The following is a 91,589-nucleotide window of genomic DNA, read 5'->3' as shown; positions in this document are numbered from 1 at the left end:
GGGTTGTATGGGCGGGTGTTTGCGGTGGTGCGGGGGTTGGTGTTTTTGGCTGCGGGTGGGACTTTTGAATAAGCCTCGGTGTGTAGCCATGCAGGTAGCCTTCCTCAAAATACGGCGGGTTGGTGTGCACGCCCTTCAAACAGAATACCCAGCTCCAAGGCTTCAGGGTGTGAAGCTAGGGGCTGGGTATCTATTCTTTAGAAGAACGTCATCTTCATCTAAGCGCGGCGGCGCTTGAGAACATCATCAAGGTTGAGGGTGGCAGCCTCTGCCAGGGTCTGGGTTTGGCTCTGCGGGGCAGCCTCAATTTCAAGTGGCGCAGGAGCTGGGCGGCGGGCAGTTTCTGCTTGCAGGTAGGTGGGCAGGGGCACTGCGGTGACCTGCCAGCGGTTATCGGGCAGGGCTTCGTCCATCCGCAAGCGGGCAGGAGCATGAGGGGCCCTAGCCTCACCCTCAGAGGCAGGGGCGAGGGTAGGCGCTACCATGGGGTGCTGGGTTTTTACCTTGCGCAGGGCCTTAGCAGCGTGACTTACCGGCATCTGTTGACGGGCCCGGGCAGGACGCTGGGGGGCAGGTTTCAGCTCAAGGGTAGCAGCTCGCTGGGATTGCTGGTGAGTACGAGCAGAACTGGGCTCCTGGGTTGGTGAAGGACGCCGCCGGGCCTGTTTCTGTTCAAGAGCTAGCACGGTGCGGGCCCGCCTACGATCACGGTCGCGTAGAGCCAGTACACGCAACCCGGCCAAACACCCCACACTAGCGAGGAATAAGAGTAAAGGAAGAAGCCCCGCTATCTTACCCATCAGAGCTAGCACCCCTGTGATGAGGCTAGCGATGATAAGCACCAGGGCTAAACCAAATAAGGAAACCCGGCCATAGTTGAGGCGAAAGATGGGGGCATGCTCAGAAGGGGCTTCAGGTAAAGCTACCAAGGAACCGGATCGGTTCCCAGTTGGCCCATCAGAGTTCTCAACAATATCAGCTACGAACTTTTCAGCTCCGATACTCGTCATAGACCCTGTAGTGCGACGGCGTACAACAAGCCCCAGGCCAACCAGCACACACACAAGCAAAATAAGGCCAGAGCCACTCAGGAAGCCCATCGCTGCCCCCGTTCTTTATCTCTATGACAAAAGTATCTAGTTCATTCTACCCCAGCGCCCACCACCAGAGCAGGTGAGGGCTTCCCTTAGCCCTGCACCTGCTCAGCAGCAGTATCGAGGTTTACAGCTCGGCTGCGAATTCCTTAATCCAGGCCCGCAGGTCAGGGCCCATATCATTACGCTCAGCAGCGAGAATGACGTTGGCCTTGAGGTAAGAGAGCTTATCGCCAGTATCGAAACGGCGGCCCTTAAAGACCACACCGTACACGCCTTCACCCTCACCGTCACCCTGAGCCAGGGTCTGCAAGGCATCGGTTAGCTGGATTTCATCGCCACGGCCCGGTGCGGTGTTTTCTAGCACCTCAAAGACCTTAGGCGAAAGAACATAACGACCAATAACGGCCAGGTTTGAGGGAGCGTCCTCAACAGCAGGCTTTTCGACCAGGCCGGTGACCTTCACGAAGCCGTCCTCACCTTCAACAGCCTCTACCGCTGCACAGCCATAAGCAGAGATCTGTTCTTCAGGTACCTCCATCAGGGCCACAACAGAGCCGCCAGTCTTCTGCTGAACAGCAGCCATGGCAGAAAGCAAATCTTCTTTTTCGTCAATGAGGTCATCACCCAGAAGCACGGCAAAGGGCTCATTACCTACATGCACCTTGCCACGGAGTACCGCGTGGCCAAGGCCCTTAGGGTCACCCTGACGCACATAGTGGATTTCACCCAAACCATTAGAATCTTCAACGCTCTTCAAGAGGGCATCTTTACCCTGAGCGGCAAGCTGCTGCTCTAGACCGGGAACACGGTCAAAATGATCCTCCAGGGCACGCTTGTTGCGGCCGGTAATCATCAGCACATCATGTAGACCAGCGCGCGTAGCCTCTTCAACCACGTACTGAATGGCAGGGCGATCCACCACCGGCAGCATCTCCTTAGGAGTAGCCTTAGTAGCGGGAAGGAAGCGAGTGCCAAGACCGGCAGCAGGAATTACTGCTTTGGTCACGGTGAGTGATTTATTTTCAGTCATGCTTTTCAGAATACCTAATCTCTAAGCTTTATCTGCATTCTGCACCCTAAGTGACGGTAAATTATGACTAGATTCAGCTAACACCAGAGGAAGGGCTCCTGTGACCGCACCAGAGTCAGGCTCACAAGCCTCAGCCAAGGCCAGCGTCCGCAGCTATCTGCGCAGACGCCGCGCCCACAACCCACCACATGATAAGACAGCCCAGGCCTTTGAGCGCACCCTAGCGCCCCTCTGGGGTGCCCTACCCTCAGGATCCACCCTTGCAGCTTTTCTCCCCCTTCCCACAGAGCCACCCATTCTGCCAGCCCTCACCCGGGCCCTTACTGAAGGTTATCGGGTGCTGGTGCCCATCGTCCGCCCCCAGCATCAGCTGGCCTGGGTTCAGTGGTGGCCTCACATAGAGCACACGACCAATGCGCTAGGTATTGCTGAGCCAGTCGGTGAGCGCCTGGGCTCTGAGGCTTTTATACAAGCAGATGTGCGCCTAGTTCCAGCTCTGGCCTATGACGTCACAGGGCGGCGGCTAGGGCAAGGCGGCGGCTACTACGACCGGCTCTTTGAGCAGCTTGGCCCGCTTGCCTTAGAGCCCTCCACCATAGGGGTTGTCTTTGAGCGAGAAATTCTTGACAGTCTGCCAGCAGATAGCTGGGACGCCCAGCTCAGATATGTGGCCACAGAACAAGGGCTCCACCGCCTCGATGATTCAGGGGGAAGGGCCAGAACAGAGTAGAATAACCAGCAGATTTATCACCTATTTGATGTGGAGTCACACGTGCCTGTTTACGTTTATCAGTGCAAGAACTGCGGCCACCTATTTGAGCAGCACCAGTCCTTCTCAGAGGACGCCCTCAAGACCTGCCCGGAGTGCGGCCAAGATACCCTCCGCAAAAAGTTTGGCCAGGTAGGTGTGGTCTTTAAAGGCTCCGGTTTCTACGCAAACGATAAGGGCAAGTAAGCCCTCACAAGACTGAGGGGCTGCCAACCACAAGACCGTGGTAGGCAGCCCCTTTTGTTGCACCCTTTTTCTTATTGCCCGTAGTGGGGAGGGCGCTGTTCTTTCAGCCAGGTATCGCGGGCGTCCTGCCCTTCCGGGGCTGGGGCGGACGGGCGGGCATCAGTGAGCCCCGCCAGCTTGGGTTCGGCGCCGGTAAAGGCTGAGCCGCCGCTAGCCCGGCGGTGGCCGCGGCGCCGCTTAGGCACTGGGCTATAGGAGGAGGCGGGGTCAGTGCTTGCGGGGTTCTCTTGTGCCTCTTGCTCTCTAGGATTCACGGCTCAACCCCAGGTAGCTTCCGATACGCCCGACCAGGGCTTCGGGGTCTGAGAAGACCTCGATGGTCCAGCAGGTCATGTGGTTCCAGCCGGTTCGTGCCAGCAGCTCAGGAATCAGGCGGGAGCGTTCACGCACACTCAAAGCGGCATAGGCATCTGACCCATCTGACACCACAGCCAAAGGCACCCGCAAGGGGGTAGCGCGGTCAACATCATGCACCATCGTGCGAGCGCGCGGGCTACCCACCGCACCTGCCACCAGCGATTCTTTATCACTTGTGGCAATTAGGGAAATGAGGGGCACCGATGATTCGTGGAGGGTCACCTGGTGCTGCCCTAGTCGGCGTACTAGATCATTGAGCAGCCAGTCCCCCATGTCGATGGCTTCGAGGTGGTCATTGGTGAGGAACTCGTTGACTGGAAGTTTATCGGTAATGGGTTTGGTCAGTTCTTGGGCTGCCCGGTTTTCTTGTTCTCTGCGGTAGGCCAGGAGCAGGCGGTAGATATCGAAGGCCCCGTAGTCTAGGCGCTGGGGGTCTAGGTCTTCAGGGGTGACGCAGGTGACCAGGCGGGTGAGGTGGCGGGCCCGGGTGGTGGCCAGCACGAAGCTCTCCCGGCCGCTGCGTTCTGAGAGGTGCCCGAAGTGGTGGGCTGCCCCTTGGGCTGTTTTACCGGCGCCCAGAGCGAAGATAATGACGTCTCGTTCCATGTCCACGGCACGGGATACGTCAACGACGCGGAAGGACTCGTCGCCCGCTGCAAAGTAGGGGGCAAATTGGGGGTAGCGTACCAGCAGGTGCCGGACGGCCTCGGCGATGCGCTGGGCGTGGCGGGCTGTGGTGGTGACGACGGCCAGGGTCTGCTGGGGGCTACGGTAGGCGTGTTCGATGACCATCTCAGCTACCCGCTGCACCTCAAGGCTAGGCGAATCCAAGGAGGCGTTATCGGAGACTCGCCCGGTCACGTCCACGTATTCAACGGTTAGGGCCGGGGTGCCGTCAGTGATTTCTTCACCCCAGGGGTAGCTGATGAGAGCACCATCGTAGAAGTGTTCGTTGAGGTAGGTAAAGAGGGCCGGGTCTACGGCACGGTTGATGGTTGCTAGGGAGCGGCCAGGTAGCACCTTGGAGAGGGCCTCAAAGGTGCTGACCAGTTCCTGGTTTTTGGCTACCGGGGCGTTGTGGGCTACCGCTGAGACCATAAAGGGTGCAGGGAAGCCGCTATGGGGGTCGCCCAGGGCGATCACCTGCTCTGCCCGAATCAGGGCGGGCAGGTTCGCGGCCAGGGGGGTGGATTCTGCATCGAGCAGGATCGCCGCGTCAAAGCGCATACTGGTGGGCACCTTGCCAGAGAGAGCAAAGGGGCTGGCGATCCACAGCGGTAGCAAGGTGGTGGCCATGGTGGGGGCCTGGGTGAGTACCTGCTGAAGGTTGAATTCGTGGCTCTTGAGCTGGCTTCGTAAGAAGGCAGCTTCCTGCTCGTATTCGTGGATGCGGGCACGCCAGGTATCGGCTATCTGGGCGTGCAGGCGGGCCGGAGCGGACGCCAGGTGCGAGTAGTCGGCCCGGCGGAAGCGGGTCTCTAAGTCGCGGAGGGTGTCTGCGCTCAAGATTTCAAGTTCTTGGGAGGCCAGCATCATTTCTAGGGCTGTCTGCCACCAGGCTAGTTCTAGTTCGGCCGCTACCGCGCTACTCTCTAGCTGGCGTTCGAAGAAGTCAGCCAGGAGTTCTTCTAGCCCCTGGTCGATCAGTTCTTGGGTGAGGCGCACACGCTCAGGCAGGGTGTGCAGGAGCCACTCATCATCAATGAGAGCAGCAAGTCTTTCTTCAAGCTGGCTGAGGGGGGTAGCTGAAAAGTTAGTACCGGCTGGGGAGTCTTCAAGGACGATGGCAAGGCCTGTGAACTCTTCAAGCAGGGCGGTGTAGCGGGCACGCAAATCAGCCAGGTTGGCGGGGATTGTTGGGACGCGGTCGTCCTTTGCCCAGCTAATCCATTCTTCGCGTTGGCTCTGCACGATAAAGAGGTTCTCGTGAAGATCTGAGATGTTAACCCCGGGCACAATGTATTCTTTAGCGGCACGGCGTAGGCGGGAGCGTTGGATGCTGGACATGTCAATGCCGTGTTCTCGCCGCCAGGTTCCGCTTGCGGTCGCGGCAATGAGGTCGGTGACGGGCCGGTCGAAGATGTCGGGGCTGAAGCGGGTGAGGGTGTCGGCGATCCGTTCGAGCAGGTCGAGTTGGGCGCCCCAGTCGTCCATGCTGGCGGCTGGTTTCAAGCCGGTTTCATCAGCCAGCAGGGCCATGCCTGCTGATGCCTCGTTCAGGGAGCTACGCAGGTTTTTGACCAGGGTGTGGGCAGCTGCGGTGTCTTCGGCGCTGGTGAGTTTGGCCTGGTGCCAGGCCGATGCGCGAGTCGAGGGGCGGAAGCCGCCTAGGTCCGCTAGACGCTGGAGCTTGTGGACGGTTTCAGTGCGGCGGGTCAGTGCGTCCATAGTGGTGCGGCTCAGACGCACCTGGGTGGCAGGAGCCGGGTCTTGGGCGGTGAGAGCTGCCAGGGTTTGTAGGGCTTCGTAGACGGAGCATCCCCACCGGGATTCGGTAAACCGCAAGGATTCGGTGTGCCCGCGCAACTTGGCCCGGGTATCTACCAGTTCTTTATGGATATCGGTGACGTTGGGGGCAGGTGCCTTCTCATCACGCACAATCGCTGAGATAAATTCCTGCCGGTAGGCCTCAGAGTCCCGTTCAGTGAGCAGGTTGAAGGTCACATCGGTCAGGTGGGTGCGTTCAAGCAGACGGTTGAAATCGTTGAGGGTGGAGCGTTTCTCCCCCACCACCAGTACGGATTTACCCTGGTTAATAAGGGCTGCTGCAATGTTGATTGCGGTGCCAAGCTGATCAGTGCCAGGGGCCGTTGTAACAGCCAGGGAGTGCCCCAGGTGGGCTAGATCGACGATGTCTTGGCCGCTGGCGTCCGTATCGACAACCAGCATATCGGTAGCAGGGTCACGGCTATCAAGGGGCTCACGGGTGTTGTGCACAGGAGCGATGAAAGGTTGCTCTAGGGGGTTGAGCTTAAGCTGGGCAATATCACGCACCAGCGGGGTGTGGGCGGTTGCCGGTAGCTCCCCGGTGCTTTCCTTCAGGTCTGCGAAGGTGGAGATGAAGTAGGTAGAGCGAATCGTCATGCCCGGCACATACCCGGTGGTGGCTCGCATCCGCTCAATGACCGGCTCGGGGTCGAGCTTGCGCATAGAGTTAGCTAACTGGGCTACGTCCATGGTGCCCAAATCGATGCCGTACTCTTTCTTAATCTGGCGCACCATAGCGGGGTTAAGCTGGGCCGGGCCGGTGAGCTGAACCTCGAAATCATCGCTGGTGGGGTGGGGGGTAATAGAGAGCGGGGCCATTAGAATAGGGGCAATAAAGCGCTTCTCCCCTACCATGCCGTCTTCACGGACGTCACGTGAAAGCCAGGAGGCGGTACCTGCTACGAAATAGCCAGCGTCCAGCCCGTGGCCGGTAGCTAGCTCAAAGATTTTAGTACGCAGGGCACGGGCTGCCACCATGCCAGCCTCAAGTTTTGCTTTATCACGCAAGATGGTAGAGAGGCGAGTTTTACGGCCCATAAACATTTGGGCGACACCCGAGGAGTTGGCGTCGGTCAGGTCAATATGGACATAATCAACCTGGTTGAAGTCCAGCATGGCATCGGGCCCGGTGTAGGTTTCCATCTGCTCGGCCCAGGCCTCAAGGCCAGCCTGCACCTGAGCTATGACCTGTTCATCGGCAGTAGAGTCCCCGGTTTCCTGCGGGGCTTGCGCACCACCTTGGGACCAGGGTGCGGCGACGTCAGGACGTTGGTTAGCGGTTTCAGGGTCTACCTGCTCGTTCACTGAATCTACTCTAGCTTTCTGCACGTGATTACTTCCCTACCATCATAGAGCTTTCAAGCCCACAGCCCCCGCCTATTCTCCTATTCCGGGGAAAGACGGGGGCTGTTACAGTAAACCTGCAAGTGGCGGCTTTACTCAATCAGCCATGCCGCTCGCAGGCTCGCGGAATAACAAAAATTTTATTTCCCCCTGTTGGGGAAAATTTTTGTTATTCCCACTCAATTGTTCCCGGGGGCTTTGAGGTGACGTCCAGAACCACTCGGTTCACTTCAGAAACCTCATTAGTGATACGGTTTGAAATCTTTGCCAGCAGGTCATAAGGCAGGCGTGACCAGTCAGCGGTCATGGCGTCCTCAGAAGAGACCGGGCGCAGCACAATGGGGTGACCGTAGGTGCGGCCATCGCCCTGCACACCAACGGAACGGACGTCCGCCAGCAGCACCACAGGGCACTGCCAGATCTCTTCGTCCATGCCCGCAGCGGTCAGTTCCTCACGCACAATCAGGTCAGCAGCGCGCAGAATATCGAGGTTGTGCCGGGTGACCTCACCAATGACACGGATGCCCAGGCCGGGGCCGGGGAAGGGCTGGCGGGCAACAATCTTCTCAGGCACACCCAGTTCTCGGCCAATGGCGCGAACCTCATCCTTGAAGAGGGTTCGCAGGGGCTCAACTAGCTCAAACTGCAAGTCATCAGGTAGACCACCCACGTTGTGGTGGGACTTAATGTTCGCTGCGCCCTCGCCGCCACCTGACTCGACCACGTCGGGGTAGAGGGTGCCCTGCACCAAGAACTTGATGTCCGCGCCCTCGGTGCCGGCCTCTTCAATCAGCTTGCGCTGGGCAGCTTCAAAGGAGCGGATGAACTCGCGGCCGATGGCTTTACGCTTCGCTTCAGGTTCGGTGATACCGGCCAGGGCGCCCAGGAAGCGCTCTGACTCATCAATGGTAACGACCTTAATACCCATGGTTGAGGCGTAGTCCTGCTCGACCTGTTCACGCTCACCCTCACGGAGCAGGCCGTGATCGATGAAGAAGCAGGTGAGCTGGTCGCCTACGGCCTTGTGTACCAGGGCAGCAGCAACAGAAGAGTCAACGCCGCCAGAGAGAGCGCAGATAACCTGGTCGTCGCCGACCTGCTCACGGATCTTAGCGACCTGCTCTTCAATGATGTTGCCAATAGACCAGGTCTTCTCCAAGCCAGCTACCTTGAAGAGGAAGTTCTCCAGGGCAGCCTGGCCGTAGTCAGAGTGCTTAACCTCAGGGTGCCACTGCACGCCACCGAACTTACGCTTCTCATCAACAAAAGCAGCAACTGCTGCGCCGGGGGTCTGAGCCAGTACCTCAAAACCTTCAGGGGCTTCAGAGACAGAGTCACCGTGGCTCATCCAGACGTTCTGAGTTTTGGGGGTTCCGGTCAGGAAGGAAGAGTTCTCGGCGCAGACCACAGCATCAGTTGCACCGTATTCGCGTTTACCGGTCTTGGCCACGGTTCCGCCCAGGGTCTGGGCCATGACCTGGAATCCGTAGCAGATACCAAAGACGGGTACGCCAGCTTCAAACATGGCGATATCGCCCTTAGGGGCGCCGTCCTCGTAAACAGATGAGGGGCCGCCAGAAAGAATGATAGCGGCCGGGTTCTTGGCGAGCATCTTCTCAGTGGGCATGGTGTGAGGTACCAGCTCTGAATAGACGCCAGCCTCACGCACGCGGCGCGCGATAAGCTGAGCGTACTGGGCGCCGTAATCGACAACCAGTACGGGGCGCTCTTCGAGCTCCTCGATAGGGTTATGGGTAGTCACAGGTGTTTACCTTTTCGGTTGGGGTTTGAGGGTAATCCTTGGGTTCTATTCTAGTGCAGAGTCACTAGAGCTAGTAACGTTTGGTGGCCTGCGGGTTGGCCTCAAGTAAGGCTAGGGTTTCTGCGTAGATACGGCGCTCCACGATGAAAGAGAGGAAGGGCACCACACCACCCAAGGCCATGACAATCATCTGAGGTAGCTTCCAGCGCATCAGCAGCCAGAGGCGGAAGCAGGAGAAAAGATAGATGACGTAGAACCAGCCGTGAATAATCAGAACCCAGGTGGAAATATTCAGCCCCCCGTGCAGGTTACCGGTCTGACGGTTGAGCCACCCAAGGGCCACCGTTTCACCGGTCTGGGCATCTACCCCACCAGCAATCAGATCGTAGCCGAAGATGTGGCGGCTTATCATCTCAGCAACAAGCAGCAAAAGGAAGGTACCTGAAATCCAGGCGCACCACTTATAGAAGGTCAGGGCCCCACGAATCTGGGCTTCTGTTCCACCAAATTTCTTGCGCACGGTAAAACCACCGGCCGTATTCTGTTCGGTAGTGCCCCTAGCGAGGGTCACTTTCTTACCGTCGGTGCGGTGGGTAGGGCGTGGGGTGGGGTTCTGGCTCACAGCAAGTTTCTCCCTTAGCTGGTCTGGTTGGTCTATTCAGTGGGGGGCGGACGCTTGCAGTCAGCTTACCCTTTATCGTCACGGTGGGCTGGGGCATCCGGAATATCATCGAAGTAGTAGTAGGCCCTATCTTCTGGGTCCCAGTAGTAGGGCCGCCCAGTGGCATCATCAACCCAGTACTCTCCCTCATACTCAAAATAGAGGGCCGGGTCGGTATCTTTTTCAACCGCATCTTTGAGCAGACGGTACCAGAGGTAGATGGCAAAGCCGGCAAAAACTAGCCACTCTAGGGCGTAGAAAATATTGAGCCAGTCAAGGGTTTCATCCGTTACCTGCTGGGCGCGGATTGGCTGGAGAGTGCCGCTACTATCGAGCAGACTTGCAGTAGCGGCGATAGCGCCTTGCTCAGTGAGCGGGGTTGGCCCCCTACTTTCAGAGTCGAGGGTCAGAATCCCGTTGAAGAGTGCAGCGTTCCACACGTTCGTAAGGTAGGAAGAATTGGCGGAGGCAAGAACCCTACCATGCCCCCGGTTCTCTTCACTGACGTCCTTACTGGTCATCGGAGGGTCATTGCCTACTACTCGCCCGGCAATAGTCACGGTGCCAGCTGGCTCAGCAAGAAGATCAGGGGTGGAAGTCCAGGCGCGGGCCACCGCAATACCGCGAAGCCCCTGCCCCAAGCTAGTGCTCACCTGCTGGCTACCATCAGGGACGAAAAGGCTGATAAGCCAGTAGCCCTCAGCACCATCTTTGAGCTTATTTTCTACCAGGTAGCTGGAGCCCTGCACATAGCTACCGGTAGCTTCTACCACCGTATCCACCTCAGCCATACTCAACCCATTGTGGGCCTGTAACACCTGACTATAGGGGCGCACCAGATCCTTAGTCGGGTCTGCGCTCACCTGCCCCAAGGTAGAAGCATTAATCTGCCATTTGCTGAGCATAAGGAAACCGCTAGCTAAGGCCAGCACCAGGAGCAGGCCAAGAAGCCAGCGGGGTGTCATAGCAGTTTTTAGCACGGTTGCTCTTTTCAGCATGAGGCAGGTAGACGGCAAGAAACCGGCCCCGCCTGCCCAACAGAGGGAGATAGGCGAGGCCGGCAAGACCCTACTTGACGTAAGGGGTGACGTTCACGTCAATACGCTGGAAGGACTTCAAATCGGTGTAACCGCAGGTTGCCAGAGCACGTTTGAGAGCACCCACCAGGTTAGCGCTGCCATCAGTGTGAGCAGAAGGACCATTCATGACCTCTTCCAAGGGCCCAACAGTGCCCTGGAAGGTGCGAGTACCACGGGGGAAATCAGCCGAGTGAGCCTCATTACCCCAGTGCCAGCCGGCGCCAGGGGCCTCAGTAGCACGAGCCAAAGGAGCACCAATCATGACGGCATCCGCGCCCATAGCCAGGGCCTTCACCATATCGCCAGAGCGGCCCAAGGAACCATCAGCAATTACGTGCACATAGCGGCCACCAGACTCATCAAGGTAATCAGAACGGGCAGCAGCAACATCAGAAATAGCAGTCGCCATAGGGGCCTGAATACCCAGGCCGCGGCGGGTGGTCAAAGCAGCCCCGCCACCAAAACCTACCAGCACACCAGCAGCACCAGTGCGCATCAGGTGAATAGCCGGGGTATAACCGGTTACCCCGCCCACCATGACCGGCACATCAAGTTCGTAAATGAACTTCTTCAAATCAAGCGGTTCACGACGGGTTGAAACGTGCTGGGCAGAAACAACAGAGCCACGAATCACGAAAAGGTCAACACCAGCCTTGACCACCGTCTGGTAGAACTCCTGGGTGTTCTGAGGGGTCAAAGAACCAGCAACAATAACACCAGAGTTACGAATCTCAGCCAGGCGGGCAGTAATCAGCTCAGCTTTAATGGGCTCAGCGTAGATTTCCTGCATACGGCGGGTAGCGGCGGGAGCATCGTCAGCAGACAGGGCGTTAATTTCATCCAGAAGCGGCTGGGGGTCCTCATACCGGGTCCACAAACCTTCCAGGTTCAGAACACCCAAACCACCCAGCTTGCCCAAGGCAATAGCGGTAGCCGGTGACATCACAGAGTCCATGGGGGCACCAATAATGGGGGTGTCGAACTTGAAGGCGTCAATCTGCCAGCTCAGATCCACATCGTGAGCGTCACGGGTACGGCGGGTAGGTACCAGGGCAATCTCATCGAGTGAGTAGGTGCGGCGGGCGCGCTTGGACATACCAATCTGGATGTCGGTCATGGATTTTCCTTTCACCGGCAGCAGGCCGGTTGGTGCAAACGAGCGTGGTAACGTTCGGAAGCCCCGGCCCCTCACCGGCAGGTGAGAGAACCGGGGCCGACCATCAAAATTTAGCGACGGTAGTTAGGGGCTTCAACAGTCATAGTGATGTCATGGGGGTGCGACTCCTTCAGACCTGCTGAAGTAATACGCACGAACTGGCCCTTATTCTTCAGTTCTTCAACAGTGTGGGCGCCCACATAGAACATGGTCTGACGCAGGCCACCTTCTAGCTGGTGCACCACAGAAGAAAGAGGCCCACGGTAGGGAACCTGCCCTTCAATACCCTCAGGAATCAGCTTCTCCTCAGAAGAAACATCAGCCTGGAAGTAACGGTCCTTAGAGAAGGACTTCTTACCGCCACGAGACTGCATAGCACCCAAGGAACCCATACCGCGGTAAGCCTTGAACTGCTTACCGTTAACAAAAATCAGTTCACCGGGTGATTCAGCGGTGCCAGCAAGCAAAGAACCAAGCATCACAGAATCAGCACCTGCCACCAGGGCCTTACCGATTTCGCCGGAGTGCTGCATACCGCCGTCCGCAATCAGGGGAACGCCAGCAGGGATAGCTGCCTTAGCTGATTCGTTGATAGCGGTAATCTGAGGAACACCAACACCAGCGATAATACGGGTGGTGCAGATAGAACCGGGGCCAACACCAACCTTCACAGCATCGGCACCAGCGTCAATAATAGCCTGAGCACCAGCACGGGTAGCAGCCTGGCCACCTACCACATCAACGTGGGCAGCAGCAGAATCTTTCTTCAAGCGAGCAATCATATCGAGCACGCCCTGAGAGTGACCGTTAGCGGTATCAACAAAGAGGGCATCAACGCCCGCTTCAATCAGGGTCATAGCGCGCTCGTAGCCATCCCCAAAGAAGCCGATAGCCGCGCCAACGCGCAGGCGGCCGTCCTCATCCTTGGTAGCGCGCGGGTACTGCTCGCTCTTGGTGAAGTCCTTAACAGTAATCAGACCGGTCAGCTTGCCTGCTTCATCGATGAGGGGCAGCTTCTCAATCTTGTTTTCTGCCAGCAGGGCGAACGCTTCGTCCTTGCTCATACCCTCGTAACCGGTAATGAGCGGCATCTTGGTCATAATGTCGCGCACCAGGGTAGTTTCGAAGGTTGGCTCGGGCAGGTAGCGGGTATCGCGGTTGGTAATAATACCTACCAGCACGTTCTGATCATCTACTACCGGCAGACCTGACACTTTATAGTGGCCGCACAGGGCATCAAGCTCAGCGATAGTGGCATCGGGCCCAACCGTAACAGGGTTAGTAATCATGCCCGATTCGCTACGCTTGACGCGGTCTACATGGTCAGCCTGATCAGCGATAGAAAGGTTACGGTGAATCACACCCATACCGCCCAAACGGGCCATGGCAATAGCTAAAGCTGACTCAGTTACAGTGTCCATCGCAGCCGAAATAATGGGCGAAGCAATAGAGATACGCTTAGTCAGACGGGTAGTGGTGTCTGCATCTGACGGGATTACATCAGTGTTGCCGGGCAGAAGCAGCACATCGTCGTAGGTGAGGCCGGTAAAGCCGAAGGGGTCTTCACTCAGTGCAGTAGGAGTAGACATAAAGGGTTCGCTACCTTTCGAGGGTGTTCAGGTGGGCGCTTAGCGACACTATTTTTAATCTTAGTCGGGTTATCCCCGATGTGCGAGTGCAGGGGCTAAGCACTCAGGCCCCGCTTGCTCACATCGCAGGGGCCGGCCCCCTCTTCTTACTGGGCCAAGCCTCTCCCCTACCTTTTCTCCATACCCAGCTCTCCCCTAGAGAGTGCTCTCAGAGGGCAGCAACTGAGCGTGAGAGTGCAAGCTAGCGTCGGCCTTATTCAAGGCCTCAAGCACCCGCGGGTCAAAATAGGGCCCGAGAGTTTCGATGTAAGTTGCAGTGATGTGATCGTAATCGAAATAGGTGTAAATATTACCAATAGCCACCGGGCAAGAATTCTCAGGGCAAATAAGATCTGAGAAGTTCAAGGCAGCAAAACCGGGGTAGCTCTGCTCCAGAGGGCTCAGGGGGTTGATGGTGACGTCCTGGCCAGGGCTCATAGTACACTCATCAGCCCCACCCAAAGCATCAATGCAGTCCTTATGCTTAGTTTCCATACGCGGTGTATCACGCAAGCCAAGCACCTGAATACCCGCCCCAGTCAGCTCCCCAATATGGGCCTGGGCGTCAATGAGCAAGGCATCAGGCACATTAGGCTGCGATTTGGTGGCCTGGAGCAGGACGGTGCTGGGGGCTAGTTCCTGGATGAAGGCGCTACTATCAGCGGCCCAGGTATCGCAGTCAGAACCGCTAGCATAAGCTGCGTTATCGGTTTCCCCCAGGAAGCAGCCGGGGCGGGTGAGGGCGATGACCGTCCAGCCTTGAGATTCAGCAAGCGGACGCATAGCCGTCATCCACATCTGCATATGAGAGTTACCCCAAGCCACAATGGTCCTACTAGGCTCAGGTGAATAAGCAACATAGGTGCAATCCCCGGCAAGAGAATCAGGGAGGCTCATCTCAGGGGTCACCTGCTGGCAGGCTGCACCCAGATCAGCCCAGTCAGCATCAAGCACCTCTCGAAGAGGAATAACAGGGGCATCTTCATCCCCAGCATATTCAAAATCAGGTTGCAACACAGCCGCCCCCACATTATTCAGGGGCCGTTTAGCCTCAGCCTCTTCAACCTGCCGGTAAATGGAGCTTTGCCAAGCATAGGAAGGCCCAAGGGCAAAACCCACGCACAAAAGACCAGTCACCAGCCCCGCAAACATCGACCGGTTGGGCAGAGCCCAAGACTGTAAAGGCTTTTCAACCACATGAGTAAGAGCCCAGGCCAGCACCCCTGAAAAAAGCAGCAGGCCAAGCCCCGCCCAAAAACCTGCCTTTTCCTGGTGAGTCTGAGCCAGGTAGAAAACCAGCAGGGGCCAGTGCACCAGGTAGAGAGCATACGAGAAACCACCCAAGGCCAGAAGAGGCTTAGCTGTTAGCAGCTTCTCCGGGCCAAACCTGGTTCCGGTATCTCCCGCGACAATGACCAGTGAGGCTGCCACCGTAGGCCAGAGGGCCGCATACCCGGGGAAGGTGCCGTTAACGTCCAAAATGAAACCGCAACTGATAATAGCTGCTATACCGACCCACCCCAGCACAGCACGCACTACAGGGGGAAACTTCACCGCCGGAAGCCACAGGGCAACCAAAGAACCAAGAGCGAACTCCCACAGGCGAGCGCCCGTCTCAAAATAGGCTGCCTGCTGGTTAGCTGCGGTCACCTCCACCGAGTGAAGGAGCGAGACCACAAAAATTGCGGCGAAGACGGCGGTCAAAACCCAACGACCAGCGCCCCTCAGACGCTGACCCAGCACCGCAGCAAGTAGCACCACCAGCAAAGGCCAGAGCACATAGATCTGCCCCTGCACCGAAAGAGACCAAAAATGACGCAAGGGAGAAGCTAAAGAAGTATCAGCGGCATAATAGTCCACCGCGTTCTCAATAGACCAGTTATTGTGCTGGTACAGAATCACGGCCTTAGCCTCATCAGCAATTGAGAGCCAGCGCTCAGCCGGGATAAAGAAATAGGTGCCTAGCAGGGTCAAGGCGACGGTCAAAGAAGCCAGAGGCAAAAGACGTTTGAAGACATGCACCCAATAAGCCAACAGGGTTTTTACACCAAACCAGGTGCCAGGGCCTACCAGTTTGCCCTGCTCTAGCTTGCGCGCAAAAGAGCCTGTCAGCAAGAAAGCTGAAATCAGTAAGAAGACATCAACGCCGCCAGAGACACGGCCAAACCAGAAGTGATAGGCGGCAACCAGCAAAAGAGCGAGGGCACGCAGCCCCTGAATTTCGGGGCGCCAGGCGCGCTCGGCTGAACGGGTGATGGTTGCTATGGTGCCGGTGGCGGGGCGTGTTTCGGTGGCTGGGCGGGACACTGCGGTCTACCTCCTTTGCTGACAAGGGTTGGGTGCCAGAAGGACGGTTACCGTTAGGTAACGAGCAGGAAGACACCGAGTTAAAATGTTACTGCTAGTGACCGGCAGATTGCATTAAACAACAGGCCCTGCCTCTACGGTGTTAGTCACTGTAGGGCAGGGCCTGTTGGGCCGTGAAGACCTAGGAAAGAGTGAAGAGGTGGGTGTGGAAGCCTTACTTGGCTTCGTCTTCTTCTTTCTCCTCAGGCTTTTCAACGACCAGGGTTTCGGTGGTCAGCACCAGGGCAGCAATGGAGGTTGCATTTTCTAGGGCTGAGCGGGTGACCTTGACCGGGTCGATGACGCCGCGGGCGATGAGATCTTCGTATTCACCGGTTGCGGCGTTGAAGCCGTGACCGATGGGCATCTCTGCTACGCGGGAGGTGACCACATAGCCGTCCTGACCCGCGTTCTCAGCAATCCAGCGCAGGGGCTGCACCAGGGCGCGGCGGACGATGTCCGCACCGACCTGAGCATCATGGGAGTCAAGTTCAAGACCATCAAGGGCTGCAAGGGCGTGCACCAGGGCGGTACCGCCACCTGCCACGATGCCCTCTTCAAGGGCAGCGCGGGTGGAGGAAACAGCGTCCTCAATACGGTGCTTACGTTCCTTGGCTTCAACCTCGGTTGCAGCACCCACCTTGATAACGCCCACACCGCCAGCTAGCTTAGCTAGGCGTTCCTTGAGCTTTTCGCGGTCCCATTCGGAATCCACGCGCTCAATTTCGGCGCGGAGCTGATCAACGCGTTCAGCTACAGCCTCAGAGCTGCCACCGCCATCAACGATGGTGGTGTTGTTCTTGGTGACGGTCACACGGCGGGCTGAACCGAGCTGGTCCAGGGTCACAGCGTCCAGGGAGATACCCAGTTCGCCGGTAATGACGGTACCGCCGGTGAGGATAGCCAGGTCCTGGAAGATTGCCTTGCGGCGGTCACCAAAACCGGGTGCCTTCAGCGCCACAACGTCCAGGTTGCCGCGGAGCTTGTTAATGACCAGGGCGGAGAGGGCTTCACCGTCCACGTCCTCAGCGATGATGGTCAGGGGCTTTTTGGCCTGAACAATCTTCTCAAGGACGGGCATAATCTCAGCCACGGTTGAAATTTTGCCCTGGTAGAGCAAAATGGCGGTGTTCTCAAGAACAGCCTCAGCTCGTTCAGGGTCGGTGACGAAAGAGGGTGAGAGGTAGCCCTTATCGAACTGCATACCCTCGGTCACTTCAAGCTCAATCTCAGTCGTCGAGCCATCTTCGATGGTGATAACACCGTCTTGGCCAACCTTGCTAAAGGCTTCAGAGAGCAGTTCACCGATCTGGGGTGACTGGGCGGAGATAGCTGCCACGTGGGCAACTTCTTCACCAGTGACTTCGCGGGCGTTAGCCAGCAGGCGCTCTGAAACCAGCTTGGTGGCGGTTTCGATACCGCGCTTGACCTCGCCGGGGGCAGCGCCAGAGGTGACGTTGCGCAGACCCTCAGAGACCAAAGCCTGGGCTAGGACGGTCGCGGTGGTGGTGCCGTCGCCAGCAACATCGTTGGTTTTGGTGGCTACTTCTTTAGCCAGCTGGGCGCCCAGGTTTTCGTAGGGGTTTTCCAGTTCAATCTCGCGGGCGATTGATACACCGTCGTTGGTAATGATGGGGGCGCCCCACTGCTTATCAAGTACCACGTTGCGGCCGCGGGGGCCCAGGGTTACTTTGACAGCGTTAGCAAGCTTATCGACGCCTGCCTGCAGGTGCTTACGCGCATCATCATTGAATTCAAGCTGCTTTGCCATGAATCCTTACTTCTTTCTTGTGTTTCGTCTTGTCTTCGGTAGAAACAGCGAAAACTTAGGAAACGACAGCCAGTACGTCGCGGGCTGAGAGAATCAGGTATTCGGCGCCGCCGTACTTAACCTCGGTGCCACCGTACTTGGAGAAGATTACGACGTCGCCTTCTGCTACGTCAACGGGGATGCGGTTGCCCTTGTCGTCGATGCGGCCGGGGCCAACAGCGATGACCTTAGCTTCCTGGGGCTTTTCCTTGGCGGTATCGGGGATGACCAGACCAGATGCGGTGGTCTGCTCTGCTTCAACGATCTGAACGACAATGCGGTCTTCGAGGGGCTTGATAGCCATGGTGAGGTACTCCTTTGAGTGGGTCTCAGCGTAAAATTTATGGGGTGACTACAGGGTGCTAAGTCGGTTTTACCCGGTATCGTCGCGGTGTTACCGGGTGCCGTTTTAGCACTATCAGCAGTCAAGTGCTAACTAAAACTTTATTCCTCTGGGCCCCTGGTGGGCAAGATAGGGCGCCGGTTTCGCAGACAGCGCACCCGCTACCCTGCCTGCTCTGCCCTATAACTTGCACCTAAACTTATGTGCATGACCTCTTTCCCCCGCGCCGGCGCCCAGCCCTTCTCAGCCGACCACTTAGCTCTTCTTGACCAGCTCACCCCCTATAACCCCGCAGACTCCCTCCAGGCGGTCAGCAGGCTCAGGGCGCAGGGCATCAGCGCCGAAGATTCCTCTGCCCTGCTCACCCAGGCCCGCCTACGCACCCTAGGAGCCAGTAAATTCGGCCCGGCTGCTAGGCACATGCTTTTCACCGAGGCTGGCTATGAGCAGGCCACCCGCGCAGCTGTTGCCCAGCACCACGCCGCCCGGTTTGTCGCTGCTGGGCTTGCCTCAGTAGCAGATTTAGGCTGCGGCCTAGGGGCAGATTCCCTAGCCTTTGCGCAGGCAGGTTTAGCTGTGACATCCCTAGAACTTGACCCAATCACAGCAAGCCTGGCCGCCCATAATCTCTCCCCCTACCCCACCGCCCAGGTGCTGGTGGGCAATGTGGAAGAGGTCAAGCTTGAAAAGCTCACCACCGTCACCGGGGAGCCTATCTCAGCTCTCTGGTTAGACCCGGCACGCCGAGAGGTCGAAAGCGGGTCTACCACCTCACGGATTTTTGACCCAGAGGCCTTCTCCCCGCCCTTTTCCTTCTTGCAGAAGCTAGCGGCCACAGGCACCCCCATGGGGGTCAAGCTGGGTCCGGCCCTACCCCATGAGGCTATACCGGATGGGGTAGAAGCCGAGTGGGTCAGTCACGGTGGGTCTGTGGTAGAAGTAGTGCTCTGGTTCAACGGTTTAGCCCGACCCGGCGTAGCCCGCTCAGCTACGGTACTGGGTGCGGACGCCGCCACCCGGCAGGTACTGGGTGAACTTACCTCACCGGCACCAGCGTCCACCCCTGAAGAGCCTCTTGAAGTAACAGAACTGGGCACCTACCTGATTGAGCCAGACGGCGCGGTGGTACGTTCCCACCTGGTAGCAGATTATGCGCGGACGATTGGGGCAACCCTGCTCGATGAGAACATCGCCTACCTAACCGCCGATTCCCCCGCTGATAGCCCGCTAGGCCGCGCCTACCGCGTCCTGGGTACCTTGCCCTTGAACGACAAGAAGCTCCGCCGCTGGGTCAAAGAAGAAGGCATCACCGCCCTGACCGTTAAAAAACGGGGCGTCGATGTGCTCCCTGAAAAGCTACGGGCCACACTCCTTGCCGGGATAAAAAAGAAGAAGGGCGCGGGTAAAGAAGCCACCCTCATTCTGACCCGCCTCGGGCAGGGAACGAGCTCCCAGCGGCTAGCAATCTGGGCTGAACCAGCCTAACTGACGGTCAGCTACCTGGTCAGATGCACAACTCCCACCTGACCAAAAATGTCATACTGTGAGCTAGATTCTTCTGCTTCAGCCCCTGCCCATAAGATGGAACCAGCACCGCACCGAGACCCTGGAGCCAGCGTATGATTTTCCATCCCTCAGACCAGTCCACCATTGGAGTGGAGTGGGAAGTTGCCCTCGTTGAACCCACCACCCGCCAGCTAGCTTCACAGGCAGACCACGTGCTAGCACTCCTCAAAGAACAGCACCCCCATATTCTTGAACCCGCCACCAACCGGGCTCACATCACCGGCGAGTTCTTGAACAACACCGTAGAAATCGTCACCGGCATCTGCCGCACCCCAGCCCAAGCCGCTGAACAGCTCACCCAAGCCACTAGCGTCCTCAAAAACGTCACAGACCAGCTAGGCCTCGCCTTCTTCTCAGCAGGCACCCACCCCTTCTCACGAGCCCTCGACCAAAAAGTCGTTGACAAAGACCGCTACCTGCGAGTGCTAGACCGCTCCCAATACTGGGGCCGCCGCCAAATTATTTACGGGGTGCATGTACACACCGGAGTTAACTCCCGGGCTAAGGCCCTGCCCGTCCTCAACGGACTGACCAACTTCTACCCCCACCTACTGGCCCTCTCAGCCTCCTCCCCCTTCTGGGAGGGTGAAGATACCGGTTTCGCCTCCCAACGGGCCCAGATTTTCCAGCAGCTACCCACCTCTGGCCTGCCCTTTACCTTTGAGAAGTGGGAAGACTACGAAGACTACCTCAACGACCTGGTCATGACCGGTGTGATTGATGACCCCAGCGAAAACCGCTGGGACGTGCGCCCCGTACCCAAATACGGCACCGTTGAAATGCGGGCCTACGACGGGCTGGCCTCAATTCGCGATATCACAGCGCTCACCGCCTTCACCCAATGCCTAGTGGAATGGTTCTCCCGCCAACTCGATGCAGGCAAAAGCATTGACCCGCTCAAACCCTGGCATGTACAAGAAAATAAATGGCGGGCAGCCCGCTACGGCGCTGAAGCTACCGTCATTCTTGATAACCAGAACACCGAGCGTCTCGTGACTGAAGATACCCTGGGGCTTCTCAATAAGCTCGAAAATATCGCTGCTGACCTCGGCTGCTCTGCTGAACTGGCTGAGGTGGAGCGCATCTGCCTCACGGGGGCCGGCTACCAGCGTCAGCGTCGCATCGCCACCGAAAACGGCGGGAACCTGCAGGCTGTGGTGGACGACCTGACCACCCAAGCAATCGAGGGGCTATAAGCCTTGAGAGAGGGGCTGCTCCCTTAGAGGGAAATTGTGGTCACCGGCAACGAGGAATCCGCCGTAAAACCGATACCCGATGGTTCACGCCCCTCAGCAACCAGGCGAGCGCCCAGGGCAGCTACCATAGCCCCGTTGTCGGTGCACAGGCTTAGCTGAGGAATGACCAGCTTGATACCGTGCTCGGCACACCGTTGAGCGGTGAGCTCCCGCAGGCGGGAGTTGGCAGCCACTCCCCCGCCCAGAAGTAGGGTGGTGATGCCGCCTTCGGTGCAGGCCAGCATGGCTTTTTTGGTGATGACGTCTACCACGGCCTCTTGGAAGGAGGCAGCAATATCAGCTAGGGGCACCTCTTCGCCGCGGGCTTCAAAGCCCTCTACGACGCGGGCTACAGCGGTTTTTAGGCCGGAGAAGGAGAAGTCGTAGCGGTGGGGGCCAGGTTCTTGGGCTGTGCCCATGAACTTGCGGGTGGATAGGCCCCGGGGGAAGGCAAAAGCTGCCCCGTCGCCGTCCGCAGCGACCCGGTCAATGACGGGCCCGCCTGGGTAGGGCAGGCCCAGCAGGCGGGCTACCTTATCGTAGGCTTCGCCCGCGGCGTCATCTAGGGTGGCACCGAGGAGTTCGACGTCCCCGGTAATATCGCGGACAGCTAGGATCTCGGTGTGCCCGCCAGAAACGAGGAGGGCGCCAATACCTTCGCTGGGTAGGCCATCTAGAAAGTCAGCGGTGTGCCCCTCGATGCCGCAGTCCTCAAGCAGGCCCACCCCCACGTGGGCAACCAGGTGGTTGATGCCGTAGAGGGGTTTACCGGTGGCTGTAGCTAGGGCTTTAGCGGCAGAGACTCCTACCATGAGGGCACCGGCCAGGCCGGGCCCTGCGGTGACGGCGATAGCATCAATTTCTTCTAGACTGACCTGGGCTTCATCGAGGGCTGCTTGTAAGGCTGGGATCATGGCCTCTAGGTGGGCGCGCGAAGCAATTTCAGGGATGACCCCGCCAAAGCGCACGTGGTCGTTCATGGAGGATGAGACGGTGTTGGTCAGCAGGGTTGAGCCTCGCACAATACCGATGCCTGTTTCGTCGCAAGAGGATTCAATGCCCAGCACCAGGGGTTGGGTTTTAGCTGTCATTGTTGCTTTCTCCTTGCAGGGTGTTCTGGTCGGTGAGGTCACGGCGCATGATGAGGGCGTCTACCCCGTCATTGTAGTAGTGGCGGCGCAGGTGAATCTGCTGGTAGCTGTTCTTCAGGTAGAGGCCCTGGGCGCGGGGGTTATCTGCTCGCACTTCGAGGAGTATCTGGTCTGCTCCTCGGGCTTTTGCTTCTTGGGCGAGAAAGTTGAGCATGGCCTGCCCGTAGCCGTGCCCTTGGTAGGCGGGGTCCACTGCGATGGTTTGCACATCGGCTGTCTCAGCTATGCTCATCAGCCCGGCGTAGCCGATGATTTCTGTGCCGGTAGCTGTGGGTGTTTCTAGGACGATGTAGCCCCGTGTTTCGTGGGTGATTTCAGCTAGGAACATGTCTAGGGGCCAGGCGTCAGCGGGGAAGAGCTTTAGTTCTAGGGCGTGAACGGCTGGCAGATCGTGCAGGGTCATTTCCCGTGCGCTAGCTCCCTGGGCTAGGGCCTGTGGTAGGTCTGTGAGGAGCATTAGGCGCTGGCTTTCTTGCGAGCTGCTGGTACTTTAGCGTCTGATTCTCGCAGGTAGAGGGCGCTGGTGTCGGTGCTGAGCTGGGTGAGGCCTAGTCGGGTGGCGGCAGCTAGCAGGGCGGCGGCGTCCGGCTGGGTGTGTTCAAAGCTGGGCTGAACGTCTAGGGCCTGAGGGTAGAGGGAGGTTCCAAAGCCGTAGGCGGGTAAGGAGGGGGTCTCGTTTGCAGGGCCTACGGTGGGGCCGCTCTCTAGCTGGTAGCCGCTCTCAGTGAGCTGGTAGACAGCTGAGTATATTTCTTTGCGGCGGGCATCTGAGGCGACCAGAAAACGGGTGTGGCCGGACGCCTGCGCGGCCGTGTGGGCGCTTTCGGCGAGGGCGGTGAGGCTCATGAGCCCGTAGAGGGGCTTGTTCCAGGCGAAGGCTAGGGTGCGGGCGGTGACGATGCCTGCGCGTAGGCCAGTAAAAGGGCCAGGGCCGGTGCCTGTGATAAGAGCGTCGATGTCTTGGCCTGATACACCGGCTTCAGCCAGAACCTCAGTTACGAAGGGGGCCATAACCTCAGCGTGTGAGCGGGTATCTTCGGTTGCCCGGGAGGCGAGCAAGGTCAGCTGGTCACCGTTAAGGCGGCCCAGCGCAACAGAAGCAATAGCGGATGAATCAAGAGCAAGAATAAGCACCCCACCAGTCTAGCGTGTTGAGAGGGTATAGGGGTTTGAGGAAGCTGGCTCGGGGCTAGCTGGTAAGGGAGGAGCATGAAAGGCTATGGAAGCTGGCTCGGGGCTAGCTGGTAAGGGAGGAGCATGAAAGGCTATGGAAGCTGGCTCGGGGCTGGCGTTTAAGGGTGCTTCCATAGCCCTTCATGCTCCCCCACCTTTCCTCTACCTTTCCCCTACCCTCGTCAGACTCTCTACTAACTCACCCCAGGCTCCTTCCCAGCGGGGCCCGCTTCCAATCAGGCGTAGGCGGCGGGGCTCAGGGGCGTCTTCGTCCTCGTCCTTTTCTTCCCAGCTTCCGGGGGCGTAGAGGGCGTAGGGGTCGGTTTCGGCTAGATCTGCCCCTGTGATGCGGGTGAATTCTAGGTCGAGGATGGAGGTGGAAAGGTGTTCGGCTTTGTTTCGCCCCCATTCGATGACGGTGACGGAGCGGTCGAGGGAGTATTCCAGGTCGAGGTCGTCGAGTTCTTCGGCGCTGGCGAGGCGGTAGGCATCTACGTGGACGAGGTCGGGCCCGCCTGGGCGGGGGCCTTCAGCTAGGTTGGGGTGGACGCGGGAGAGCACGAAGGTTGGTGAGATGACGCCTTCGCGTACCCCTAGCCCTTCGCCCAGGGAGCGGGTGAAGGTTGTTTTTCCGGCTCCTAGTTCGCCGGTGAGGATGAGTACGTCGCCTGCCTGGAGTAGGGGTGCTAGGGCTAGGGCGAGGGCCCGGGTGTGGTTGGGGCCGGTGATTTCTAGGTCGAGGATGTGTTGGGTGTTCATGGTCTTAGGTTTGGTCTTTCCAGGTTCCGCCGATGCTGATGCGGGTGACGCGGGGGGAGATGCGGGTGACGATTTCGTAGTTGATGGTTCCGGCGGCTTCTGCCCAGTCGGTGACTGGTGGGTTGTCCCCGGTGCCAAAGAGTACGGCGGGGGCTCCAAGGAGGCCGGCTGATGGGTTGGCGAGGCCGGGTTTGCCGAGGTCTATGACGAGCTGGTCCATGGCGATTCTGCCGACTACTGGGTAGGTTGTGGCGGGGCCGGTGGCTGGGTAGATGCGCACGGGGCCGCCGCTGGCTATGCGGGGGATGCCGTCTGCGTAGCCGATGGGGATGAGGGCGAGGGTGGTGGGTTGGTCGGTGGTGTAGTTGAGGCCGTAGGAGACTCCTTGGCCGGCGGGTACTTCTTTGACGGAGGCGATGAAGGTTTGTAGGTGCATTGCGGGGCGTAGGCCTAGCTTTTGGGGGGTGGTGCCGGGTAGGGGTGAGAGGCCATAGATGCCGAGCCCGACGCGCACGGCGTCCTGTAGCAGGCTATTTTCTGTGCTGAGGGTTGCGGGGGTGTTGGCGAGGTGGCGCAGGGTGGGGCGTAGCCCGGCGGTGTGCAGGATTTCTAGGGCCTGGTTAAAGGTTTGGGCTTGTTGGGTTGTCTCAGTACGTTCAGGTTCGTCGGCTACTGCTAGGTGGGAGAAAACCCCTATTACCTCTACTGTTCCGGTTTTTTCCAGCTGACGGGCGTGGGCGGCTAGTGCCGGCAGTTCGTTCATGGTGACCCCGTTGCGGCCGAGTCCGGTATCAACTTTTAGGTGGAGCTTAACTGGCTCTTCTTGTGAGCTGGCGCGGTGGGCTGTTGCTATGGCTTCTAGTTCCCACATGCTGGAGAACCCTAGTTCAAGGTGGTCGGCGAGGGCTTGGGCGAAGTTGGTTCGGGGGGTGTGGAGCCAGGCGATGATGGGGGCTGTGATGCCGTGGGCTCGCAGGGTGCGAGCTTCTGTTGTGTGGACGACTCCCAGGTAGTCGGCACCGGCGGCTAGGGCGGAGCGGGCTATATCTACGCTGCCGTGCCCGTAGGCGTCCGCTTTGACGACTGCGATAAGGGCCCGCTGACCGATTAGTGCTTTGATGTGCCGGACGTTGTGTTCGACGGCGTCTAGGTCGATGACCGCAAGGCGTTCTGCATCTGTGGGGGCGTCAAGCGGCACGAAGCCGTGGGCGCGGTAGAGGCTGTCGATAGGCACAGTGTCTTCCTTGGGCGTAGGGTCTTTCCCTCTAGCTTAGTTGAGTTTGCTGGCAGCGGCTCTGCCTTCGTTTCTGCCGGGTATAGGCTTGGTGGGGCAGGTAGAGTAGAGATGTGACTTTTTCTTTTCCGCTGCACCTGCATATCTTTTCCATGCATACTTCCCCCCTGGCTCAGCCGGGCTCTGGGGATGCTGGCGGGATGAACGTCTATATTGAGCGTTCTCTAGCTGCCTTACTTGAAGTCAACCCTCAGCTGACGGTGGAGGTTTTTACGTTGGCGACCTCTTCCCAGCAGGCTGGGCAGGTGCGCTACCATGAGCGAGCTACGGTCACCGCGCTTTATCTGTCTGAGGCTGAGGGGGCCGGCAAGGAAGATTTGCCGGCCTTGGTGCCGGGCTTTGCTGTAGCTGTTCGGCAGGCAGCTTCCCGTATGCCTCAGCTGGTGCATAGTCATTACTGGCTTTCAGGTTTGGCAGCTCTTGCCGCGTACCCGCAGGTTCCGCTGGTTCATACTATGCACACTACCGCTGCTGGCAAGAATGCCCGGCTGGGTGCGGGCGAGCGTCCCGAACCTGAGCTGCGTTTGCGTGGTGAAGAGATCCTGGTGGCCAGGGCCGCTGCCTTGGTGGTGAATACTGGCTATGAGGCTGAGCAGATGCAGTGTTTTTATGGGGCGCGTGATGCTCAGCTTGTGACGGTAGCCCCGGGCGTTGATGTGTCCATTTTTTCTCGGGGTGAGGGCATCCGACCAGCTCATGAGGGTCAAAGTGGTGCTGCCCACCTGGTATTTGCTGGCCGCCCCCAGCCTCTTAAGGGCCCTCATCTGTTGGTGGAGGCGCTCGGTCTGCTGCCGCAGGGCTTGGAGGTTACCCTCGATATTATTGGTAGCTCCGGGACAGGCTATGAGCAGAATCTTGCTGACCGGGTAGAAGAGCTGGGGTTGGCTGGTCGCGTCCGCTTTTTGCCTGCGCTAGCTGCACCGGACCTTGCCCGGGCCTTCTGCCGGGCCGATATCGTAGCCTGCCCTTCTTCTTCTGAGACTTTCGGGCTTGTAGCCTTGGAAGCGTCAGCCTGCGGGGCGCCGGTTCTGGCCAGTAAAGTCGATGGCCTCAAGGAGGCTGTTGCAGATGGTCTGACCGGGCTGCTGGTAGCAGAACGCACCCCACCTGCGTGGGCGGACGCCATCGAGCAGCTTGTCAGGGACCCTCAGCTGCGCCGCGCCCTGGGGGATGCTGCTGCCCACCGCGCCCGCAGGTTCACCTGGCAGTCCACGGCCCAGGCTCTCACCCAGCTTTATCAGACTCTCACCCGTCCCTAGGAAGGAACCCATGTCTTTTTCTATGACCCGCCAAGAATTTGCCGCTTACCTTGATGCTTCACGCATCACCGGGAAGGTAGCAACCGCTCGTGAGAACAACCTGGCCCATATGCAGGGATTTATTGACGGCAATGAGCACATAGAGTTCGGCGTTAAATGGACCAGGGACTGGACCGTTGAGGATATTTTTGAGCTCATGGCCCGCAGGGTCGGCACCAGTGCTGACCCCAACCACAGGGAAGGCCAAGACACCATCAGCGCAGATTTGTGCATTGACGGGCTTGCTGAGTACGCCCGCATCTTCGGTGAAGCTGTTCGGGCAGGCAAGAGCATGCTCTTTGCCACCGGTCACCCTGCTGGTCTCTTCCCTATCTACGCCAGACTTGCTGCAGCCGCTAAAGCCCAGGGGGCGACCGTCCTGACCATTGATGAGGGCGACCGTTTTCTCGACGGTGATATCCGCCAAATCTTTGACGTGATCATGTTTGAGCAGTACGGCAATCTGCAGCACACACATTTCCCCGGCCCCATGCAGCTAGCCTTGGGCCAGCTCACAGAACGGGGAATTACCCCCGACTTGGTCATCGCCGATCACGGGTTAGCCGGGTACGCGGCGTCCGCAGGAATTCCCACAATCGGTATCGCAGATTGTAACGATCCCGGGCTTTTCGTCTCGGCCGAGCAGGGGCAGATTCTTGTTGCGGTGCCCATGGATGATAACGTCACCCCTCACCTCTATGAGCCGGTCATCGACTTTATTCTGCACGAAGCTAAGCTCACCCGCTAATATTCCTCTGACAAGGTGCGATAGGCTATTGTATTCAAAAGTGTGAAACATATTTCAGCTGATGCATCTGCCGATAAATCACCTGTCCCTGTAGTATTAAAAACCTAACGTACAGGTCTGCCCATACTATTCTCGCACCCGGCGCAGGCACCAGCTTTAGGGGAATACACACCAGTGAACGAACAGTACATCGAGGAACGGTGGGCAGAAACACGCAACCGCCGCACCTGGCACCCTAAGATTAAGGCTGCTCTTTACATAGCGGACGCTCTTGCTCTTGCGCTTGCTATCACGGTGGCTCATCTTATTAGCTTCGGTTTTGAAAATACCGAAGTCGTATCACGCACGTCTCTGCCCCTGGGTTATATCGCCACCGGTGTAGCCTTTGGCCTCATTTGGTTTGTGGTGCTTTCCATTGCCAATACCCGCAACATTCGTTATCTGGGCCACGGAGTCGATGAATACCGGCTCGTCACAAAATCAACTACCTATTTCTTCGCGGTCATTGCGATTTTCTCCTACCTCACCAAAATCGATTTTGCCCGCACCTATGTTGTTGTGGCCTACCCGGTCGGTATCGTTCTGCTACTCTGCGCCCGTTGGGCCGTGCGCCAGTGGCTGGTTCACTGGCGCAATAAAGGTCGGGCCCTGTCACGCGTCATGATTATCGGCGATTCAGCCTCAGGCGAGCACCTCTACAAGACCCTCCAGGGGGCCCGCACTTCAGGCCTCTCCCCTGTGGCAGCTTACCTGCCCCGCTCTCGTCCTGGAACCCAGCTAGCTAAGGGGGCTATCCCCACCCTGGGTTACTCCCCCGAAGCCGCCGAGGTCCTTGATGTGGTTCGTGAGAACAATATTCATGCAGTGGCTGTATCAACCGGTCACGGGCTGAACCCCGCAGAGCTGCGCCGCCTGGGCTGGGCGCTAGCTGCTGCCCATGTGGCCCTCATTATGGCTCCTGCCATGACCGATATCGCAGGCCCCCGCATCCATACTCAGCCGCTCAATGGCGTGCCCCTAATTCACGTTCATACTCCCCGCATCGAAGGCATTAAGGCCCTGATCAAGCGAACTATCGATATCGTAGCTTCTGGGCTTGGCCTGCTTTTCCTGGCTCCCCTGCTAATTCCGGTGGCTCTACTCGTGAAGAAGGACGGCGGGCCTATCTTCTTCCAGCAAGAACGCGTCGGCTACCGTGGCACCCCCTTCCACATGATTAAGTTCCGTTCCATGGTGACTAATGCCGAAGAGCTCAAGAAAGAGCTCATGGACCAGAACGAGGGTAACGGGGTGCTCTTCAAGATGGCAGATGATCCGCGTATCACCCCCATCGGTAAGTTCATCCGCAAGTTTTCCATTGACGAGCTTCCTCAGCTGTGGAACGTTCTTGTGGGCGATATGTCCTTGGTGGGGCCGCGACCGCCGCTTCCTTCTGAGGTTGAGCAGTACGAAGAGGACGCCTACCGCCGTCTACTGGTCAAGCCCGGCATTACTGGCCTGTGGCAGGTTTCTGGCCGCTCTAACCTCTCCTGGGAAGAGTCTATCCGCCTTGATCTCTACTATGTGGAGAACTGGTCGGTCATGAGTGATATTGTCATTCTTTTCCGTACTGTTCGCGCAGTTTTTGCTAAGGACGGCGCCTACTAAGGCTGGTTGGCAGAAGGCCGGTTACCCGTGTGGTAACCGGCCTTCGTTTGAGGTTTTACCCTAGAGCCCTTTTTGTTGGAGGAAAGTAGCAACCGCTTGGGGAAGGTGCTGGCAGACAAAAGTAGGTGGGGTGGGGCCAGAACTTTCAGACCCGTGCACTAGGCCTGCTGCCAGTTGGTGAATATGCACGGCAGCACCCGCCAACCTGGCATAGTCTCCGGTAAGAGCCCCGGGGTTGGGATCTTCAGCCTGGTAGCGGGCTAGAAGGGCTCCAAGAATACCGGTGAGGGTATCTCCGCTTCCCGCTGTAGCTAGCCAATGGTTCTGACTACTTACCTGGAAAAGCTCACCGCTGGGTGCAGCTAGAGTAGTGGTGCCGCCCTTGAGCAGGACGGTCGCCCCAGTGGCCTGGGCCAGTAGATTCGCAAAGCGGTGTGGGTGGGTTTCTACCTGCTGGCGGGTAGGCGGGTCTAGTAGCGCTGTGCCCTGCTCTTGCAGTAGGTGTGGGGTTAGGGCTAGGAGCCAGGTGAGGGCATCCACGAGTTCCCCGGCGTGGGGAGTGAGAATATGATGGGCCTGCAGTTCGAGCCCATCAACCACTAGCCGGCAGGCCAGGGCTACCGCTGCTGCATCAATGACGGCAGGTAAGCCAGTGGAAAGGACGGCTAGGGCTTCAGCTTCACGGGCATCACCAGCTAGACCAGAGCCAAGGGCCCAGGCATCGACGTGCAGGTTTTCTGGTTCATCCAGGCTACACACGGCCTCGGGCACGGTGAGTTGAACCTGGAAATTGAGGGAAGAGGTACCTGCAAAGCGCAACATACCTACCCCGGTGTTAACAGCCGCCCGAGCAGACATCAGGGCAGCGCCCGGGTAGGTATCGCTGCCGGTGAGTAGGCCCAGTACCCCGCGGGTATATTTATGGGACGTTGCCTGAGGAGACGTAACATATTTTTCGATGTCCCTCTGCTTTAGTTCTTCTACTTTAGCCACTCTCATCGCCTTCTCTTGTAGCTTGGCCGCTAGGAACCCCTCGCCTATCCGGGTCCAGGTGCCTTAGGGTGCGCAAGTCTTCCTCGTTCAGGTGTTCTGCTACTACGGTTGCAGTAGCTACAGGCTCATCGTGGCTCATAGTCAGGTGCCACCGGTTGATTCCCAGTGCAGTAGCCCTGGCAGCTACCGTCCCCTGCATGACCAGGTAGGGAGCCCCGTCCGCCTCTTTTTCTACCCAGCAGTCCTGCCAGGATAGCCCAGCAGGAGCCCGCAGCGCTTTAGCTACAGCCTCCTTGGCAGCAAACCGGGCAGCTAGGGAGCGGACGGGTAAGCCCCGCTCTCCCGGGGCAAAGAGCCGATTCTCTAAGGCGGGGGTACGTGCCAAGAGCTCAGCAAAGCGCTCAATATTGACTACGTCCGTACCGGTACCAATAATCATGAGCTCTTATCCTCACTCTTGCCAGGGGTATGCTTCTTCTGCTCATTCTACGCCCCGGCTTCTTACCGTGAAAAAGGACCCCGCACCTTGCCAGGTACGGGGTCCTTATCGCTCATGAGCACGGAGGCTTTATTCGACGGTTACTGACTTGGCCAGGTTACGGGGCTGGTCTACGTCGTAGCCCTTAGCGTGAGCCACTGAGCATGCAAAGATTTGCAGAGGCACGGTGGAGAGCAGGGGCTGGAGCAGGCTGGGTGAGGCAGGAATGCGGATAATGTGGTCGGCGTGTTCCTCAACTGCGGTATCGCCTTCTTCTGCAATAACGATGGTCACTGCGCCGCGAGCGCGGACTTCCTGGATGTTGGAGACAACCTTGGAGTGCAGGGAGTCACGGCCGTTGGGTGAGGGGACGATGACGAAGATGGGCTGGCCTTCTTCTACCAGGGCGATGGGGCCGTGTTTGAGCTCGCCTGCTGCGAAGCCTTCAGCGTGCAGGTAGGCGATTTCCTTCAGTTTCAGGGCGCCTTCCATTGCTACGGGGAAGCCAACGTGGCGGCCCAGGAAGAGGACGGACTTGGCATCCTTCATAGAGGTGCCTAGGTCCTTGACCTGCTGCTCGTTGTCGATAACAGCCTGAATCTTCTCGGGCATCTTCTGCAGTTCTTCAAGGATGATACGAATTTCGTCCTTGTACATGTTGCCGCGTAGCTGGGCCAGGTAGAGGCCGAGCAGGTAAGCAGCAGCGATCTGTGAGAGGAAGGCCTTGGTGGAGGCAACAGCGATCTCAGGGCCCGCGTGGGTGTAGAGAGCTGCGTCAGATTCACGGGGCAGGGTGGAGCCGTTGGTGTTGCAGATAGAAACGACCTTGGCGCCCTGTTCCTGGGCGTGGCGTACTGCCATGAGGGTGTCCATGGTTTCGCCAGACTGTGAAAGGGCAACGACCAAGGTCTTTTCGTCTACGATGGGGTCGCGGTAGCGGAACTCGTGGGCAAGTTCGACCTCGGTGGGGATGCGGCACCAGTGCTCGATAGCGTAGCGGGCTACCTGGCCTGCGTAGGCTGCGGTACCACAAGCGACGACGATAATCTTATTGACAGAACGCAAGATAGTATCGTCAATTTTCAGTTCATCAAGAGTGAGGTTGCCATTCTCATCTAGACGGCCCAGCAAGGTATCGCGCACAGCAGCAGGCTGCTCGTGGATTTCCTTTTCCATAAAGGAGTCAAAACCGCCTTTTTCAACAGCAGCGGCATCCCACTCGATAGTGAATTCTTTGCCGTTGGCGGGGAAACCTTCGAAGTCGATGATGGAGTAGTCACTACCGGTGATGGTAACGATCTGGTCCTGGCCCATTTCGACTGCCTTTTTGGTGTAGTCGATGAAGCCTGAAACGTCAGAGCCTAGGAAGTTTTCGTTCTCACCCAGACCAATGACCAGGGGTGAGTTACGACGGGTTGCAACAACACGGTCGGGGTGATTGACGTGAATAGCAAGAATGGTGAAGGCACCTTCTAGGCGGTTTGATGCCTGACGGATAGCTTCGGTGAGATCTTTGTTCTCCAGCTTGTTGTAGATGGAGGCAATCAGGTTTGCGGCGATTTCGGTGTCGGTCTGGGACTTGAATTCGCAGCCTTCTTCGACGAGTTCTGCACGCAGTTCAGCGAAGTTTTCGATAATACCGTTGTGTACAACTGCCAGGCGTCCGTTGTCGACAACGTGGGGGTGAGCGTTATTGTCGGTGGGGCCACCGTGGGTGGCCCAGCGGGTGTGACCGATGCCGATGGGTGAGTCAGGGAGGGGGTTAGCTTCCACTTCTGCTTCGAGATTAACGAGCTTGCCTGACTTCTTACGGAATTCAATGCCTTCATCGCCAATGACAGCGACTCCGGCTGAGTCATAGCCGCGGTATTCCTGGCGGCGCAGACCCTCAAGAACCACATCGTATGCGGTATGGTCAAATGTCTTACCGTCTGCGGCAGTGCCGAGACTTACGTATCCTACGATTCCACACATGCTTTTATCCTACCCTTTTATTATTCTTCCCCCGCTGATACGCGCGCCACAGTGTCGAGCTCCCTTTTGAGAAATTTCTCAGATTAGGCCTGTTCTCTTTTGGCCTCTACACTGATGTAAATGAGCATCCCTGCGCTTTCTTCTAAATATTCTCCCTTTACGGAGCTAGACCGGGGCACCTGGTCACGACTTGCTGCCGAAATTTCGGTTCCACTCACAGAGGACGAGTTGCAACAGCTTCGTGGGCTGGGTGAAACCATCGATTTGGATGAGGTGGCCCAAGTCTATCTACCCATTTCTCGCTTGCTCAATCTGTATGTCAATGCAACTACGAGTGCTACGCGTACAACCAACGACTTTTTAGGTCTACAGGGGCAAAAAGTCCCCTTTATTATTGGTGTAGCTGGCTCGGTGGCGGTAGGTAAGTCTACTACTGCCCGCGTGCTACAAGAGCTGCTCCGGCGCTGGCCTTCGACCCCCAACGTCCAGCTGGTCACCACCGATGGCTTTCTTTATCCTAATGCTGAGCTAGAACGTCGTGGGTTAATGGGGCGTAAGGGCTTTCCGGAGTCTTATGACCGCCGGGCCCTCTTGCGCTTTGTCTCCGAAGTAAAATCGGGGGCTCCTCTGGTCACTGCCCCCAAGTATTCCCACCTCTACTACGACATCGTGGAAGGTGAGCACATTGAGGTGACGAGCCCCGATGTTCTTATCGTAGAGGGGCTGAATGTGCTTGCTCCGGCTAAATTAGAAAGCGAAAAAAGTTCAGCTTTGAGCCTGGCAGATTTTTTTGATTTCTCTATTTATGTTGATGCTTCCACCCAGGATATTGAGCAGTGGTATGTGCAGCGATTCTTAGAGCTTCAGCGTTCAGCTTTTACCAAACCTCATTCTTATTTCAGGCGCTACGCTGACTTGTCAGAGGAGGCCGCTATTGAGTTGGCTCTGAGTATCTGGCGGTCTATCAACGAACCCAATCTGCGGGAGAATATTCGGCCTACGCGCGGGCGAGCTAAGCTTATTTTGAAGAAGTCCCACGATCATAAGATCCGCAAGGTTCTACTACGAAAGAATTAGGCATGCGTTTAGTTCCTTCTATCATGCTAGTACTTGCAGGGACGCTTGTAGCATTCACTGCTACTTCTTGCGGCCAGGCCCCTTCTGCACCGCAGGAGGTCGCCGCTTCATCTTCCAACGCCCTAGCTACTTCCAGCTCGCAAGCTACACCGGGTGGATTAGTTTCTACCGACTCAGTTACCTCCCCTTCTACGCCGCCTCAACAGAGCACACACCGCCCTGCCGATATTGAGTCTGCGTCTTCACTCACGGTTCTCGTTAATAAGCAGAACCCTCTTTCTCCGCTGACTTACGTCCCTGATAATCTTCAGCCTTTTGGTGCTGTGATGCTTCGTGCCGAAGCTGCAGAAGCAGCACACCGTATGTTTGAGGATGCTTCTGCAGCAGGGCTTCCTATGGTGGCTCTGAGCGGCTACCGATCTTATGAGGACCAAGAGAGAACTTATGCTAGCTGGGTCGCTCAGTATGGCCCAGATCAAGCCGATGTGGCCTCAGCCCGCCCCGGCTATTCGGAACATCAGACGGGGCTTGCTCTTGATATTGGCACCGGTGGTAACTGCGATGTGCAGCCCTGTTTTAAGGACACTGCCGCTGCCCTCTGGGTGGCTGAAAATGCCCACCGCTACGGTTTTGTGGTGCGCTACCCCTGGTGGCAGCACGAGACCACAGGCTATTGGTATGAATCGTGGCATCTGCGCTATATCGGTGAGGAAGAGGCAGCGGCTTTCAAAGCATCTAGCTCTGAAACCTTAGAAGATTTCTGGGGCGCAGGGCCTGCACCAACCTACTAGGAAAGAGGTTCTCACTAGTAGGTAACGGTGAGAGATCTGCACCTTATGAGCATGATTCTATAGAATAGCCCCACCTGTGAGTAAACCCACTAGTTTACAACGAAAATTTTAGGGCAGATGGGTTTGTACCCCCGAAAGAAACCGCTATTCTTGAACTCATGCTTAGTGGTTTTAAAGATTTCATCACCCGCGGTAACGTCATCGACCTGGCAGTCGGTCTGATTATTGGTACCGCCTTCACCGCCGTTGTCAACGCCCTGGTTAACTCCGTTCTGATGCCTGCCATCGCAATGGTATTCAACGAACCTAACTTTGATAACTGGCTGGCTTTTGGGGACATCAAAGTCGGTGTCTTCCTAACTGCCGTCGTTAACTTCCTTCTGGTTGCAGCAGCCCTCTACTTCTGCATCGTCATGCCCCTGAACAAGCTCAACGAGCGTCGCGCAGCCAAGCTTGACCTCGAGCCTGAGGTTGAGGAAGAGGACCCCCAGGTTGCTCTGCTGAAGGAAATCCGCGACGCCCTGACCGTCAAGTAATTCTCTAGCCATTTACAACAAGCAAGGCCCCGGTAGATATCTACCGGGGCCTTTGTGCAAAGATTTTTCCTATATAAAACCGGGCCCCACTCCCCCCAGCAAAGGGAGAATGGAGCCCGATAGGAGCCAGGGGAGGTACTTTAGATAGCTAGTTCGCGAGCAACCACATCAGCTAGTTTCTGAGCGGTTTCATCTGCTACCTCTTGAGTTTGAGCTTCAACCATGACACGCACCAGCGGCTCAGTACCGGAGGGGCGCAGCAGGACTCGCCCGGTCTCACCCAGCTGGGCTTCAGCATCCTTAATAGCTTCTTGCAAAGGCTGGCAACCAGCTACACCAGAGCGGTCAACGCCCTTAACGTTAATAAGCTTCTGCGGGGTTGCCTGCATACGATTAGCCAGCTCAGAAAGGGGCAGACCAGTACGGGCCACCTCAGCAGCCAGGTGCAGGCCAGTGAGCACACCATCGCCGGTGGTAGCGTGATCTGACATAATCACGTGGCCGGACTGCTCACCGCCCAGGTTGAAGCCATTCTTGTTCATGGACTCCAGCACATAGCGGTCGCCCACAGCAGTGCGCTCCAGCTTAATACCGTTTTCCTTCAAGAAAATCTCTAGACCCAGCGATGACATGACGGTAGCGACCAGGGTGTCATCTTTAAGGGTGCCAGATTCTTTCATTGAGACAGCCAGAATCGACATAATCTGGTCACCGTCTACCAGGTTGCCTTGCTCATCAACAGCCATGCAACGGTCAGCATCACCATCGTGGGCGATACCCAAATCAGCGCTGTGTTGAATCACTGCTTCTTGGAGCTTCTCAGGGTGGGTCGAACCTACCCCATCATTGATATTGGTGCCGTTGGGGTCTGCGCCGATAGCGACAACCTTAGCGCCCAGAGCACGGAAGGCGTCAGGAGAAACACCCGAAGAGGCACCGTTCGCGCAGTCCAACACGACTTTAAGGCCGCGCAGGTGACGGTGTTCAGGCATAGTTGATACCAGGTGGGTGACGTAGTGGTCTTCACCATCGCTCAGGGGACGGACGCACCCTACCTGACCGTGGGTGGGGTAACGGAAGTCTTTGGAGCGGTAGAGGGCTTCAATGGCGTCCTCAATTGCATCATCCAGTTTCTTACCGCCCCGAGCCAGGAACTTAATTCCGTTGTCCTCAGCCGCGTTATGGGAAGCAGAAATCATGACACCAAAATCAGCATCTGTGCTGGCCACCAGGTAGGCCGCCGCGGGGGTAGGCACCATGCCCGCATCGAGTACGTCCACGCCTGATGCTGCAAAACCTGCGGTCATCGCTGCACGAATAAACCCGCCAGAGATACGAGAGTCGTGGGCGATAACAGCCTTGGGGCGGGTACCTTCTTTAACCGTATTGAACCCGAGGACGATGGACGCAGCCTGAGCAAGCTCCATAGCAAGAGCAGGAGTAATCACTTCGTTAGCGAGGCCGCGAACACCGTCGGTTCCGAATAATCTAGACATCACTGATTATTCTACGCCCTCAGTTCTCTTTTTCTTCACGCAGAATGGGGAAACCCTCAGGGTTTTCGGGCACATCGTCTTCTAGGACGTCAGCGCCTTTGCCCACGATCAGCGAATCGGTAGAGCCTACCAGGGCGTGGTCTTTATCGGGGTAATCAAACTGGTTGAGTACGTGGCGCATGGCCTCAAGGCGGGCACGCTTCTTGTCGTTGGATTTCACCACTGTCCAAGGGGCGTCCCCTGTGTCGGTGTAGAAGAACATGGCTTCTTTGGCGGCGGTGTAATCGTCCCACTTATCGAGGGAGGCTAGGTCGGTGGGTGAGAGTTTCCATTGGCGGACGGGGTCGGTGCGGCGGGAGTTGAAACGGGCCAGTTGCTCTGCGCGGGTGACGGAGAACCAGAACTTGATGAGTTTGATGCCGGAGTTGACCAGCATGCGCTCAAGGTCAGGGACTTCCCGCATGAACTCGTAGTACTGTTGGGAGGTGCAGTAGCCCATGACGCGTTCGACACCGGCGCGGTTGTACCAGGAGCGGTCCATGAGCACGATTTCTCCGCCAGAGGGCAGGTGCTTGATGTAGCGCTGGAAGTACCACTGGGTTTGTTCTATATCGGTGGGCTTTTCCAAGGCGACGACGCGGGCACCGCGGGGGTTCAGGTGTTCCATAAAGCGTTTGATAGCGCCACCTTTACCGGCTGCGTCACGCCCCTCAAAAATGACCAGTACTTTCTGGCCTGTTTCTTTGACCCAGAGCTGTAATTTGAGCAGCTCAATCTGCAGGGCCCGCTTCTCTTTCTCGTACTCCTTGCGGGAGAGTTTCTTATCGTAGGGGTAGCCGGCCTTCCAGGCATCCGATTTCTCTCCCCCGCCGCTAAGTTTCTTGGTTAGGGAGGAGATTTCGTCGAGTTCTGCACTGTAGTCTTCTACTACTGATACGCGGCGGGTTTCCTTGGTCAGGGCAGCTTTGACGGCTTCTTTTTTAGGGTCCTTGGCCTGCTGCAAGGGGGGTTGTTCTACAGTTTCCTTGTTGGGAGTTTCTGCCTCAGCAGTGGCGTCCTTGCTGGTGACCGGAGCGGAGCTTGACGTGCCAGTGGTGTTTGAAGAGGCCATGGGCTCCCTTTCTTTTGTGTGTTAGTTCTATACTCATCCTAGGTATATGAGAGTTATAAGCTCCACTGTTACACATCATTTGACCCTAAGCCCAGTACGGCAAACGCCCCATTTCTTCTGAGAGAAATGGGGCGTTTGACAATAAAGCTGAGCAGTAGGCCCAGTAATCGTAGCTTAACGCTTTGAGAACTGTGAAGCCTTGCGTGCCTTCTTAAGACCAGCCTTCTTACGCTCGATAACACGAGCGTCGCGGGTCAGGAAGCCTGCCTTCTTCAGGGCGGGGCGGTTGTTCTCAGCGTCAATCTCGTTCAGGGCACGAGCAACGCCAAGACGCAGTGCGCCTGCCTGGCCGGAGGGGCCGCCACCTGAGATACGTGCAAAGACGTCGTAGGCGCCTTCGAGTTCAAGCAGCTTGAAGGGGTCGTTTACTTCCTGCTGGTGCAGCTTGTTGGGGAAGTAGTTGTCGAGCTCGCGACCGTTAACGGTCCACTTGCCGGTACCGGGTACCAGGCGGACGCGGGCAACGGCTTCCTTGCGACGACCAACAGCCTGACCACCAACGGTCAGCGCGGGGCGGGCAGCCTTTTCAGCAACGGGTGCTGAGGACTCGGAAGTGTAGCTGGTGAGCTCTTCTTCGGTGGTGTACTCTTCGTTCTGAGCCACGATGTCTCCTTTAATAGTTCTTTCGTAGGCCCGAATTACTGGGCAACCTGGGTGAATTCGTAGGTCTTGGGCTGCTGAGCTGCGTGGGGGTGCTCAGAACCTGCGTAGACCTTGAGGTTCTTGAGCTGCTGTGCAGCCAGCTTGTTCTTGGGAAGCATGCCCTTGACAGCCTTTTCTACGGCGCGAACGGGGTTGGTTTCCAACAGTTCGGCGTAGTTAACTGACTTCAGACCACCGGGGTAACCGGAGTGGCGGTAGGCACGCTTCTGTTCAAGCTTGGCACCGGTCAGTGCAACCTTTTCAGCGTTGATGATGATGACGGAGTCACCCATGTCAACGTGGGGTGCGAAGGTGGGCTTGTGCTTGCCGCGCAGCAGGATTGCGGTCTGGCTTGCGAGACGGCCGAGAACAACATCAGAGGCATCGATGATGTGCCACTGGCGGTTGTTGTCGCCTGACTTCGGAGTGTAAGTGCGCAAAATTTCGCCTTTTCTCGTTTCGTGTAGCGCTAGTTGGGTGTCGCGCTGGATTACATAGGTGCGTTGTCACAGGGTTTGGGTGAGGGCCAAACGCATCTGTGCTACCGATTCCCTCAGACCTCTTGTTCCCCGTTATTGTCCTGCAACTAGACCGAAGAACAGGGTACGACATGAGGGCGGTACACGCACAACGTATGAAACTATACAGACTTTAAGTCTCTTAATCCAGGTTTCTCCGCTTTAAATACAGGGGCTTTGACCGACCTCACGTTTTAAATGACAGGCTTGTGATTTAGAGGGTTCGGAGGTTTCGCGCTTTAGCACTTTGAGCCGCGTATCCGGACGCCTCAGGGTAGGTGATAGAGGCCAGGGCCAAACCACGCGGGGCAGCTAGGCGCACTTGAGAATCACGCACCGGTTCTGTGATGCGAGAGATCAGCCAGGCAAGATCTTTCTTCCCCTCCCCCACCATGACCAGTGAGGCAATGAGGGTGCGCACCATGTTGTGGCAAAAAGCGTCTGCCCTGATGGTTGCTTCAATCAAACCGTCCTCGCGCCGAGCAAAGCTGAGTTCTCGTAGTTCACGAATAGTGGTGGAACCTTCACGAGGTTTACAGAAGGAAAGGAAATCGTTCAAGCCCAGTAGGTGCTGAGCGGCATGATTCATTGTGTCAAGATTGAGCGCCGGGTTAATCTGCCAGGCAATCTGCCGGTTGAGCGGATTACTACCGTGTTCCTCTTGCCCATCTTCTAGCAGATAACGGTAGGAGCGTTCCAGGGCTGAGAAACGAGCATCAAATTCGTCGGACACTTCCTGGCACGAGCTGACCGTAATAGCTCTTTGCAGATACCCCTGCAAACGGGCAGGAAGGCCCAAAGTTGCTTCAGCATCTGCCAGGGCCCGGCTGAGTGCCCCTCTTAGTTTGCGGCGCAGTGCTGCTGCCGGTGCGTCCTGGCTTCGCCCAGGTAGCCGCTCCCAAGCGTCCTTGGAAAGATCAAAATGCACTACCTGGTGCAGGGCGTGAACTCCTGCATCGGTACGCCCGGCCACCGTGGTGAAGACAGGGCGGCGGAAAATAAGGGTCAGGGCCTCTTCTAGGACGCCTTGAACGGTGATAAGGCCAGGTTGTTTTGCCCAGCCGGCAAAGGGGCCGCCGTCGTAGGCGAAATCAAGGCGGACGCGCACGCGCGGCTCATAGAGCGGCTCAGGGTTTTCAATCACGGCTCTCCTTAGCAGGTGGCTGGTACAGGCTCAGTCAACTTTACTCTCTTTAAGACAGGAAGGCGGCTCTTCCCTATGAGGGGAAAGAGCCGCCTTCTATCTACCGGTAACTAGAAATTAGTCTTCGGAGATGGTCTGTGCTGCTGCACCACCGGCAGGTGCGTAACCTGCGGCTTCTGCTGATTCCTTGGTGTCGAACCAGATTTCAGCCTGGGTGTTTGCGTACCAGCGTGAGCCGGGTACGTGGTACTTCATAGAGCCAGCGTTGCCCTTGATAGCAAAGCCCTCGGGAGCTTCACCGTTCTCGGTTGCTGCGTGTGCGCCTGCGGGCAGGTCTGAGGACTTAGCGGCTGCGGGTGCTGCTGCCTTGGTCTCTTCTGCTGCGGGAGCTGCGGTTTCGGCTACCTTGGTAGCTTCTGAAACGGCTGCTGCAGTTGCAAGGGGTTCCATGACCAGTTCGATAACTGCCATAGGAGCGTTGTCGCCCTTACGGTTACCGATCTTGGTGATGCGGGTGTAGCCACCGGGGCGCTCTGCCATTGCGGGAGCAATGACGGTGAAGAGCTCGTGAACTACGGTCTTGTTACCGATGGAGCGCAGGACGCGGCGGCGTGCGTTGAGGTCGCCCTTCTTTGCGAAGGTGATCAGACGCTCAGCGACGGGACGCAGACGCTTTGCCTTGGTAACGGTGGTGGTGATGCGCTTGTGCTCGAAGAGCTGCTGAGACAGGTTGTTCAGCATGATGCGCTCGTGGGTCGGTGATCCGCCGAGGCGGGGACCCTTAGTGGGAGTAGGCATAATTTATTCTCCTGGTTTGCCGTTCCTTACTGCCTCACGGCAGGGGAACCAAAGATGTTTGACTGGTGTAACGCTCTGAAGCGTTGACTGCCGGTGTCTTAGTAGTCGCTGCCGTAGTTGTCGTCGTCCTGCAGGCGGGCTGAAAGGTCCATTCCGGCGGGTGAGTCCTTGAGGGACAGACCGAGCTCGGTGAGCTTGGCCTTGACTTCGTCGATGGACTTGGCACCGAAGTTACGGATGTCCATGAGGTCTGCTTCGCTGCGGGTCACGAGTTCACCCACGGTGTGGATGCCTTCGCGCTTGAGGCAGTTGTAAGAGCGGACGGTCATGTCCAGGTCTTCGATAGGCAGAGCGAGGTCTGCGGCCATTGACTCATCAGCGGGTGACGGGCCAACTTCGATACCTTCAGCGGCGGTGTTGAGTTCGCGGGCTAGGCCGAAGAGCTCAACAAGGGTGTTACCTGCTGATGCGACTGCGTCGCGGGGAGCGATTGCTTCCTTGGTTTCGACGTCCAGGGTAAGGGAGTCGAAGTCGGTGCGCTGCTCAACACGGGTTGCGCTGACGCGGAAGGTGACCTTGAGAACGGGTGAGTAGATAGAGTCAACCGGGATACGGCCGATTTCTGCGTCACCTGACTTGTTCTGTGCTGCCGAGACGTAGCCGCGGCCACGTTCGATGGTCAGTTCTGCGTTGAAGTTTGCGCGGTTGTTGAGGGTTGCAATGTGGAGATCCGGGTTGTGGATCTCGACGCCTGCGGGCACCTCGATGTCGCCTGCGGTGAGTTCACCTTCGCCCTGCTTGCGCAGGTAAGCGATGACGGGTTCGTCGTTCTCTGATGAGATGGAGAGCTTCTTGATGTTCAAGATGATCTCGGTGACGTCCTCAGTCACACCTTCTACAGTGCTGAATTCGTGCAGCACACCGTCGATGCGGATGCTGGTTACAGCGGCACCGGGGATGGATGAGAGAAGAGTGCGGCGGAGGGAGTTACCCAGGGTGTAGCCGAAGCCGGGTTCGAGGGGCTCGATGGTGAAGCGTGAACGGTTTTCCGATACGTGTTCTTCACGCAGGAGGGGGCGCTGTGCAATGAGCACTTTGTTTCCTTTCGGTGAGCATCCGCTATATGAGCTCACAGGTTGGGAAAAACGAGTGAGGAAGCAGACGAAGCAGTCTGTTCATTGACCTGCAACCGGTAGGTTGTCGGTCGCCCGATGTTCGGGACGCGTCTGGCCGGTGAGGGCTTAGACGTGGCGGCGCTTCGGGGGACGGCAACCGTTGTGGGCAACGGGGGTGACGTCCTGGATGGAGCCAACTTCGAGGCCGGTAGCCTGGAGTGAGCGGATAGCGGTTTCGCGACCGGGGCCGGGGCCCTTGACGAAAACGTCTACCTTGCGGACACCGTGTTCCTGAGCGCGCTTTGCAGCGGTCTCAGCAGCCATCTGAGCAGCGTAGGGGGTTGACTTACGTGAACCCTTGAAGCCCATTTCACCGGCGGATGACCAGGAAATAACAGCACCAGAGGGATCAGTGATTGAAACGATGGTGTTGTTGAAGGTTGACTTGATGTGTGCCTGACCGGCAACAATGTTCTTGGAAACCTTGCGGCGGCCGGTACGCTTGGCCGCTGCACGAGTCTTGGGAGGCATTTTTGATTCTCCTACAAAGTTTTGGTTGAAGTGTTGGTCTTACGCGATGTGCAAGACTGAGGCAACACTGTTTACTTCTTCTTACCTGCGACGGTACGCTTCGGGCCCTTGCGGGTACGTGCGTTGGTCTTGGTGCGCTGGCCGTGTACGGGAAGGCCACGGCGGTGACGCAGACCCTGGTAACTACCGATTTCTACCTTGCGGCGGATATCGGCAGCAACCTCGCGGCGAAGGTCACCTTCAACCTTGTAGTTGCCTTCGATGAAGTCACGAAGTGCTACGAGCTGGGTATCGTCAAGGTCCTTGACGCGGGTGTTGGGGTCAACACCGGTTGCAGCAAGCGCTTCTTTTGCACGGGTCTTGCCCACGCCGTAGATGTAAGTAAGAGCAATTTCCACGCGCTTTTCGCGGGGAATATCGACTCCAGCGAGACGTGCCATGGGGCGTTCTCCTTGTTTTCGCAGAGGTCTGTGACATCACTGCCCGGTTGTCCCGGTCCCCGGCCTCTGTGCCCGGAGGTATCCTGCCTCTAGGGCAGGAGCGGTGCCATTTTCTGTTGTGCCACCTTATGAGGTGGTCTTCTCAGCGTTGGGGCTACGTGTTTAGCCCTGGCGCTGCTTGTGGCGCGGGTTTTCGCAGATCACCATGACCACACCGTGACGGCGGATCACTTTGCACTTGTCGCAGATCGGCTTAACGCTCGGCTTGACCTTCATCGCATTCCTTTGCGTTGATGTTTCAGCTAATGCTTTGGACGGGCGGGGTAAGAGGTTCTGTGTCCGGCGGTGCCGGTGGGAGAACTGTTTACCCCTTTTACACGGCGTAAACGCCGCTTAGCTTAGCGACGTTTGGTGCTCGTGTTTACTTGTAGCGGTAGACGATACGACCACGTGAGAGGTCGTAGGGGCTGAGCTCGACTACTACTCGGTCCTCAGGCAGGATTCGAATGTAGTGCTGACGCATCTTGCCTGAGATGTGTGCAAGTACTTTGTGCCCGTTGTCTAGCTCAACGCGGAATGATGCGTTGGGCAGTGCTTCGACCACGGTACCTTCAATCTCGATGACGCCGTCTTTCTTGGCCATATCCTCCGCTTTACTTTCGTGCACCCAAGGGGTTCTTGGGGGCTCTTGGTAGTGTTTCCTGTATTCGAAGCGTTCTCCCGGGGCCGGGTACCGCTCCGCTTGCGCTCAAAACGCATGGCACAGACAACCAACAAACAAATATACGGCAAAAGCCCTGGAATGTTAATGGTTTTCGCAAAACATAGCGAGCTTCACATTAACATCCTGTTCTGCGTATTTCCTTTAGTCTTCCTTGGCAGCTAGCTGACCGCAGGCACCGTCGATATCGCTTCCGCGGGTATCGCGCACAGTGGTGGGGATGCCATGGGCACGCAGACGCTCAACAAAGTTTTGTTCAACGCCCTTACGGGAGGCCGTCCATTTAGAGCCAGGGGTAGGGTTCAGGGGGATGGGGTTAACGTGCACCCAGCCGCGTCCGCGTGAAGCTAGTTTTTTGCCCAGCAAATCAGCGCGCCAGCCTTGATCATTGATATCGCGAATAAGGGCATATTCGATGGAGATACGGCGGCCGGTGGTGCGGTAGTAGTCGTAGGCGGCGTCAAGAGTCTCATCGACCTTCCACCGCTGATTGATGGGGATCAGTTCATCGCGCAGCTCATCATCGGGGGCATGGAGAGAAAGGGCGAGGGTGATGGGAAGCTTTTCCATCTCAAACTTACGAATACCAGGAACCAGGCCAACAGTTGACATGGTAATGCCACGCGCTGAAATTCCCAGCCCTTCTGGGGCGGGGTCAATGAGGCGGTGCACGGCGCCCATGGTGGCTTTATAGTTGGCCAGGGCTTCACCCATACCCATAAATACGATGTTAGAGACGCGTAGGGGGCGGGTATCTTCAGCCCCACCCTCGGCCTGTTCTAGCCCTTTCATTTCTTTGAGGTAGCGGGCACCGGCGATGACCTGTTCGACAATTTCTGCGGTGGAGAGGTTACGGGTAAGGCCCTGCTGACCGGTGGCGCAGAAGGGGCAGTTCATACCGCAGCCTGCCTGGGATGAGATGCACATGGTCACACGGTTCTCATAACGCATGATCACGGACTCAACCAGGGCACCGTCAAAGAGGCGGTGGACAACTTTGAGAGTGTCACCTCCGTCAGCTTCGAGGGTGCGGACGGTAGTGAGCAGCTGGGGCATTGCATCGGCAACCATCTGGGAGCGTTCTGCTGCCGGCAGGTCGGTCATTGCCTCAGGGTCATTAACCAGGCGTTCAAAGTAGTGCTTGGAAAGCTGGGCTGCACGGAAGGGTTTGTAGCCAAGTTCTTCAAGGAAGGCACGGCGCCCAGCCATATCGAAGTCTGCAATGTGGCACGGGGGTTTGCCGCGGCGGGGGGCTTTGAGGATGATTTGCCCAGGTTCGGGTCTGGCAGTGGATATTTCTAGGGGGACGCTGGTGGTTTCGGTCATGGCTCTTGCTTTCGATGCGATGCGGGGGGCGGAGGCGATTGGTGAAGGGGCGCGAACTTAGGCAGGAATGGGTTTGACGGTGACGCCGAGCTTGGAGAGTTCGGAGGCGCCGCCGTCCTCTGCGGTGAGAACCCAAATACCTTCAGAGTGGACTGCTACGGAGTGCTCCCACTGGCAGGCGTCTCCCCCATCAACGGTTTTGATGGTCCACTCATCCTCAAGGGTGACGGTTTCAATGGAGCCGGTTACCAGCATGGGCTCAATGGCCAGAGCCATTCCTTTTTTGACGCGGGGGCCCAGGTCTCGGGCAGCATAGTTGAGCACGTCAGGAGCCATATGCATAGAGGTGCCGATGCCATGGCCTACGAAGTCTTCAATGATGCCGTAGGTATCGCCGGTTTCCTGGCGCACGAAGTTTTCGATGGCAAAGCCAATTTCACCGACTTTTTTGGCAGTTGCTAGTGCTGCAATCCCGTGCCAGAGGGCAGCGTAGGTTATTTCAGAGAGCTCGCGTCGGGTATCAGAGACCTGGCCGATCAGGGCGGTGCGGGCAGAATCACCGTGCCAGGTGGTTCCTCGAGCATCTTGTACAGTGGCCCCGCCGTCGATAGAGACCATGTCGCCTTCAGCCAGGGTGAGGTCACCGGGGATACCGTGGACGACAACATCATTGACAGAGGTACAGACGGTGGCGGGGTAGTCGTAGTAGCCCAGGAAGTTAGAGCCGGCATTGTGCTCAGCAAGGACGCCGCGGAAGACCGTATCGAGTTCGGCGGTGGTGACGCCGGGGGCAGCAGCGGCTACTGCTGCTTCGAGGGCGCGGGAAGTGATGACACCGGCACGGGCCATTTCAGCAAGTTGGCGGTCTGTTTTGTATTCGATGCGGCGCATAGTGGTCTTTCCTGGGCTAGGTTCGTGTAGTTGACTTGGCGGAGCCAAACTACACCAGTGTGCTTTAAAAGCCTGTGCCCCCGCAATGACCGGGGGCACAGGTGGGGTGGAGGCTTACTTGAGTGCATCCATAATACGGGTGGTGACTTCGTCGATTTCACCTAGACCGTTGATTTCGGTGACGAGGCCGCGCTCGGTGTAGATAGCTACAAGAGGAGCGGTTTCTTCCTCGTAGACCTTAAGGCGGTGGCGGATGACCTCTTCGTTGTCGTCTGAGCGGCCTTCCTTAGCTGCTCGGCCTAGTAGACGCTCAACCAGTTCGTCGTTATCAGCAACCAGGAGCAGGACCTGGCTGATCTTCTGACCCATGTCTGCCAGGATGGTATCGAGTTCGCCTACCTGGGCGGTGTTGCGGGGGTAGCCATCGAGCAGGAAGCCGTTAGCGGTATCAGCTTCAGCTAGGCGGGCGCGTACCATGCGATTGGTGACGGAGTCGGGTACGAGGTTGCCTGAGTCGATGTAGCTCTTAGCTTCTTTGCCCAGCTCGGTTTCTTCCTTGATGTTCTTGCGGAAGATATCGCCGGTGGAGATAGCGGGAATGTTGAGCTTTTCAGCGATTTTGACGGCCTGGGTGCCTTTGCCGGCACCGGGAGGGCCAATGATGAGCAGACGGTTCATCGCAGTAGTCCTTCGTAGTTGCGTTGTTGGAGCTGGGCATCGATTTGCTTGACGGTGTCAAGACCAACGCCGATAACGATCAGCAGTGAGGCACCGCCGAGCGGGAAATTCTGGTTAGCGCCAAAGAGGACGAAGGCTACCAGCGGTAGAAGGGCTAGTAGGGCTACATAGATGGCGCCAGGCAGGGTAATACGGTTGAGCACATAGCTCAGGTATTCCTGGGTGGGGCGTCCTGCACGGATTCCAGGGATAAAACCGCCGTACTTCTTCATGTTGCCTGCAACTTCTTCGGTATTGAAGGTGATGGAGACGTAGAAGTAGGCAAATCCCAAAATCAGCAGGAAGTAAAGGGTCATGTAGAGGGGGTGGTCGCCCATAACAAGGTAAGTGCTAATCCAGTTGACCCATTCCGGCGGTGCAGAACCGTCTGATGGGGTGTTGAATTGGGCGATAAGGCCGGGCACCATCAGCATAGATGAGGCGAAGATGATGGGGATAACACCGGCCATATTAACCTTTAGAGGAATATAGGTGGTGGTACCTCCAATGGTACGACGCCCAATCATGCGCTTGGCATACTGTACAGGGATACGACGCTGAGATTGTTCAACGAAGACCACCGCTACGATAACCAGCAGGCCAACTGCTAGGACTGCGGAGAAGATACCCCAGCCTTGGGTCTGCAGAATGGAACCGAAAGCAGAGGGGAAAGAGGCCGCAATTGAGGTGAAAATCAGCAGGGACATGCCATTGCCTACGCCCTTTTCGGTAATCTGTTCACCTAGCCACATGACTACACCGGTTCCGGCGGTTAGGGCGGTGATAATCAGCAAGATATTCCAGATACCGTCATCGGGGATAATCGGCAGCATGCAGCCCTGTAGAAGCATTCCAGAGCGTGCCAGGGACACAATGGTAGTGGCGTTCAGTAAGGCAAGCAGAATGGTGAGGTAACGGGTGTATTGGGTCAGCTTGGTCTGGCCTTGGGCACCTTCCTCGTGGAGCTGCTGGAAGCGGGGAATGACCACGCGAAGCAGCTGAACAATAATGCTCGCGGTAATGTACGGCATAACGCCCAGGGCAAAAATCGACAGCTGGAGCAGCGCGCCACCGCTAAAGAGGTTAATCATGTCGTAGACACCACCTGTTGCGGTGGCGGTCGACAGGCACTGCTGCACGTTTCCGTAGGAGACACCGGGGGCGGGGATGAATACGCCTACACGGTAGATCACGATAATACCCAGGGTGAACAGCAGCTTATTACGCAGGTCGGGCGTCTTGAAGGCCCGTCCGAAAGCGGTCAGCACATGTCCTCCTGTGAGACAGAATTTAAGTTGCCCCGTCTCCCCTACCGTTGGCAGGTGTGCGGGGCGAATACACAATGTTTTCCAGTCTATCGCTTAATACTCAATCGTGTGTAGACCAAACCTCAGAGCGTAAAGAAAGGTGCCCCGCCCACCGAAGTGAGCGGGGCACCCCGCAATAGCTTGATACAACCGGGTTGCCCCAGTGCATCTTAGGGCTACTTGACGGTTACAGAACCGCCAGCGGCCTCAATCTTAGCCTTAGCTGACTCAGAAACCTTGTCAACGGTTACGTTGTAGGCTGCTGAGATTTCGCCGGTACCGAGAACCTTGACCAGTTCGTTCTTGCGAACTGCGCCAGCTGCTACCAGAGCGTCAACGGTGATGTCGCCGCCCTCGGGGAACAGTTCCGCAATGCGGTCCAGGTTAACAACCTGGTACTCGGTGCGGAAGGGGTTCTTGAAGCCACGCAGCTTGGGAAGGCGCATGTGCAGCGGAAGCTGACCACCTTCGAAGCCGGCGCGAACCTGGTAACGAGCCTTGGTACCCTTGGTACCGCGACCTGCGGTCTTACCCTTTGAGCCTTCACCGCGGCCTACGCGGGTCTTAGCCTTGTGGGCACCCGGAGCCGGGCGCAGATCGTGAATCTTGATAGCGTCGTTGTTTGCCATCTTTACTTGACCTCCTCAACCTGAACCAGGTGAGCTACGGTGTTGATCATGCCGCAGGTGACGGGGTCAGCAGTGCGAACAACCTTGTTGCCGGGGCGCTTGAGGCCCAGGGAACGGAGGGTGTCGCGCATGTTCTGCTTCTCGCCGACGTAGGACTTGATCTGGGTGATTTCCAGCTTTGCATCGCTGGGCTGAATACGCTTACCGGTCATTACGCACCTGCCTTTTCAGACTGAGCGACACGCAAGAAGCCGGGGATAACCTCGTCCTGGGGAAGACCACGGCGTGCAGCAACTGCTACGGGCTCTTCGAGCTGACGCAGTGCTTCGATGGTCGCGTGGACAATGTTGATCTGGTTCGATGAACCGAGGGACTTGGACAGAACATCGTGGATGCCTGCTGCCTCAAGTACGGCACGAACGGGACCACCAGCGATAACACCGGTACCAGCGGTAGCGGGGCGGAGCATAACTACGCCTGCTGCTGCTTCACCCTGAACGCGGTGAGGAATGGTGCGGCCTTCAACACGGGGTACGCGGAAGAAGTTCTTCTTTGCTTCTTCTACACCCTTTGAGATAGCTGCAGGAACTTCCTTCGCCTTGCCGTAGCCAACGCCAACCATACCGTTACCGTCACCAACAACGACCAGTGCGGTGAAGCTGAAGCGACGACCACCCTTGACGACCTTGGAGACGCGGTTGATGGTTACAACGCGCTCGATGAACTTGTCCTTCTCTTCGTCGCGGCCGCGGTTATTGCGGCGTTCACCGCGGTTACCGCGGCGTTCGCCACGCTCGTTACGGCGGGCTTCGCGCTTCTCGGAGGTTTCAGCGGTAGCTTCTGCGGTTGCTTCAGTCACCTGAGTTTCCTTTTCGTTTACAGTCTGCTCGCTCATTAGAGTGCCAGACCTCCTTCGCGTGCGCCTTCTGCAACTGCTGCGACACGGCCGTGGTACTTGTTACCACCGCGGTCGAAGACAACTGCTTCGATGCCTGCTGCCTTGGCACGCTCAGCGACGAGTTCGCCGACGCGCTTTGCCTTAGCGGTCTTGTCCAGCTCTGCGGTGCGCAGGTCTGCTTCCATGGTGGAAGCTGATGCCAGGGTCAGGCCCTTGGTGTCATCGATGACCTGAACGAACATGTGACGAGCTGAGCGGGTGACGGACAGGCGGGGGCGTGCTGCGGTGCCTGAAACGTACTTGCGGACGCGTGCGTGACGGCGTGCGCGCTGTGCTGACTTAGTCTTTACAGCCATGGTTACTTACCAGCCTTTCCGACCTTGCGACGGATCTGCTCGCCTTCGTAGCGAACACCCTTACCCTTGTAGGGATCGGGCTTGCGCAGACCGCGGATGTTAGCGGCTACCTGGCCTACCTGCTGCTTGCTGGTACCGGAAACGGTCAGCTTGTTAGCGCCCTCAACAGCGAAGGTGATACCCTCAGGTGCCTCGATGGTGATGGGGTGTGAGTAGCCAAGTGCGAACTCGAGGTTGGAGCCCTTAGCGGTTACACGGTAACCGGTACCAACGATTTCGAGCTTCTTGGAGTAGCCCTCGGTAACACCGATGATCATGTTCTGAATCAGGGTGCGGGTCAGGCCGTGCAGTGAACGTGATGTACGCTCATCGTTCGGGCGGGATACGGTGACAACACCGTCTTCAAGTGCAACAGTGATGGGAGCAGCAACCTCGTGGGTCAGCTCGCCCTTTGCACCCTTAACAGCAACTACGTTGCCGTCAATCTTTACCTCAACGCCGGCAGGAACCGAGATGGGGAGACGTCCAATACGTGACATTCTTCTTCCTTTCTCTTCTACCGACTACCAGATGTAAGCGACGACTTCGCCGCCAACACCCTTCTTCGCAGCCTGCTTGTCAGTGAGCAGACCTGAAGAGGTTGACAGGATTGCGATGCCGAGGCCACCGTGTACCTGGGGCAGGTTGGTGGACTTTGCGTAAACACGCAGACCCGGCTTGGAAATACGGCGAACGCCTACGATGGAGCGCTCACGTGAGGGGCCGAACTTCAGTTCGAGGGTGAGGGTCTTACCGACCTTTGCTTCCTCTTCCTTGAAGTCAGCGATGTAGCCTTCAGCCTTGAGGATTTCGGCAATGCGAGCCTTGAGCTTGGAGTAAGGCATTGACACGGTGTCGTGATGTGCTGAGTTTGCGTTGCGCAAACGGGTCAGCATATCTGCGACAGGATCTGTCATAGTCATGGTGGGCTGAGCCCTTCCTCGTTATGGTTTCCTCACCGTAATTCGGTGCGGACCTATAACGTAGTCGTTACTTGGTCTTGAACGGGAAGCCGAGTGCCTTCAGAAGCGCACGGCCTTCATCGTCGGTCTTTGCAGTGGTTACTACGGTGATGTCCATACCACGTACGCGATCGATTGAATCCTGATCGATTTCGTGGAACATGGACTGTTCGGTCAGACCGAAGGTGTAGTTACCGTTACCGTCGAACTGGCGGTCCGAGAGGCCGCGGAAGTCGCGGATACGGGGAAGAGCCAGGGTGACGAGGCGGTCGAGGAATTCCCACATGCGGTCGCCACGAAGAGTGACGTGTGCGCCGATGGGCTGACCTTCACGCAGCTTGAACTGTGCGATGGACTTCTTCGCGCGGGTAACGAGCGGCTTCTGACCGGTGATTGCGGTAAGGTCGCGGATAGCACCATCCATGAGCTTCGCGTCCTTAGCGGCTTCACCAACACCCATGTTCACGACGACCTTAACGATCTTCGGCGCCTGCATGACGTTCTCGTAGTTGAACTCTTCCTGCAGGGCGGGGGTGACTACGTCGTTGAACTTGGTCTTGAAACGAGGGGTAATCTTTGCTTCGGTCATTAGATGTCCTTACCCGAGCTCTTGGCAACGCGAACGCGAGTGGTGCGTTCCTTGCCATTGCGCTCTACGGTCTCGAGGCGGTAACCAACGCGGGTCGGCTTCTTGGTCTCGGGATCAACGATTGCAACGTTTGAAACGTGAATCGGTGCCTCAACCTTTTCGATGCCGCCAGCTTCGCCGGTCATGGGGTTAGCCTTGTTGTGCTTGGTGACGATCTTGACGCCTTCTACCAGCACGCGCTCGGTCTTAGGGAATACCTTGAGAACCTTGCCCTGCTTACCCTTATCTGCACCTGAAATAACCTGTACCAGGTCGCCAGACTTGATTTTAGCCATGAGTTAGAGCACCTCCGGAGCAAGTGAAATGATCTTCATGAACTTCTTGTCGCGCAGTTCGCGGCCAACAGGTCCGAAGATACGGGTGCCACGGGGGTCACCATCGGTGTTCTTGAGAATTACTGCTGAGTTCTCGTCGAACTTGATGTAGGAGCCGTCAGGACGACGAACTTCCTTCTTGGTGCGGACGACAACTGCCTTAACAACGTCGCCCTTCTTTACGGTACCGCCGGGGATTGCGTCCTTGACGGTTGCGACGATGATGTCGCCAATGCCTGCGTAACGACGCTTTGAGCCGCCGAGAACACGGATGGTCAGGATTTCCTTCGCACCGGTGTTGTCAGCAACCTTGAGTCGTGACTCCTGCTGAATCATATTTCTCCTGTCGTCTCGCCGGTTCCGACACACGGTAATTTTGTGAGCCAGCCTTGCGGAACATTTCTACGGGATGTTGACGCGCCGGTCTCTTGCAGCCCTTGAATGAGTTGAAGAGTTGGCGGACACGCCTGGGCCCCTATCATGCCGACGAACATCTGGACCCGCTTGAGCGGGCGAACCCCGCGTTATGAGCGGCATTATGCTGTGGCACGAAAAGAACCGTGGTTGTGCGGGTATAGAGAACCACACAGAACCAAAACTTTACCATAGTAGGCGACTTCAACCTAGAGAGATGCACCACTCTTAGGCAGTGAGCTAGCACCCTTAAAAATAGAGAGCTCCCCCTCCCCCTCGCTATGAGGGGAAGGGGGAGCTCTAGCTAACTCGTAGCTTTAGCAAACCACTGGTTTACTTAGCCTTTTCGAGGATCTCGACAACGCGCCAGCGCTTTGAAGCGGAGAGCGGACGAGTCTCGGCCAGGAGAACGAGGTCACCAATACCAGCAGTGTTCTGCTCGTCGTGTGCCTTGATCTTGGAGCTACGGCGCATAACCTTGCCGTACAGGGCGTGCTTTACGCGGTCCTCGACCTCAACGACTACAGTCTTGTCCATCTTGTCGGACACTACGTAGCCGCGGCGAGTCTTGCGGTAGCCGCGCTCTTCAGTCTTTACTTCACTCATGTGATTTAACCTTCGGTTGCGGGACGAATACCGAGCTCGCGTTCACGCAGCACGGTGTAAATACGTGCAATGTCGCGCTTGACCGAGCGGATACGACCGGGATTTTCAAGCTGACCGGTGGCTGCCTGGAAACGGAGGTTGAACAGCTCCTCCTTCGACTCACGCAGCTTCTCTACCAGATTCTCGTTGGAGAGCTCTGCCAGCTTGTCGATGCTCAGATCCTTTGATCCAACTGCCATTTCTATTCACCACCTTCGCGACGCACAACGCGTGCCTTCATCGGGAGCTTGTGGATTGCGAGGCGCATAGCTTCACGAGCCACTTCTTCGGATACGCCGGAGAGTTCAAACATAACTCGACCGGGCTTGACGTTTGCGACCCACCATTCGGGTGAACCCTTACCGGAACCCATACGGGTTTCAGCAGGCTTCTTGGTCAGCGGACGGTCGGGATAAATGTTGATCCAGACCTTACCGCCACGCTTGATGTGACGGGTCATTGCAATACGTGCAGCTTCAATCTGGCGGTTGGTGACGTATGCGGGAGTCAGGGCCTGGATGCCCCACTCACCGAACGCTACCTCGGTGCCACCCTTAGCCATACCTGAACGCTTGGGGTGATGCTGCTTGCGGTACTTTACTCGACGGGGAATTAGCATTTATGCCTCACCGTTTTCTGCAGTCTTTGCTTCAGCGGGTGCTGAAGCGTTGTCGGAACGACGTTCACGGCGGGGACCACGGCCACCTGCGCGACGACGGTCGCCACCGCGGCCGTTGCCACGACGGTTACCAGCAGCCTGCTGTGCAGCAAGCTCGTTGTCGGTGAGGTCACCCTTGTAGATCCAGACCTTGACGCCGATGCGGCCGAAGGTGGTCTTTGCTTCGAAGAAACCGTAGTCGATGTTCGCACGCAGGGTGTGCAGGGGCACACGGCCTTCGCGGTAGAACTCGGAACGTGACATTTCAGCGCCACCCAGACGGCCGGAGCACTGGATACGGATACCCTTTGCACCTGCACGCTGTGCGGACTGGATTGCCTTCTTCATAGCGCGGCGGAAAGCAACGCGTGATGCGAGCTGTTCTGCGATACCCTGAGCAACAAGCTGAGCTGACAGATCGGGGTTAGCAACCTCGAGGATGTTCAGCTGAATCTGCTTGCCGGTCAGCTTCTCCAGCTCACCGCGGATGCGGTCAGCTTCGGCGCCGCGGCGGCCGATAACGATACCGGGGCGTGCGGTGTGGATGTCCACACGGACACGGTCACGGGTACGCTCGATTTCGACCTTGGCGATACCTGCGCGCTCCATGCCCTTGGACAGGAGTTCGCGGATCTTTACATCTTCACGAACGAAGTCTGCGTAGCGTTCGCCTTCCTTGTTGGAGTCAGCGAACCACTTTGAGACGTGGTTGGTGGTGATGCCAAGTCGGAAACCGTTGGGGTTGATTTTCTGACCCATTTAGCGGCCCTCCTCCTTCTCCGGGGTAGCGACTACCACGGTGATGTGGCTGGTGCGCTTGTTGATGCGGAACGCACGGCCCTGGGCACGAGGCTGGAATCGCTTCATGGTGGGACCTTCGTTCGCGTATGCTTCGCTGATGAACAGCTCTTCTTCCTTGAAGGGTACGCCCTGCTGGGCGGCCTTCTGGCGAGCGTTTGCAACAGCTGATGCAACGATCTTGTATACCGGTTCTGAAGCGCCCTGAGGAGCGAACTTCAGAATCGCCAGAGCCTCTTCCGCCTGCTTACCACGGATAAGGTTGATGACGCGGCGTGCCTTCATAGGCGTAACGCGTACGTAAGACGCAGTTGCCTTGGCTTCCATTGCCTATCTCTCTTTCGTCTATTGCCGAAAGGAAAACGTTTCTAAGATACGGGGTGACCGTAGCTTAGCGACGCTTACCCTTGCGGTCGTCCTTAACGTGGCCACGGAAAGTACGGGTGGGCGCAAACTCGCCGAGCTTGTGACCAACCATGGACTCAGTGATGAACACGGGTACGTGCTTGCGTCCGTCGTGCACTGCGATGGTATGACCGAGCATGTCGGGAATAATCATCGAGCGGCGGGACCAAGTTTTGATAACGTTCTTGGTGCCCTTCTCGTTCTGAGCTGCAACCTTTACGAAAAGGTGCTGATCAACGAAAGGGCCCTTCTTCAAACTACGAGGCATGTTTCAGGCTCCTTAGCGCTTCTTGCCAGTACGACGGCGACGAACAATGAGCTTGTCGCTTTCCTTGTTGGGGCGGCGGGTGCGGCCCTCGGGCTTACCGTTGGGGTTAACCGGGTGACGGCCACCTGAGGTCTTACCTTCACCACCACCGTGGGGGTGGTCAACGGGGTTCATGACGACACCACGAACGGTCGGGCGGATGCCCTTCCAGCGGTTACGGCCGGCCTTACCCCAGTTAATGTTGGACTGCTCAGCGTTACCGACGGAACCGACGGTTGCGCGGCAGCGAACATCCACATTGCGGATTTCGCCAGAAGGCAGACGTAGCTGAGCGTACTTGCCTTCCTTAGCGACTAGCTGGATGGATGCACCAGCGGAGCGGCCCATCTTAGCGCCGCCACCGGGGCGGAGCTCAACAGCGTGGATCACGGTACCAACGGGGATGTTACGCAGGGGCAGGTTGTTGCCGGGCTTGATGTCGGCAGAGGGACCTGACTCTACGATGTCGCCCTGAGCAAGCTTGTTGGGGGCGATGATGTATCGCTTGGTGCCATCAACGTAGTGAAGCAGTGCGATGCGGGCGGTACGGTTAGGATCGTACTCGATGTGTGCAACGCGTGCGTCGACGCCGTCCTTGTCGTGACGACGGAAGTCGATCAGACGGTACTGGCGCTTGTGGCCACCACCCTTGTGACGGGTGGTGATGCGACCGGTGTTGTTACGGCCGCCCTTCTTGGGGAGCGGACGAACCAGGGATTTTTCCGGGGTTGAGCGAGTGATTTCTGCGAAATCTGAGACGCTCGAGCCGCGGCGACCCGGGGTCGTCGGCTTGTGCTTACGAATACCCATTTAGATATTTCTTTCCTTCGCTAAAGTGGTCTCCGGTGCTTATGCAGCCGGACCGCCGAAGAGGTCGATTGAACCTTCCTTGAGGGTTACAATCGCACGCTTGGTGTTCTTACGAGCACCCCAACCGAAGCGGGTGCGCTTGCGCTTGCCTGCACGGTTAGCGGTGTTGATGGAAGCAACCTTGACATCGAAAATGGTTTCGATGGCCTGCTTGATTTCCAGCTTGTTGGAGCGGGGGTCTACGAGGAAGGTGTACTTACCTTCATCGAGCTGACCGTAGCTCTTTTCCGACACGACGGGAGCGATGATGACGTCGCGGGGATCTTTGAAAGTTGAGGTGGTAACAGACATTACTTAGCAGCCTCTTTCTTAGCCTTAGAAGCAACTGCGACGAATACGTCGTAGGCATCCTTGGTGAAGATGACGTCGTCTGAGATCAGAATATCGTAGGTGTTGAGCTGATCTGCGTAGATAACGTGTACGTTCTCCAGGTTGCGTGCTGACAGTGCTACCAGGTCGTCCTTGCGGTCGATGACAACCAGTGCGTTCTTGCGGCTGGTGATCTCTGCAATTGCTGCCTTTGCTGCCTTGGTGGAAGGCTTGGTGCCTTCTACGAGGGCTTCGACAACGTGAACGCGACCGTTACGAGCGCGATCTGAGAGAGCGCCGCGCAGTGCAGCTGCAATCATCTTCTTGGGGGTACGCTGTGCGTAGCTACGGGGAGTAGGGCCGTGTACGATGCCACCACCGGTCATGTGGGGTGCACGGATTGAGCCCTGACGTGCGCGGCCGGTGCCCTTCTGCTTGAAAGGCTTACGACCTGCGCCGGAAACTTCGCCGCGGTTCTTGGTCTTGTGGGTACCCTGACGTGCTGCTGCGAGCTGGGCTACTACTACCTGGTGAAGCAGGGGAATAGAGGCCTGAGCGTCGAAGATATCAGCGGGCAGGTCTACCTTTACGGTCTTGACAGCCATGGTTTATTAGGCTCCCTTCACAGCGGTGCGAACCAGAACAACGCCGCCCTTAGGACCGGGGATAGCACCCTTGATCAGAAGAACATTGTTTTCGGCATCTACACCCTGAATAGTGAGGTTCATGGTGGTGTGGCGTGCAGCGCCCATACGGCCTGCCATGCGCATACCCTTGAAAACGCGTGCGGGGTATGATGCGCCACCGATTGAACCGGGCTTACGGTGGTTCTTGTGGGCACCGTGTGATGCGCCTACACCTGCGAAGCCGTGACGCTTCATAACACCGGCGAAACCCTTACCCTTGGTCTTACCAACTACGTCAACCTTCTGGCCTGCTTCGAAGAGCTCAACAGTCAGTTCCTGACCGAGTGAGTATTCAGCGGCGTCTGAGGTACGCAGTTCAACGAGGTGACGGCGAGGAGTTACGCCTGCCTTCTCGAAGTGACCGGCGAGGGGCTTGGTTACCTTGCGAGCTTCGATAGCACCGAAACCGATCTGGATAGCTTCGTAGCCATCGGTCTCAGCGTTACGCAGCTGGGTAATAACGTTGGAATCGGCCTTGACGACAGTAACGGGCACGAACTTGCCGTTTTCGTCCCAGACCTGGGTCATGCCAAGCTTGGTGCCTAGCAGGCCCTTAACCTGGCGCTCGAACTTGTTAGTCATTTAGATGCGATCCTCTACAGCTTGATTTCGATGTTTACGTCTGCCGGAAGGTCAAGACGCATGAGGGCATCAACAGCCTTGGGGGTCGGATCAACGACGTCGATCAGACGCTTGTGCGTGCGCATTTCGAAGTGCTCGCGGCTGTCCTTGTACTTGTGAGGCGAACGGATAACACAGTAAACGTTCTTTTCGGTGGGTAGCGGCACGGGGCCTACTACCGTCGCGCCTGCACGCGTAACTGTCTCAACGATTTTCCGTGCTGAAGAATCAATGACCTCGTGGTCGTATGACTTCAGACGGATGCGGATTTTCTGTCCCGCCATCTGTCGGACTCTCTTTCTTGTCTACTTCCCTGTAACGGAGCGGTCGCTCCTTTATCTGGCGCTTGAGGTAAAGAGATGATTCTTCATCCCTTTCGCGCCACCTCTGCGTAGGCTGAATCCGGCAGCTGCCGGGTTCCTCACCCTACCGAGGCACCGACCCCCGAACTCGGGCGTGTCGCATTTTTGCTAGAGCAAAAAAGGAGCGCACTCTTCCCTCGAACTGATCGATTGGGTCATATTTGGGCTTACCTTCACTAGGCTTCTTGAACGGAGCCATAGTTACTTATGACGGGTAAGCGCTTGAACAACGTATTCAATCTTGCCAGAGTAGCTAGAGCTTAGCAAGGTTTTTAGGCCATTAGTGCCCAGCCCCACACTAAGCCAGGGGACAGTTGCTCTGGTTCTCTATGACCCACTAGCCTCAATTATGGTGGTGACAGCTATAAGGGCAAAATAAAAGGGTTGGCCCCCGCAGAATAAATCTGTGGGGGCCAACCCTTTATTGCCCTCCCTTAGCAGCACGCTAACAGGAGTTTAGATTCAAGAAGTAAGAACCTTACTTGATGATCTTGGTAACGCGACCTGAACCAACGGTGCGGCCACCTTCACGGATTGCGAAGCCGAGGCCCTCTTCCATTGCGATTTCCTGGATGAGCTCAACGGTCATCTCAGTGTTGTCGCCGGGCATAACCATTTCGGTGCCCTCGGGAAGGGTGATAACACCGGTAACGTCGGTGGTGCGGAAGTAGAACTGGGGGCGGTAGTTCGAGTAGAAGGGGTTGTGACGGCCACCCTCATCCTTGGAAAGGATGTAGACGTTAGCCTCGAACTGGGTGTGGGGGGTGATTGAGCCGGGCTCAACAACAACCTGACCACGCTCTACGTCGTCGCGCTTCAGACCGCGAAGCAGCAGACCACAGTTTTCGCCTGCCCATGCTTCGTCGAGCTGCTTGTGGAACATCTCGATACCGGTAACGGTGGTCTTCTGGATGGGGCGGATACCAACGATCTCAACTTCGGAGTTGATCTTCAGGGTACCACGCTCGGCGCGACCGGTAACAACGGTACCGCGACCAGTGATGGTGAAGACGTCTTCGATGGGCATGAGGAAGGGCTTGTCCTTCTCACGAACGGGGTCGGGAATGTAGTTGTCAACCTCGTCCATGAGCTCTTCAACCTTAGCAACCCACTCAGCGTCGCCTTCAAGAGCCTTCAGTGCGGAAACGCGAACAACGGGAGCGTTGTCACCGTCGAACTCCTGTGAGGAAAGCAGCTCGCGAACTTCCATTTCAACGAGGTCGAGCAGTTCCTCGTCCTCAACCATGTCTGACTTGTTCAGAGCTACGAGCAGGGTGGGAACACCAACCTGGCGAGCCAGCAGAACGTGCTCACGGGTCTGAGCCATGGGGCCGTCGGTGGCAGCAACAACGAGGATTGCGCCGTCCATCTGAGCAGCACCGGTGATCATGTTCTTGACGTAGTCAGCGTGACCGGGGGCGTCAACGTGTGCGTAGTGACGCTTTTCGGTCTGGTACTCGATGTGAGCAATGTTAATGGTAATACCGCGCTGGCGCTCTTCAGGAGCGGAGTCGATCATACCGAAGTCGCGCTGCTCGTTCAGGTCGGGGTACTTGTCAGCCAGAACCTTGGAGATTGCAGCGGTCAGGGTGGTCTTACCGTGGTCAACGTGACCGATGGTACCGACGTTTACGTGAGGCTTGGAGCGCTCGAACTTAGCCTTAGCCAAGAGTATTCCTCCTATAGAGAAGATTTGAGAACCTGCACTCGGGTTTCACACCGGCGCACTCCGCCGTAAAAGGCGGTCTAGCTACCACAATAGCGGATAAGACCGGTGGGGCGAAACCCGAATGCGGGTTCATTTACTAGGTTTTTTTGAAAAGCGGTGCGGCTCACATAATGTGAGCCGCACTCGGATGAGTATTACTCGCCGCGGCTCTTCTGGATGATTTCATCAGCAACGTTCTTGGGAACCTCTGAGTAGCTGTCGAACTCCATGGAGAAGACTGCACGACCCTGGGTCTTTGAACGGAGGTCACCGATGTAACCGAACATTTCTGACAGCGGAACAAGAGCGTGAACGATCTTGACGCCTGCTGCATCTTCCATGGACTGAATCTGACCACGACGTGAGTTCAGGTCACCGATAACGTCGCCCATGTAGTCCTCGGGGGTACGTACTTCAACAGCCATCAGGGGTTCCAACAGAACGGGAGCGGCGCGGCGGGCACCTTCCTTGAAGACCATTGAGCCAGCGATCTTGAACGCCATTTCTGACGAGTCAACATCGTGGTAAGCACCATCGATCAGGGTTGCCTTGACACCAACAACGGGGTAGCCAGCGAGGATACCGAGCTGCATTGCATCCTGGATACCGGCGTCAACAGAGGGGATGTATTCACGGGGAACACGACCACCGGTGACGACGTTGTCGAACTCGTAGAGCTCTTCAGCATCGAGGGCAATGGGTTCGAAGGAAACCTGAACCTTTGCGAACTGACCAGAACCACCGGTCTGCTTCTTGTGGGTGTAGTCGACCTTCTCAACCTTCTTGGTGATGGTTTCGCGGTATGCAACCTGGGGCTTACCAACGTTAGCTTCAACCTTGAATTCGCGCTTCATACGGTCAACGATGATGTCGAGGTGAAGCTCACCCATACCGCCGATTTCGGTCTGGCCAGTTTCTTCGTTGAGTGAAACGGTGAAGGTGGGGTCCTCAGCAGAGAGCTTCTGGATAGCGGTTGACATCTTCTCCTGGTCACCCTTGGTCTTGGGCTCAATAGCCACGAAGATCACGGGAGCGGGGAAGGTCATGGATTCCAGAACTACGGGGTTAGCGGTATCGCAGAGGGTGTCACCGGTGGTGGTGTCCTTCAGACCGATAGCCGCGTAGATGTGGCCTGCCTGGATCTCTTCAACAGGGTTCTCCTTGTTGGAGTGCATCTGGAAGAGCTTACCGATACGTTCCTTCTTACCCTTGGTGGCGTTCAGAACCTGCTGGCCCTGAGCAGCCTTACCGGAGTAAACGCGGATGTAGGTCAGCTGACCGTAGAAGGGGTGGGCTGCAACCTTGAATGCCAGCGCTGCGAAGGGCTCGTCAGCTGAAGGCTTACGGGTTACCTCAGTCTCTTCGTCGGTGGGCAGGTGGCCGATCATCGCGGGAACATCCAGCGGTGAGGGCAGGTAATCGAGAACTGCGTCGAGCATGGGCTGCACACCGCGGTTCTTGAATGCTGAGCCACAGAAAACGGGGTAGGCTTCGTTAGCAACGGTCAGTGCGCGGACGCCTGCCTTGATTTCCTCGATGGTCAGTTCGCCCTCTTCGAGGTACTTTTCCATGAGGTCTTCTGAAGCTTCAGCAACGTTTTCAACGAGCTCGGCACGGTACTGCTCTGCCTTTTCCTGCAGGTCAGCGGGGATTTCCTGGATTTCGTAGGAAGCACCCATGGTAACGTCACCCTTGGCGTCGCCGGGCCAGACGTAGGCCTGCATGGTGAGCAGGTCAACGACGCCGATGAAGTCATTTTCAGCGCCGATGGGCAGCTGCATAACGAGGGGCTTAGCACCGAGGCGCTTGATGATGGTGTCTACGGTGAAGTAGAAGTCTGCACCCAGCTTGTCCATCTTGTTGACGAAGCAGATACGGGGAACTTCGTACTTGTCAGCCTGACGCCAAACGGTCTCTGACTGGGGCTCAACACCTTCCTTACCATCGAACACTGCAACAGCGCCGTCGAGGACGCGCAGTGAACGCTCAACTTCAACGGTGAAGTCAACGTGGCCGGGGGTGTCGATGATGTTGATCTGGTTGTTCTTCCAGAAGCAGGTGGTTGCCGCGGAGGTAATGGTGATACCGCGTTCCTGTTCCTGAGCCATCCAGTCCATGGTTGATGCACCATCGTGGGTTTCACCGATCTTGTGGTTAATACCGGTGTAGAAGAGGATGCGTTCGGTGGTGGTGGTCTTACCGGCGTCAATGTGCGCCATAATACCGATGTTGCGGACCTTGTTCAGGTCGGTAAGCACGTCTAGTGCCACTTTGTTCTCCCTTGTGAGAAACTCCGAAAGCCTGCCGCTATGTACTGATGTAATAACGGCAGGCTACGAAGAAATTACCAGCGGTAGTGTGCGAAGGCCTTGTTGGACTCGGCCATCTTGTGAGTGTCTTCGCGACGCTTCACAGCGGCACCGAGACCATTGGATGCATCCAGGATCTCGTTCATGAGACGCTCGGTCATAGTCTTCTCGCGGCGGAGCTTTGAGAAGCCTACGAGCCAGCGCAGGGCCAGAGCGGTTGCACGGCCTGCACGGACCTCGACGGGGACCTGGTAGGTCGCACCGCCGACGCGGCGTGAGCGAACCTCAAGTGAAGGCTTGACGTTGTCCATTGCCTTCTTGAGGGTTGCTACGGGATCTGCGCCGGTCTTCTGAGCAACGCCCTCGAGTGCACCGTAGACGATGCGCTCAGCGGTTGACTTCTTGCCGTCCAGCAGAACCTTGTTGATGAGCTGGGTAACCAGCGCTGAACCGTAAACAGGATCGTTTACGAGGGGACGCTTAGGAGCGGGACCCTTACGAGGCATTACTTCTTCTCCTTCTTTGCGCCGTAGCGTGAACGAGCCTGACCGCGGCCCTTAACGCCCTGGGTATCCAGTGCGCCACGTACAATCTTGTAACGAACACCGGGGAGGTCCTTCACACGACCACCGCGAACGAGCACAATGGAGTGTTCCTGAAGGTTGTGGCCCTCACCGGGGATGTATGCGGTAACCTCGACGCCGCCGTTGAGCTTAACACGTGCGACCTTACGCAGTGCTGAGTTCGGCTTCTTCGGGGTGGTGGTGTATACACGGGTGCATACGCCACGCTTCATGGGGTTGCCCTTAAGTGCGGGCGCCTTGGTCTTAACGACCTTGGGTGCACGGCCCTTACGGACCAACTGCTGAATTGTAGGCACTTGTTCTCCGTTTGGTATCGACTCCCCCGTTAGGGGGTGCCGGTTTACTTGCCTTCTGTCACTTGGGATAAGCGCAAAAGAAAAACTATCTGACTTAGCGAGTGCCCAGACACAACAAAAAATGGCATTTAGGCCTCAAGATCGCTATTCGGGCTAGATGCCCGGGCGAACAAAGCCAAAGGACGGTGTCCATTCTGCCATTGGTTCTTATGTACTGCCCAGACATTATCTGAGCGGGCAGTAAATACTACTGCTAAGTACTCCGGTTACTACTCTAGCTGGTTAGAAGGGCTTAATCTACCCCCAGTACGTCTCAGCAGGCAGCTTTAAGCCTTTAAAACAGGTGATGTCAGGCACTTAAGTCTCGCACTAGGCGCGGACGCGGGCATCCCCCTTCCTCGCATAAAGAAGCGAAACGCCAGCGTCCCCACCTTCACAAGTATGCTGACCTAATAAACGATGAACGTACGAGTAGTTCCAGTAAAGGGGGTAATGATTCCTGCCCCATTCTTAGAGTCCCCATGATAGAGAATTCGATAAGTACCAGGAACCGTCTCAGCAGGAATCTGCCATTCGATAGTCACTCGGGACTGAGCAGCCAGATGGCGTTTCCAGTGAAAGCGGGTGGCAGGATCATTATCACCTGCGATGGTCACCCATTGACCACCCTCTAGACGCTGCACCTCAAGATAGCTAGAATTCAGCTGCTGATCGTTGTTAGGGTGGGCACCTACAAAGACCGCACTAACGGTTTCGCCCCGATCTGTATGAGCAGGCTGGGTAAGAACCTCACCGTAATAATGACCGATACCGGGCACGTCATACCAGACCTTACCCACCGCACTCTTCATAGGAGTACGAACAGTAGGTTTATCACCCAGGGGCAGGTCAGTGCCATCGCGCAGGGAGGTAGCTACAGTATTGAGGGTCTGACGGAAGGCCCCCATAGTATTAATACCGAAGACGGTAGCACCGCCTTCATACTGCTGTGAAACATATTCCTGCGGGGTTGTCACATAGTGGCTGTAAGCATTGGTGTAGCCCTGCACAATAATCTGTGACTCATTGACTCCCAGCAGGGCTGCCATATCCTGGCGGTACTGCACACCAACTGCCCCGTTATGCTCACCGGGCATACCCAGCAGGTAGTAGTTACCAAAACGCATCACCTGGACCGGCAGCTTCTGCTGCACCATATCATGCACAGCTAGCAAGTTGGCTTTGGGGTACTGGCAATCGCTCAGGCTTTTAGAGGACTTGTAGGCTAACCAGTTAAAATCGCTCCAGACCTTATTAGCGTTAACACCCTCATTGAATCCAACAGGACCAGCACCGTCTTCGCCACTGCCGGCGGCAAAGGCAGCGCCCAATGAAGCATTGCATGTAGAGCCTGCGTACCCAGTGCCCGTCCACTGAGTTTCCACCTGTATATTGGAAAAATCTACGTAGGTGATGCGTGAATCAAGCCCCTGCCCTACCGGGGTACCGGAACTAGCGAGCTGGGCGCGCACCGCGTCGGCTTGTTTGGTTCCCTGAATCTCGAGATTGGTAAACATGTCATCAGTAGGGCCCAAGCCCGGCTGTAAGAATGTATTGGGTGACACATCACCGGTGTTACTATTGGCAAAAGCCGCGATAAAGGCATCATCTTCAGACCCTGCATTCAGGTCAACCCCATGGTCTACCGTCTCTAAGAGATACTGCGCATAACCCTTGTTATCTGAAGACACCAGAGTGTTCTTATTGGTAAGGGACGTGGGGTGAAGGGCAAACCAGTTGAGGACGGCACGAGTTACCCCATCATGCTCAAAACGGAAAGTGACACTAGTGGGATCCACCCCATCGATAAGGTGATCTGTAAGATGAGCGGGATCCTGCCCCAAGGCTACCGCTGAGCGGTTTACGCCCACTCCTGTGAGCTGGCTACTTGAGACCGTTACATTGCCGGGAGCTAAGTCTGCAAGCGCTTCACGGATTGCCTGCATAGACCCATTAACTTGGTTATTGAAAGTAGGCTCATGAAAACCAAGAGTAGTTAAGTTATAGAGCACATCCTTACTCACGCCGCCCGGGGTCGCGTGGGTGTGAGAGGCCGTAATCATGATGTTGGCTTCGGTGAATTCAGGGCCGAACTCCGCCTGAATACGATTCACTAGCTCAGCACGAACACTTTCCCAAGCACTCTGTGCGTCCAGCACCACTATTAGGTTGCGAGAGTTACTTTCGGGGTCAATTACTACAAAGGCACGGGCATACTGGCGAGTATGGAGGCCGGAACCCTTCTGAGCATCTGATCCGTATCCCATAAACGCAACCTCAGCAACTTCACCCGTAATATCAGCTACCCCCGCTCCCACAAGGAAAGGGTTGCTAGAAGTAGGTTGGGTGGAATTCACCAAATCAGCCAGATTCTGTGCGTTGACGACCGCTGGTGTTAAATCAGTTAAAGCCTGAGAAGGGATTATAAAAGCTCCGGTAGCTAGAGATAGAGTAGCCCCAAAAATCCCGATTTTAACTCCTATATGGTGTGATAGTTTCATTTAACCCTCAAAATATGCGAAAGATGAGCAGGTGTATATCTGTGTGTGAGTACTTACCTAAGTATATCGATTAATTATTTGCCTCAACTTGGTATATCCCACCCCCCTTCATTGCCGAAGGTAACAACCCCACTGCGTTCCAGACGTCCGCGCAGACAAAGGGCGCTCCCCCACATCATCTGTGGAGAAGCGCCCTTAAGACTGCCCTAAGCTAGAGCCTGAGTTTACTTACCGAACTCGTAGTCATCCAGCGGAATAGCCTGGAACTCGGGGCTAATAGCACCCTCATTGGTCTCGGCATAGCTGAAATCGTTGTAAGGAGTTGCGGTCTGCGCAAACAGAGCCTCGCGTGCCTCGTCAGTGGGCTCAACCTCAATGTCGTTGTACATGGCAAGACCAGTACCAGCGGGGATGAGCTTACCGATGATGACGTTCTCCTTCAGGCCAACCAGCGGGTCTTCCTTACCTTCCATCGCAGCCTGAGTCAGGACGCGAGTGGTTTCCTGGAAGGACGCAGCAGATAGCCAGGACTCGGTAGCCAGCGATGCCTTGGTAATACCCATCATCTCGGGGCGACCTGAAGCAGGACGCTTCCCCTCAGCCAGAGCCGCACGGTTAGCGTTCTGGAAAGCGATGTTCTCAACCAGCTCACCGGGGAGCAGGCTGGTCTCACCGGAATCGATGACGGTGATACGGCGTAGCATCTGGCGAACGATAACCTCAACGTGCTTATCGTGGATACCTACACCCTGAGAGCGGTAAACGCCCTGAACCTCGTCCACCAGGTGCTTCTGAGCCTCACGAGGACCGCGAATACGCAGAATCTCCTTAGGATCAACAGCACCAGCAACCAGCTGGGTACCAACAGTGATGTGATCACCATCAGCAACTTCCAGACGGGCACGACGCAGAACAGGGTAAGCAACCGGGTCATCACCGTTATCGGGGGTGACCACAACCTTCAGGGACTTATCGGTGTCCTCGATGCTTACGCGACCGGTGACCTCAGAAATCGGGGCAACACCCTTGGGAGTGCGGGCCTCGAAGAGTTCCTGAATACGGGGCAGACCCTGAGTAATATCGTCAGCCGATGCCACACCACCAGTGTGGAAGGTACGCATGGTCAGCTGGGTACCGGGCTCACCAATGGACTGAGCTGCGATAATACCAACAGCCTCACCAATGTCGACCAGGTTACCTGAAGCCATGGAACGGCCATAGCACAGGGCACAAACACCCACGCCTGACTCACAGGTCAGAACGGAGCGGACGCGAACCTCTTCGATACCGGCCTTGAACAGCTTGTCAATGACGATATCGGAAACGTCAGTACCAGCAGTTGCCAGTACAGTACCCTCTTCAGCCACAACGTCAACAGCCAGGGCACGGCCGTGAATTGAAGACTCAACGTTCTCGTGCAGGGTTACGTTACCGTCGGCGTCCTTCTGAACCAAAGGCAGGGTCAAACCGCGGTGGGTGCCACAGTCGTGCTCACGCACAATGACATCCTGAGAAACGTCCACCAGACGACGGGTCAAGTAACCGGAGTTTGCGGTACGCAGCGCAGTATCTGCCAGACCCTTACGAGCACCGTGGGTTGCGATGAAGTATTCCAGAACCGACAGGCCCTCACGGTAGGAAGACTTAATCGGGCGGGGCATAATCTCGCCCTTGGTGTTAGACACCAGACCACGGATACCAGCAATCTGACGAACCTGCATCCAGTTACCACGCGCACCAGAGGTGACCATGCGGTTAATGGTGGTGTTCTTCTCAGCCAGGTTGAGCTTCATCGCCTCAGCAACCTCATCAGTTGCCTTAGTCCAGATATCAATCAGCTCAGTACGGCGCTCCATATCGCTCAGCATACCCATCGTAAACTGCTCTTCAATCTCAGCAGCCTGCTTCTCGTAGCCTTCCATAATGGCCGGCTTAGTGGGAGGCGCTGCAATATCGGAGACAGCAACGGTCACACCTGAGCGTGAAGCGTAGTAGAAGCCGGTGTTCTTGAGCGCGTCAAGAGTCTGAGCTACTACGTGCATGGGGTACTTCTCAGCAAGGTCGTTGATGAGGGCACCTAGAGACTTCTTATCGGCAATGCCGGTGTACCAGGGGTAGTCAGCGGGCAGAGTCTCATTGAAAATCACCTGGCCGACAGTGGTTTCTACCAGCACAGGCTGACCGGGCTCATAGCCTTCAGGAGCTTCCCAGCCCTCGTAGGGTACGAAGTCATCCAGCACGATCTTGACCTTGGTGTAAAGCTCAATCTCGTGACGGTCCATAGCCATGATGGCTTCTGCGTAGGAGGAGAAGAGACGGCCTTCGTTCTTCTCACCGTCACGGGCGGTGGTCAGGTGGAAGAGACCGATAATCATATCCTGGTCAGGAACCGCAACGGGGCGACCGTCTGAAGGCTTGAGGATGTTGTTAGAGGACAGCATAAGGATGCGGGCCTCAGCCTGAGCCTCAGGAGACAGGGGCAGGTGAACTGCCATCTGGTCACCATCGAAGTCAGCGTTGAATGCTGAACAGACAAGCGGGTGCAGCTGGATAGCCTTACCTTCAACCAGCTGGGGTTCGAAGGCCTGAATACCCAGACGGTGCAGGGTAGGTGCACGGTTCAGCAGCACGGGGTGCTCGGTGATGATCTCTTCGAGAACATCCCACACCTGGGGGCGGAAACGCTCAACCATACGCTTTGCAGACTTGATGTTCTGGGCGTGGTTGAGATCTACCAGGCGCTTCATCACGAAGGGCTTGAAGAGCTCCAGGGCCATCTGCTTAGGCAGACCACACTGGTGCATCTGCAAGGTGGGGCCACCAACGATAACGGAACGACCTGAGTAGTCAACACGCTTACCGAGCAGGTTCTGACGGAAACGACCCTGCTTACCCTTGAGCATGTCAGAGAGGGACTTCAGGGGGCGGTTACCGGGGCCGGTCACGGGGCGTCCGCGGCGACCGTTATCGAACAGGGAGTCAACAGCTTCCTGCAGCATGCGCTTTTCGTTGTTCACGATGATCTCGGGGGCACCGAGTTCCAGCAGACGCTTAAGGCGGTTGTTACGGTTGATAACACGACGGTAGAGGTCGTTCAGGTCGGAGGTCGCAAAGCGGCCACCGTCAAGCTGCACCATGGGGCGCAGTTCCGGCGGGATGACAGGAACGTAATCCAGCACCATACCCAGCGGTGAGTTGTCGGTAGACAAGAAGGCGTTGACAACCTTCAGACGCTTGAGGGCGCGGGTCTTCTTCTGACCCTTACCGGTCTGGATGATTTCCTTGAGTGCCTCAGCTTCTGCTTCCATGTCGAAGTTCTCAAGACGCTTCTTGATAGCTTCTGCACCCATGGAACCTTCAAAGTACATACCGTACTTATCAACCATGCCACGGTAGAGGGCCTCATCACCTTCAAGGTCAGCGACCTTAAGGTTCTTGAAGCGGTCCCAGATACGGTCTAGCTGCTCAATTTCACGTTCTGCATTCTTGCGGACGGACGCCATCTGGCGCTCAGCAGCATCACGCAGCTTACGCTTCTCGGCAGCCTTACCACCGTCAGCCTCAATCTTGGCCAGTTCCTCTTCGGTTTCACGGGCAATGAGGTTGATGTCGGCAGCGAGCTGATCCTGCAGGACCTTCTTATCGCGGTCGTGAGCGGCCTGCAGGTTGGGCAGGTCCTCGTGGCGGGCGTCTTCGTCCACATGGGTAATCATGTAGGCGGCGAAGTAGATGATCTTTTCCAGGTCCTTAGGAGCAAGGTCAAGTAGGTAGCCCAGGCGTGAGGGCACGCCCTTGAAGTACCAGATGTGGGTCACAGGAGCTGCTAGCTCGATGTGGCCCATGCGCTCGCGGCGCACCTTGGCGCGGGTGACCTCTACGCCACAGCGCTCACAGATGATGCCCTTGAAGCGTACGCGCTTGTACTTACCGCAGTAGCATTCCCAGTCGCGGGTAGGGCCGAAGATGCGCTCGTCGAAGAGGCCTTCCTTCTCGGGCTTTAGGGTTCGGTAGTTGATGGTTTCGGGCTTCTTAACCTCGCCGTACGACCAGTCCAGGATGTTCTGGGAGGTCGCCAGGCCAATACGCATCAAACCAAGTGAAGATTCGTTGGACATTTGGTCCTTATCTCTTTCCTAGTGTTTTGAAGTCTTGTTTGAACAGATGTGAGGGGTTAGACCTCTTCGACAGAGCTGGGCTCTGCGTGGGACAGGTCAATGCCCAGGTCATCTGCTGTTCGGAAGCCTTCGTCTTCTACATCGCGCATTTCGATGGTCTTACCGTCGGTTGAGAGTACCTCAACGTTCAGGCAGAGGGACTGCATTTCCTTGATCAAAACCTTGAAGGACTCGGGCACACCGGGTTCGGGGATGTTTTCGCCCTTAACGATGGCTTCGTAGACCTTCACGCGGCCGTGAACGTCGTCAGACTTGACGGTCAGGATTTCCTGCAGGGTGTAAGCGGCACCGTATGCTTCCAGTGCCCACACTTCCATTTCACCGAAGCGCTGACCACCGAACTGGGCCTTACCACCCAGGGGCTGCTGGGTAATCATGGAGTAGGGGCCGGTGGAGCGTGCGTGGATCTTGTCATCGACAAGGTGGTGCAGCTTCAGGATGTACTGGTAGCCAACGGATACCGGCTCGGGGAAGGGCTCGCCGGAGCGGCCATCGAGCAGGCGTGCCTTACCTGAACGGTTGATCAGGCGGTCACCATCGCGGTTGGGGTTAGCGTGGTCCATGAGCTCGAAGAGTTCCTCTTCACCGGCACCGTCGAACACGGGGGTTGCGACGTTGGTGGGGCCGGTTTCCTTGGGGAAGTTGTGGAGCTTATCGAGCCAGGCGGGGTTACCTTCAATCTTCCAGCCCTGCTTAGCTAGCCAGCCGGTGTGAACTTCAAGTACCTGACCGATGTTCATACGACCGGGAACACCTAGCGGGTTCAGGATGATGTCAACGGGGGTGCCGTCTTCCATGAAGGGCATGTCTTCGATGGGAAGGATCTTGGTAATAACACCCTTGTTACCGTGGCGACCTGCCAGCTTATCGCCGACAGTAATCTTGCGCTTCTGGGCAACGTAGACACGGACCAGCTGGTTGACACCGCTGGGCAGGTCTTCATCGTCATTTTCGCGGTCAAAGATACGGACGCCGATGACGGTACCGGACTCACCGTGAGGAACTTTCAGTGAGGTGTCACGAACTTCGCGGGACTTTTCACCGAAAATAGCGCGCAGCAGGCGCTCTTCGGGGGTCAGTTCGGTTTCGCCCTTGGGGGTGACCTTACCGACCAGGATGTCGCCGGCCTCAACCTCGGCACCGATGTGGATGATGCCGCGCTCGTCGAGGGCTGAGAGCACCTCTTCGGAGACGTTGGGGATGTCGCGGGTAATCTCTTCGGCACCCAGCTTGGTGTCGCGGGCGTCGATTTCGTGCTCTTCAATGTGGATTGAGGTGAGCACGTCATCGGAGATCATGCGCTGGGACAGGATGATGCCGTCCTCGAAGTTGAAGCCTTCCCATGACATGTAAGCCACGAGCAGGTTCTTACCGAGTGCCAGCTCGCCCTTATCGGTGGAGGGACCGTCGGCAATCAGGCTACGCTCTTCAACGCGGTCGCCCACCTTGACCACAACGCGGTGGTTGTAGCAGTTACCGGGGTTAGAGCGCTGGAACTTGAGGATGGGGTAGGAGGTGGTGGTGCCATCGTCGTTACGAACGACTACCAGGTCAGCGGAGACCTCAGAGACCACACCGGCCTTCTTAGCAACGACGGAGTCACCGGAGTCAAGAGCTGCGTAGCGCTCCATACCGGTACCAACGACGGGTGCTTCTGATTCGAGCAGGGGAACGGCCTGACGCTGCATGTTAGCACCCATCAGTGCTCGGTTAGCGTCGTCGTGTTCCAGGTAGGGAATCAGGGCGGTTGCTACAGACACCATCTGGCGGGGGGAGACGTCCATGAACTCAATCTCGGAGGCGTCTACCAGCACAGCTTCGCCAGAACCGTCGCCTGCACGGCAGAGAACCTGCTCTTCAGCGAAGGTCATGTCTGCGTTCAGGGGTGCGTTGGCCTGAGCGATGGTGTTGCCCTTTTCGTCATCGGCGGTGAGGTACTTGACCTCGTCGGTGACCTTGCCGTTCTTGACGATGCGGTAGGGGGTCTCGATGAAACCGAAGGGGTTGATGCGGGCGTAGGTTGCCAGCGAGCCAATCAGACCAATGTTGGGGCCTTCAGGGGTTTCGATGGGGCACATACGGCCGTAGTGGGAGGGGTGCACGTCTCGCACTTCCATGCCTGCACGGTCACGAGAAAGACCACCGGGGCCCAGTGCGGAGAGACGACGCTTGTGGGTCAGCCCTGCCAGCGGGTTGTTCTGGTCCATGAACTGGGAGAGCTGGGAGGTGCCGAAGAATTCCTTGATGGAGGCAACAACGGGACGGATGTTAATCAGGGTCTGAGGGGTGATAGCCTCAACGTCCTGAGTAGTCATACGCTCGCGGACAACGCGCTCCATACGGGACAGACCGGTGCGGATCTGGTTTTCAATCAGTTCGCCTACGGCACGGATACGGCGATTACCGAAGTGGTCGATATCGTCAACATCTACGCGGATATCAACTTCCTGACCGTCGCGGATGCCCTTGATGCTACTACCACCTGCGTGCAGGGTTACCAGGTAGCGAATCATAGCTGCGATGTCATCCTGTGACAGCACTGCTGCTGAGGGGTCGTTGACGGGGGTGTCGATACCGAGCTTGCGGTTCACCTTGTAGCGGCCGACCTTTGCTAGGTCGTAGCGGCGGGGGGTGAAATACATGTTGTCCAGCAGGTTCTGGGCAGCATCGACTGTGGGGGGTTCACCCGGGCGGAGCTTGCGGTAGATATCCAGCAGTGCCTCTTCACGAGTCTGGACGGTGTCCTTCTCGAGGGTGGCGCGGATGGAATCGAACTCGCCGAACTCAGCCAGAATCTTAGCTTCGGTCCAGCCCATAGCCTTGAGTAGGGTGGTGACGGACTGCTTACGGCGACGGTCCAGACGGACGCCAACCTGGTCACGCTTGTCGATTTCCAGTTCGAACCAGGCACCGCGAGAAGGAATAATCTTGGCGGTGTAGATGTCCTTATCGGAGGTGCGGTCGGCGGTCTTTTCGAAGTAGGCGCCAGGTGAACGAACCAGCTGGGAAACAACGACGCGCTCAGAGCCGTTGATGACGAAGGTGCCGGACTCGGTCATCAGGGGAAAATCACCCATGAACACGGTCTGCTGTTTGATTTCGCCCGTGTTGTTGTTCATGAATTCGGCCTTGACGTACAGGGGAGCAGCGTAGGTCGCATCGCGATCCTTGCACTCTTCCATGGTGTACTTGGGGTCGGCGAATTCAGGATCGGAGAAGGACAGGGACATGGTGCCCTGGAAGTCCTCGATCGGGGAGATTTCTTCGAAGATGTCGGCCAGGCCGGAGGTCTGGCTGACGGAGGTATCGCCGGTTTCTGCTGCTACAGCAGCTTTAGCTGCCCAGCGTTCATTACCGACGAGCTGATCAAAGCTGTCAAGCTGGAGCGCGAGCAGGTTGGGTACCTGCAGGGGCTCAGCAATTTTTGCGAATGAGATTCGGCGCTGCGAACCTACGCCGTTAGCGGCTTCAGTATTAGAGGTGCTCGAGGCGACCAAGATTGGATCCTTCCACAGACATGTCTGTTCGTGCCCGCTCCCCCACCAGGGGCGGTACGCTCAAGGACCCATTGAAAAGGCAAACTAGCCGGCCATAGCACCTGTGCCGTGCTGTTGTGTGGCTAGATTGATGTTCGAGGGTACGGGGGCGTACTTAAAACCTGTTACAACCTGCCCACCGCTATATGAAGGCACAGAAGATTAGGGAAGCGCAAATATTCATGCTACAGCATAATATTTAAGCTGTCCATACCCAATCTCTGCGGCTTTTGCAAACTCTCCCTAGCACTCCACTACATTCACAGCCAGGCCGCCCATAGATGTCTCCTTATAGCGGTGAGACATATCCTCACCGGTCTGGCGCATGGTTTCAATCACCTGATCCAGAGAAACCCGGTGTTGTCCGTCCCCTCGTAGGGCCATCTTAGCGGCGGTGACCGCATTAGAGGCGGCCATGGCGTTGCGTTCAATACAGGGAATCTGTACCAGGCCGCCCACAGGGTCGCAGGTCAAACCCAGGTTGTGCTCCATAGCAATCTCGGCGGCATTTTCAATCTGCTCATTGGTGCCTCCCATAACCTGCGCTAGACCGGCAGCAGCCATGGATGAGGCTGTGCCCACCTCACCCTGGCAGCCTACCTCAGCGCCAGAGATTGAGGCCCGCTTCTTATAGAGGGCACCAATTGAGGCGGCAGCTAGAAAAAAGTCCACGACGGCATCATCAATAGCTTTCTGCCCGTGATGGGCCACCGAGGGCACATAGTTGAGTGCGTAGTGCAAGACTGCGGGGATAATGCCAGCAGCCCCGTTGGTGGGGGCCGTGACAACACGCCCGCCAAAGGCGTTCTCCTCGTTGACAGCCAGGGCAATCAGATTAACCCAGTCGATGGCGAAATCAGCTGACTTTCGAGGGTCTTCTTCTAGCAGGTCACGGTGCCATTGCCCTGCACGGCAGCGCACCTTAAGCGGGCCGGGCAGATAGCCCATACGTTCTAAGGACGAGCCAATACACTCCTTCATAACCTGCCGAATATGCAAAATACCAGCTCGGACCTCTGCTTCAGTGCGCTCTGTCTTCTCATTTTCCATCTTGAGCTGAGCAATAGATAATCCGGCCGTGTTAGCCATCTCCAGTAGCTCTCGGCCCGACCCGAAAGGGTAAGGGGCCTGAGAAAGGCCAGTAGATTCTGATGATTCTTCGTCTTCTTCTACGATGAAGCCACCACCGATAGAGAAGTAAGTGCGCTCTAGCAGTACCTTCTCCCCCGTATAACCAGTGACTTTAATACCGTTGGTGTGCCGAGGCAACAGGGTGAGCGGGCGCAGGGTGATATCAGATTCCTTATAGGTAAGGACGGGCCCGCTCACCTTAGTAGCGTCCGGACCGGGGGCACCGGTTTCAAAAGCAGCCGAGGGGTAGCCGGCCAGGGGTAAAGTTCCGTCTACCTGGTTACGGCCCATGAGAGCTTCGGCGGCGGCAATATCAATGGTTTCAGGTACAAAGCCAGCCAGCCCTTTGAGAGCTGCACTCATGGTTCCGTGCCCAGCGCCGGTAGCTGCCAAAGAACCGTAGAGGTCGATATGAACCTGGGTAACGTCCTTAAGGGTTCCAGTATCAATCAGTTCAGCAATAAACCGGTTGGTGGCTCGCATGGGGCCTACGGTATGGGAGCTTGAGGGGCCGATACCAATAGAAAAGAGCTCAAAGACGGAAATGTCATAGCCCAGGGCTTCTGCTTGAGCTTGTGCTCCTGAGTGAGGCGGCTCAGAAAGATAATCGGTGATGTTATTCAGGCCCATAGGTTATGTTCCTCTCAGCAGGGGTAGTACAGAATTCTCAGTGGACTCTTTCAGCCTCGTCTTCTACTGTGTGCGCTGGTAAAAAGGCAGCTCAACAATATCGAAAGGAGCAGCCTTACCGCGAATATCCACCTGCACAGTCTGCCCCAAGCTAGCGTGCTCGGTAGCCAGAAGAGCCATGGCGATGGGGTAGCCCAGGGTAGGTGAAGGGATACCGGAGGTAATCTCACCAATCTTGGTACCGTCCTGGTCTACCAGTGTGGAACCTGCCCGCCCAGGCCGCTTGCCCTGAGCTTTAAGACCGACCAGGGAACGAGCTGGAGTTTCATCGGCGAGCGCAAGTAGGGCGTCCTTACCGACAAAATCGGCGGTCTTCTTGTTCAGGGCGATTTCAACGAGTTTGCCCATGCCTGATTCGAAGGGGGTGATGTCCCGGCCTAGTTCGTGGCCGTAGAGGGGCATGCCTGCTTCAAGGCGTAGGGAGTCGCGGGCAGCTAGGCCTGCGGGGATAGCCCCGTGCTCTTGGCCGCGCTCAGAGGCTAGGGCCCAGAGCTTGGCGGCGTCCTTGTTGGCAACATAGATTTCAAAGCCGTCTTCACCGGTGTAGCCGGTGCGGGCGAGCAGGGCTTGAATGTTGCCGAGACGAATCGGGGCAGCTGAGTAGTAGCCCATAGAGGTGATGGTTTCAGCTTCGGAGGGTTCCATCTCTAGCAGGATGGCCTCTGATGCTGGGCCTTGTAGGGCAATGAGGGAGGTCTGGGCGGTCTCATTGACTAGTTGCACCTCGAATCCTGTGCTGCGGGCGCTCATTGTCTCGTAGTCGGTTGCAACGTTAGCGGCGTTGGGGATCACCAGGAATTCTTCCTCGCCTAGTCGGTAGGTAATCACATCGTCGATGACCCCGCCGTCTTCGGCTAGGAGCAGGGAGTACTTGGCCTTGCCCACCTTGAGGATGGACATGTTAGAGAGTAGGGCGTAGTCCAAGAAAGCAGCGGCGTCGGGGCCGGTGATGCGGAATTCGCCCATGTGGGAGAGGTCAAAGAGACCTGCTGTTAATCGTACGGCCTTGTGCTCTTCGACGTCGTTGCTGTATTTGAGGGGCATCTCCCAGCCACCGAAGTCGGTGAAGGTGGCACCCAAATCGATGTGGACCTGGTGGAGGGCAGTTTTCTGGGGTGACATAGGTTTACCTTTCTGGCCTAGGCGCTGGGAGCTTCGACGTCGAAGGCTTCCATGGGCGGCGGGCATTCGCAGACGAAGTTACGGTCGCCGCCCGCGCCGTCGATACGCCCCACGGGGGTGAAGTACTTATTCAGGCGTAGCTCGTGGACGGGGTAGGCTGCCTGGGATCTGGGGTAGGGTCGGGTCCATTCATCAGCGGTGAGGACCTCAACGGTGTGCGGGGCCTGACGCAGTACGGATTCTTCGGCGCTGATTTTGCCGTCGATGACCTCTTGAATCTCGGCGTGAATCTTGGTCATGGCCTGGATAAAGCGGTCGAGTTCAGCTAAGGACTCGCTCTCGGTGGGCTCAACCATGAGGGTGCCAGGTACGGGGAAGGCTAGGGTGGGGGCGTGGAAGCCGTAGTCCATGAGTCGCTTGCAGACGTCCTCGGCGGTGATTCCGGAGGCCGCAGTTAGCTGGCGCAAATCTAGGATGCATTCGTGGGCTACCAGGCCGGTTTCACCCGCGTAGAGTACCGGGTAGAGGGAGCCTAGTTTCTTGGCAATGTAGTTGGCTGAGAGGATAGCGGTCTCAGAGGATGCGCGTAGCCCTTCAGCGCCGGTCATGGCAATGTACATCCAGGAGATGGGTAGCACACCGGCTGAGCCGAACATGGCCTGGGAGATGGGTAGGGGCGCACCGGCTAGCTGGCCTTGGGCGTCCGCTTCAAAGCCGTTGCCGGGTAGGTATTTTTCTAGGTGGGAGCCCACAGCAACCGGGCCGACGCCGGGGCCTCCACCACCGTGGGGGATGGCGAAGGTTTTGTGTAAGTTCAGGTGGGAGACATCGCCACCGAACTTTCCGGGTTGGGCTAGGCCCATTTGGGCGTTGAGGTTGGCACCGTCTATGTAGACCTGGCCCCCGGCTTCGTGCACCAGCTGGCAGACTTCCACAACCTGCTGTTCGAAGACACCGTGGGTGGAGGGGTAGGTAATCATAATCCCGGCGATGGTGTCGCCGTATTTTTCAATCTTGGCTTTTAGATCCTCTACGTCGATGGAGCCATCGGCGGCGGTTGCCACACCGGCAACAGCCAGACCGGCTAGGGCGGCAGAGGCGGCGTTGGTGCCGTGGGCGCTCATGGGAATGAGGACGATGGTGCGTTGGGTATCGCCTTGAGCTTCGTGGTAGGCGCGGATAGCGCGTAGGCCCGCGTATTCGCCGGACGCACCGGAGTTAGGTTGCAAGGAGATAGCGTCGTAGCCTGTGATTTCGGTGAGCCAGGTGGAGAGCTCTTCAATCAGGGCCTTCCACCCGGTGGCTTGGTCGGCAGGGACGTTGGGGTGGATGGAGGCGAATTCGGGCCAGGAGATGGGTTCCATCTCGGCTGCTGCATTGAGTTTCATAGTGCAAGAGCCCAGGGGAATCATGGTGCGGTCTAGGGCCAGGTCTTTATCTGCCAGGGAGCGCAGGTAGCGCATCATGGAGGTTTCAGAGCGGTAGAGGTGGAAGACCGGGTGGCTCATGTAGTTATCGGTGCGGAGCAGGGCCTGGGGTAGCTGGTAGGAGTCGGTCTCCTCTAGTTCCCCGCCCAGGGCGGTTGCCAGGGCTTCGAGTACCTGTTCGGTGTGGGATTCGCCTACAGAGATAGAGATACGGTCAGCGGAGAGACGGCGGATATTAATACCTGCTTCTAGCGCCTGGGCGACCAGTTCGTCGGCGCGATTCGGTGCTTCAAAAGCTACGGTGTCGAAGAAGGTTTCGTGGACTAGTTTCAGTCCGGCGGACGTGCCGGCTGCGGCAATTCGGGCGGCATTATCGTGCAGACGCTGAGCAATGGCGCGTAGCCCTTCGGGGCCGTGGTAGATAGCGTATGCACCGGCGGCGATGGCCAGTAGGGCCTGGGCGGTGCAGATGTTAGAGGTAGCTTTTTCGCGGCGGATGTGTTGTTCGCGGGTTTGTAGGGCTAGGCGGTAGGCGGGCTTGCCGGTGGCGTCCTTTGATACACCGACCAGACGGCCTGGAAGGTTGCGTTCTAGCCCCTGGGCGACGGCCATGAAGGCTGCGTGGGGGCCACCGTACCAGAGGGGCAGGCCGAAGCGTTGTGAGGAGCCCACAGCAATATCGGCACCCTGGTGACCGGGGGTGGTCAGTAGGGTCTGGGCTAGCAGGTCGGTGATGACGGTGACTAGGGCCCCGCGTTCCTTAGCGGCCTGAATGAGTGGCTCGATGTCGCGCACTTGGCCGTCTTGGCCGGGGTTAGAGATAATGACGCCGTAGAGGTCGCCTTCGGGCAGACCGTCAGCAAAGTCGGTGATGGTAAAGGGAATACCCAATGCTTCGGCACGGCCGCGGACGACTGAGAGGGTCTGGGGCAGGGCTCGGGCGTCGATAGCGAAGAAGCCCTTCTTGACTTTGCGGTTAGCACGGCGCATCATCACCGCAGCTTCTGCAACGGCGGTTGCTTCATCTAGAAGGGAGGCATTAGCGATGGGTAGACCGGTCAGCTCCATGACGGTGTTTTGAAAGTTTAGCAGGGCTTCGAGACGGCCTTGAGAAATTTCGGGCTGGTAAGGGGTATAGGAGGTGTACCAGCCCGGGTTTTCAAGTATGTTGCGGCGGATAACAGCCGGGGTGATGGCATCGTAGTAGCCTGCGCCAATCATCTGGTGCTTGACCTGATTGAGGGCTGCATAGGAGGCGATCTTATTCTGGGCCTCTAGCTCAGATAGTGGAGCGGGCAGGTTGAGATCACCCTGTAGACGAATGGTGGGGGGAATGACCTCTTTGATGAGGGCGCCGAGGCTGTCATAGCCTAGGGCTGCTAGCATGGTTTCTTGGTCAGTTGAGCGGGGGCCAAGGTGACGGTCGAGGAATGACATATGAGGCTCCAAGGGTAGAGGGTAAACCTACCCACAGGGTGCCCTGTGGGGGTGCCCTCCCCGCTCTGTTATTACCTGAGAGTTTTGGTTCGCAGCTACCCATCACGCGTAGTAGCGGGCGCGAATTTTGCCCCTTCGGTGGGGGTTTGATGCCCCTCTCCAGAGTTGCCTAACTGAGCGGTACATGTGCCTGAGAGTTTCCCGGGGAGGATTTGCTCCTTCGGCGCCGGCGCTCGTGGTCCCTCAACCTCGAGTCTGCACGGTCTCTCCCGCGCCAGTTGTAACAGCTTTTATTTATAATACCCCTTATTGTGCCATACCTTACACACCTGGCGCCATATTGAGACGGGTTATCGTCCACGCGATGCTAGAGCCAAGCACTTTCCTATCAGCATGACAAAGTGCCCCTAGCCTATAGAGGCCAGGGGCACTTGGGGTATCTATGTCAATAGATTCTAGATAGTTCTACTATGCGGCGTGCTTCTTGCTCTTAGTAATGAGAGTTATCAGCAGACCAAGGATTGAAGCACCAGCTAGCAGGGTCAGACCCAGGAAGTAGCTGTGGAGTTCTTCGTTGTAGGTTGCGCCCATAACCAGGGGAGGGAAGAAACCGCCGAAGGCACCTAGGGCACCCACGACACCTGCAACAGAACCCTGCATTTCAGGGGCGATGACCTGAGCCAACCAAGCAAACAGGCCACCGATACCGATACCTAGTGAACCGGCCAGCAGCAAGAAGAGGGTACCGTAGACGTACTCACCTTCAGGCTGGAAGGCAATCAGCATCGCGAGAATGGTTACCAGGATAAAGGAGGTAAGGCAGATGAGCTTGGGGCTGATGCGGTCAGCAAGAGAACCTGCAATAGGACGGGCAATAACAGCTACCAGAGCGAACCCAGCGGTACGGGTACCCGCATCCACTGCTTCCCAGCCGTAGACGTTACCCAGGTAGGTGGGCAGGTAGTTAGAGAAAGAAACGAAGGCACCGAAGCCGATGGCGCACAAAGCGGAGAACTGCCAGGTGGGGATCAGCTTTAGGGCTGCTGCAATCTTGGGCAGAAGAGGAGCAGACTTACCGGTGGGGCGCAGAGGAGATTCGCGCAGCAAGAGGTAGGAGAGCACTGCTGCCAGGCCAACAACGGCGGCCATCAGCAGGTGAAGGTTCCAGTAGCCCAACGCGTTGAAGAGGCGGGGGGTCAGGAATGCGTTCAGACCAGTACCGATCATACCGGCGCCGAAGACACCTGATGAGAAACCACGGCGGTGCTTCTCGTACCAGAGGTTAGTGAAGGGAGCACCCACTGCGAAAACAGTACCGGCCAGACCCAGCAGGAATGCAGAAACCATCAAGAAAGCAAAGCTATCTGAAAGCCCAGCGATACCGGTCAGTAGAACCAAGGGGGCAGATACACCTAGCACGATGGTAAACATGATGCGTCCGCCGAAGTTATCGGCCAAAGCACCTACCGGGATACGAGCCAAAGCACCAACGAGAATGGGGGTAGCAATCAGCAGGCTAACCTGACCGGGAGTGAGGTCAAATTCTTTTGCGTAGTAACCCTTCGCGAGGGGGCCTATCAGGGTCCAGGCCCAGAACCCAATGGTTGAGAAGATGGTGGCTAGAAGAAGGTTTTTGAGCTGATTCTTTTTCAGCTCCTGGGTGAGGTCTTGTGAAGGGGCAGTGTCAGCCGCAGCCGTAGAACCCATAATGTGTAGCTCCTGATGATATATCACGATTAATACTCAGTTACATGTAACCGAATCCAGTTATGACACTAACTCATTTACTGGCCCCATGGTATGCATGCTGGCCTAGCCCCTCTTACAGTCAAGCACCCTCTAAGGTAGGAAATATAGTATAATTTCCCCTATTTTCATTCCAGGGGCCCTTCTGCCTGAAAACAGCTCCAAACTAGCCTAGTTCATCCCAAATATTGGTATTAATCAAGAACGCCGAGCAGCTAGCGACTTCAAGTGAAAATCACCAAAACTGATTCCCCAGGATTATGACACTCGAAATCAGTGTTTATCTAAATAATCACATTAATTATTCAAACTGTTGCATACGCCCCCGCTTCGGCCACATCGCTATCTTCAGCAGAGCAGCTCCCCGTAAAGTACTGACTAGCTCATGCACATCATCAGGAGAGAAGAACAGAGAAATTACTACTTGTTCCGGTGAAGGTCATGCAAGGATACTTGCGTCACCGGGGCCGGGTGCAACATGCCCAGGGCAGGCTTGCCGCTTTTGAACCGAAAGAGCTCCACAAAACCGTGGCGGGCATACAATGACGCTGAGCGGTAGGTAGATGCCTCCAAATAGGCAGGAACCTGCTCTAGGCGCTCACAGCGGTAATCCAGCAGGTGGGAGCCGATGCCGTGACCGCGGGCGTCCTCATGCACACCGATGGTGTAGAGGTACCAGTGGGCGAATCTGGGGCGCTTGGCTAGCAGCCGGAACTCGGTGAAAGCGGCACGAATCAGCCCCTTCCCTAGCACCTTGTAGTAATCAGGGAGAGCCTTGAGGTCAGCCAGCAGGTTGCCCTTCTGCGCCTGGGGTGAGAGCCAGAGAGCAGCCCCCAGCACCTTGCCGTCTTCGGTAACAGCGATATCAATGGTGCCTTTAGGGCCGTAGGTGGTGCGTATCTGAAAATCGAAAAGGCCTCGGACGGTTTCGGTGCGGCCGTCCCCGCCCATGGCCTTACTCATAACAGGGTCATGTTCAAAGGCGTTGGTGAGTGCCTCAATGACGCCGGGGTAGTCAGCTTCGGTTGGCTTCACGCACGGTAAAGTTGTAGGTCTGCTCGGGCATAGAATCCTCCTGGGTACGGTTTACTTCTCAAGGGTACCTGGTTAGTTAGGGGCGGGCTAGGAGGCCTGTGCGATTGGGCTTTATCTTGAGGCTGGATGGGTTGCGGTGATGAAGTCAGTACCGGCGGCTACGTCGCTGAGGGCCTTGGTTATTGTCAGGCCTGTTACGGAGTTCTTTGCGTTGGTGATCACTAGCGGAGTGGTTGCGGTGTAGCCTGCGGCTTTGACCTGGGCTAAATCAAATTCAACCAGCACCTGGCCGCGGGTAACTTTCTCGCCCTTCTTGACCTTAGGTTCAAAGAATTTGCCGTCTAGTTCTACGGTATCGAAGCCCACGTGAATCAGTACCTCTAGGCCTTCTGTGGTACGAATGCCGAAGGCGTGGCCGGTGGGGAAGGCTAGGGTTATTTCACCGTCTGCTGGTGCTACCACCTGGCCTGTTGTGGGTTCGATTGCGGCGCCGGGGCCTAGGGCACCCGATGAGAAAGTGGAGTCGCTGACTTTGGCTAGTTCAATGACGGTGCCGTCCATGTGGGCGGTCAGCGCGGAGGTCTCGAGAACGGTGGTTTCCAGAGCGGACGCTGCGGCGGAGGCAGATGCTGAGGACTGGGCAGGGTCAGGTGTTGGGGACTGGGCGGTCTTGCTGCTGCCGAAGAGCCTTTTGAAGAAGCCTGCCATGGTTCTCACCTCATAGTAGATTGGGGGGTGCGCTGTGTGCGGGGTTGCCACCAGCCTACCATCGCCTATCACTTCCCCACCGTTCAAGAGAGCGGCAGCTAGGGGCTGCAGAGAGTCAGGGCGGCACCCACTGCCAGATGGTCAGAGTTCCCCACACGGCGGTAGGTCACTTCTTCACCGCCAGCAGGTGGGCCCTGCATCACTATCACGCGGTCAATGGGCGATTTCATTCCTAGCACTCCGCCTGCAGGCCAGGTGCCCTCTACCTGGTCAGTGGCCAAGGCGGCGTCCACCCCCAGCAGTGAGCCAGCCCCCGCATAGCTGGCTAAGCTGCCGTGCAGCAGGGTCGCGTTGAAGTCACCGGCTATCAGGTCGAGGCTCCCCTCGTCGCGGGCCAGCCGGTCAATCGTAGCGAGATCTTCACGCCACTGCTGCATGTAGATAGGGACAGGCGGGGCGGTATGCACCGCCAGTAGCTGGGGCTGCCCGCTGGCCTGGTTTTCAGGAGTCAGCAGAAGGGCCCCGAATGTCATGGGCACTTCCTGCGCGGTGTAGGAGCCCAGCCTGTCGCTCACCAGGGTCAGGGTTGGGGCAATATGGGGCTTTTGGCTCGTGGAGGCAAAGACCTGGTAGCCCGGTACCCCGTCAGCTAGAGCGGGCGTGTCGGGTGAAACTTCGGGGAGCACCAGAAAATCCGGTTGATCAGCCAGTAGCCGGGCCAGGCCCTGGTCGGTGAGGGTGTCGAGGGCATTATAGGTGGTGACCCGGTAGATCTGCATATTGGCGCAGCCGATGGCGAGCACCCCGCGTGCCTGATATCGCATAGACCCGTAGGGGTCAATCACCGCCAGAAGGCTAGAAGCGGCACAGGCTAGTGCCGTCAGCCCGGCGAGGCAGCGGGTGATTGTGCTGGTTCTAGAGCGCAGGGCAACCAGCAGGGCCACTATCAGGACGCCCGCCCCGGCAACCGCAAGCAAAGTGGGGAAGGCAATGACCAGGCGGGTGGTCAGCCAGGCTATGACCGGGTGGCCCGGCCATAGCAGGATAGCTAGCCAGGTCAGAAAACCTGCCAACAGCAGGCACCAGAGCACACGAAAAAGAGTCTTACCCATGACCCCAGCCTAACTAAAACCAGCAGGCAGGGGAAGAGATGGGCGGTGGCGTCCGTCCTTTATGCCCCCCGGCAAGGCTGGCCGCTGCCTTAGGTGTAAGGCGGTGTTTCTTAAAAGCCGCAAGGGCGGCAACCCGTGATGGGTGCCGCCCTTGCGCCAAAGATAAGAAAAGTAAGAAACTTACTTGAGGGTGACGGTTGCGCCAGCGCCTTCGAGAGCTTCCTTAGCCTTCTCTGCGTCTTCCTTGGAAACGCCTTCGAGAACGGGCTTGGGAGCGCCGTCAACGAGGTCCTTAGCTTCCTTCAGACCCAGTGAGGTGAGGGCGCGAACTTCCTTAATAACGCCGATCTTCTTGTCGCCAGCTGATTCGAGGATAACGTCGAATTCTGACTGCTCTTCAGCAGAACCAGCGTCGCCACCGGCAGCACCAGCAACAGCAACGGGAGCGGCTGCGGTTACGTCGAATTCTTCTTCGAATGCCTTAACGAATTCGGAAACCTCGACGAGTGACAGTTCCTTGAATGCTTCAATGAGTTCTTCGATTGAAAGCTTAGCCATGAGATTGGCTCCTTCTTTGATTCTCTTGCAAGCCTCAGTATTTCAGCCTGCGAGCTTGAAAATTGTGGGGTGGCCGTAAGGCCAAAGTCTGTGCGGTGGGCAGCTTCGAGGCGATTACTCGGCCTCGGGTGCTGCGCCTTCCTGCTCTTCGAGCTTGATACGCAGAGCGTCAACGGTGCGAGCAACCTTTGCGATTGCGCCCTTTGCGCCGCCTGCGACCTTTGCAAGAAGTACCTCGCGTGATTCGAGGCTTGCAAACTTGTTGATGCCAGCTTCGTCGAGAGCTTCGCCCTCGAAGTAACCGCTCTTAACGATCAGCTGGGGGTTAGCCTTGGCAAAGTCACGCAGACCCTTCGCAGCATCAATGAAGTCGCCCTTGATGAATGCGATTGCGCTGGGGCCGTGGAGCTGACCATCGAATGCTTCGATGCCAACTTCCTTAGCCGCGATAGCGGTCAGAGTGTTCTTTACCACGGCGTACTCGGTCTCAGCACCCAGTGCACGACGAAGTTCCTTCATCTGTGCAACGGTGAGACCACGGTACTCGGTGAGAATTACGCCGTTTGAGGATTCAAGGAGTTCCTTGATCTCAGAGACGGCAGCAATCTTATCCTGTGTTGCCATGGTGTTCCTTCCAGTTCTTATCCCGCCAGGCCAACAAAAAATGCCCCGACGCGCAGGCATCGAGGCATAATACAAGCTCAGTGAAACTGGTTTGTATTCTTTTATCGGCACCTACGCAGGTGGGCTGGTTAGCCCTTATCGTGCCTGTAAAAGGCACAGACCGGCGGTCTTTGGTTACTTCATCTAACCACGGTTAGCTGGGCCCTGGCAAGTTAAAACCGGGGTTAAGGGTGCTTAATCACTTAAATTGGGAGGGGTATTGTGGGAAAGGTGAAGGCCTGCCAAGTTCAGTGCCAGGCTGCGCCCGCAAATTCTAGACCCGGGCGTCCGCCTCCCCTAGCCGCTGCGCTAACCCCACAGCTAAAAAGCAGGCTCCGCACGCAACGGAGCCTGCCAAAAACTATTTTTTCTGGAGTTTTAGAAACTGCCAAATCAGCAAAAGAATACTGATGACGATAACCAACAGTGAGAGACCGTGCCAAGCAACAATCCACGAAGATGCTTGATGATAAGGCTCGCCTGACTCTTCCCAGTTTCTATATTCCAGGCCAGCAACTATGAGTGATACTAAGAGTGATACGACGCCAAGCCCAGCAATCGAGGCTGGTATCCACCATTTATTCTGTACCCGTTTATTCATGTATTTCACCAATTAAAAAGAACATCTTTACTTCTTTTCTCCAAGAAACCAAACTCCTTAATGAGAGTGGTTAGCAATTATCCTATAGCGGGAGCACCGGAAAGACCAGAGATAATACGCATCTGGAACAAAGAGAGTACTTAGGTACTTTTCTTTAAACTGAAAAAGGCAGGCTCCCCGCGTATGAGACGCGGTGAGCCTGCTGATTTAGCCCTGGGGGCTACATCTAACCGGGGAAGTCTAAGAAAACTTAGGCTACGGTTGAGGGGTCAACGGGAACGCCAGGACCGAAGGTGGTGGCGATAGTTGCCTTGGAGATGTAGCGGCCCTTAGAAGATGAGGGCTTGAGACGGTTAACCTCTTCAAGAGCTGCTTCGAAGTTCTCGGTCAGCTGCTGCTCGGTGAAGGAAGCCTTACCGATGATGAAGTGCAGGTTTGAGTTGCGGTCAACGCGGAAGTCAATCTTACCGCCCTTGATGTCTGCAACAGCCTTAGCAACGTCCATGGTGACGGTACCGGTCTTGGGGTTGGGCATGAGGTTACGGGGACCCAGAACCTTACCCAGACGGCCAACCTTGCCCATCATGTCGGGGGTTGCAACTGCTGCGTCGAAGTCTACCCAGCCGCCAGCGATCTTTGCGATCAGGTCGTCTGAGCCAACGAAGTCAGCGCCAGCTGCTTCTGCTGCTTCAGCCTTTTCGCCTGCTGCGATTACTACAACGCGGGCGGTCTTACCGGTGCCGTTGGGCAGGTTGACTGTACCGCGTACCATCTGGTCTGCCTTGCGGGGGTCAACGCCCAGTCGCAGTGCGACCTCAACGGTTGAGTGGGGCTTGTCTGCTGCGATTTCCTTTGCTACTGCAATAGCCTCGGCGGGTGCGTAGAGCTTGTCCGCTTCAATCTTGGCTACAGCTGCCTGGTACGCCTTGCTGCGCTTTGCCATCTGCTTTTCTCCTTTGCAGGTGTGGTCTTTGATGAGCCGCGCTCGGCTCTGCCACATGCCTCCCAGACGTGGGAGACTCTAACAATTGTCTTAGGTGAGGTGTGAACCTCGGTTCCCCGCGGTAGGCGGGGTGGAAGGGTCTTAGCCTTCGACGGTGATGCCCATGGAGCGGGCGGTGCCGGCGATGATCTTCGCTGCGGCGTCGATGTCGTTAGCGTTGAGGTCTTCCATCTTGGTCTGCGCGATTTCCTTGACCTGGTCCAGGGTCAGTGAGCCGACCTTGTTGGTGTGGGGAACGCCAGAACCCTTAGCAACGCCAGCTGCCTTCTTGATGAGCTGTGCTGCAGGAGGGGTCTTGGTGATGAAGGTGAAGGAGCGGTCCTCGTAGACGGTGATTTCTACGGGGATGATGTTGCCGCGCTGGGATTCAGTGGCTGCGTTGTAAGCCTTGCAGAATTCCATGATGTTGACGCCTTGCGCACCGAGTGCGGGGCCAACGGGGGGCGCGGGGTTAGCGGCGCCTGCCTGGATCTGCAGCTTGATGAGGCCGGTGACCTTCTTCTTGGGAGCCATTTGTGTTTGGTCCTTTTCTTAGCTGGTGGGCCGGAGCACAGGAGTATGCACCGGGCGGTGGTGCTGCCATGGCGGCGGCTGCACCCTGTAGGGACGCACCGGCGTGGGTGCGCACATACAGTTTTCTATCTTAGTACGGTCTGAGCCTTAAAGCTATTGCGGGGCGGACGTCAGCAGCTGGGTGTTTGCTCACAGGATGGGCAGGTGCGGGGTCAGCTCGCTTGCGCCCCAGCTCAATTCCCCGCATTTGTTCTGGTTTACCCGCAACTAGTTGCGGGTAAACCAGAACAAATGCGGATAAATCTAGGCACCCACCCCTGGTTTCCATGGAGACACACAAAAAGGCCGCCCCACATGAAGCGGGGCGGCCCTCAACCAGACTAGCTGGTTCTACATCTTGGTGACCTGAGAGAAGTTCAGGGTTACAGGGGTTTCACGTTCAAAGACGGAAATCAGCACAACCATTGAAGAAGCTGCGGCGTTGATTTCTGAGATGGTGGCAGGCATGCCCTCGAAGGGGCCTTCCTTAACGGTGACGGCCTCACCAATCTCAAAACCGGTTTCAACAGCGGGGGCAACCTTGGGTGCGGCACCTGCTTCTGCCTGCTCAGCCTCAAAGACAGGAGCTAGCATGTCGACAACCTCATCCAGGCGCAGGGGAACCGGGTTGTAGGCGTCCTGCCCAACAAAGCCGGTCACACCGGGGGTGTGGCGCACAACGCCCCAGCTCTCGTCGGTCAGATTCATACGCACCAGAGCGTAGCCGGGCACGCGCACGCGGCGTACCAGCTTCTTGGTGGTGTTCTTAACTTCCATGACCTCTTCCATGGGAACCTGAACCTCGAAGATGTCATCTTCAGCGTTCAGGGTCTGGGCACGGGATTCGAGGTTGGTCTTAACCTTGTTTTCGTAGCCAGCGTAGGTGTGGATAACGAACCATTCACCCTCCTGGCGGCGCAGCTTAGCCTTGAACTCTTCGAGCGGGTCAACAGCGGGCTCACCGGCCTCTTCAGCTTCGGTGACTTCTTCAGCAACCTCAGCGGCCGCTACTTCAACAGCCTCATGGCCCTCTTCGATTGCCTGCTCTGCAGGTTCTACAACCTCTTCAGTTTCGGGATGCTGTTCCTGCTCGGTCACGCTTTCCTGCTTTCGTCAATGGGGTTTACTTGAAGGCACATAAGCCTTACATACACAAAAGATTCTACGGGTTAGGTCGCTATCGTCCTAGCTTCGTTACTTCTAGTTGATACCGTTACCAAAAATCCAGAAGGCTCCCTGACCGAAAACGTAATCTAGGCCCGAGATGAAGAGCATCATAAAAGCAACGAAGAAAAGAACAATAATCACATACTGCACCAGTTCTTTACCGGTGGGGGTAGTGACTTTTTTGAGTTCTGCGATAACTTCGCGTAAGAACTGGAAAATACGACCAAAGAAGCCTAGCTTCTGCTGTGCGCCTACTTCTTCAGAATCGGCGGTCCTGGCGGCGATTGATTTAGCCATAATAGGCCCGCCCCTTTCTAGACTCATCATGAACATGAATGTTCGATTGACAAATAAACCTGTGAGGCTTGAAGCAGGGCGGACAGGACTCGAACCTGCAACCTGCGGTTTTGGAGACCGCTGCTCTACCAATTGAGCCACCGCCCTTTGAAGGTTACCCCTTCAAGGAGGTCTGAACCCCTTACAGGCACAAACCTAAAGCTGTTCGGTTGCGAACAACGTTACCTACTGTAGAACATATTTTTTACTTTGGCAATTTGATGCGCGCTCGCCCCTCCCGCCTTATCATTTATAGGATAGGTAACTAAAGGGCGCACCGGCGTCCGCACCCCTTTGCCCCAACTGAACGGTCCTGCCAACAGGACGGAAGCGAGAACCTCCCCATGACTGCCCGCGTATCCCGCCGTATTGGCGCTATCGCCCCCTCAGCCACCCTCGTTGTTGACGCTAAAGCTAAGGCCCTTAAGGCACAAGGACGCCCAGTCATCGGCTTTGGTGCAGGTGAACCCGATTTCCCCACCCCCGACTACATCGTAGAAGCCGCCCACAAGGCCCTAGAAGATCCCACCAACTTCCGCTATACCCCGGCAGCAGGCCTTCCGGCCCTACGCGAAGCCATCGCCCAGAAAACCAAGCGCGACTCAGGAATCGACGTTGACGCCTCCCAGGTCATCGTAACCAACGGCGGCAAGCAGGCCGTCTACCAGGCCTTTGCCACCGTCATTGATGAGGGCGACGATGTGCTCCTACCCGCCCCCTACTGGACCACCTACCCCGAAGCCATCCGCCTTGCAGGCGGTAACCCCATCGAGGTTTTCGCCGGAGCCGACCAGGAATACAAGGTCACCCCCGAGACGCTAGAGGCAGCCTACACCCCTGCCACCAAGGCCCTCATTTTTGTGTCCCCTTCTAACCCCACCGGTGCTGTCTACACCCCCGAAGAAACCAAGGCAATCGGTGAATGGGCCCTTGAAAAGGGCGTCATCGTGCTCACTGACGAAATCTACGAGCACCTGACCTACGACGGGGTTCCCTTCACCTCCATCGTCAAGGCTGTACCGGCTCTGGCGGAAAACACCGTTATTCTCAACGGTGTTGCCAAAACCTACGCCATGACCGGCTGGCGCGTAGGCTGGATGATCGCCCCCGCAGACATCACCAAGGCAGCAACCAACCTGCAGTCCCACATGACCTCTAACGTCAACAATATGGCCCAGATGGCCGCCCTTAAAGCCGTCTCTGGCCCCCTAGACGCTGTCAAGCAGATGCACCAGGCCTTCGACCGCCGGCGCAAGATTATCGTGGAAGGGCTCAACGCTATTGAAGGTGTGCACTGCCCCACCCCCAAGGGTGCCTTCTACGCCTACCCCGACGTCACCGGCCTACTCGGTAAAACCATTGCAGGTAAGACTCCGCAGACTTCTGCTGAACTTGCCGAAATTATCCTCGAAGAGGCCGAAGTAGCGGTTGTACCCGGTGAGGCCTTTGGCCCCTCTGGCTACCTGCGTCTCTCCTACGCTCTGGGCGATGATGATTTGGCTGAGGGCCTTGCCCGCATGCAGAAACTGCTAGCCACCGCCAAATAGTTTTCAGCTTATAGAAACAGCAGGACGCTCCCTCGTAGCTACTACGTGGGAGCGTTCTTTATGTGCGCCCCACTACCCAACACAACCCCTCTTTACTACAATAGAAACCAACAAAGACCCAGGCTTTGGACGGCCCAAACGGGCAGAAATCCAACTGGGTCATTACCCTCATTCCTCACCAGGAATAACACAAGGAGTTTCTCCATGAAGATTGGTCTGCTTACCTCCGGCGGCGACTGCCCCGGCCTGAACGCTGTGATTCGGGGCGCTGTGCTCAATGGCGTCAAGACCTACGGCGACGAGTTCATCGGCTTCCGTGACGGCTGGCGCGGCGTCGTTGACGGCGACTTCATGGATCTGCCCCGCACCAAGGTTCGCGGCCTAGCCCGCACCGGGGGCACCATTCTAGGTACCTCCCGCACCAACCCCTTTGATGGGCCTAAAGGCGGTGCCGAAAACATTGAAATCATGATGGAACGCAACGGCATCGACGCCATTGTCGCCATCGGCGGTGAGGGCACCCTAGCAGGCGCTAAGCGCCTGGCGGACGCAGGTCTGCCCGTGGTCGGCGTACCCAAGACCATCGACAATGACCTCCAGGCCACTGACTACACTTTCGGCTTCGACACCGCGGTCTCTATCGCAACCGATGCCCTAGACCGCCTACGCACTACCGGGGAGTCCCACCACCGCGCCATGGTCGCTGAAGTCATGGGCCGCCATGTGGGCTGGATAGCCCTGCACTCCGGCATGTCCGGTGGCGCCCACGCTATTCTGATTCCAGAGGTTAAGGTCTCCATGGAGGAAGTCTCAGGCTGGGTCAAAGAAGTTCACGACCGCGGCCGCTCGCCCCTGGTGGTAGTGGCCGAGGGTTTTATCCCGGAGGGCTTTGACGATGTGATGGCAGGTAAGGGCCAGGAGAAGGACGGCCGCCCCCGCCTAGGCGGTATCGGCGACTGGGTTGCCCAGGAGATTGAGCGCATCACCGGTATCGAAACCCGCAACACCACCCTAGGCCATATCCAGCGCGGCGGCGCCCCCACCGGCTTTGACCGAGTGCTCTCCACCCGCCTGGGTATTCAGGTGGTCGATATGATTCACGATAAAGAATGGGGCAAGATGGTCGCTCTGCAGGGCACCGAAATCAAGCGCGTTGACTTCGCTGAGGCCCTGAACGGCCTAAAAACCGTGCCGGTGCACCGCTACGAAGAAGCTAAGGTTCTCTTCGGACGCTAGGCCCTAGAGGTATAAGAAGTGGTTCTCCTCCCCGTCGGGGGAGGAGAACCACTTCTTTAGTGTCATCAGTTTTGTGCGCCTTATACGCCCTGTAGGGCAATAACTACTGGGAGGGTTAGGATGAGCAGGAAGAAGGCCACTGCCCAGCCCCATGTGCGGGCCAAGAGACTTAGCCCAAGGCCAAGAAGACCCAGCAGGGGTGCAAGAGCCCAGCTATAGCTGGTAGCAAGCCCTCCATAGATAAAGGCAAGGGCACCAGCCAGAAACATAGGGGCAGCAAGCAGATTAAATTTTTTCCAGCGTGGGGAAGAAAATACCCCCCAGCGATTACCAACCACATAAGATATCATCTCCACTACCCTTTCTAGAAAAACGGATTAGGAACAAAAACTTGCCTAATAGCAATTGCTTTAGCCTTCACCCAGCCTGAGTACTTATTCAGCTGTAAGTCGACTGTAATCAAAGCAACTAAGTGACGGTCACAGGCTTTATTGAAATAACCGTTCGCTGCATAACACAGGTCATGAGTGCGACATCGCGTGTCGAGCAAATCAATCGGATCATCAGGGCCACTCACCCCTGGCCCACACCAATTCCCATGAACTGGAAAGCCGATTTGAAGATTATGTCCGGCAAGAGCAGGAAAAGCTCCCCCTCCGAGACGAGTTGATACTCCCTGATTATACGAAATGGCTTATAGTAAAACGACTTCATTCACGGAGGCTTATTCAAAAGTCCCACCCGCAGCCAAAAACACCAACCCCCGCACCACCGCAAACACCCGCCCATACAACCC

General features: G+C 56.9%; 88 protein-coding genes, 1 tRNA gene and 2 riboswitches. Of the genes, 12 read left to right on the top strand and 77 right to left on the bottom strand.

Annotation, left to right across the window (positions count from 1 at the left end):
* Window positions 1-218: 218 nt before the first annotated feature.
* The gene (locus ACED87_RS06765; RefSeq protein WP_449081026.1) at window positions 219-1,010 is read right to left on the bottom strand and encodes a hypothetical protein; all 792 of its coding nucleotides are present in this window, start codon (window positions 1,008-1,010) and stop codon (window positions 219-221) included.
* A gap of 211 nt (window positions 1,011-1,221) precedes the next feature.
* Window positions 1,222-2,127, bottom strand: a complete 906-nt coding sequence (galU, locus tag ACED87_RS06760; protein ID WP_449081027.1) for a UTP--glucose-1-phosphate uridylyltransferase GalU — start codon at window positions 2,125-2,127, stop codon at window positions 1,222-1,224.
* A gap of 100 nt (window positions 2,128-2,227) precedes the next feature.
* On the opposite strand from galU, the gene ACED87_RS06755 reads away from it, so the two are divergent.
* Window positions 2,228-2,857, top strand: a complete 630-nt coding sequence (locus ACED87_RS06755) for a 5-formyltetrahydrofolate cyclo-ligase (protein ID WP_449081028.1) — start codon at window positions 2,228-2,230, stop codon at window positions 2,855-2,857.
* Between the two features lie 42 nt (window positions 2,858-2,899).
* Entirely contained in the window at window positions 2,900-3,082 is a 183-nt protein-coding gene (locus tag ACED87_RS06750; RefSeq protein ID WP_449081029.1) for an FmdB family zinc ribbon protein, read from the top strand.
* 71 nt (window positions 3,083-3,153) lie between these two features.
* On the opposite strand, the gene ACED87_RS06745 is transcribed toward ACED87_RS06750, so the two are convergent.
* The 10 genes from ACED87_RS06745 to groES form a co-directional block, all read right to left on the bottom strand.
* Window positions 3,154-3,396 (bottom strand): hypothetical protein, encoded by a 243-nt coding sequence (locus tag ACED87_RS06745; protein WP_449081030.1) that lies wholly within the window; start codon window positions 3,394-3,396, stop codon window positions 3,154-3,156.
* On the bottom strand, window positions 3,386-7,291 hold the full coding sequence (locus ACED87_RS06740; RefSeq protein WP_449089768.1) for a DEAD/DEAH box helicase: 3,906 nt from the start codon (window positions 7,289-7,291) through the stop codon (window positions 3,386-3,388). The genes ACED87_RS06745 and ACED87_RS06740 overlap by 11 nt, the downstream gene beginning before the upstream one ends.
* Before the next feature lie 208 nt (window positions 7,292-7,499).
* Window positions 7,500-9,092 carry a glutamine-hydrolyzing GMP synthase gene (gene guaA / locus ACED87_RS06735; protein ID WP_449089767.1) on the bottom strand — a complete coding sequence of 531 codons (1,593 nt, stop codon included), beginning with the start codon at window positions 9,090-9,092 and terminating at the stop codon, window positions 7,500-7,502.
* Window positions 9,093-9,162: 70 nt separating this feature from the next.
* Window positions 9,163-9,663: a DUF3817 domain-containing protein gene (locus ACED87_RS06730; protein WP_449081330.1), complete on the bottom strand. Its 501-nt coding sequence runs from the start codon at window positions 9,661-9,663 to the stop codon at window positions 9,163-9,165.
* Window positions 9,664-9,779: 116 nt separating this feature from the next.
* Window positions 9,780-10,733 carry an SURF1 family cytochrome oxidase biogenesis protein gene (locus tag ACED87_RS06725; protein WP_449089766.1) on the bottom strand — a complete coding sequence of 318 codons (954 nt, stop codon included), beginning with the start codon at window positions 10,731-10,733 and terminating at the stop codon, window positions 9,780-9,782.
* 88 nt (window positions 10,734-10,821) lie between these two features.
* The gene (locus ACED87_RS06720; RefSeq protein ID WP_449089765.1) at window positions 10,822-11,949 is read right to left on the bottom strand and encodes a GuaB3 family IMP dehydrogenase-related protein; all 1,128 of its coding nucleotides are present in this window, start codon (window positions 11,947-11,949) and stop codon (window positions 10,822-10,824) included.
* 110 nt (window positions 11,950-12,059) lie between these two features.
* Window positions 12,060-13,577 (bottom strand): IMP dehydrogenase, encoded by a 1,518-nt coding sequence (gene guaB / locus ACED87_RS06715; protein ID WP_449089764.1) that lies wholly within the window; start codon window positions 13,575-13,577, stop codon window positions 12,060-12,062.
* Between the two features lie 195 nt (window positions 13,578-13,772).
* Complete coding sequence (locus ACED87_RS06710) at window positions 13,773-15,923, bottom strand: acyltransferase family protein (RefSeq protein ID WP_449089763.1); 2,151 nt, start codon at window positions 15,921-15,923, stop codon at window positions 13,773-13,775.
* A gap of 214 nt (window positions 15,924-16,137) precedes the next feature.
* Complete coding sequence (gene groL / locus ACED87_RS06705; RefSeq protein ID WP_449089762.1) at window positions 16,138-17,733, bottom strand: chaperonin GroEL; 1,596 nt, start codon at window positions 17,731-17,733, stop codon at window positions 16,138-16,140.
* Between the two features lie 55 nt (window positions 17,734-17,788).
* A complete protein-coding gene (gene groES, locus ACED87_RS06700) occupies window positions 17,789-18,076 on the bottom strand; it encodes a co-chaperone GroES (RefSeq protein ID WP_135013045.1) in 288 nt (95 codons plus the stop codon).
* 246 nt (window positions 18,077-18,322) lie between these two features.
* On the opposite strand from groES, the gene ACED87_RS06695 reads away from it, so the two are divergent.
* Entirely contained in the window at window positions 18,323-19,600 is a 1,278-nt protein-coding gene (locus ACED87_RS06695; RefSeq protein ID WP_449089761.1) for a THUMP-like domain-containing protein, read from the top strand.
* A 134-nt stretch (window positions 19,601-19,734) separates the two neighbouring features.
* Window positions 19,735-20,877, top strand: a complete 1,143-nt coding sequence (locus ACED87_RS06690; protein WP_449089760.1) for a glutamate--cysteine ligase — start codon at window positions 19,735-19,737, stop codon at window positions 20,875-20,877.
* 23 nt (window positions 20,878-20,900) lie between these two features.
* On the opposite strand, the gene tsaD is transcribed toward ACED87_RS06690, so the two are convergent.
* The 5 genes from tsaD to alr form a co-directional block, all read right to left on the bottom strand.
* Window positions 20,901-22,007 carry a tRNA (adenosine(37)-N6)-threonylcarbamoyltransferase complex transferase subunit TsaD gene (gene tsaD / locus ACED87_RS06685; protein ID WP_449089759.1) on the bottom strand — a complete coding sequence of 369 codons (1,107 nt, stop codon included), beginning with the start codon at window positions 22,005-22,007 and terminating at the stop codon, window positions 20,901-20,903.
* The gene (rimI, locus tag ACED87_RS06680) at window positions 21,997-22,524 is read right to left on the bottom strand and encodes a ribosomal protein S18-alanine N-acetyltransferase (protein ID WP_449089758.1); all 528 of its coding nucleotides are present in this window, start codon (window positions 22,522-22,524) and stop codon (window positions 21,997-21,999) included. Before rimI ends, tsaD begins: the two co-directional genes overlap by 11 nt.
* A complete protein-coding gene (gene tsaB / locus ACED87_RS06675; RefSeq protein ID WP_449089757.1) occupies window positions 22,524-23,201 on the bottom strand; it encodes a tRNA (adenosine(37)-N6)-threonylcarbamoyltransferase complex dimerization subunit type 1 TsaB in 678 nt (225 codons plus the stop codon). The genes rimI and tsaB overlap by 1 nt, the downstream gene beginning before the upstream one ends.
* A 201-nt stretch (window positions 23,202-23,402) precedes the next feature.
* On the bottom strand, window positions 23,403-23,999 hold the full coding sequence (gene tsaE / locus ACED87_RS06670; RefSeq protein WP_449089756.1) for a tRNA (adenosine(37)-N6)-threonylcarbamoyltransferase complex ATPase subunit type 1 TsaE: 597 nt from the start codon (window positions 23,997-23,999) through the stop codon (window positions 23,403-23,405).
* Between the two features lie 4 nt (window positions 24,000-24,003).
* A complete protein-coding gene (gene alr, locus ACED87_RS06665; RefSeq protein ID WP_449089769.1) occupies window positions 24,004-25,227 on the bottom strand; it encodes an alanine racemase in 1,224 nt (407 codons plus the stop codon).
* 119 nt (window positions 25,228-25,346) lie between these two features.
* On the opposite strand from alr, the gene ACED87_RS06660 reads away from it, so the two are divergent.
* The 3 genes from ACED87_RS06660 to ACED87_RS06650 all read left to right on the top strand — a co-directional run bounded on the left by ACED87_RS06660 (window position 25,347) and on the right by ACED87_RS06650 (window position 28,986).
* A complete protein-coding gene (locus ACED87_RS06660; protein WP_449089755.1) occupies window positions 25,347-26,552 on the top strand; it encodes a glycosyltransferase in 1,206 nt (401 codons plus the stop codon).
* A gap of 10 nt (window positions 26,553-26,562) precedes the next feature.
* Window positions 26,563-27,339: a phosphatase gene (locus ACED87_RS06655; RefSeq protein WP_449089754.1), complete on the top strand. Its 777-nt coding sequence runs from the start codon at window positions 26,563-26,565 to the stop codon at window positions 27,337-27,339.
* A gap of 174 nt (window positions 27,340-27,513) precedes the next feature.
* Window positions 27,514-28,986 carry a sugar transferase gene (locus ACED87_RS06650; protein WP_449089752.1) on the top strand — a complete coding sequence of 491 codons (1,473 nt, stop codon included), beginning with the start codon at window positions 27,514-27,516 and terminating at the stop codon, window positions 28,984-28,986.
* Window positions 28,987-29,046: 60 nt separating this feature from the next.
* Here the strand turns inward: ACED87_RS06650 and ACED87_RS06645 are convergent, their stop codons facing one another.
* The 3 genes from ACED87_RS06645 to glmS all read right to left on the bottom strand — a co-directional run bounded on the left by ACED87_RS06645 (window position 29,047) and on the right by glmS (window position 32,431).
* Window positions 29,047-29,979 (bottom strand): ADP-dependent NAD(P)H-hydrate dehydratase, encoded by a 933-nt coding sequence (locus ACED87_RS06645; RefSeq protein WP_449089751.1) that lies wholly within the window; start codon window positions 29,977-29,979, stop codon window positions 29,047-29,049.
* Window positions 29,972-30,418, bottom strand: a complete 447-nt coding sequence (locus tag ACED87_RS06640; protein ID WP_449089750.1) for a holo-ACP synthase — start codon at window positions 30,416-30,418, stop codon at window positions 29,972-29,974. Before ACED87_RS06640 ends, ACED87_RS06645 begins: the two co-directional genes overlap by 8 nt.
* 129 nt (window positions 30,419-30,547) lie before the next feature.
* Window positions 30,548-32,431 carry a glutamine--fructose-6-phosphate transaminase (isomerizing) gene (gene glmS, locus ACED87_RS06635; RefSeq protein ID WP_449089749.1) on the bottom strand — a complete coding sequence of 628 codons (1,884 nt, stop codon included), beginning with the start codon at window positions 32,429-32,431 and terminating at the stop codon, window positions 30,548-30,550.
* 120 nt (window positions 32,432-32,551) lie between these two features.
* Between glmS and coaA the strand changes: the two genes are divergently transcribed.
* From coaA to mscL, 3 genes are all read left to right on the top strand, one after another.
* Window positions 32,552-33,508: a type I pantothenate kinase gene (gene coaA, locus ACED87_RS06630; RefSeq protein ID WP_449089748.1), complete on the top strand. Its 957-nt coding sequence runs from the start codon at window positions 32,552-32,554 to the stop codon at window positions 33,506-33,508.
* Window positions 33,509-33,510: 2 nt separating this feature from the next.
* Window positions 33,511-34,299 carry a M15 family metallopeptidase gene (locus tag ACED87_RS06625; protein ID WP_449089747.1) on the top strand — a complete coding sequence of 263 codons (789 nt, stop codon included), beginning with the start codon at window positions 33,511-33,513 and terminating at the stop codon, window positions 34,297-34,299.
* Between the two features lie 158 nt (window positions 34,300-34,457).
* Complete coding sequence (gene mscL / locus ACED87_RS06620; RefSeq protein WP_449081052.1) at window positions 34,458-34,835, top strand: large conductance mechanosensitive channel protein MscL; 378 nt, start codon at window positions 34,458-34,460, stop codon at window positions 34,833-34,835.
* Window positions 34,836-34,975: 140 nt separating this feature from the next.
* Here mscL and glmM read toward each other — a convergent pair whose 3' ends face one another.
* The 56 genes from glmM to ACED87_RS06340 all read right to left on the bottom strand — a co-directional run bounded on the left by glmM (window position 34,976) and on the right by ACED87_RS06340 (window position 88,118).
* Window positions 34,976-36,331 (bottom strand): phosphoglucosamine mutase, encoded by a 1,356-nt coding sequence (glmM, locus tag ACED87_RS06615; protein WP_449081053.1) that lies wholly within the window; start codon window positions 36,329-36,331, stop codon window positions 34,976-34,978.
* A 19-nt stretch (window positions 36,332-36,350) separates the two neighbouring features.
* Window positions 36,351-37,442, bottom strand: a complete 1,092-nt coding sequence (gene ppk2, locus ACED87_RS06610) for a polyphosphate kinase 2 (protein ID WP_449089746.1) — start codon at window positions 37,440-37,442, stop codon at window positions 36,351-36,353.
* A 174-nt stretch (window positions 37,443-37,616) separates the two neighbouring features.
* Window positions 37,617-38,105, bottom strand: a complete 489-nt coding sequence (gene rpsI, locus ACED87_RS06605; protein WP_135013062.1) for a 30S ribosomal protein S9 — start codon at window positions 38,103-38,105, stop codon at window positions 37,617-37,619.
* Window positions 38,106-38,140: 35 nt separating this feature from the next.
* Window positions 38,141-38,584: a 50S ribosomal protein L13 gene (gene rplM, locus ACED87_RS06600; RefSeq protein ID WP_135013063.1), complete on the bottom strand. Its 444-nt coding sequence runs from the start codon at window positions 38,582-38,584 to the stop codon at window positions 38,141-38,143.
* Between the two features lie 292 nt (window positions 38,585-38,876).
* The gene (gene truA / locus ACED87_RS06595; RefSeq protein WP_449089745.1) at window positions 38,877-39,806 is read right to left on the bottom strand and encodes a tRNA pseudouridine(38-40) synthase TruA; all 930 of its coding nucleotides are present in this window, start codon (window positions 39,804-39,806) and stop codon (window positions 38,877-38,879) included.
* Window positions 39,807-39,923: 117 nt separating this feature from the next.
* The gene (rplQ, locus tag ACED87_RS06590; protein WP_449089744.1) at window positions 39,924-40,604 is read right to left on the bottom strand and encodes a 50S ribosomal protein L17, sunset domain variant; all 681 of its coding nucleotides are present in this window, start codon (window positions 40,602-40,604) and stop codon (window positions 39,924-39,926) included.
* 98 nt (window positions 40,605-40,702) lie between these two features.
* Complete coding sequence (locus tag ACED87_RS06585) at window positions 40,703-41,698, bottom strand: DNA-directed RNA polymerase subunit alpha (protein ID WP_449081057.1); 996 nt, start codon at window positions 41,696-41,698, stop codon at window positions 40,703-40,705.
* Window positions 41,699-41,845: 147 nt separating this feature from the next.
* Window positions 41,846-42,250, bottom strand: a complete 405-nt coding sequence (rpsK, locus tag ACED87_RS06580) for a 30S ribosomal protein S11 (RefSeq protein ID WP_083090739.1) — start codon at window positions 42,248-42,250, stop codon at window positions 41,846-41,848.
* Between the two features lie 71 nt (window positions 42,251-42,321).
* Window positions 42,322-42,690 (bottom strand): 30S ribosomal protein S13, encoded by a 369-nt coding sequence (rpsM, locus tag ACED87_RS06575; RefSeq protein ID WP_083090738.1) that lies wholly within the window; start codon window positions 42,688-42,690, stop codon window positions 42,322-42,324.
* A 162-nt stretch (window positions 42,691-42,852) separates the two neighbouring features.
* Window positions 42,853-42,966, bottom strand: a complete 114-nt coding sequence (gene rpmJ / locus ACED87_RS06570) for a 50S ribosomal protein L36 (protein ID WP_004005257.1) — start codon at window positions 42,964-42,966, stop codon at window positions 42,853-42,855.
* A gap of 145 nt (window positions 42,967-43,111) precedes the next feature.
* Entirely contained in the window at window positions 43,112-43,333 is a 222-nt protein-coding gene (infA, locus tag ACED87_RS06565) for a translation initiation factor IF-1 (RefSeq protein ID WP_083090737.1), read from the bottom strand.
* Between the two features lie 222 nt (window positions 43,334-43,555).
* Window positions 43,556-44,737: a 23S rRNA (adenine(2503)-C(2))-methyltransferase RlmN gene (gene rlmN / locus ACED87_RS06560; RefSeq protein ID WP_449089743.1), complete on the bottom strand. Its 1,182-nt coding sequence runs from the start codon at window positions 44,735-44,737 to the stop codon at window positions 43,556-43,558.
* A gap of 57 nt (window positions 44,738-44,794) precedes the next feature.
* The gene (gene map / locus ACED87_RS06555; protein WP_449081063.1) at window positions 44,795-45,628 is read right to left on the bottom strand and encodes a type I methionyl aminopeptidase; all 834 of its coding nucleotides are present in this window, start codon (window positions 45,626-45,628) and stop codon (window positions 44,795-44,797) included.
* A gap of 114 nt (window positions 45,629-45,742) precedes the next feature.
* On the bottom strand, window positions 45,743-46,306 hold the full coding sequence (locus ACED87_RS06550; RefSeq protein WP_449081064.1) for an adenylate kinase: 564 nt from the start codon (window positions 46,304-46,306) through the stop codon (window positions 45,743-45,745).
* A complete protein-coding gene (gene secY / locus ACED87_RS06545) occupies window positions 46,303-47,613 on the bottom strand; it encodes a preprotein translocase subunit SecY (RefSeq protein ID WP_449081066.1) in 1,311 nt (436 codons plus the stop codon). Before secY ends, ACED87_RS06550 begins: the two co-directional genes overlap by 4 nt.
* Before the next feature lie 215 nt (window positions 47,614-47,828).
* Window positions 47,829-48,281 carry a 50S ribosomal protein L15 gene (rplO, locus tag ACED87_RS06540; RefSeq protein ID WP_135013750.1) on the bottom strand — a complete coding sequence of 151 codons (453 nt, stop codon included), beginning with the start codon at window positions 48,279-48,281 and terminating at the stop codon, window positions 47,829-47,831.
* 2 nt (window positions 48,282-48,283) lie between these two features.
* A complete protein-coding gene (rpmD, locus tag ACED87_RS06535) occupies window positions 48,284-48,493 on the bottom strand; it encodes a 50S ribosomal protein L30 (protein ID WP_135013749.1) in 210 nt (69 codons plus the stop codon).
* Complete coding sequence (gene rpsE / locus ACED87_RS06530) at window positions 48,493-49,176, bottom strand: 30S ribosomal protein S5 (protein ID WP_449081068.1); 684 nt, start codon at window positions 49,174-49,176, stop codon at window positions 48,493-48,495. The genes rpmD and rpsE overlap by 1 nt, the downstream gene beginning before the upstream one ends.
* Entirely contained in the window at window positions 49,176-49,535 is a 360-nt protein-coding gene (gene rplR / locus ACED87_RS06525) for a 50S ribosomal protein L18 (RefSeq protein WP_185174284.1), read from the bottom strand. The genes rpsE and rplR overlap by 1 nt, the downstream gene beginning before the upstream one ends.
* A gap of 2 nt (window positions 49,536-49,537) precedes the next feature.
* Entirely contained in the window at window positions 49,538-50,074 is a 537-nt protein-coding gene (rplF, locus tag ACED87_RS06520) for a 50S ribosomal protein L6 (protein ID WP_449081071.1), read from the bottom strand.
* A gap of 24 nt (window positions 50,075-50,098) precedes the next feature.
* Entirely contained in the window at window positions 50,099-50,497 is a 399-nt protein-coding gene (gene rpsH / locus ACED87_RS06515; protein ID WP_135013745.1) for a 30S ribosomal protein S8, read from the bottom strand.
* A 67-nt stretch (window positions 50,498-50,564) separates the two neighbouring features.
* Window positions 50,565-51,125 carry a 50S ribosomal protein L5 gene (gene rplE / locus ACED87_RS06510; protein ID WP_449081073.1) on the bottom strand — a complete coding sequence of 187 codons (561 nt, stop codon included), beginning with the start codon at window positions 51,123-51,125 and terminating at the stop codon, window positions 50,565-50,567.
* Window positions 51,125-51,460 carry a 50S ribosomal protein L24 gene (gene rplX, locus ACED87_RS06505; protein WP_449081075.1) on the bottom strand — a complete coding sequence of 112 codons (336 nt, stop codon included), beginning with the start codon at window positions 51,458-51,460 and terminating at the stop codon, window positions 51,125-51,127. Before rplX ends, rplE begins: the two co-directional genes overlap by 1 nt.
* Before the next feature lie 3 nt (window positions 51,461-51,463).
* Entirely contained in the window at window positions 51,464-51,835 is a 372-nt protein-coding gene (gene rplN, locus ACED87_RS06500) for a 50S ribosomal protein L14 (RefSeq protein ID WP_135013742.1), read from the bottom strand.
* 411 nt (window positions 51,836-52,246) lie between these two features.
* Entirely contained in the window at window positions 52,247-52,519 is a 273-nt protein-coding gene (gene rpsQ, locus ACED87_RS06495) for a 30S ribosomal protein S17 (RefSeq protein WP_449081077.1), read from the bottom strand.
* Between the two features lie 5 nt (window positions 52,520-52,524).
* Window positions 52,525-52,758 carry a 50S ribosomal protein L29 gene (rpmC, locus tag ACED87_RS06490; RefSeq protein WP_083090723.1) on the bottom strand — a complete coding sequence of 78 codons (234 nt, stop codon included), beginning with the start codon at window positions 52,756-52,758 and terminating at the stop codon, window positions 52,525-52,527.
* Between the two features lie 2 nt (window positions 52,759-52,760).
* Entirely contained in the window at window positions 52,761-53,177 is a 417-nt protein-coding gene (gene rplP, locus ACED87_RS06485) for a 50S ribosomal protein L16 (protein WP_135012890.1), read from the bottom strand.
* Window positions 53,178-53,975, bottom strand: a complete 798-nt coding sequence (gene rpsC, locus ACED87_RS06480) for a 30S ribosomal protein S3 (protein ID WP_449081080.1) — start codon at window positions 53,973-53,975, stop codon at window positions 53,178-53,180.
* A complete protein-coding gene (gene rplV, locus ACED87_RS06475; protein WP_083090720.1) occupies window positions 53,976-54,341 on the bottom strand; it encodes a 50S ribosomal protein L22 in 366 nt (121 codons plus the stop codon).
* Window positions 54,342-54,405: 64 nt separating this feature from the next.
* Window positions 54,406-54,687 carry a 30S ribosomal protein S19 gene (rpsS, locus tag ACED87_RS06470; protein WP_083090719.1) on the bottom strand — a complete coding sequence of 94 codons (282 nt, stop codon included), beginning with the start codon at window positions 54,685-54,687 and terminating at the stop codon, window positions 54,406-54,408.
* A 12-nt stretch (window positions 54,688-54,699) separates the two neighbouring features.
* On the bottom strand, window positions 54,700-55,536 hold the full coding sequence (gene rplB, locus ACED87_RS06465; RefSeq protein WP_135012888.1) for a 50S ribosomal protein L2: 837 nt from the start codon (window positions 55,534-55,536) through the stop codon (window positions 54,700-54,702).
* A 39-nt stretch (window positions 55,537-55,575) separates the two neighbouring features.
* The gene (gene rplW, locus ACED87_RS06460) at window positions 55,576-55,887 is read right to left on the bottom strand and encodes a 50S ribosomal protein L23 (protein WP_449081082.1); all 312 of its coding nucleotides are present in this window, start codon (window positions 55,885-55,887) and stop codon (window positions 55,576-55,578) included.
* On the bottom strand, window positions 55,887-56,510 hold the full coding sequence (rplD, locus tag ACED87_RS06455) for a 50S ribosomal protein L4 (protein ID WP_449081084.1): 624 nt from the start codon (window positions 56,508-56,510) through the stop codon (window positions 55,887-55,889). The genes rplW and rplD overlap by 1 nt, the downstream gene beginning before the upstream one ends.
* Before the next feature lie 6 nt (window positions 56,511-56,516).
* Window positions 56,517-57,173, bottom strand: coding sequence for a 50S ribosomal protein L3 (gene rplC, locus ACED87_RS06450; RefSeq protein WP_135012885.1), 657 nt, complete (start codon window positions 57,171-57,173; stop codon window positions 56,517-56,519).
* 14 nt (window positions 57,174-57,187) lie between these two features.
* On the bottom strand, window positions 57,188-57,496 hold the full coding sequence (gene rpsJ, locus ACED87_RS06445) for a 30S ribosomal protein S10 (protein WP_068169589.1): 309 nt from the start codon (window positions 57,494-57,496) through the stop codon (window positions 57,188-57,190).
* Between the two features lie 556 nt (window positions 57,497-58,052).
* On the bottom strand, window positions 58,053-59,243 hold the full coding sequence (tuf, locus tag ACED87_RS06440; protein ID WP_449081086.1) for an elongation factor Tu: 1,191 nt from the start codon (window positions 59,241-59,243) through the stop codon (window positions 58,053-58,055).
* Between the two features lie 194 nt (window positions 59,244-59,437).
* Window positions 59,438-61,552, bottom strand: a complete 2,115-nt coding sequence (fusA, locus tag ACED87_RS06435) for an elongation factor G (protein WP_449081088.1) — start codon at window positions 61,550-61,552, stop codon at window positions 59,438-59,440.
* A 74-nt stretch (window positions 61,553-61,626) separates the two neighbouring features.
* Entirely contained in the window at window positions 61,627-62,097 is a 471-nt protein-coding gene (gene rpsG, locus ACED87_RS06430; protein ID WP_449081090.1) for a 30S ribosomal protein S7, read from the bottom strand.
* Complete coding sequence (gene rpsL / locus ACED87_RS06425) at window positions 62,097-62,471, bottom strand: 30S ribosomal protein S12 (protein ID WP_083090707.1); 375 nt, start codon at window positions 62,469-62,471, stop codon at window positions 62,097-62,099. Before rpsL ends, rpsG begins: the two co-directional genes overlap by 1 nt.
* A gap of 449 nt (window positions 62,472-62,920) precedes the next feature.
* Window positions 62,921-65,011: a neutral/alkaline non-lysosomal ceramidase N-terminal domain-containing protein gene (locus ACED87_RS06420; RefSeq protein ID WP_449081092.1), complete on the bottom strand. Its 2,091-nt coding sequence runs from the start codon at window positions 65,009-65,011 to the stop codon at window positions 62,921-62,923.
* Window positions 65,012-65,235: 224 nt separating this feature from the next.
* Window positions 65,236-69,126: a DNA-directed RNA polymerase subunit beta' gene (locus ACED87_RS06415; RefSeq protein ID WP_449081094.1), complete on the bottom strand. Its 3,891-nt coding sequence runs from the start codon at window positions 69,124-69,126 to the stop codon at window positions 65,236-65,238.
* 56 nt (window positions 69,127-69,182) lie between these two features.
* Window positions 69,183-72,683, bottom strand: a complete 3,501-nt coding sequence (gene rpoB / locus ACED87_RS06410) for a DNA-directed RNA polymerase subunit beta (protein WP_449081096.1) — start codon at window positions 72,681-72,683, stop codon at window positions 69,183-69,185.
* Between the two features lie 282 nt (window positions 72,684-72,965).
* Window positions 72,966-74,483, bottom strand: coding sequence for an L-serine ammonia-lyase (locus tag ACED87_RS06405; protein ID WP_449089742.1), 1,518 nt, complete (start codon window positions 74,481-74,483; stop codon window positions 72,966-72,968).
* A gap of 63 nt (window positions 74,484-74,546) precedes the next feature.
* Entirely contained in the window at window positions 74,547-75,665 is a 1,119-nt protein-coding gene (gcvT, locus tag ACED87_RS06400; RefSeq protein WP_449089741.1) for a glycine cleavage system aminomethyltransferase GcvT, read from the bottom strand.
* Between the two features lie 17 nt (window positions 75,666-75,682).
* The gene (gene gcvP / locus ACED87_RS06395) at window positions 75,683-78,529 is read right to left on the bottom strand and encodes an aminomethyl-transferring glycine dehydrogenase (RefSeq protein WP_449089740.1); all 2,847 of its coding nucleotides are present in this window, start codon (window positions 78,527-78,529) and stop codon (window positions 75,683-75,685) included.
* Between the two features lie 55 nt (window positions 78,530-78,584).
* Window positions 78,585-78,697: riboswitch (glycine riboswitch) on the bottom strand.
* Window positions 78,698-78,811, bottom strand: a riboswitch (glycine riboswitch).
* Between the two features lie 186 nt (window positions 78,812-78,997).
* Window positions 78,998-80,236 (bottom strand): MFS transporter, encoded by a 1,239-nt coding sequence (locus tag ACED87_RS06390; protein ID WP_449081102.1) that lies wholly within the window; start codon window positions 80,234-80,236, stop codon window positions 78,998-79,000.
* A 459-nt stretch (window positions 80,237-80,695) separates the two neighbouring features.
* Window positions 80,696-81,310 (bottom strand): N-acetyltransferase family protein, encoded by a 615-nt coding sequence (locus tag ACED87_RS06385; protein WP_449089739.1) that lies wholly within the window; start codon window positions 81,308-81,310, stop codon window positions 80,696-80,698.
* 111 nt (window positions 81,311-81,421) lie between these two features.
* Window positions 81,422-82,018, bottom strand: coding sequence for a PTS sugar transporter subunit IIA (locus ACED87_RS06380; protein ID WP_449089738.1), 597 nt, complete (start codon window positions 82,016-82,018; stop codon window positions 81,422-81,424).
* A gap of 98 nt (window positions 82,019-82,116) precedes the next feature.
* A complete protein-coding gene (locus tag ACED87_RS06375; protein WP_449089737.1) occupies window positions 82,117-83,130 on the bottom strand; it encodes an endonuclease/exonuclease/phosphatase family protein in 1,014 nt (337 codons plus the stop codon).
* 180 nt (window positions 83,131-83,310) lie between these two features.
* Window positions 83,311-83,688, bottom strand: a complete 378-nt coding sequence (rplL, locus tag ACED87_RS06370) for a 50S ribosomal protein L7/L12 (RefSeq protein WP_449081108.1) — start codon at window positions 83,686-83,688, stop codon at window positions 83,311-83,313.
* A 114-nt stretch (window positions 83,689-83,802) separates the two neighbouring features.
* Window positions 83,803-84,312: a 50S ribosomal protein L10 gene (rplJ, locus tag ACED87_RS06365; RefSeq protein WP_449081110.1), complete on the bottom strand. Its 510-nt coding sequence runs from the start codon at window positions 84,310-84,312 to the stop codon at window positions 83,803-83,805.
* A gap of 890 nt (window positions 84,313-85,202) precedes the next feature.
* Window positions 85,203-85,895: a 50S ribosomal protein L1 gene (gene rplA, locus ACED87_RS06360; protein WP_449081113.1), complete on the bottom strand. Its 693-nt coding sequence runs from the start codon at window positions 85,893-85,895 to the stop codon at window positions 85,203-85,205.
* 141 nt (window positions 85,896-86,036) lie between these two features.
* Window positions 86,037-86,468 (bottom strand): 50S ribosomal protein L11, encoded by a 432-nt coding sequence (rplK, locus tag ACED87_RS06355; RefSeq protein WP_449081114.1) that lies wholly within the window; start codon window positions 86,466-86,468, stop codon window positions 86,037-86,039.
* Between the two features lie 390 nt (window positions 86,469-86,858).
* Entirely contained in the window at window positions 86,859-87,605 is a 747-nt protein-coding gene (gene nusG / locus ACED87_RS06350) for a transcription termination/antitermination protein NusG (protein WP_449081116.1), read from the bottom strand.
* 102 nt (window positions 87,606-87,707) lie between these two features.
* Window positions 87,708-87,971, bottom strand: a complete 264-nt coding sequence (gene secE, locus ACED87_RS06345; protein ID WP_449081118.1) for a preprotein translocase subunit SecE — start codon at window positions 87,969-87,971, stop codon at window positions 87,708-87,710.
* A gap of 74 nt (window positions 87,972-88,045) precedes the next feature.
* A tRNA-Trp gene (locus tag ACED87_RS06340) sits at window positions 88,046-88,118 on the bottom strand.
* Between the two features lie 236 nt (window positions 88,119-88,354).
* Here ACED87_RS06340 and ACED87_RS06335 point away from each other — a divergent pair.
* Together ACED87_RS06335 and ACED87_RS06330 are read left to right on the top strand one after the other, a co-directional pair.
* Window positions 88,355-89,557 carry a pyridoxal phosphate-dependent aminotransferase gene (locus ACED87_RS06335; protein WP_449081119.1) on the top strand — a complete coding sequence of 401 codons (1,203 nt, stop codon included), beginning with the start codon at window positions 88,355-88,357 and terminating at the stop codon, window positions 89,555-89,557.
* Window positions 89,558-89,761: 204 nt separating this feature from the next.
* Window positions 89,762-90,793, top strand: coding sequence for a 6-phosphofructokinase (locus ACED87_RS06330; RefSeq protein ID WP_449081121.1), 1,032 nt, complete (start codon window positions 89,762-89,764; stop codon window positions 90,791-90,793).
* 80 nt (window positions 90,794-90,873) lie between these two features.
* Here ACED87_RS06330 and ACED87_RS06325 read toward each other — a convergent pair whose 3' ends face one another.
* Entirely contained in the window at window positions 90,874-91,143 is a 270-nt protein-coding gene (locus tag ACED87_RS06325) for a hypothetical protein (protein WP_449089736.1), read from the bottom strand.
* Window positions 91,144-91,589: the final 446 nt, after the last annotated feature.

Source organism: Rothia sp. 32237D007AR (assembly GCF_053544675.1).
The sequence above is the reverse complement of the archived record's forward strand: the minus strand, read 5'-3'. Positions and strand labels throughout refer to the sequence as shown.

Coding starts and splice junctions, on each gene's coding strand:
- rplJ (WP_449081110.1), bottom strand. CDS start 84,312: ATGGCAACACAGGATAAGATTGCTGCCGTCTCTGAGATCAAGGAACTC.
- ACED87_RS06625 (WP_449089747.1), top strand. CDS start 33,511: ATGCGTTTAGTTCCTTCTATCATGCTAGTACTTGCAGGGACGCTTGTA.
- ACED87_RS06640 (WP_449089750.1), bottom strand. CDS start 30,418: ATGATTATTGGTACCGGTACGGACGTAGTCAATATTGAGCGCTTTGCT.
- rpmC (WP_083090723.1), bottom strand. CDS start 52,758: ATGGCAGTTGGATCAAAGGATCTGAGCATCGACAAGCTGGCAGAGCTC.
- rplP (WP_135012890.1), bottom strand. CDS start 53,177: ATGCTAATTCCCCGTCGAGTAAAGTACCGCAAGCAGCATCACCCCAAG.
- ACED87_RS06695 (WP_449089761.1), top strand. CDS start 18,323: ATGACCTCTTTCCCCCGCGCCGGCGCCCAGCCCTTCTCAGCCGACCAC.
- rplA (WP_449081113.1), bottom strand. CDS start 85,895: ATGGCAAAGCGCAGCAAGGCGTACCAGGCAGCTGTAGCCAAGATTGAA.
- rpmD (WP_135013749.1), bottom strand. CDS start 48,493: ATGACCGGTAAGCGTATTCAGCCCAGCGATGCAAAGCTGGAAATCACC.
- galU (WP_449081027.1), bottom strand. CDS start 2,127: ATGACTGAAAATAAATCACTCACCGTGACCAAAGCAGTAATTCCTGCT.
- ACED87_RS06325 (WP_449089736.1), bottom strand. CDS start 91,143: ATGATATCTTATGTGGTTGGTAATCGCTGGGGGGTATTTTCTTCCCCA.
- glmS (WP_449089749.1), bottom strand. CDS start 32,431: ATGTGTGGAATCGTAGGATACGTAAGTCTCGGCACTGCCGCAGACGGT.
- rpsM (WP_083090738.1), bottom strand. CDS start 42,690: ATGGCACGTCTCGCTGGAGTCGATATTCCCCGCGAAAAGCGCGTGGAA.
- secE (WP_449081118.1), bottom strand. CDS start 87,971: ATGGCTAAATCAATCGCCGCCAGGACCGCCGATTCTGAAGAAGTAGGC.
- tsaD (WP_449089759.1), bottom strand. CDS start 22,007: ATGACAGCTAAAACCCAACCCCTGGTGCTGGGCATTGAATCCTCTTGC.
- ACED87_RS06690 (WP_449089760.1), top strand. CDS start 19,735: ATGATTTTCCATCCCTCAGACCAGTCCACCATTGGAGTGGAGTGGGAA.
- rplN (WP_135013742.1), bottom strand. CDS start 51,835: ATGATTCAGCAGGAGTCACGACTCAAGGTTGCTGACAACACCGGTGCG.
- rpsH (WP_135013745.1), bottom strand. CDS start 50,497: ATGACTATGACAGATCCTGTCGCAGATATGCTGACCCGTTTGCGCAAC.
- rplR (WP_185174284.1), bottom strand. CDS start 49,535: ATGGCTGTAAAGACTAAGTCAGCACAGCGCGCACGCCGTCACGCACGC.
- ppk2 (WP_449089746.1), bottom strand. CDS start 37,442: ATGGCCTCTTCAAACACCACTGGCACGTCAAGCTCCGCTCCGGTCACC.
- rplC (WP_135012885.1), bottom strand. CDS start 57,173: ATGACTAACAAGTTCGAGCGCCAGGTTAAGGGCCTGCTAGGCACCAAG.
- rpsC (WP_449081080.1), bottom strand. CDS start 53,975: ATGGGTCAGAAAATCAACCCCAACGGTTTCCGACTTGGCATCACCACC.
- ACED87_RS06420 (WP_449081092.1), bottom strand. CDS start 65,011: ATGAAACTATCACACCATATAGGAGTTAAAATCGGGATTTTTGGGGCT.
- rplL (WP_449081108.1), bottom strand. CDS start 83,688: ATGGCTAAGCTTTCAATCGAAGAACTCATTGAAGCATTCAAGGAACTG.
- infA (WP_083090737.1), bottom strand. CDS start 43,333: ATGGCCAAGAAAGACGGCGTCATCGAGATTGAAGGTACCGTGGTCGAA.
- glmM (WP_449081053.1), bottom strand. CDS start 36,331: ATGTCTAGATTATTCGGAACCGACGGTGTTCGCGGCCTCGCTAACGAA.
- map (WP_449081063.1), bottom strand. CDS start 45,628: ATGCGCCGCATCGAATACAAAACAGACCGCCAACTTGCTGAAATGGCC.
- ACED87_RS06335 (WP_449081119.1), top strand. CDS start 88,355: ATGACTGCCCGCGTATCCCGCCGTATTGGCGCTATCGCCCCCTCAGCC.
- rplB (WP_135012888.1), bottom strand. CDS start 55,536: ATGGGTATTCGTAAGCACAAGCCGACGACCCCGGGTCGCCGCGGCTCG.
- ACED87_RS06390 (WP_449081102.1), bottom strand. CDS start 80,236: ATGGGTTCTACGGCTGCGGCTGACACTGCCCCTTCACAAGACCTCACC.
- rpsJ (WP_068169589.1), bottom strand. CDS start 57,496: ATGGCGGGACAGAAAATCCGCATCCGTCTGAAGTCATACGACCACGAG.
- rpmJ (WP_004005257.1), bottom strand. CDS start 42,966: ATGAAGGTCAAGCCGAGCGTTAAGCCGATCTGCGACAAGTGCAAAGTG.
- ACED87_RS06380 (WP_449089738.1), bottom strand. CDS start 82,018: ATGGCAGGCTTCTTCAAAAGGCTCTTCGGCAGCAGCAAGACCGCCCAG.
- ACED87_RS06405 (WP_449089742.1), bottom strand. CDS start 74,483: ATGGGCCTGAATAACATCACCGATTATCTTTCTGAGCCGCCTCACTCA.
- tsaE (WP_449089756.1), bottom strand. CDS start 23,999: ATGAACACCCAACACATCCTCGACCTAGAAATCACCGGCCCCAACCAC.
- rplO (WP_135013750.1), bottom strand. CDS start 48,281: ATGGCAAACAACGACGCTATCAAGATTCACGATCTGCGCCCGGCTCCG.
- rplD (WP_449081084.1), bottom strand. CDS start 56,510: ATGGCTGTCAAGACCGTAAAGGTAGACCTGCCCGCTGATATCTTCGAC.
- guaB (WP_449089764.1), bottom strand. CDS start 13,577: ATGTCTACTCCTACTGCACTGAGTGAAGACCCCTTCGGCTTTACCGGC.
- coaA (WP_449089748.1), top strand. CDS start 32,552: ATGAGCATCCCTGCGCTTTCTTCTAAATATTCTCCCTTTACGGAGCTA.
- ACED87_RS06415 (WP_449081094.1), bottom strand. CDS start 69,126: ATGTCCAACGAATCTTCACTTGGTTTGATGCGTATTGGCCTGGCGACC.
- ACED87_RS06375 (WP_449089737.1), bottom strand. CDS start 83,130: ATGGGTAAGACTCTTTTTCGTGTGCTCTGGTGCCTGCTGTTGGCAGGT.
- rplK (WP_449081114.1), bottom strand. CDS start 86,468: ATGGCTCCCAAGAAGAAGGTCACCGGCCTCATCAAGCTGCAGATCCAG.
- gcvP (WP_449089740.1), bottom strand. CDS start 78,529: ATGTCATTCCTCGACCGTCACCTTGGCCCCCGCTCAACTGACCAAGAA.
- rlmN (WP_449089743.1), bottom strand. CDS start 44,737: ATGACCGAAACCACCAGCGTCCCCCTAGAAATATCCACTGCCAGACCC.
- rpsK (WP_083090739.1), bottom strand. CDS start 42,250: ATGCCTCCCAAGACTCGTGCAGCGGCCAAGCGTACCGGCCGCCGCAAG.
- ACED87_RS06550 (WP_449081064.1), bottom strand. CDS start 46,306: ATGAACCGTCTGCTCATCATTGGCCCTCCCGGTGCCGGCAAAGGCACC.
- rplW (WP_449081082.1), bottom strand. CDS start 55,887: ATGTCTGTTACCACCTCAACTTTCAAAGATCCCCGCGACGTCATCATC.
- ACED87_RS06765 (WP_449081026.1), bottom strand. CDS start 1,010: ATGACGAGTATCGGAGCTGAAAAGTTCGTAGCTGATATTGTTGAGAAC.
- ACED87_RS06655 (WP_449089754.1), top strand. CDS start 26,563: ATGTCTTTTTCTATGACCCGCCAAGAATTTGCCGCTTACCTTGATGCT.
- rplV (WP_083090720.1), bottom strand. CDS start 54,341: ATGGAAGCCAAGGCAACTGCGTCTTACGTACGCGTTACGCCTATGAAG.
- rpsE (WP_449081068.1), bottom strand. CDS start 49,176: ATGAGCGAGCAGACTGTAAACGAAAAGGAAACTCAGGTGACTGAAGCA.
- rplF (WP_449081071.1), bottom strand. CDS start 50,074: ATGTCACGTATTGGACGTCTCCCCATCTCGGTTCCTGCCGGCGTTGAG.
- rplQ (WP_449089744.1), bottom strand. CDS start 40,604: ATGCCTACTCCCACTAAGGGTCCCCGCCTCGGCGGATCACCGACCCAC.
- gcvT (WP_449089741.1), bottom strand. CDS start 75,665: ATGTCACCCCAGAAAACTGCCCTCCACCAGGTCCACATCGATTTGGGT.
- mscL (WP_449081052.1), top strand. CDS start 34,458: ATGCTTAGTGGTTTTAAAGATTTCATCACCCGCGGTAACGTCATCGAC.
- rplX (WP_449081075.1), bottom strand. CDS start 51,460: ATGGCTAAAATCAAGTCTGGCGACCTGGTACAGGTTATTTCAGGTGCA.
- rplE (WP_449081073.1), bottom strand. CDS start 51,125: ATGACCGAAGCAAAGATTACCCCTCGTTTCAAGACCAAGTTCAACGAC.
- rpsQ (WP_449081077.1), bottom strand. CDS start 52,519: ATGAGTGAAGTAAAGACTGAAGAGCGCGGCTACCGCAAGACTCGCCGC.
- groL (WP_449089762.1), bottom strand. CDS start 17,733: ATGGCAAAGCAGCTTGAATTCAATGATGATGCGCGTAAGCACCTGCAG.
- ACED87_RS06720 (WP_449089765.1), bottom strand. CDS start 11,949: ATGACCGACATCCAGATTGGTATGTCCAAGCGCGCCCGCCGCACCTAC.
- rimI (WP_449089758.1), bottom strand. CDS start 22,524: ATGCTCCTCACAGACCTACCACAGGCCCTAGCCCAGGGAGCTAGCGCA.
- groES (WP_135013045.1), bottom strand. CDS start 18,076: ATGGCTATCAAGCCCCTCGAAGACCGCATTGTCGTTCAGATCGTTGAA.
- rpsS (WP_083090719.1), bottom strand. CDS start 54,687: ATGCCTCGTAGTTTGAAGAAGGGCCCTTTCGTTGATCAGCACCTTTTC.
- rpsG (WP_449081090.1), bottom strand. CDS start 62,097: ATGCCTCGTAAGGGTCCCGCTCCTAAGCGTCCCCTCGTAAACGATCCT.
- ACED87_RS06330 (WP_449081121.1), top strand. CDS start 89,762: ATGAAGATTGGTCTGCTTACCTCCGGCGGCGACTGCCCCGGCCTGAAC.